The organism is Saccharothrix sp. NRRL B-16348, from assembly GCF_001280085.1.
Lineage (GTDB): Bacteria > Actinomycetota > Actinomycetes > Mycobacteriales > Pseudonocardiaceae > Actinosynnema.
Window position 1 is genome coordinate 115,343 of the sequence record NZ_LGED01000196.1, and the last position, 100,443, is coordinate 215,785.

Here is a 100,443-nt window from a genome sequence, read left to right on the forward strand (position 1 = left end):
GGTGATCACGGCCGTCCTCGCGATCGTGTTCGGCGTCGTGCTGCACGCGACCCCGTTCGGCCGGTCCCTCTACGCCATGGGCAACAACGCCGAGGCGGCGACGTTCGCCGGGATCCGCGTCGCCCGCGCGAAGTTCTGGCTGTTCGTCGCCTCCGGCGCGGTGTCCGGCCTGGCCGGCGTGTACTGGACGCTGCGGTTCGCCAGCGCGCGGGCCGACAACGCCGCCGGCCTGGAACTGGCCGTGGTCGCCGCCGTCCTGCTCGGCGGCGTCTCGATCTTCGGAGGTCGCGGCACGCTGCTCGGAGTCCTGCTGGGCGTGCTCCTGCTCGGCGCCGTCCGCAACGCCCTCCAACTCGCCGACGTCGCCGCCGACACGCTCAACGTCGTCACCGGCGGACTGCTCATCGCCTCGGTCGTGGTGCCCAACGTGATCACCCTGACCCGCGCCCTGTGGCGACGGCGAAGCCGCACCGCGTGACCCCGAACGCCACTCGTGACAACGAAGTCCCCGCGGAGAAAGGGAGAACCATGTCCACCCAGCCCAAGCGCACGCTGCGCCTCGGCCTGATCGCCGCCACCATGGCGACCGTGCTGGTCGGCGCGGCGTGCGGCGGCACCACCCGTGGGTCCGAGGACAACGCCAACCCCTCGGGCAACCAGGCCACCGGCCAGGCGAACCCCGACGCGCCGCTGGTCGAAGGGCTCGACGTGGCGTTCCTGCCCAAGCAGGTCAACAACCCGTACTTCACCGTGGCCGACGGTGGCGGCAAGAGCGCCACCGAGGAGTTCAAGGGCAAGTACAAGGAGGTCGGTCCTTCCGAGGCCAGTGCGTCGTCCCAGGTCAGCTACATCAACACGCTGTCGCAGCAGCAGACCGACGTCATCGCGACCTCCGCCAACGACCCGAACGCCATCTGCGGCGCGCTCAACAGCGCACGGCAGGCGGGCGCCAAGGTGGTCACCTTCGACTCCGACACCAAGCCCGAGTGCCGGGACGTGTTCGTCAACCAGGCGACCGCCGAGGGCATCGCGGAGAACCAGGTCAAGCTGATCTCCGAGCAGATCGGCGGCGCGGGCAAGATCGCGATCCTGTCGGCGACGCCGAACGCGACCAACCAGAACGCGTGGATCGAGCTGATGCGCGCGGAGCTGAAGAAGCCCGAGCACGGCAAGATCGAGCTCGTCACGGTGGCGTACGGCAACGACGAGGACCAGAAGTCGTTCCAGGAGACCCAGGGCCTGCTGCGCTCCTACCCCGACCTGAAGGGCATCGTCTCGCCCACCACGGTGGGCGTGGCCGCGGCGGCGCGTTACCTGTCGGGCTCGGAGTACAAGGGCAAGGTCGCGTTGACCGGTCTCGGCACGCCGAACCAGATGCGCGAGTTCGTCAAGGACGGCACGGTCAAGGCGTTCGCCCTGTGGAACCCCGCCGACCTCGGCTACCTCGCCGCCTACGCCGGCGCCGCGCTCGCGTCGGGGCAGATCACCGGCGCGGAGGGCGAGAAGTTCAAGGCGGGCAAGCTCGGCGAGTACACCATCGGGAAGGACGGCGTCGTCGTGCTCGGCCCGCCCACCGTGTTCGACCAGGGCAACATCGACCAGTTCGACTTCTGAGCCCGTGGGCGCGCGGGCCTGTTGCCCGACCCGCGCGCCCACGTCCCACCGGGCCGTCCGATCAGAGGGTGGGCACGATCGGGGCGATGGTGCCGTCGGCGTTGAACGTCATGCGGTCCACGGTGGTCTCGCGGTTCGTGCCGTTGCCGGCGGGCACCGCGAACCGGTGGTAGGCGACGTGCCAGGTGTCGCTCCCCGGAGCCTTGACCACGGAGTGGTGGCCGGGGCCCTTGATGCCCAGCTCCAGGCGCTTCTGCAGCACCACGCCCCGCTTGGTCCACGGGCCGAGCGGTGACGTCCCGGTGGCGTAGGCGACCCGGTAGTCCTCTTCGCGCGTGTCGTTCTCCGACCACATGAAGTAGTAGGTGCCGTTGCGCTTGAACACGAACGACGCCTCGCGGTACCCCGTCGGGGTGATGTTGCGGACCTTCGCCGGGTCGAACGACGTCATGTCGGCGTTGAGCGGGACGACCCAGGCGGTGCCGTTGCCCCAGTACAGGTACGACTGCCCGTCGTCGTCGGTGAACACCATGGGGTCGATGGCCTGCCCGGAGTAGGCGCCCGCGCGGACCAACGGCTTGCCGAGGGCGTCGCGGAACGGCCCGGTGGGCGAGTCGGACACCGCGACACCAAGGTGCTTGGCCGTGTCACCGGACGCCGCGCCGCCGCTGAAGTACAGGTAGTAGCGGCCGTTCTTGGCGACGACGGCGGGCGCCCAGGCGGAGTTGTCGGCCCACGACACGTCCGGCCCGTGGTCGAGGATCACGCCGTGGTCGGTCCAGTTCACCAGGTCCGTCGAGGAGAACGCCTTGTAGTAGGGCGAAGCCCAGCCCGCGTACCCGTCCGTGGTCGGGTAGAGGTAGTAGCGGCCGTTGAAGTTCGTGATGTGCGGGTCGGCGTACAGGCCCGGGATGACCGGTCCCTTGGTGGTCTTCGGGCTCCACGGCGCGGTGAGGCGGAACGAGCTGTCCGCCCGGAACTGCGCCGTGTCCTGGTAGGTGTCCAGCCACACCTCGTAGTTCCGGTGCCGCAGCCGCCGGTCCGGGTGGCTGAACGCCACCAGCGACACCGAGCCGGCCGTCGACCCGGCCACCGCGCAGAACGTCGCGTCCTCGCGGAAGCGCGCGTCGCCGGTGTTCGCCTCCAGCCGCAGCCGCCAGTCCAGGTGGCGCAGGAACATGCCGTTCTTGGCCTGGAAGGAGTAGCACGACGGCGAGGCCAGGCCCGAGATCACGGTGAAGGTCGTGTCCAGCTTGGTCTGCGCGGCACTGGCCGACGTCACGGCGTCCAACCGGCCGAGGTAGTCCTGGTGCCGGAGGTAGCGGCCGGGGTAGTTCACCGACTCCAGCGAACGCGCCCCGGTCGGCAGCACGTCCGCGGACGCCTGTGGTGGCACCGCGATCGTCGCGGCGATGAGGCAGGACAGCACGGCGCAGGCGCGTGTTCGACGACGCATGGTCAACTCCAAGTGCCGGAGGGCGGGGACGTCCGCGGAGCCTCTGGACGGCCGGGAACGCGGATCGCGTCCCCGGCCGTCCGGTCGGCTCGGCGCCTTCGCGGTCATCACCTGATCGCGAAGCCGGGGTGCGGCGGTTGGTTGTAGGCGGTGTTCTGCCAGGCGATGGCGACGCGGTGCGTGGTGTCGGCGAGAAGTGCGTCTGTTAGCGCTAACATCCGGCGTCGAGAGGTCAGGCCACCACCCCGTCGATCTGGAAGGTCTGCACCTGCCCGGCGGCGAACGCGACGCGGAGGGTCTTGCCGTCCAGTCGGGTGTCCTGGCGCTGGGTGTAGCGGTCGCCGCTGCCGGCGGTGGTGGTGGACCAGCGCGGCACCAGGCCGTTCGTCCCGCCGGTGACCTGGCCGAAGCGGGACAGGTCGAAGGTGAGGGTCTGGGCGGAACCGGTGTTGGCGGCGACGACGACCAGGCGGCGCGCGGTGGCGTCGTAGGCGGCGACGGCGAGGTCGCTGCCGGTCTCCAGGATGCGCATGCCGGGTCGGATGTGCCGGGTGAACTGGGCCAGCACGTAGAACTTGGTCTCCACCGCGCCCGCCCGCAGCGTGCCGCCGTCGTACTTGATGGTGCCCCAGCCCGCGGTGGGGTCCATGACCTGCCAGTAGCACCAGGCGGTGGGGCGCAGCCAGCGGAAGTCGAGCAGCAGGCAGCGCGCCGTCTGCAGGCCGCTGCCGTCGCTGTCGCCGTGCTCGGTGTTCCACAGCACCTTGCCCGACGCGCGCACGTCGTTGCCGAGCAGGTCCCGCCGGCCACCGGTGCCCTGGTAGCCGTGCACGTTGACCTGGCGCACCAAGCCCTTGGTGGTGGCGTCGAAGCTGTTCCAGGTGGTGCGGGCGAGGTCGTAGCTGGTCTCGTCGGAGGCGGAGATGCCGATGCCGCCGACGCCCTGCCGGTTCAGCTCGGTGCGCAGGTGGGCCAGCACGCTGCGCTGGGTGGTGGCGTCGATCTTGCAGCCCTCTTGGGTGCCGTTGGCGTGCCAGTAGTTCGAGGACGGCTCGTTGAACGGGTCCACGGTGCGGAAGTTGACGCCCCACTGGTCGCGGGCCCGGCGCGCGGTGACGGCGAGGTGGTGCGCGTGCTGGCGGTGGTTCCACGACTGGAGGTTGGTGACGGAGGCGTCGGCCGCGCCGGAAGGGTTGTGGTTGTAGCACATCCACCACATCGGCGAGTTCGCGAACAGCTCGCTCATCGCACCGCGCTGGGTCGCTTTCACCAGCATCGCGCGCTGCTTGACGTCGACGTTCCAGTTCCACGCCGCCGAGGCGGGGTCCTCGTTGTTCCAGTCCTGCCAGAAGCCCTCGATCTGCTTGAACCGCGGGATGTTGGGCGAGGCGACCATGCGCTCGGAGCCGACGGCGTTCCAGCTCGACGCGCCGAGGTTGTAGCGGGCGATGTTCATGCCGAGGCCGGGCAGCGAGGCGCCGTTGTAGCTCACGGTCTTGGTGGTGAAGAACAGGTCGGCGAAGTCGTCCCGGTCGCCGAACACGTTGGCCCACCAGGCGAGCGAGGTGCCCCAGCCCTCCCACGTGCCGTAGTTGACGCCGGGGCTGACCCCGATGGTCGCGTCGGCTCCGGCGACACCCGTGCCGAGCACGCCGCTCGCGGCGGCGGCGCCGACCGTGGCGCCGGCCGCGGCCAGCACCGTCCTGCGCTTGATCATGAGTTCTCCTTGTCGGAAGTGGCCGGTGGCGTGCGGCGGTCGTCAGCCCAGTGGCGAGGTCACGGTGAACGAGGCGTCACCGGCGAACGCGGCGTCGGACGCGCGCAGGTCCAGCCGCATCTCGTAGGCGTAGTGGCGCAGGTAGCGGCCGGGGAAGTTGAACGACTCGAACGACGTCGTGCCGCCGCCCGCGAGCCCCGCCCGTCCGCAGAACGTCGCGTCCGCCCGGAACACCGCCGAACCGTCGTTGTTGTGCAACGCCAGTCGCATGTTGTTGTGGCGCAAGTAGTAGCCGGGGTAGTTGACCGACTGGAACGAGTAGCAGTTCCCGTTGGCCAGCCCGGCGACGACGCTGAACGTGGCGTCGGCGCGGTCGGTCGCGGTGCCGATCGGGTCCACGCGCGCGAGGTTGTCGCGGTGGCGCAGGTAGCGGTCGGGGAAGTTGGCCGACCGCAGGGAGCGCCTGCCGGTGGGCACGGCGGTGCTGTCGCCGACGTTCTCGCGCAGGACGGTGAAGTGCCGGGCCGTGCCGGACAGTCCGGGCAGCTCCACCTTGGCGCCGAACGCGCTCAGGTTGGAGCTGTCGGCGTAGTAGTAGCGCTTGTTGCCGTACTGGTCGAAGTAGAGGCGCCAGCGGCCGTCGGGCAGCTGCACGAGCGCGGGTCCTTCGAGGCCCGAGCCCCAACCCGCCCAGTTGCCGGTGCCGACGAACTGCCACGGTCCGTTCAGCGACGTGGCGGTGGCGTGCTCGATGTACTTGGTGGTCTCGTTCTTGAGGAAGTTGTGGTAGGTCCCGCCGACCTTGACGATGAAGCTGTCGATGTAGTTGGCCGGGATGCCCAGCGGCGTCGGCGAGGTCCACGCGGACAGGGAGCTGTTGGTCGCGGTGATCCGGTAGGGCCGGAACTGGCCCGCGGTGCCCGCGGTGGACGCGGAGAACACCACGTGCACGCTGCCGTCGGTGTCCTTGAACCACTCCGGAGCCCACGTGCTGCCGGTGGAGCCGTTCAGCCCCACGGTCACGTTCCGCAGGAACGTCCAGGTGGTGTAGTCGGCGCTGCGCGCGAAGCCGATGGTGTTGCCCGTCCAGTTGGTGGTGTAGACGATGTAGTAGTAGCCGTCGGTGTGCCGGATGACGCTGGGGTCGCGGATCAGGCCGGACGGCGGCGTGTAGGCGTTGGCCCGGACGGCGGTGAAGTCCGTGGCGTTCGGCGAGTCGTAGACGTGCATGTTCGACTCGCTGCTGTTGGTGAACGCGGTCATCACGTAGTGCGGCACGGGACCGGCCGCGTGGGCCGCGGGCTGGTGGACCAGCAGGGAAGCGGCCACGGTGGTCAGCGCGAACGCCGCCGCGGCGCCCCGCCTCATGACCTTCATGCCCGGCTGCCGACGCCGTGGCGGGCGTCGGTGTGGTGGTGGGGGATGGCGGCGTGCGCGGAGAACGCGCGGGTAGACGTCATTGTCTCTCCTCGGAGCGGATCATCGCGCCCGGCGGTGCCTGGAACTGCCTGATCACGGCCGTTGCCCTGGCGCGGACGACGGCGTGACCGTCCGATCCGGACAGTCGTGGTGGCGTCGCCGTCGAGTGGGTGGTGCAGGAGGATGTTTGCGCTAACATTGCGGCCGGGTCATAGTGTGTGAGCAACACCATGCGGGTGTCAAGGGTGTGGCGGGCGGGAGGTCCGCGCAGACGGCCGGGCGGTGGTAAGCGCTTTCACGGATGGCGTCAACGGCGTTGTGCCGACAGTGCGGGGCGTCGAGGCTCGGCCACCGGCTTTTGGTGGTCGAGCAACAGAAGCGAGCCCAGCTCAGGAGTAACTTACATCCTGGAACGACCATATGGCGCATGCCGGCAGTGCGCCTGACCGGTCCATGATGCCGGCCCGGTCAATGGTCGCGGCGCACGATCGTCCGGGCCAGGGCGGCCAGTTCCGCCGCGGCGCGCGGCGCGGACGACGCGATCGGGTCGAGCCGGCGCAACGCCTGGTCCAGGAGCAGTTCCGCCTGCCGCTCGCTCCAGGCGCGACCGCCCGCCTCCTCGACCAGCCGTGCCGCGCGGGCCGGGTCGGCGGCCACCGGCTGCCCGTCACCCTCGTACAGCGCGGCCAGCTCCCGGCCCGCCGGCGTGTCGGAGGTCAGGGCGGCGACCACCGGCAGGGACTTCTTGCGGGCACGCAGGTCGCCGTGCACCGGCTTGCCGGTCACGGTCGCGTCGCCCCAGATCCCCAGCAGGTCGTCGACGTGCTGGAACGCCACACCGAGGCGCAGGCCGAAGTCGCGGAGGCCCGCGACCTCGGCGGGGCCGGCGCCGGCGAACATCGCGCCCAGGGCGCAGGCGCAGGCGAGGAGACCGGCGGTCTTGTGCTCCACCATCGCCACGCACTCGGCCACGCCGATGTCGTGCCGTCGTTCGAACGCGAGGTCGGCCTGTTCGCCGCCGACCAGGTCGAGCACCGCGGCGTTGAGCACCCGCACGCCGGACAGGGCGGCCGGGTGCCCGCTCGCGGCGAGCACGTCGAACGCCAGCGCCAGCATGGCGTCGCCGGTCAGGATGGCGTCCGGCACGCCGAAGACGTGCCACGCCGCCGGGCGGTGCCGCCGGGTCCGGTCCCCGTCGAGCACGTCGTCGTGCAGCAGCGTGAAGTTGTGCACCAGTTCCACCGCGGCGGCGGCCGGCACGGCGGTGGTCGCGTCGCCGCCGACCGCCTCGGCCGCCAGCTGGGCCAGCACCGGGCGGATCGCCTTGCCGCCGCCCGCGTCGGTCGGGTCGCCGTGCTCGTCCCACCACCCCAGGTGGTACCCGGCGACGTGCCGCACCGAGGCGGGCAAGCCGTCGACGGCGGCACGCAGGGCCGGCTGGACCATGCCGCGGCTCCACGCCAGCACTTCGCGGACCGGTCGGGCACGGGTGGTGGTTTCCGGTGGCACGACGCACCTCCTGGTCGGTCGGGTCGGGCGCCGGCGCCGGGTCAGGCCAGTTGCCGGTCGACCACGTCGGGCGAGAGGACATGCTGGACGACCATCGCCGCCGCGCCGAGGACACCGGCGTCGTCACCGGCCTGCGACGGCACGATGCGCAGGTTCCCGGTGGCCAGCGGCAGGGAACGCCGGTAGATCGCCTCGCGCACACCGGCCAGCAGCATCTCGCCGGCGAGCGCGACGGTGCCGCCCACGACGATCAGCGACGGGTTGAACATGCTCACGCAGGCGGCGAGGACTTCGCCGATGTTGCGGCCCGCCTGCCGCACGGCCTGGCCGGCTTCGAGGTTGCCTGCCCGGACCAGCGTGACGACGTCGGTGCTCGTGTGCGCCTCGACGCCCTTGGCGCGCAACGCCGCCGCGATGGCGGACCCGCTCGCGACCGCTTCGAGGCAGCCGGTGTTGCCGCAGCGGCACGGCACGTCCCCGGCGTGCGGCGCGAGGATGTGGCCGAGGTCGCCCGCCGCGCCGACCGCGCCGCGGTGCAGCCTGCCGTTGCTGATGAAGCCGGCGCCTATCCCGGTGGCCACCTTGATCACGATGAGGTGCTCGGCCTCGGGGAAGCACTTCGTGTGCTCGCCGAGGGCCATCAGGTTGACCTCGTTGTCGACGAGCACCGGGACGCCGAGTTCCGCGCCGATGCGGCCCGGCACGTCGTAGCCGTCCCACCCGGGCATGATCGGCGGGTTGTTCGGCCGGCCGGTGGAGTGCTCGACCGGGCCGGGCAGGCCGATGCCGACGCCCGCCACGCGCTGCGACCGGAGGTCGGTCTCCTCCAGCATCGCCCGCCAGGCCTCGACGAGCCTGGGCAGGACCACGTCCGGGCCCTCGGCGATGTCCTGCTCGAACCGGCGCACGGCCAGCGGCGTGCTCGTCAGGTCGGTCACCGCGATGGTGGCGTGGGTCGCGCCCACCTCGGCGGCGAGGACCACCCGCGCGCGGGCGTTGAACACGAACCGGCCGGCCGGGCGACCACCGGTCGACGCCTCGCTGCCCCCGTCGCTGACCAGGCCGGCGTCCAGCAGCGCGTCCAACCTGGCTCGCACGGTCGACCGGGCCAGCCCGGTGACCGTGGTCAGTTCGGAGCGGGTCCGGGGCACGCCGTCGCGCAGCAGGCGCAGCAGCTCTCCCGGGGACGCGGCGCCGACAGGGGATACGTCTTCTTTCACCCTTCAATTGAACCAGAGGTTGCGGGCATACGGCGTCACGCACCGAAACATCCCAGACTTTTGGTTGACATCCGCCATTAGTCATCTTACGTTCGCCGCATGACTGTGACCCACCTAACTCCAGCGGCCGACAGCGGTCGTGCCGTGCCTCGGACACCGCGGGTGGCCGTGGTGGGCGCCGGCTTCATGGGCCGGGTGCACGCCGAAGCGGCTCGGCGGGCCGGTGCCTCGGTGGTCGCCGCGGTCGCGAGCACGCCGGACGGTTCCGACCACGCCGCGCGGACCACCGGCGCCGAGCGCGGGTACCCGGACCTCGACGCGCTGCTCGCCGAGGCCGGGGCGGACGTGGTGCACGTGTGCACGCCCAACGCCCGGCACGCGGAGGCGGTGGAGGCCGCGCTGGCCGCGGGTGCGCACGTGATCTGCGAGAAGCCGCTGGCCACCGGTGTCGCGGACGCCACCGCGCTGGCCGACGCGGCGGTGGCCGCCGGCCGGGTGGCGACGGTGCCATTCGTCTACCGGTTCCACCCGATGGTGCGCGAGCTGCGGGCCAGGCTGGCGACCGGTCAGGCCGGGGTGGTGTCCACGGTCAGCGGCGGGTACCTGCAGGACTGGCTGTCCCGGCCGGGCGACGACGACTGGCGGGTGGACCCGGCGGTCGGCGGCCCCTCCCGCGCGTTCGCCGACATCGGCTCGCACTGGTGCGACCTGGTCGAGTTCGTCACCGGCGACCGCATCCACCGGCTGTCCGCGCAGACGGCCACCGTCCAGCCGCGACCGCGGCCGTCGGCCACGCCGACCGAGGACGCCGCGGTCGTCCAGTTCACCACCGCGTCCGGGGTCCTGGGCACGGTGGTGGTCTCGCAGGTCGCGGCCGGTCGGAAGAACCGGCTGCACCTGGAGGTCTCCGGCACGGAGTCCAGCTTCGCGTTCGACCAGGAGGACCCGGAGCGGCTGTGGGTCGGCGGCCGGGACGCCAACCAGGTGCTGTTGCGCGACCCGTCGACCCTGTCTCCTTCGGCGGCCCGGTACGCGCGGCTGCCCGCCGGCCACGCGCAGGGCTACCAGGACTGCTTCGACGCCTTCGTCGCCGACACCTACCGCGCCGTGCTGGGCGAGGACCGGCCGGACGGCCTGCCGACCTTCGCCGACGGCCTGCGCGCCGTGCGGATCACCGAAGCGGTCCTGCTGTCCGCCGCGTCGGCGGGGGCCTGGATCGAGGTGGACCGGTGACGGCAGGCGGTGAGGTCGTCGTCCGGCTCACCGGCATCACCAAGAGCTTCCTCGGCGTGCCGGTGCTGCGCGGCGTGGACCTCGAACTGCGCGCCGGCGAGGTCCACGCGCTCATGGGCGAGAACGGCGCGGGCAAGTCGACGCTGCTCAAGGTGCTGGCGGGCGTGCACCGGCCGGACTCGGGCCAGGTGGAGGTCGCCGGCAGGCCGGTCGTGTTCTCGACGCCGCGCGAGGCGCAGGAGGCGGGCATCGCGATCATCCACCAGGAGTTCACCCTGCTGGAGCACCGCACCGTCGCCGAGAACGTCTACCTGGGCCGCGAACCGGTCCGCCGGGGCCAGGTGGACCGCCGGAAGATGGAGGCGGACACCAAGGAGCTGCTCGACTGGCTCGGTGAGGACGGCATCGACCCCGCCGCGCCGGTCAGCGGGTTGTCGGTCGCGCGCAAGCAGGTCGTCGAGATCGTCAAGGCGCTGTCCACCGACGCCAAGGTGCTGGCGATGGACGAGCCGACCGCCGCGCTGGCCGACCAGGAAGTGGAGCTGCTGTACGACCTGGTCGATCGGTTGCGGGCGCGGGGGATCGCGATCCTCTACGTCTCGCACCGGATGCGCGAGGTGTTCGACCTCAGCCGGCGGATCACCGTGCTCAAGGACGGCGCGTTCGTCACCACCGCCCCGACCGCCGAGCTGACGTCGGACCAGCTCGTCCGCCACATGGTCGGGCGTTCCCTCGACGCCCTCTACCCCGACCGTGCGACCGAGGCCGAACTCGGCGACGTCCGGTTGGCGCTGCGCGGCGCGGGCAACGACCGGGTCCGGGGCGTGACGTTCGAGCTGCGCTCCGGTGAGGTCGTCGGCATCGCCGGGCTGCAGGGCTCCGGCCGGTCGGCCATCGCGCGGGCGATCTGGGGCGTCGAGCCGTTCACCACCGGCACGCTGGAACTCGACGGCGTGCCGCGGCGCGTCACCGACCCGCGCGCCGCGGTCCGCCTGGGGATCGGCTACGTCACCGAGGACCGCAAGGGCGAAGGGCTGGCCCTGCGGCAGTCGATCCGGGACAACGCGTTGCTGGTGCGGCGGGCCGCGTTGCCGGGGAGCCGGGGGCGCAAGCGGTCCGACCTGACGGCGTTGCTGGAGTCGGTCGCGGTCGTCGCGCGGGGCGAGCACCAGGAGGTGCGCTACCTGTCCGGCGGCAACCAGCAGAAGGTGGTGCTGGCCAAGTGGCTCGCCGTCGGACCGCGCGTGCTCGTCGTGGACGAGCCGACGCGGGGCATCGACGTCGGCGCGAAGCAGGCCGTGCACCGGCTGCTGCGCGAGCTGGCGCGGACCGGGGTCGCGGTCCTGATGATCTCGTCGGAACTGCCGGAGCTGATCGGCATGAGCGACCGGATCCTCGTCGTCCACGAAGGCGCGATCGCGGGCGAACTGCCCGCGGGCGCCAGTGAGGAGGCCGTCATGGGGCTCGCCACCGGGCACGGGATCGGGGAAGTGGCGTGAGCGTGGTGCAGCAGAAGATCGAGGTGGCGCGCGGGGCGACCGGCGGGCGTTCCCGGCGGTTCACCTTCACGCCGACCGTCACCGTCTACCTGGCACTGGTGGCGCTGCTCGTGGTCGGCAGCGTCCTGGTCGGCGTCCAGGGCGGTGTGCTGCTCGACCAGGGCGGCATCCTCAACATCCTGACCCGCAGCACCGTGCTGGGGCTGGTCGCGGTCGGGCAGACCATCGTGATCGTCGCCGGGTCGCTCGACCTCTCGGTGGCGTACCTGGTCGGGCTGTGCTCGCTGGTGGCGGCGGAGACCATGGCGGGCAGCGACGGGATGATGGTGCCCGGCGTGCTGCTGGCGCTCGGCGTCGCCGCCGTCGTGGGCCTGGTCAACGGCCTGGTGGTCACGGTCCTCAAGGTGAACGCGTTTATCGCCACCCTCGGTGTGGCGCTGATCCTGCGCGGCTATTTGGAGGAGAACTACACCGGGCCGGCGGGCAGCGTGCCGCGCGCGTTCCAGCACCTCGGGTTCGACCGCATCGGCCCCGTCCCGGTCGGTGTGCTGCTCATGCTGCTCGTCGCCGCGGCGGCGTGGTGGTACCTCAGGCGCACCCGCGGCGGCTACCACACCTACGCGGTCGGCGGTGACGTGGACGTCGCGCGGCTCTCCGGTGTGCGCACCGGCCGCACGATCGTCATCGCCCACGTGCTGTGCGCCGTCGCCGCCGGGCTCGCCGGGGTGTTCCTGGCCAGCCGGCTCGGGTCCGGCGCGCCGTACGTCGGCACGGACGCCGGGTACGACCTGGAGTCCATCGCGGCCGTCGTGCTCGGTGGCGCGGCGCTGGCGGGCGGTCGCGGCGGTGTCGTCGGCACGATCGGCGGCGTCCTCATCCTGGCCACCCTCGACACCATCTTCGACGACCTCGCCGTCGACCCGTTCTTCAAGGACGTCGTGCGCGGTGTCGTCCTCATCGTCGCGGTGGCGCTCTACGCCCGCCGCAAGGTCTCCAGGAGGTCCGCGTGACCACGCCGACCACGTGGCGCCCCCGCCTGGCGGACGGCACCGCGCCCGTGCTGGCGGTGCTGGCCGTGCTGCTGGTGGCGCTGGCCTTCACCGGCCCCGCCTACTCCGAGCCCACCGGGTACCTGGCGCTGCTCAAGCGCGCCGCGCCGCTGGTGCTCCTGGCGATCGGGCAGTACTTCGTCATCGTGTCCGGCGGGTTCGACCTGTCGGTGGGCTCGCTGGTCACCGCCGAGGTGGTGATCGCGGCCCGGCTGATCGACGGTCAGGAGTCGGCCACCGGCTGGGTGATCGTGCTGCTGCTCGGCTTCGGCCTGCTGGTCGGCCTGGTCAACGGGCTGGTCACGACGAAGCTGCTGGTGCCGTCGTTCATCGTGACGCTGGGGATGCTGCTCATCCTCGACGGCGCGGTGTTCCTGTGGACCGGTGGCGCGCCGCGCGGCGCCCTGTCGCCGTCGTTCCGCGTGTTCGGTCGCGGCGGCGTCGACCTGCCGGTCCTCGGCCACCTGCCGTGGTCGGTGGTGATCCTGCTCGTCGTCCTCGTCGCCGCGGTGCTGTTCATGCGCGGCGGCACCGGCCGCACGCTGGTCGCGGTGGGGGACAACGAGAAGGCGGTGCGGCTGGCCGGCGGTCGGGTGGACCGACTCAAGGTGCTGGCGTTCATGTTGTCCGGTCTGCTCGCCGCGCTGGCCGCGATCCTGCTCGGCGGGTTCGCGGGCGTGTCGGCGCAGGTCGGCCAGGGACTGGAGTTCCGCGCCATCACCGCCGTCGTGCTCGGTGGCGTCCTGCTCGGCGGCGGACGGGGTTCCGTCGTCGCGGCGGCCGCCGGCGCGCTGACCCTCGAAGCCCTCTTCTCGCTGCTCAACCTGCTCGGCGTCTCCGGCGCGCTGGAGTCCGCCGTCCAGGGCGTGATCATCATCGCCGCCGTCGCCTACGCCGCCCTCGGCGTCAACACCCGGCTCAGGCTCCGGCGCCGTGCCGGGACACCAGAGCCCGCTCCCCGCCAGTAACCGCCGCACAAGGAGAACCGATGAACAGGAAGTGGTCCGTCGTGGCCGTCGCGGGCCTGCTGGCCATGGCCGGCTGCAGCAGCGACCTGCCCGTCGACACCGGCATGACCGGCACGACGGGCGCGTCGAAGGACGCCGGCGCGAAGTCGGAGTTCTTCGACCAGGCGCGGTACGAGCAGCAGTTGAAGTTCCGGTCGACCGCCCCCGAAGGGCCGGCCGACAAGCCGTGGGAGCAGATGATCTCGCCCGCGATGGTCGACACGGCGAAGCTCGCCAAGCCGGGTGGCGGCTACCACCTGTGCTTCTCCAACGCGTCGGTGGACAACCCGTGGCGGCAGGTCGGGTTCAAGACCATGCAGGAGGAGGTGAAGCTGCACCCGGAGATCACGAAGTTCACCGTGCTGGACGCGGAGGCCAAGGACGACAAGCAGATCAGCGACATCCAGTCGTTCGCGTCGCAGGGTTGCAGCGCGTTGGTCGTGTCGCCCAACACCACCGCCACGCTGACCCCGGCGATCGAGGCGGCGTGCAAGACCAACGTGCCGGTGATCGTGTTCGACCGCGGCGTCAACACCGCCTGCCCGGTGACGTTCATCCACCCGATCGGCGGGTTCGCGTTCGGCGCGGACGGTGCGGAGTTCCTGAAGGAGAAGGTGAAGTCGGGCGGCAAGGTGCTGGCCCTGCGGATCCTGCCGGGCGTGGACGTGCTGGAGCAGCGGTGGGCCGCGGCGAACGAGATCTTCGCCGGCAGCGACCTCAAGATCGTGGGTGTCGAGTTCACCGACGGTGACGCGGCCAAGACCAAGACCATCGTCAACGACTACCTGCAGCGCGAGGGCCAGATCGACGGCGTGTGGATGGACGCCGGCGCGACCGCCGTCGCCGCGGTCGAGGCGTTCCAGGACGCGGGCGCGCCGATCCCGCCGTTCGTCGGCGAGGACCAGCAGGACTTCCTGCGGATGTGGGCCGACCAGAAGATGACCGCCGTCGCGCCCACCTACCCGACCTACCAGTGGCGCACCCCGGTCATCGCCGCGCTGAAGGTGCTCAACGGCCAGCAGGTGCCGAAGGAGTGGGTGCTGCCGCAGCCGAAGGTCACCCAGGACACCCTCCAGAGCTTCCTGAAGCAGGACATGCCGCCGCTGCACTACGCGATGTGCGGCTGCGAGTCGATGCCGGGTTACCCCGCGCCCTGGAAGTGACGGCTTAAACCCCGAGAACGGAGGCACCCGTGCACGCCATCGGTGTGAGCAGCTGGGTATGGACGTCACCGCTGGATGACGACGCGTTGGCCGACCTGGCCGCACGCGCCGCCGGGTGGGGCTTCGACGTGCTCGAACTGCCCGTCGAGCAGGTCGGCGACTGGAACCCGGCGAGGGCGGCACGGGTGCTCGCGGACCACGGCCTCGACGCGACCGTCTGCCTGGTGATGCCACCGGGCCGGGAACTCGTCGCGGCCGACCGGCCGACCATCGCCGCCACCCAGGACTACCTGCGGCACGTCGTCGACGTCGCGGCGGAAGTCGGCTCGCCCGTCATCGGCGGCCCGGCGTACGCGTCGGTCGGCCGCACGTGGCGCATGTCGGCGAGGGAGCGGCACGACCGGATCATCGAGCTGCGCGACAACCTGGCGCCGGTGGTCGAGCACGCCCGGTCGGCGGGCGTGCGGGTCGCCGTCGAACCCCTCAACCGCTACGAGACCAGCCTGCTCAACACGATCGGGCAGACCCTCGAAGCACTGGACGGGCTGCCCGTCGACGGGTGCGGCGTCGCGGTCGACGTCTACCACCAGAACATCGAGGAGAAGCACGTCGGCGACGCGATCCGGTCGGCCGCCGGCCGGATCGCGCACGTCCAGGTCTGCGCCAACGACCGGGGCACACCCGGCGACGACCACCTCGACTGGCCCGACATCCTCGCCGCGCTGGCCGTGGCCGGCTACACCGGGCCGCTGTGCATCGAGTCGTTCACCGGCGAGAACGCGAGCATCGCGACCGCCGCGTCCATCTGGCGACCGCTCGCGCCGACCCAGGACGCGCTCGCCGTGGACGGGCTGAAGTTCCTGAAGGGGGTGGTCGGCACCAGCTGAACGCGCGTCACCCACAACTCACCGGCGCCGGCACGCCGGGCGGAACAGAAAGCGTGTGGAGGATCGTGAGAACCCCTGTTTCCCGCTTGCGCCCTGTCTTCGGCATCGTGCTGGCGTTCCTCGTCGTGGCCGGATTGCTGCCGGCGACCGCGACGGCCCACCCCGGCCACGACGCGCCGGCCGAGTTCCGAGCCCTGCTGTTCACCAAGACCGCCGCGGGCGCCTACCGGCACGACTCGATCCCGGCCGGTGTGGCGATGGTCGAGAAGCTCGCCGCCGACCACCACTTCGAGGTGGTGCACAGCGAGGACGCCACCCAGTTCACCGACGAGAACCTGGCCGGCTTCGACGTCGTCATCATGCTCCAGAACGGCGGCATGGTCTGGGACACCGACGCCCAGCGCGCGGCCGTGCGGAAGTTCGTCAACGACGGCGGCGGCATCGTCGCCGTCCACAACGCGACGGACATGAACATCGAGTCGTCGTTCCCGTGGTGGGACGACTTCGTCAACGGCGGCGCGCACATGACCGCGCACTCCGCCAACGGCCTCACCGCCACCGCCTACCAGGTCGACGAGGTGCACGAGTCGACCAAGCACCTGCCGGACCGCTGGCAGAAGGCGGAGGAGTGGTACAACTTCAAGCCGGGCATGCGCGGCAAGGTGCACCCGCTGGTCGAGGTGGACGAGAAGACCTACGACCCGGGCTCCGAGGCCATGGGCCACGACCACCCGATCACGTGGTGCCGTGACGCCGAGGGCGGCCGGGTCTGGGCGACCGGCATGGGCCACAACGCCGCCGACTACACCGAGCCGAACTTCGTCGCGCACGTCCTGGGCGGCATCCGCACCGCCGCCGGCGCCGTGCCGTCCGACTGCGGCGCCACGGTCGACACCAGCTTCGAGAAGGTGACGCTGGACGACGCCACCCGCGCGCCGACCACGCTGGACATCGCGCCGGACGGGCGGGTGTTCTACACCGAGCTGCTCGGCGAGGTCCGGGTGCACGACCCCGCCACCGGCGCCACCTCGACGGCGCTGTCCCTGCCCGTCTACAGCGGCGGCGAGGACGGCCTGGTGTCCATCGCCCTCGCGCCGGACTTCGCGACCAGCAACCACGTCTACCTGTACTACTCCCCGGCGGGCACCGCCGAGATCAACCGGCTGTCCCGGTTCACCGCGCAGGGCAACGTGATCCGCCCCGACAGCGAGAAGGTCCTGCTGGAGGTGCCCGCGTCGCGCCGGGAGGAACCCGGCCACACCGGCGGGTACCTGGAGTTCGGGCCGAACGGCAACCTCTACGTCGGTGTCGGCGACGACACCAACCCGTTCCAGTCCAGCGGGTACGCGCCTGTCGACGAACGTCCCGGTCACGACCTGTTCGACGCGCAGAAGACCGCGGCGAACACCAACGACCTGCGGGGCAAGATCCTGCGCATCCACCCGGAGCCGGACGGCACCTACACCGTGCCCGCGGGCAACATGTTCCCGCCGGGCACGGAGAAGACGAAGCCCGAGATCTACGCCATGGGCTTCCGCAACCCGTTCCGCTTCAACGTCGCCTCCGACGGCACGCTCTACCTGGCCGACTACGGCCCGGACGCGGGCGGCGACAACCCGTCGCGCGGTCCCGGCGGGCTGGTCGAGTGGAACGTCATCAAGGAGCCCGGCAACTACGGCTGGCCGTACTGCGTCGGCAACAACACCCCGTTCAACGACTTCGACTTCGCCACGAACACCTCCAAGGCGAAGTTCGACTGCGCCAACCCGGTCAACGACTCGCCGAACAACACCGGCCTGACCACCCTGCCCGCCGCCAAGGCCGCGACCGTCTGGTACGGCAACGGCGCGGAGGGCGACGAGTTCCCCGAGATGGGCACCGGCGGCGAGGCGCCGATGGCGGGCCCGCGCTACGAGTTCGACCCGAACCTGGCCTCGGACGTCAAGTTCCCGGAGTACTACGACGGCAAACCGTTCTACTACGACTGGGCGCGCAACAAGTTCTGGACGTTCTCGCAGGACGACCAGGGCGGCCTGCTCAAGATCAACGAGTGGTTCAAGAGCGCCGCGCCGCTGGCGCCGATGGACATGAAGTTCGGTCCGGACGGCGCCCTCTACGTGGTGGAGTGGGGTGGCGGCTACGGCCGCGACAACCCGGATTCCGGCGTGTACCGGATCGACTACACGCAGGGCAACCGGCGGCCGACCGCGAAGGCGACGGCGACGCCGTCCTCGGGCCGGGCGCCGCTGCCGGTGACGTTCTCCGCCGCGGGGTCGAGCGACCCGGAGGGCACCGCGCTGACCTACGCGTGGACGTTCGGCGACGGCGACACGTCCACCGAGGCCGAGCCGACGCACACCTACCAGGCCGACGGCGTCTACAACGCCCAGCTCACCGCGACCGACGCGTCCGGCAAGAGCGGCGTGACCAACGTCCGGGTGACGGTGGGCAACACCGCGCCGTCGGTGACCATGACGTCGCCGGTCGACGGCGGGTTCTTCGACTTCGGTGACAAGGTGGCGTTCGACCTCGACATCACCGACCCCGAGGACGGCGAGCCGGACTGCGCGAAGGCGGTCCTGCAACCCGCGCTCGGCCACGAGGCGCACGCGCACCCGATCGACCCGATCAACGCGTGCGAGGGCGAGTTCGCGACCCTGATCGACGAGGGCCACGCCGACGCGGACATCTTCTACTCCGTCGACGCGTCCTACACCGACGCCGGTTCGGGCACGCTGCCGCCGCTGGTCGGCCGCGACCTCGCGGTGATCCAGCCCAAGCACAAGCAGGCCGAGTTCCACCAGGAGTCCTCGGGCGTCACCGTCGGGTCCGACGCCGCCGCCGAGTCGGGCAAGCGGGTCGGCGACCTCGGCGACGGCGACTGGATCGCCTTCACCCCGGTGAACTTCCACCAGATCGACCGCGTCACCGCACGGGTGGCGTCGGCGAGCGCCGGCGGTTCGATCGAACTGCGCGAGGACTCGCCGACCGGCGACCTCCTGGCCACCATCGCGGTGCCGGAGACCGGCGGCCTCGACCGGTACGCGACCGCGCCCGACGTGGCGGTCACGAACCCCGGTGGCACGGTCAAGCTGGTCGCGGTGTTCCGCGGCCCGGCGAACCAGTTCACGCTCGACTCGTTCACGTTCATCGGCAAGGGCGTGTCGGTCAACGCCGCGCCGCACGTGGTCGTCACGGCCGACCCGGCGACCGGCACCGCGCCGTTCACCACGAAGCTCACCGCGACGGCGAGCGACCCGGAGAACGACGCGCCGTTCACCTACGCGTGGGACCTGGGCGACGGCACCGCCGCCTCGGGCCCCGCGGTGGAGCACACCTACGCCCAGAACGGCACCTACCACGCGTCGGTGACGGTCACCGACGCCGCGGGCCGGTCCAAGAAGGTGTCCACCCCGGTCGTCGTGCGCAACCCGCCGATGCCGCCGATCACCTGCGACACCCCGAACCCGGACATCCCGGTGAACGACGAGTTCGACGGTGACCGGCTCGACGGTTGCCGCTGGGACGCCGTCGTCCGACCGGACCTGCCGTCCATGCGGATGGGCGACGGCCTGCTGAGCATCGACACCCTGCCCGGCGACATCAACGGCTCGGCGAACGACGACCCGCGCAACTTCGTGCTCCAGAACGCGCCCGAGGGCGACTGGACGCTGGAGACGCGGATGGCCGCGCCGGTGGTCGAGCAGTGGCAGCTGGCCGGGTTCATGGTGTACGCCAACGACGACGACTACGTGAAGTTCGACGTCGTGGCGCGCAACGCGCCCGGCCAGGCCGTGACGTTGGGCGCGGAGCTGGTCGCCGAGAACAACGGCGAGTTCGGCAACGGCGGCAACCGGGGCATCACCATCGGCACACCCGAGAGCGGCTGGTGGCACCTCCGGCTGAAGAAGGTGGGCAACACCTACAGCGGCGAGATCAGCGACGGCGGCACCAACTGGACGTCGCTCGGCGACCCGGTCACCAACGACGTGCCGAACGCGAAGTTCGGCCTGATGGCGATCGGTCCGTCGCAGACCAGGGGCCCGGTCACGGTCGACTTCGACTACTTCCGGGTGTCCGGCATCGACACGACCGCGCCGGAGGTCACGGCGACCGTCAACCCGGCCGAGCCCAACGGCGCGGACGGCTGGTGGACCGCACCGCCGACGGTGACGATCACGTCGGTGGACGCCGGGTCCGGCGTGGCACGCACCGAGTACCGCGTCGGTGACGGCGAATGGGCGCAGTACACCGCGCCGTTCCCCGTCAGCGGCGACGGCACGCACACGGTGCACTACCGGGCCACGGACGTGCGCGGCAACGCCTCCGAACCCGGTTCGGTGACGGTCAAGGTGGACGCGAGCGCGCCGACGGTGAAGGTCACCGGCCTGCACGACGGCGTGAGCTACGGCCACTCCGAGGACAAGGCGGTCTCCTGGCAGGCCGACGACGCCGCCTCCGGGATCGCGTCGGTCACCGCCACGCTCGACGGCCGGCCGATCACGTCGGGCACGAGCGTCACGATGCACGCGCTCGCGCTCGGCGCGCACACGCTGGCGTTGACCGCGACCGACAAGGCGGGCAACAAGCGGGACGTGGCGGTGTCGTTCACCGTCACCACCTCGCTGCCCGACCTCCAGGCGATGGTCGACCGGTTCGCCGCGGAACGACGCATCCCGTCGTCCACCGCACGGGGCCTCGACCGGGACCTGGACGACGCCCGCCGGCTGCTGTTCGACGGCAAACCGGCCAAGGCGATCGAGAAGCTGGAGAGCTTCCGGAACGCGGTCTCCCGCAAGGTGGGCGACCGGGCCGTGCGCGACCTGCTCGTCGCCGACGCCGAGGTGGTGATCGCGGCCTTGCGCGGGCAGTCGAGCGGTAGCTGATCGCGGGGGCCGGAGCCGTGGTGCTCCGGCCACCACGCGCGTGGGGGCGGTTGCCGGACCGCGCCCCCGCCCGACCGGTGCCGGGACGTCCGCGTCCCGGCGCCGGTCGGTGACCGGATTGACCGGATCGTGAGTGAGCGGGCGAAGGAGGGTGGCCAATGACGGACGAACCCACCGGGCTGTGGCTGATCGGGGCACGCGGGTCGGTCGCGACGACGGCGATCGGCGGACTGCTCGCGTTACGCGCGGGCCTGGCGCCGCCGACCGGCTGCGTCACCGAACGACCCGAGTTCGCCGGCGTCCCGCTGCCGGGCTGGCGCGACCTGGTGGTCGGCGGGCACGACGTCGTCGACACGCCGCTGGTCAAGCGCGCCGAACAGCTGGTGGACAGCGGCGTGCTGCCGCACCGCCTGCTCGGCGCCATCGTGGACGGCCTGCACGCGGCCGACGCCGAGGTCCGACCCGGCTACCACCCGGTGACGCACCGGGGCAGCCAGGCCGACGCGGCCCGAAGGCTCGCCGCCGACATCACCGGCTTCCGGGAGCGGCACGGCCTGGCGCGGGTCGTGGTGGTCAACGTGTCCTCGACCGAACCGCCCGTGCCCGCCACGCCGGAGCACGACGACCTGGCCGCGTTGGAGGAAGCGCTGACCGACCCCGCACGCGCGGTGCTGCCGCCCAGTTCGGTGGCGGCGTACGCGGCGCTGCGCGCGGGCTGCCCGTTCGTGGACTTCACCCCGTCGACCGGCGTCGCGCTGCCCGCGTTGGACGAGCTGGCCCACCGGGAACGGCTGCCGTACGCGGGTCGGGACGGCAAGACGGGGGAGACGCTGCTGCGGACGGTGCTCGCGCCGATGTTCACCGCGCGGGCGTTGCGGGTGCGGTCGTGGGCGGGGACGAACCTGCTCGGCGGCGGTGACGGCGCGACGTTGGAGGACCCGGCGCACGCGGGCAGCAAGCTGGAGTCGAAGGCACGGGGGCTGGCGGCGTTGCTGGGCGAGGACGTCACCGCGCCGCTGCACATCGACAACGTGCCCGACCTGGGTGAGCAGAAGACGGCGTGGGACCACGTGTCGTTCGAGGGGTTCCTCGGCGCGCGCATGTCGTTGCAGCTGACGTGGACCGGGCTGGACTCCTCGCTGGCCGCGCCGCTCGTGCTGGACCTGACCCGGCTGGTGGCCGCGGCGCACGCGGCCGGCCAGGTGGGTGCGCTGGGCGCGCTCGGGTTCTTCTTCAAGGACCCGCTGGGCAGTGACGAGCACCGGTTCGCCGAGCAGACCCGCGAGCTGCACCGGTGGGCGGGTGAGCTGGGGTGAGGGCGTACGCGGAGCTGGTGCGGGCGCCGGCCGCACTGACCGTGCTCGGGGACACCCTGGCCGGCGCCGCGGCGGCCGGGCTGCCGTTGCGGGGCAGGCGCTTGCTGCTGCCGCTGTCGTCGGTGGCGTTGTACTGGTCCGGGATGGCGCTCAACGACTGGGCCGACCGCGAGCTGGACGCGGTGGAACGCCCGGAGCGGCCGATCCCGTCCGGCCGGGTGACCCCGCGTGCCGCGTTGACCGCCGCCGTGCTGCTCAGCGCGACCGGGCTCGGCCTCGCCGCGGTGGCCGGCGGGCGGGACGCGTTGGCGGTCGCGGTGCCGGTGGCGGCGGCGGTGTGGTCCTACGACACGGTGCTGAAGGACACCGCGGCCGGGCCGCTGGCCATGGCCGCGTGCCGGGGGCTGGACGTCCTGCTGGGTGCGGGCCGGGAACGGGCGGTGAGCGCCCTGCCCGCCGCCGCGGTGATGGCCGGGCACACGCTCGGCGTGACGGCGTTGTCGCGTGGCGAGGTGCGGGGTGCGTCCGCCGGCGCGGCGAGGGCGGTGCTCGGCGGCACGGCGGCGACGGCGTTGGCGACGATCGCCCGGCCGGGGCGGACCTGGCGGCACCGGCTGGGCGCGCTCGCCGGCGTGGCCACCTACGCGGCCACGGTGGGCCGCGCGCAGTGGGCGGCGGTGCGCGACCCCGGCGCGGGCACGGTCAGGTCGGCCACCAAGACCGGCATCCACGGCATGGTGCCGCTGCAGTGCGCCCTCGTGGCGCGAAGCGGGTCACCGGGCGTCGCCGCCGGTCTCGCGCTGGTGCTGCCGCTGGCTCGCGAGCTGGCGCGGAAAGTGGGGCCGACATGACGTTCCGCCTGGGTTACGGCACGAACGGGTTCGCCAACCACCGGTTGGACGACGCGCTCGCGGTGATCGCCGGCCTCGGGTACACCGGGGTGGCGCTCACGCTCGACCACCACCACCTCGACCCGTTCGCCCCCGACCTGCCGCGGCAGGTGGAGAAGGTGGCCGCGCGGCTGGACCGCCTCGGCTTGGGCGTCGTGGTGGAGACCGGCGCGCGGTTCCTGCTCGACCCGCGCCGCAAGCACCACCCGACGCTGGTGAGCGACGCGCAGGAGGTCCGGGTGGACTTCCTGCTGCGGGCCGTGGGTATCGCGGCCGACCTCGGCGCCGACTGCGTGTCGTTCTGGTCCGGGATCGTGCCCGCGGGCGTGGACGACGACGAGGCGTGGCGGCGGATGCGGTCGGGCGTCACGGAGGTGCTGGACGGCGCGGCCCGACGCGGCGTGCCGATCGCGCTGGAACCCGAACCCGGCATGCTCGTCGAACGGCTCGACCAGGCACTGCGGCTGCGCGCGGAACTCGGCTCGCCCGCTCTGCTGGGGATCACCCTGGACGTCGGGCACTGCGTGGCGGTGGAGCCGGAGGACGCCGCCGCCTGCGTCCGCCGCGCGGGCGACCTCCTGCTCAACGTGCAGCTGGACGACATGCTGCCCGGCGTGCACGAGCACCTGGAGTTCGGCGAGGGCGAGCTGGACCTGGCCGCCACCCTCGCCGCGCTGGACGAGATCGGCTACACCGGGCTGGCCGGGGTCGAGCTGCCCCGCCACAGCCACGCCGCACCGGACGTGGCGAGCAGGGCCATGAGCGCGCTGCGCGAGGCCTCGCCCAAGGGCGCGCTGCACGTGGCGTCGCACTTGCCGGTGGGCGTGTTGCGAGAGGACTCGCCCAACGGCACGAGTCCGCTGCACGGGGCGTCGCACTTGCCGGTGAGCGCCTTGCGCGAGGCGTCCGGGCCGGAGGCGGAGCACCCCTGGCTGGCCGAGGCCGAGCGCGCCGTGCGGGCCGATCCGCAGACGATCCGGACGTTCTTCCCGGCGGTCGGTCGAGTGGTGGGCAGGCAGGCGGTGCGGGGCGAGTCCGACCCGCTCGGCGTCGTGCACGGCACCGTCGACGACGTGGGCCGCACCCGGCTGCTGGCCGCGCTCGCGGCGGCGACCGGCCCGGAGGAGCTGGCGGCCGAGCTGACCTCGCTCTACCGCTTCGGTGACGACGCCGAACGCCGAGGCGTCCTGCGCGCGCTCGCCTCCGTCGGGCACCAGGCGGTCACGGCCGGGGTCGAACTCGTCAAGGACGCGTTGCGCACCAACGACACCAGGCTCGTCGCGGCGGCGCTCGGGCCGTTCGCGGCCGACCACCTCGACGCCCACACGTGGCGTCACGGCGTGCTGAAGTGCTTGTTCCTGGAGATCCCCCTCGCCGCCGTGGCCGGGCTGGACCGGCGCGCGGACGAGGAACTGCGGCGCATGGTCGGCGCGTTCGCCGCCGAACGCCGTGCCGCGGGCCGCGCCGTGCCCGACGACGCGCTCGAACTGCTGAGGAGCGAGACCTGATGCGCATCTTCGACCCGCACGTCCACATGACCTCGCGGACGACGGACGACTACGAGGCGATGCACGCGGCCGGGGTGCGGGCGTTGGTCGAGCCCGCGTTCTGGCTGGGCCAGCCGCGCACGAACGTGGGCTCGTTCACCGACTACTTCGATGCCCTGATCGGCTGGGAGAGGTTCCGGGCGGCGCAGTTCGGCATCCGGCACCACTGCGCCATCGCGCTCAACCCCAAGGAGGCCAACGACCCGCGCTGCGCCGGCGTGCTGGACGTGCTGCCGCGCTACCTGGCCAAGGACGGCGTGGTGGCGGTCGGCGAGGTCGGCTACGACTCGATGACCCCGGAGGAGGACGAGGTGTTCGCCCGGCAGTTGGAGCTCGCCGTGCGGCACGGCCTGCCCGCGTTGGTGCACACGCCCCACCGGGACAAGGCCGCGGGCACGGCACGCACGCTCGACCTCGTCCGGGAATCGGGTCTGCCGCCCGAGCGGGTGGTCGTGGACCACCTGAACGAGATGACGGTGCGCGCGGTGGCCGACTCGGGCTGCTGGATGGGCTTCTCGATCTACCCGGACACGAAGATGGACGAGGCCAGGATGGTGGCGTTGCTGGTCGAGTACGGCACCGACCGGGTGCTGGTGAACTCGGCCGCCGACTGGGGCCGGTCCGACCCGCTCAAGACGCACAAGACGGGGTTGGCGATGCTGGCGGCCGGGTTCGACGAGTCCGACGTGGACAAGGTGCTGTGGCGCAACCCGGTCGAGTTCTACGGCCAGAGCGGCCGGCTGGCGCTCGACGAGCCGGACGCGTCGCCGACGTTCGAGGGCAACTCGATCCTGCGCGGTGGCTCGTGATCCCGGCTTACTGCACCAACGTCCACCCGGCCGAGGACCTGGCCGGCGTCGTCGCCCAGCTCGACCGCTACGCCGTCCCGGTGCGGGAAGCGCTCGGCGCCGACACCCTCGCGCTCGGGCTGTGGCTGGCCGAACCGGTCGCCCGCGGCCTCGCCGAGGACGCGACGGCCAGGCGGCGCCTGGCGGCGGACCTGCGGGCCAGGGGACTGGAGGTGAGCACCCTCAACGCGTTCCCGTACGGCGGGTTCCACCACGAGGTCGTCAAGCACGCCGTCTACCGCCCGCGGTGGACCGACCCGCGACGCACCTCCTACACGCTCGCGTGCGCCACCGTGCTCGCGGACCTGCTGCCGGACTCCGCCGCGTACGGCAGCATCTCGACGTTGCCGCTGGCCTGGCGGGAGCCGTGGACGGGCGACGACGACGTGCGGGCCCGGGTGTCGCTCGACGTCGTCAGCCGCTTCCTGCGCGCCGAGTCGGCCCGGGAGGGCAGGCCGATCAAGCTGGCCGTCGAGCCGGAACCGGGCTGCGTGCTCGACACCGTGGCCGACGCCGTGGCGTGGCTGGCCGACCGCGTCGACCACGACCACATCGGGATCTGCCTGGACACGTGCCACCTCGCGGTGTCGTTCGCCGATCCGGTGGCAGCCGTGAAGGGCATCCACGAGTCGGGGCTCTCGGTGGTCAAGGTGCAGGCGTCGGCGGCGCTGGAGGTCGCCGAACCGGGCACGGAGGAGGGCAGGCGGGCCATCGGCGCGTTCGTCGAGCCGCGCTACCTGCACCAGGTCCGGGAGAACGCGCCCGCCGGCGTGCTGGCGGCCGACGACCTGCCCGAGGCGCTGACCGACCTGCCCGCCACGCACCCGTGGCGGGTGCACTTCCACGTACCCCTGCACGCCCGGCCTGCCGCCCCGCTCACCTCCACCACGGACGTGCTGCTGACGGCGGTCGAGGCGGTCCGGTCGACCGCGGACGCCATGCCGCACGTCGAGGTCGAGACCTACACGTGGACCGTCCTGCCCGGCGCGGGCGACGACCTGGCCGCGGGCATCGCCGCCGAACTGCGCTGGGCTTCGGAGCACATCGGAGGCACGGTATGAACCCGCTGGTGGTCATCGACGTCGTCGGCCTGACGCCGGCGTTGTTGCCGCACATGCCGAACCTCGCCCGCCTCGGGCGGCGGGGCTGGCAGGCCGAGCTGGGCACCGTGCTGCCCGCCGTGACGTGCAGCGCGCAGTCCACCCTGCTGACCGGGCTCACGCCGGCCGAGCACGGCATCGTCGGCAACGGCTGGTACTTCCGCGACCTCGGCGAGGTCCACCTGTGGCGCCAGCACAACCGGCTCGTCCAGGGCGAGAAGCTGTGGGAGACCGCCCGCCGCGCCCGTCCCGGCTACACCGCCGCGAACGTCTGCTGGTGGTACGCCATGGGCGCCTCGACCGACATCACCGTCACCCCGCGGCCGATCTACCACGCCGACGGCCGCAAGTCGCCCGACGCCTACGTGCGACCGCCCGCGCTGCACGACGAGCTGGTCGCCGAGCTGGGGGAGTTCCCGCTGTTCCAGTACTGGGGACCGACCGCGGCCTTGAAGTCCAGCGAGTGGATCGTCGGCGCGGCGCGGCGCGTGCTCGCCTCGCAGCGACCCGACCTGCTGCTGGTCTACGTGCCCCACCTGGACTACGACCTCCAGCGGTTCGGTCCGGCCGGCCCGGAGGCGGCGCGTGCGGCGGCCGACGTGGACGCGGCGCTCGCCCCGCTGCTCACCGACGCCGAAGCCGCCGGCGCGACCGTCGTGGCGCTGTCCGAGTACGGCATCACGCCGGCACGCACGCCCGTCGACATCAACCGGGCGTTGCGGCGGGCCGGGTTGCTGGAGGTCTACACCCAGGCCGGCATGGAGCTGCTGGACCCGTGGACGTCGCGCGCGTTCGCGGTGGCCGACCACCAGATCGCCCACGTCTACGTCGCCGACCCGGCCGACGTCCCGCGCGCCAGGGCCGTGCTGTCCGAACTGCCCGGCGTGGACGTCGTGCTCGACCGGGCTGAGCAGGCCGGCGTCCACCTCGACCACGAACGGTCGGGCGAACTGGTCGCCGTGGCCGAACCGGACGCCTGGTTCACCTACTACTACTGGACCGACGACGACCGCGCACCGGACTTCGCGCGTGGCGTGGAGATCCACCGCAAACCCGGCTACGACCCGGCCGAGCTGTTCTTCGACCCGGACGACCCGTTCGTCAAGGCCAAGGCCGGGCTCAACCTGGCGCGCAAGAAGCTCGGCCTCCGATACGCGATGAACGTCGTGCCGCTCGACCCGTCGTGCGTGCGCGGCACGCACGGCAGGCTCCCCGACCGCGCGGAGGACGGGCCGGTGCTGCTGTGCTCGGACCCCGCCGCGCCGGACGGGGTCGAGCGCACCGGCCGGATCGCCGCCACCGACGTGCGCGACCTCCTGCTCGACCTGCAAGGCCTGTCCGCACCCGTGAAGGGACGGTGAGCGGTCAGGTCACGACGGCTGCCGCGACACGGCGGCGCGCTCGCGGCCCGGCGTCCACCACGTGAGGTCGCCGAGCAGCGCCATCGTGGCCGGGACGAGCAGGCAGCGGACCACGGTCGCGTCCACCGCGATCGCGACCGCCATGCCGACGCCGAACATCTTGATCGTCGGGTCGTCGTTGGGCACGAACGCGAGGAAGACGCCGACCATGATCGCCGCCGCCGCGGTGATCACGCCGCCGGTGCCGACCAGGCCCTCGCGGACCGATCGCAGGTTGTCCCCGGTGAGCTTCCAGCGGCGCTGGACGTCGCTCAGCAGGAACACCTCGTAGTCCATCGACAGCCCGAACAGCAGGGCGAACAGCATGAGCGGCACGAAGCTCGGGATCGGCACCGGACCGGACAGCCCGATCCACGTCACACCCCAGCCCCAGGTGAACACGGCCGTCAGGACGCCGTAGGCCGCACCGACGGAGATGAAGTCCATCACCGCCGCCTTGAGGGCGAGCAGCGGCGCGCGGAAGGCGAGCAGCAGGACCGCGACCGACAGCAGCAGCACGACCCCGATGACGAGCGGCAGCTTGTCGGTCACCCGGTCGGCGAGGTCCAGCCGGGCGGCGGTGCCGCCGCCGACGTGCACGGTCATGTCCGGGACGGACTGGCCCCGCAGGCGGCGGACGAGGTCCGCGGTCGCCGGGTCGCCGCCCGAGGTCGAGGGGATGACCTGGACCGTGACGACCCGCCCGTCCGCGGAGGGCGTCGCCGGCCCGACGGCGGCCACGCCCGGCTGGGCCCGCGCCATCGCCACGAGCGGCGGCACGCGGGGGTCGTCGACGTCGGTGATCGGCGTCGTCGGTCGGCCGAGCACGGTGAGCGGCGTGCCCGTGCCCGGGCCGAACGCCGCCGAGACGGCGTCGTTCGCCTGGCGGACCGCGGTGGACTCCGGCGAGGACCCGGCGTCCAGCTGGCCGAGCCGCAGGTCGGTCGCCGGCGCGGCGAGCAGGGCCAGCAGCACGAGCGCGGACCCGCCCGCCACCCAGGGCCGGCGGGTCGCCAGGTCGGCCAGGCGCGCCCAGCGGCCACCGGAGCCTGAGCGGCGGGCCAGCCGGTGGTGCAGCGCCCCGCCGCGGGCGAGCCTGCGACCGGCCAGCGACGTCAGCGCGGGGAGCAGGGTGAGCGCGGCGAGCACCGCGAACAGGACCGCGATCCCGCACGTCCAGGCGAGCGTCCGCAGCAGCGGCACCTCGGTCAGGCCCAGTCCGGCGAGCGCGACCGCGACGGTCACCCCGGCGACGACCACCGCCGTGCCCGAGTCGCCGACCGCGCGTTCGACGGCGTCCGGCACGGTGAGGCCCGACCGCGCCAGCGTGCGGAACCTGCTGAGCAGGAACAACGAGTAGTCGATGCCGACGCCGAGGCCGACCATGAGCGCCAGGGTCGTCGCCACGGCGGGCATCGAGGTCAGGTTCCCGGCGAGCCCGACGGTCCCCAGCGTCGCGAGCACGGAGAGCGCCGACGTCAGCAGCGGCAGCGCCGCGCCGACCAGGCCGCCGAGCGCGAGGAAGAGCACGACGGCGGCCAGGACCAGGCCGAAGTACTCGTCGCCGGTGCTGCCCGAGCCGTCGACGACCTGGGCGAGCGCACCGCCGGGCAGGACGCGCAGGCCGGCGTCGGCGGCGGGCCGGGCGGCGTCGGTGACGGCGTGCGCCATCGCCTTGGTGAGCTCCGCCCGGCGGACGTCCAGCCCCACCGTGAACCAGCCGGTGCGGCCGTCCGCGGACAGCGACCCGTCCCGCGTCGACGGTGGCTTCACGGTGGTCACGTGCCCGGCCTCGCGCAAGGAGGCCGCCGTCGCGGCCAGCACACCGGCGTGGGCGCTGTCGTCCAGCCTGCCGTCCGCGGCCACCACGATCACGGTCCCCGAGGTGAGCGGGCTCTCGGGCGACGCGGTCAGGTCCCGCACGAGCTGGGCGTCGGTGCCCGGCAGGCTCACGTCGTTGTCCGTCGGCGTGCCGATCACCTTCGCGGCCGTCACCAGCGCCAGCACCAGCAGCACCCACGCGCCGATCACGACGAACCGGTGTCGGACGCAGACCCGGCCGACCCTCGCGACGGCACGGGCCGCCCGGCCGTCGTGCACGGCGGTGCTCATCGGTCCTCCAGCAGCGGTCCAGTCCCTTGTGGACCGTCGACCTGGAGCGCGCCGCGTCCGGGACCGGCCACTCGCCGCTCAGTCTGCCGGACCTCCGGTGGGGGTGGAGGCCAATCGGGTGAGCAACTCGGTCAGCAGCAGCCGTTCGCCCGCCGACAGGGGCGGTTCGCGGTGGGCGCTCAGGGTCGCGAGCAGTGCCCGTGCCGTGTCGGGGAGGGCGGCGTCGGTGCCCTGCCCGGCCGGCTGCTCCTGCTTGACGACGGCGGCGAGCACGGCGTCGCGGACGCGCCGGGACAGGCCGGCGTGGGCGGGCGCGTCCGGCTCGGCGACGAGCGTCAACGTCGTGCCGACGCACGCGGAGTGGATGGTCGGCACGGCGTCGTCGGGCGTGACGAGCAGCCGACCTTGTTCGGCGAGGCGGACCAGCATGCCGTGCAGCACCTGCAACCCCTCGCGTGCCGAAGGGTGCTCGCGCGCCCTTGTGCCGCCGTACATGAGCACGTAGAACACCGGGTGCGTCAGGCCGAACCGGATGTGGCGGTCCCACCCGGCCTTCAGGTCGTCGAGCGGGTCCTCGGACGGCTCGTGGCCCTGCTTCTCGGCCAGGTAGCGGGCGAAGCCCTCGGCCGCGACCGCGTCGAGGAGTCCCCGCTTGTCGCCGAAGTGGTGGTACAGCGTCGGCGCGGTGATCTTGGCGGCCTGGCACACGTCGCGGACGGACACGGACTCGACCGCCGTGTCCCGGAGGAGGTCCGCCGTCACGTCGAGGATGTGCTGCCGCGTCGATCCGGTCATGTAACGACGATATACGGAAGGGGTTGCCATCGTTACACCAGGCCGGGTATACCTGACCCTGTTACAGGCGGCGCTATAGCGTCGTTATACCCGAGTCGAGGAGGATGCGGTGCCGGAGCCATCACGCCCCGCGCGGGCGCACACCCGGAGAACGGTGCTGAAGTCCACCGCGGTCACCGCGGCGGGCACCGCGTTCCTGCCGGCCGTCGCGCGCGCCGAGCCCACCGCCCTCTCCCGCGGCACGATCGCACCGGGGGAGAGCGCGGAGATCACCCTGTCGGTCAACGGTCGCGACCGGGTCGTGGCGGTCGAGCCGAGGGTGACGCTGCTGGACGCGTTGCGCGAGCGGCTGGGGCTGACCGGCACGAAGAAGGGCTGCGACCGGGGCGAGTGCGGCGCCTGCACGGTCCTGGTCGACGGTGAGCGGGTCAAGTCCTGCCTGACGCTCGCGGTGATGCGGCAGGGCAGCGACATCACCACCGTCGAAGGGCTGGCCGACGGTGACCGGCTGCACCCGGTCCAGGAGGCGTTCATCCGGCACGACGCCTTCCAGTGCGGCGCGTGCACGTCCGGGCAGGTCATGTCCGCCGTCGCGTGCATCCGCGAGGGGCACGCCGGCACGGAGGCGGAGATCCGCGAGTGGATGAGCGGCAACCTGTGCCGTTGCGCCTGCTACCAGAACATCGTGGCGGCGGTCGCCGACGCGGCCCGGGAGGTGCGCCGGTGAAGGCGTTCGGCTACAGCCAGGTCCGGGAACCGGCGGAAGCGGTGCGGGCGGCGCGGCAGACGCCGGGTGCCGCGTTCATCGCGGGCGGCACGGACCTGTTGAACCTCATGAGGGACGGCGCGCAGCACCACGACCACCTCGTCGACATCAATCACCTCGACCTGGCGTCGGTCGCCGACTCGTCGAAGGGCCTGCGCATCGGCGGCTTGGCCCGGATGCGGCACGTGGCCGAGCACCGGTCGGTCCGCGAGCGCTACCCCGTGCTGGCCGAGGCGCTGGAGGCGTCCGCGTCACCGCAGGTGCGCAACATGGCGACGATCGGCGGGAACCTGCTGCAACGCACCCGGTGCGGCTACTTCCGGGACGCGGCCTCGGCGTGCAACAAGCGGGCGCCGGGCAGCGGGTGCTCCGCGCTGGAGGGCTGGAACCGCGGGCACGCCGTGCTCGGCGGCAGCGAGCACTGCATCGCCACCCACCCCTCGGACCTCGCGGTCGCCCTGCTCGCCCTCGACGCGGTGGTGCACCTGCTCGGCCCGGACGGTCCGCGGCAGGTCCCGGTGGACGGGTTCCACCTCCGGCCGGGGAACGCGCCGCACGTCGACACCGTGCTGCGGCCCGCGGAGCTGATCACCGCGGTCGAGGTGCCGCGGCCGGCGGCGCGGTCGCGCTACCTGAAGTTGCGCGACCGCGCCACGTTCGAGTTCGCGGTCGTCTCGATCGCGGCGGTCGTGGACCTGCGCGGCGGCCGGGTGCGTGACGTGCGGTTGGCGTTCGGCGGGATCGGCACGACCCCGTGGCGCTCGCCCGAAGCCGAGGCGGTCCTGAGGGGCGCGCCGCTCACGGTGGACGCGATCGAGCGGGCGGGTCGCGCGCTCGTGCGCGACGCCGTGCCGCGGCAGCACAACGGGTTCAAGGTCGAGCTGGTGCAACGCGCGCTGGTGGAACTGCTCAGCGGATGGGGAGGTTCGCGGTGAACGACGGCCTGGTGGGACGTCCGGTGATGCGCGTCGACGGCCGTGCCAAGGTCACCGGCGCCGCCCGGTACCCGGCGGACGACCCGGTCCCGGGCGCGCTGCACGGTTTCCTGGTCACCAGCACGGTGGCCCGCGGCGAAGTCGTGGGCATCGACAAGTCGGCGGCGCTGGCGCACCCCGGCGTGGTCGCGGTGTACACGCACGCCGACCTGCCTCGCCTGACCGTGCCGACGTTCCCGTACATCAAGGGGTTCATCCCGTTGCAGGGCACCGCCGTGCACCACGCCGGCCAACCCGTGGCGATCGTCCTGGCCACGACCGTGGAGCAGGCGGGGGAAGGCGCGAACCTGGTGCGCATCGACTACCGCGCCGAACCGCCGACGGCGTCGATCGACGACGCTCCCCAGCCGCCCCACCTGCCGAAACCCTTCCGCAACCGGCCCAACGAGATCGCCCGCGGCGACGCGGCGGCGGCGCTGGCGGCCGCGGAGGTCCGGCTGGAGGCCCGCTACTCCAGCCCGCCGCGCCACCACAACCCGATCGAGCCGCACGCCACCACGGCGCAGTGGGACGGGGACAGCGTGACGGTGCACGAGACCGCGCAGGGGGTCAACCTCACCAGGTCGGTCCTGTCCACCGCGTTCGGCCTGCCACCGGACCGCATCCGCGTGCTGGCGCCGTTCCTGGGCGGTGGTTTCGGCTCGAAGGGACCGGTCTGGCCGCACACCATCCTCACCGTCGCGGCCGCGCGGCTGGCCCGGCGACCGGTCCGCCTGGTGCTCACCCGCGCCCAGATGTTCACCCTGACCGGCCACCGGGCCGAGTTCCGCCAGCACCTGCGGATCGGCGCCACCCGCCAGGGCAAGCTCACCGCCCTGGTCGAGACGACCACGGCCCAGCTGAGCCGCACCGAGGAGTCGATCTTCAACGAGAGCGACTCGACCAGCACCCTCTACGACTGCCCGAACGTCCACATCAGACAGGAAGGCGTGCCGCTCGACCTCGCCTCGTCCAGCTACATGCGCTCACCCGAGACCACCGCCCACTTCGGCCTGGAGACCGCGCTGGACGAACTCGCCTGGCAGGTGGGCGTCGACCCGGTGGAGCTGAGGCGGCGCAACCACACCGCGGTCAACCAGGAGACCGGCTCGCCGATCAGGGGCAAGCGCCTGCTGGACTGCTACCGGATCGCGGCCGAGGCGTTCGGCTGGTCCCGGCGCGCGCCGCGGCCCGGCGCCACCAAGGACGGCGACGAGTACGTCGGCTGGGGCATGGCCACCGAAGCGCACACCTTCGCCGCCGCACCGGCCACCCCGCCGGTCACCGCGTCGGTCACGATCGGCGCCGACGGCCGGGCGGTGGTGCGCATCGCCACCCAGGACATCGGCACCGGCACGTACACGGTGATCGGCCAGATCGCCGCCGACGCCCTGGGCGTGCCGCTGGACGCCGTCACCGCCGTCATCGGCGACTCCGCGCTGCCGTACGCGGGCGTGTCGGCGGGCTCGGCGACCATCGCGAGCATCACCGGCCCGGTGGACCGCGCCGCCCGCGCCGCCCGTGACGCGGTGGTGGCCCTGGCCGTGGCCGACCCGCGGTCACCCCTGGTCGGTGTGCCGGCGGCGGAGGTCGTGACCGCGCACGGCCACCTGTTCCACGCGCGCGACCGCGAGCGACGCGACAGCTACCGCGCCGTCGTCGGCAGGCACGGCAGGCCGGTGGAGACGACCGGGACCCTGCTCAACGCACCGGGCCACTCGTGGGGCGCGGTGTTCCTCGAAGTGCGGGTGCACGCCAGGCTGGGCTCGGTGCGCGTCACCCGCGTCGTGACCGCGCACGACCTGGGCCGGGTGATGAACCGCCGCACGGCGCGCGGCCAGGTGCTCGGCGGCGTGACGTGGGGCATCGGGCACGCGCTCATGGAGCACACCGCCTACGACCGAAGCACCGCCCGGGTGGTCAACCCGAACCTGTCCACCTACCTCGTGCCCGTGTGCGCGGACACCCCGGCGGTCGAGAGCCACTTCGTCGACCACCAGGACCCCGACAGCACCGCCCTCGGCGCGCGCGGGTTCGGCGAGACCCCGATCACCGGGGTGCCCGCCGCCATCGGCAACGCCGTCTACCACGCCACCGGCCGACGCGTGCGGGACCTGCCCATCACGCGCGACAAGCTGCTGTAGAGGAGCGCGCAGTGCTGGAACTGGTCGAGGAACTGACGGCGTGGCGACGTGCTGGACGCCGTTTCGCGGTGGCCACCGTGGTGTCGGTGAGCGGCAGCGCGCCACGTCCACCGGGCGCCGCGCTCGCCGTGGACGACACGGGGGAGGTGGTGGGCACCGTCTCCGGCGGCTGCGTCGAAGGAGCGGTCTACGAGCTGTGCCGCGAGGCGCTGGACACCGGCGAACCGGGGGTGCACCGGTTCGGCTGGTCCGACGAGTCCGCCTTCGCCGTGGGACTGACCTGCGGCGGGGCGATCGAGGTGTTCGTCCACCCGATGCCACCGCTGCCCGATCCGGCCCACCACGTCGTCCTCGCCCGGGTCCTCACCGGCCCACCGGGGACGCCGGGCCGGACGTTGACCGCCCGCGACGGCGTCGTCTCGGGAACCCTCGGCGACCCGGCGCTGGACGCCGAGGTCACGGCGTCCCGGACGACGCGGGTCGTCCGCGCCACCGATCGGGCGACCGGGGCGTCCGTCGAGGTCATGGTCGAGGTCGCCGCACCGCGACCGCGCCTGCTGGTGTTCGGCGCGCTCGACTTCGCCGCCGCCCTCAGCGACGTGGGGAACCTGCTCGGCTACCGGGTCACCGTCTGCGACCCGCGGCCGGTGTTCGCCACCGACCGCCGCTTCCCGTCCGCGGAGGTGGTGGTGGACTGGCCGCACCGCTACCTGGAACGCGCGGAGGTCGACGAGCGCACGGCCGTGTGCGTGCTCACCCACGACCCGAAGTTCGACATCCCGGTGCTGACCGCGGCGCTGCGGATGCCGTTGGCCTACGTGGGCGCGATGGGATCTCGTCGCACCCACGAGGAACGCGCCCGGCTGCTGGTGGAAGCCGGCGTGAGCCCGGACCAGCTGGCCCGCCTGCGGTCACCGCTCGGGCTCGACCTGGGCGCCCGCACACCCGAGGAGACCGCCCTGTCCATCGCCGCCGAGATCGTCGCCCACCGCAACCGGGCGACGGGACTCCCGCTGACCGACCTCACCGGACCGATCCACGCCCGCCTCGTGTCCTGACGGGCGGATCAGGCGCTGCCGCCGCGGACCAGTTCGGTGGGGACGAGCAGGCCGGGTCCGCCGTCCGGGCCGTGCTCGACCTGGCGGACGCACCGGGCGACGAGCTCGCGGGAGATCCGCTCGACCGGGATGCGCGCGCCGGTGAGCGTCGGCTCGGTCATCAGGCCCACCGCGCCGCCGTCGAACCCGGTGACGGCGACGTCCGTGCCGACCTTCAACCCGAGGGAGTGGGCCACGTTCACGACCACCGCGCCGACCGCGTCACTGCTCGTCACGATCGCGTCCGGGGGGTTCCGGCCGGTGAGCAGTTGGCGGGCCCGGCGGCGGATGCCCTGGTCGGAACCGCGGTAGACCGAGGTCTTGGGCACCCGGAGGCCGTGACCGGCCAGGCTTTCCGCGAACCCCTCCAGGCGTTCGGCCTTCCAGTACTGGTCGCCGTCGGACCCGAGGTAGGCGAACCGCCGGTGCCCGTCGGCGACCAGCACGTCCACCACGGCGCGCATGCCGGCGACGTTGTCCACGTCCACCCAGTGCTGCGGCAGGTCGGGCGCGAGCCTGCCGAAGCAGGCGAACGGGACGCCGTTGTCGGCGAGGAACCGCGCGCGTTCGTCGTCGACCCGGGACTCGGACAGCACCACCGCGTCCACGGTGCGCCGCGCCACGAGGTCCTCGAACACGCCGAGCGGGTCGCCGTGGCGGTGGGTGAAGACCAGCACCTGGTGGTCGGCGTCGGCGGCGGCCTTCACCAGCGACTGGAGGAAGTGCAGGGTGAAGCCCTGCACCAGGTCCAACTGCTCGCCGAAGATGTGGTAGCCGATCTGCATCGTGCGCCGGGACCGCAACGTCTGCGCCGCCCGGTTCGGCTGGTACCCCAGCGACTGCATCGCCGCGGTGACCTTCTCGTACGTCAGCTCCGAGTAGTACTCGGAGTGGCCGTTGAGGACGTTCGACACGGTCTGCCGGGACACCCCGGCCGCCGCCGCCACGTCGACGATGCCGACCCGTCGGCGCGCCTGATCCGCTCCACCCATCGACACCTCCCGACCGCTCGACGATGGCCGGTCAGCGTACCAACGCGTGGCATGGTCGATGCCGTCGGCTCGTCGCCCGTGGTGCCACGCACGCGTCCACTTCTGATTGGCCTGCCCGTTGCACGTCCAGAGGATCAGCGGTGTGCGCTGCCTGTCAGAAGCTGCGTGTGAGGGCTCCGGTGATGGTCCTGGCCTCGATCCGGTGGTACGGCGTGGCATCGGGCGGCAAGGCGTCCCGGGCGATCACCCATTCGTCGCCCGACGAGGAGACGGCCAGGTCACCGGTGTCGAACCGCAAGAGGACGCCACCGACCAACGGCTCCGTGGAGTACCCCCGGATCAGGGCGGCGTCGCGCAGGCGGGACCCGACGAACCCGGCGAGCAGGCTCGGCTCCCGGGCGGGACCGACCCTGCCCTCGCCGTGCTCACCCATGTCGTAGGAGGGGCGTGGCGCGGCTTCCGCCAGGAGAAGCAGCTCACCGCAACCGCTGAACTCCACCACGGGGTTGCCGGCGAAGTGCAACCAGAACACCGTCAGCCCGGTCGGCCGGCCCTGGTGCCAGTGCCACTCCTCGGTCACCGACGCCAGCACCACGCCAAGCCGTGCCCGCAACAGCCCCGTGGCCCGCGTGCCGTCGTCGGGAACGATCATCGGTCGAGCGTACGAGGCAGGCAGCCCGCACCGCGACCGACATTCCCCCGAGCGCGCCTCCCCACCAGACCCCTCAACGTGACAGCGGCGCCCGCGCCCGGAAGTCCGCGACGGCGGCCGTGAGGAACAGGGCGGTGACGGCGGCCAGGGCGAGCATCAGGCCGTCCGGCGGCAGCAGGTTCAGGGCGGCGCTGCCGATCAGCGGGCCGACGAGGCTGCCCAGTGCCCACAGCACGGTGGCGCCGGCGTTCGCGTCGACCAACTCGTCGTCGGTGAAGTCCTGGCCGATGCGCACCAACCCGAGCGTGTAGACGCCACCCGCCGCGGCGCCCAGCACCACCAGCGCGGGCCACATCAACACCGACACGCCCAGCAGCACGGGCATGCCCAACGCCAGCAGCAGCACGACCACGGCGCACCCGAGGTGCAGTCGGCGGCGGTCGACGTGGTCGGCCCACCAGCCCAGCGGCACCTGCAGCAGGGCGTCGCCGGCGAACACCGCGCCGACCATGAGCACGGCGATCGCCTCGGTGTGCCCGTGCGCGATGCCGTACAGCGGCAGCAACGCCAGCACCGCGCTGTCGAAGAACGAGAACATCAGCACCGCGAGCGCGATGGTCGGCGCCGACCGCGCGAACCTCAAGGACGCGATCGGCTTCCCGGCCTTGAACCCGTCGATCTCGCACGAGCTGACGACCAGCAGGGCGATCCCGGGCACGTGGGTGAGCACGGCGACCACCAGCGACCACTGGGCGGCGGAGCCGAACAGGGCCAGCAACCCCGGGCCGGACACCTGGCACAGCGTGAACACCGAGGTGTAGACGGCGATCCAGCGGCCCCGGGTGGCCTCCGCGGTGATGGCGTTGATCCACGTCTCGCCCAGCACGAGCAGCAGCCCGGCGAACACGCCAACGGCGAACCGGAGCACCAGCAGCACCGGGACGCTGCCGGTCACCGCGAGCAGCCCCGTGCTGACCGCCGAACCGGCCATCCCGACGACCAGCAGCGGCTTGATCCGCCACCGCCACGTCAACGGGCCGAGGCACAGCACGGCGGCGAGGATGCCCACGGCGGGCAGCGCGGCTGCCGCGCCGATCAGCGCGGCCGCCGCGCCACCACCGCTGAGCCGCAACGACACGAGCGGCACGGTCAGGCCGGTGACCAGACCGACCACGGCGACGGTGCAGATCGCGGCGACGGGCTCCCAGCGCCTGCTCAGCACGGACTGCCCCGCCGTGCGACCAGGTGCCGGTGGATGTCGCGCTGCGGCAGGGTCGCGCCCGGCACCCGGACGCCGTCCACGTACAGGCAGGACGCCGCCGGCCCCTGCCCGCCGTACGGGAGGTACCCGCGCTCCGTCAGGTGCAGGTCGGTGTCCCACAGGATCGAGTCCGCGTCGTGCGACGGCGTGTCGAGCAGCGACTTCACGTAGGGGCTGTCGCCGAACACCGAGACGTACATGGCGTTGGCGGCGTACCGCTGGTCCTCGAAGTACCGGCGCAGGTCCGCGTCGTCGTCGTAGGGCTGGAGGAAGAACACCGGCGCGAAGAACTCGCGGAAGTTGCCGCCCAGCGCCAGGTCCTTCTCGAACACCGTGGGTCTGATCATCCCGCTGGCCGGGTTGACCTCGCCGCCGTAGACCCAGAACCCGCGGTCGTCGCGGAACCTGCGGACCATCTTCACGGCGTGGTCGGGGTCGGTGTTCGGCCCCACCACGTTGGCCGGGTCGGCGTACGGGCCGACGCGGGGCTCCACTTCCCGCAGCCGCGCCAGCAACGCCTCGCGGAACTCCACGAGCCGTTCGCGGTGGACCAGGATCGCGTTCGGGCCGGCGCAGTCCTGCCCCTGGTTGTACAGCACGACCCGCAGCGCGCTCGCGATGGCCGTTTCGACGTCGGCGGTCTCGGTGACGACGAGCGGGTTGTGGCCGGAACCGTTGAGGATGAACAGGGTTCGCCGCGGGAACGACCGGCGGACCTTCGCCGCGTTCTCCGGTGTGCCGGTGAACACGACCGCGTCCGTGCGGTGCGCCCGTTCCGCGACGAACTCCTCCTTGTCGTCGTAGGACACGTGCAGTTCCGGGAACCGGGCGGACAGGTCGAGCACCTCGGCCAACGCCCGGTAGTGCGGGTGCATGGCCGTCGGCGGGCGCAGCGCGGTGTCCTCGGCCATGAACGACGGCACGACGCCGAAGCACACGGTGGCGTAGAGCGGCTGGTTCAGCGGCAGGAACGTGGTCACCCCACCGACCTTCTCGCGGAAGTGCTCCCGGTTGAGGTGCAGGTTCTCCAGCAGGTCGACGGACCGCTCGACCTCGTCGACCGCCACGTTCGCGCACTGGTAGCCGGACAGGCCGCGCACGATCTCCGGGGTGCGCTCGCGCAAGGTCGCGGCGAAGGCACGTGCCCGGTCCCGCACCGCGGGGAAGTCGACCAGGGCCGAGCGGACTGCGGAGCGGGTCACGACGAACCACCTTCGGAGCGGACGGACGGGGGAGCGGTGCGGGACAGCGCGTCCCGGACCAGGGCGAGCGAGCGCCGCGACCCGGTGATCCGCAGCCAGGTGGCCAGCCGCGGGCCCCGCGGCCGGCCCAGCAGGGCCAGGTACAGCACGCGGTACGCGCCGGGATCGCCTTCGAGCGCCTTGTGCAGCAGGACGCCGGGATCGGCGTGCGGCGCCGACGCCAGCGCGTACGCCAGGCGGCGGAGCACGGTGGTCGCGGCCGCGTCGAGGTCGACCGGCTCGGGCGCCGGTCGGGCGCGCTCGTGGAAGCGCCACGCCCGCGCCACCAGTTCCGGGTCCGGACGGCGGTCCGGCGGGAAGACCCGCTCGACGAACGCCACCGCGCCGGCGTGGTCGAGCGGCGCGCAGGCGGCCAGGAGCCGCACCACGGAGCCGAACCGCGGTCCGCGCGGCGGTGTCGTCGCGCCGATCCGCCGCAGCCGCAGCCGGGCGCCCGCCCCGCGGCGCGGTTCGCGGGCGGCACGCGTCTCGTGGTGCACCGCGTCGTTGATCCGCGGCACGGACGCCAGGTCGAACCGGCGGGGTCGGCGGGGCCTGCCGTAGAGCAGCAGCCGCAGACCGTCGCGGGTGAGGCAGTCGAGCGCGTCGTCGAGGGCGAAGCCGTTGCCGACGCTCTTCGAGATCTTCCGGCCCCGTTCGTCGACGAACAGCCCGTACTCGAAGAGGACCGGCGGTTCCCGGCGCAGCCGTGCGAACACCTGCCGGACGACCCGGGCCGAGTCCGCCAGGTCCTGCCCGTGCATCTCGTAGGCGACGTCGCCGCTGAGCAGGCGCAGCGCCCAGTCGGCCTTCCACTGGAACTTGCACCCGCCGCCGAGCGCGGACACGGTCACGGGCTCGCCGATCGGCTCGTCCGCGTAGTACTCGTGCGGTTCGAGGCCGTAGTCCAAGCCGGGGCGTTGGATGATCACGTCCTTCGGGATCTCGTAGGTGAGGGTGCCCCGCCCGGGATCGACGGCGAGCACGCGCGTGTGCTCGATCACCCGGCCGGTGGTCGGCGACAGCGGCATCAGGATGCTGTACGACTTCCGCCTCAAGGCTCCCACCGAACGGCCGACGAGGGCGTTGACTCCCGCGAAGTCCGCGAGGAAGGCGCGGATGGTCGAATCGTGGTGGCCCGCCCGGTAGAGGTCGGAGCTGCGGACGACCTCGCAGTCGACCTCCACCAGGTCGAGCACCCGGCGCAGCCGGTCCACCATGCCCTCGGCGAGGCTGGGCGCCTGGTCCCACGGGTCCGGCACCCGGTGCAGCGGCATGCCGAGATGAGCCGCCAACGCGCGGTGGGCCGGGACGTTGTCCGGCACCTTGCGCAAGGCGTCCAGGTCGTCGGCGACCACGACGAGCCGGGTGCCCCGCCCGGTGGCCTCCTCGAACGCCCGCCGGACGAAGGACGTGCGGACGACTTCGCTCACCGTGCCGATGTGCGGGATGCCGGACGGTCCGAAACCGGCGCCGAACACCACCGGCCCGGCATCCTGCCCGCGTCGTTCGAGCAGCGCGGTGATCCGCCCTGACTCGACCGCGCACCAGTCGTGGGCGACGCGGTCCAGCCGAACTGACATGACTCTCCCCAGAGTGGACGGCGGGTGACGGCGCCGGGCGGACATCCGGGCCCGGCCGTCACGTGTCGACGACGGAAGTCTCGACAACGGCTCTGGACGAGGTCTGGACGGCGAGTGGACAGCTCGACCACCGGAGGCCACCGGCGTCTGGTCCGTTGGGAAACCGCACGACTCCCGGACCGTTCCTCCGGGGGTTCGGGGTGCCGGTAGTGGGTTTTGGTGCGGCGCATGGCGTAGGAGCCGATCCGGACGATTACGGGAGGTCGAAGGGGGCGGGGGAGTGGCCTGCCCAGATCTGGCGGGATGCCTGTTCGGGGTAGGGCAGGGTCTTCGACTCGGTGTCCAGGACGCGGGTGAGGTGCCCACCGGGCCGGTGAGCGGACCAGCCCGCGTCGCCGGTGGTGATGAAGCGGACCCATGCCTCCCGGAGTTCGCGGGAGAGCGCGACGGCCTCGGGAGTGGGCTCCTCGCCGATGAGCTGGGTGCCGACGGGGCTGTCCAGCGTGCCGAACGCCAAGGGCACGTCGAGGCTGTGGCAGGCGCCAAGGATGCCGCCGAGGGCCGGGGCGACCCAGCACAGTTCGAACAGGTACGAGGTGCCGCCGGCTGCGGCGTTCGCCTCGGCCAGCTGCTGTGACGGCATCCGGAAGAGGGCGTCGGAGTACACCGCCTCCACCAGCTCCTCCGGGCCTGCCTGCGGGAACGCGGCACGGTAGGCCCGCGCGCCGTCCGGCTGCGGGGCGAGCAGTTCCAGGGCCGCGTGGGCGTCCTCCTCGGTGAAGGTGCCGCGCCGTCCGCTCGTGACGCTGAAGTACCGGAATTCGTCCCGGGTGTGGCCGACGAGCAGTTCGGTCCCGCTCGCGCGCGCGTCGGTCAGCGCGGGCCAGGGCGTTTCCGGGAGGACCTCGCCGTCGACGACGGGGCACAGCGCGGTGCCGGTCTCCGTGAGGCGTCCCCAGCTCTCCCGGTGCGCGTGGAGGCCGGCGTTGAAGGAGGTGAGCTCGGCGGCCAGGTGCCACGGGTCGATGTCGCGCAGCGCCTCGGCGGTGGGGGCCGCCGCGCCGAGCCGGTCCGCGAACACGGCGGTGACCTGCCGTGCCAGCGCGGGGGTGCTGTGCAGCGCCGGCACCGAATGGGCGATGGCCCGCCGGAACAGGCCGCGCGCGGACTTCATCGTCAGCAGGGCGGCGACCGAGCCCGCCCCGGCGGACACCCCGCCCACGGTGACCCGGCCGGGGTCGCCTCCGAAGGCGGCGATGTTGCGCTGCACCCACTCCAGCGCCGCGATCTGGTCGAGGAATCCGCGGTTGGGCGGCACGTCGTCGAGGAACGCGAATCCCTCCGCGCCCACGCGGCAGTTGACGGTCACCACGACGACTCCCGCCTCGGCCAGCGCTGCGGGGTCGTACATCGGGTCGCTCGACGCCGCCGCGAGGTAGCCGCCCACGGGGAGCCACACCAGCACCGGCAGTCCCGCCGCGCCGGGATCCGGAGTGCCGACGTTGAGCGTCAGCCAGTCGGTGCCCTGCGGGTGCACGTCGATCGGCAGGGACAGCGGCACCACGGGGCCGAACTCGACCGCCTGCCTCGTCCCCTCCCAGCGGTGCGGTGGCGCGGGCGCGGCGAAGCGGAGCGCTCCGACCGGGGGCTGGGCGTAAGGGATGCCGCGGAACACCGCGTGTCCCTGCCGCCGGCGACCCTGCACCACGCCTTCCGCGGTCCGCACCTTCGGCTGTTCGGACATGACGATTCCTTCCCTCAAGTGGTCCCAGGGGTATAGGTCAGGTGTATTATGTCAACTGTATTGAAACGGTTCCGGGGTACGGGGGAAGGGCCGGCGATGCCGAAACAGGTGGATCACCGCGGACGCCGCGAAGCGATCGCCCGCGCACTGTGGCGGGTGGTGGAGCAGCGCGGCGTCACGCAGCTGACGATGCGCGTGGTGGCGCAGGAAGCGGGCATGTCACTCGGGCAGCTGCAGCACTACTTCGCCTCCCGGACCGCCATGCTCACCTTCGCCATGGATTTCGCGTCCGAGCGGACCTCAGTACGCGTACACCAGGGGCTCGAAAAGCTCGGTGACCGTCCGCACCCCCGTGACGTGCTGCGACTGACGCTCGCGGAAATGCTCCCCCTGCATGCCGACGCCCGCGCGACCAGCCGGATGAGCGCCGCCTACGTCCTGGAGGCGCTGCACGACGAGGCCGTGCACGAGCAGGCTCGCCGCGGCCTCGTCCAAGGGCGGGCCCTCGTCGAGCAGGTGGTCCGCCAGGCGATCGCCGACGGGCACATCGACTCCGGCCGCGACCCGGCGACCGAGACCAACCTGCTCCTCGCCCTCACCGGCTTCACCCCCCTGATCGAACTCGACGTGATCGAGCCCCAGGACGCGCTCGCCGCGATCGACGTGCAGCTGGACCGGCTGTTCAGGAGTACGTGATCCGGGTGCGTGATCCGGGTCCGAGGGCGCGTCCCGTTCCTCCGGGGTTCGGCGATCACGTGCTCAGGCCTGCCGGTGGGTGGTGCCCAGGGCCGTTCGGGCGCGGTCCTGTTCGTCGCGGTCGCCGGTTTCGGTGGCGATCCGCAGGGCGTCGGCGTGCGCGGCGAGGGCCTCGTCCGGCCGGCCCGCCGCCCGCAGTGCCTCGCCGAGGCCGTTGAGGGTGCTCGCCTCACCGTACCGGTGGCCGATGTCCCGGAACGTTTCGAGGGCGGAGGTGTAGCAGCGCTGGGCCTGGGACCAGTCGCCGAGCAGGGCGTGCAGGTTGCCCAAATTGCTCAGGGTCACCGCCACGCCGTAGCTGTGGTCGAGGCGTCGGAACAACTCCCGGGCCTCGTCGAGGTGCCGGACGGCGTCCGGGAAGCGCCGCAGGGTCGCGCACACGTCGCCGAGGTTGGACAGCGCGCTGGCCAGGCCGCCCGCGTCGTCGAGACCGCGGAACAGGTCGAGCGCGCGTTCCAGGTACTCGGCGGCGCGGTGGTGGTGACCGGGGCGGCTGTACGCGTTGCCCAGGTTGAGCAGCGCCGCCGCCTCACCGTGCCGGTTGCCCAGCCGCCGGTGCACGGCCAGCGCCTCCCGCTGCAGCGACACCGCCTCCTCGTACTCGCCGAGCCGTTCCTGGACGATGCCCAGGTGCGACAACGCGCGCGGCACGCCACGCTGCTCGCCCGTCCGCCGGTGCAGCCGGATCGCCTCCCGCAGGTGCCCGGCCGCCTGGTCGTAGTCGCCGAGGATCCGGCGCAGCGCGCCCAGGTTCGTCAGCGCCACGGCGAGCAGGGCGTCGTCGCCCGCACGTCGGGCGGCGCGCGACGCGCACCCGTAGATGGTCGACGCGTCCGCGTAGTGGCCGCTCTCCAGGTACCGGTACAGGGTGTTCGCCAGGTCGACCACGTAGTCCGCCCGGTCGTCGCGTTCCGCGGCACGGCACAGGGCGACGAGCGTCGGCCGCTCCGCGTCCAGCCAGGCGCGGGCGGCGTCGGCGGTGGGGAACGGTGGCGTCGCGGTGACGTCGGGTCGGTGCGGTCGGTCGACGGGGTAGAGCAGGTCCATCGCCGAAGCCGCGGTGGCCAGGTGCTGCGCGAGCAGCCGGTCGACGGCGGCGGTCCGCTCCGCGGCCGGGTCGTGCTCGCCCGACAGCTCCTCGGCGTAGGCGAGCAGGAGGTCGTGCACGACGAACCGGCCACCGGGCTCGCGCCGCACGAGGCTGTTGCGCGCCAACACCTCCAGGGACCGGCGGGCCTCGTCCGGGTCGGCGCCGGTCAGGGCGGCGAGCGCGAACGGCGTCACGTCCGGCCCGGGGTGCAGGCCCAGCCGCCGGAACGCCCGCGCGACCTCGGGCCGCAGCTGCTCGTACGACCAGGAGAACACGGTCCGCACGTCGGCGCGGGCGTCGTCACCCGCGTCGAGCACGCGCAGCCGGTGCCGCCGGTCGGCCAGCTCACCGGTCAGCTCGGCCAGCGTGCAGGCCGGGCGGGACGCGGCCAGCTCGGCGGCGACGCGCAGCGCGAGCGGCAACCGACCGCAACGCGCGGCCAGCTCCGCCGCCGCTGCGGGTTCCCGCCGCACCCGCTCACCGATCAGCGTGCGCAGCAGGGCCAACGCGTCCGGCGCGGGCAGCTGGTCCACGTCGAGTCGGTGGGCGCCGTGCAGCGCGACCAGGCCCGACAGGCTGCTGCGGCTGGTCACCAGGACCAGGCAGCCCGACGTGCCGGGCAGCAGCGACCGCACCTGGTCGACCGACGACGCGTTGTCGAGCACGATCAGCACCCGCCGGTCCGCGAGTTCGGCCCGGTAGCGGGCGGCCCGCTGGTCGGGGTCGAGCGGCACGTCCGCGCCCGGGACGCCGAGGCCGTCGAGCAGGCGGGCCAGGGCGTCCTCCGCCGCCATCGGCGACCGGGGGTCGTAGCCGCGCAGGTCGACGTGCAGCTGCCCGTCGGGGAAGTGGGACCGGACCCGGTGGGCCCAGTGCAGCGCGAGCGCCGTCTTGCCCACCCCGGCGGTGCCGCACAGGACGACGATGGGCACCCCGGTCCGCTCGGACGTCAGCACCCGGCCGAGTTCGGCGAGTTCCGCCTGCCGTCCGGTGAAGCCGGACACGTCGCCGGGCAGCTGGTTCACGCCGGACGACGCGAGCGGGACCTCCGCCGGTGCGGCGGCGTCCTCGACGGGTGTCTCTTCGAGCGCGTTGAGGTACGCGGCAGTGAGCTCGGGTCCGGGGCCGACGCCGAGCTCCTCCATGAGACGCCGCCGCATCCCGTGGTAGGTGTCGAACGCCAGGTCCCGCTGCCCGGCCGCGGTGTACGCGCGGATGAGCAACGCGTGCACCGCCTCGTCGAGCCCGTGCGCCGCGACGTGCTCGACCAGCGCGGGCAGCACGTCGCGCGCCGCGCCGACGGCGGTCATCAGCTCGGCGTGCCGCGCCAGCGCCGCCCGGTGTTCGCCCGCCAGCGTGACGACGCCGGGGTGGGTGGCGAGCAACGGCACGTCGGCCAGCGGACGCCCGTGCCACAACGCCAAGGCCTGGGTGAGGAGGTCCGCGGCCCGCACCGGTTCGTCGGGTGCCAGGGAGGTGGCCCGCGCGACCAGCGAGCGGAACCGGAACGCGTCCACCGCGTCCGGCGGCAGGTCGAGCGCGTACCCGTCGCCCACGGTGGGGATGGTCGTGCTCGGCGAACGCGCGCCGCGCCCCGGTTCGAGCAACCGCCGCAGGTGCTTGACGTGCGTGTGGATGACGTTGGCCGCGCTGGCCGGCGGGCGTTCGCCCCACAGCGCGTCGACCAGTTCGGCGCGGGTCACCGGCTTGCCGTGCGCGAGGGCCAGCAACGCGAACACAGCCTTGCGGCCGGCCGGACCGAGGGCGAGCGCGGCGCCGTCGCGCCAGGCCCTGATCGGGCCGAGCACCTGGACGGCCAGCACCCACCGCTCCCATCAAGCCGACCGACACGACGCGTGACCCCATCGTGGCACAGCGTGCAGAGCCGCTCCACCGGCCATCCAGACGATTCCACCCGCGCGGCGACCGGACGACCCCGTAGCGGCAGCCGGCGAACGAGTGCGGCACCGCAGTGTTTCCGTTGCGCGCGCAGGCATTGCGGTGGTGTCGCCTGTAGTCTGCGACGGTTGCGAGCCGGCTCGCCCACTGCCACCGAACGACCGGTTCAGCAGTGGTGCACGGGACCGAACAAACGCGTGGGGGAACATTGCGTGTGGTGACGCTACGGCGGAGCGACCTGGGCTTACCGCGGGCCGGGCGGAGGGCCCGGACGTGACGACCACCAGGACCGAGGCGGGCTGGTCGCTGCTCGGCGAGTTGCCGGAGCGGGTCGTGTCCGGTTGCCTGTACGACTCGGCCGGCTGGCTGCGCATGTGGGAGACGACCGGCGTCGAACGCCGGGTGCGGCACGGCTACGTGCACGCCGAAGGGCAGGTGCTCCCGCTCTACGCGCTGAGCGGTTCGCCCTTCTGGCACGGGTACGTCACCCAGGCCGCCCAGGCGCAGCTCGGGAGCCGACACGTCTTCGCGGGCTCCACCTACTCGATGTACACCAAGCGCGACGCGTTCCCGGAAGCCCTGGCCCGCGGCGCCCACGCCACCGCGATGGAGTGGATCGCCGCGGGCGACGCGGACCTGCTGATCGCGCCGAACCTCACCGCCGCCGCCGCGGCCACGTGGGAGGACGCGGTGGGCCCGCCGGCCGGTCGGGTCCTGCTCGACCGCACGTACAGCTCCGACCTGTCCGGCGACTTCGACGACCACCTCGGCCGGCTGCCCAGGAAGCTCCGCATGGACGTGCAGCGGCGGTTGCGGCGCGCGGACGAGCGCGGGCTCCGGATCGACATGGTGGAAGGACCGGAGGCGCACGAACTCGTGCCGTCGGCCCTGCCGCTGGTGGTCGGCACCACCGACGAGCACGGCTGGCCCGCGTTGTACGACGAGGACACCCTCCACGCCCTGCTGAGGACGCCGGGCGCGCTGCTGGCCGTCGCACGGGTGGACGACCGGGTCGCCGGCGTGTTCTTCGGCTTCCGGCACGACGCCGAGGTCACGTTCCTGTGCGGCGGCGTCGACTACTCGGGCCTCACCGAGCTGAGCACGTACGTGGCGCTGATGTACCGCTGCACCGAATGGGCCTACGCCAACGAGTTCCGGCGCATCGAGTGGGGCCGGGACAACTACCGGTTCAAGGAGCGGCACGGGCTCGTCGGGACCGACCTGTGGGCGCTGGTGCACTCGCCGGACCCGACGCCGGCGCTGGGTGCGGCCCTGGCCGGGATGCACCGCGTGATGGCGGCCTACATCGAGGGCAGGGGATGAGCCGTCGCGCGGATCCCAGCGATCCCTCGCCGGTCTTCGTCCTGCTCCACCGACCGCCGCCCACCCGCGATGGCCGGCTCGGTCCTCGTCGGCCGCCCGGTGTGCGCGCCACCGCCCAATCACCCACTCGCACCCGAAGACCTCGGTGGAGAAGGACTCTGGATCGCCGATGAGCACCCGATCAGGTCGACACCCCGGCCGGAGCCGCGCCGCGCTGCTGTTCGGCGCGCTGCTGAGCGTCAACGCCTCCTACACGCTGCTCATCCCGTTCGTGCCGGACTTGGAGGAACGGGCGGGCGCCAACCCGACCGTCGTCGCGTTGACCTTCGCGATCTTCGCGGGCGCGAAGGCGGCGGCCCAGCCGTTCGGCGGGATGTGGGTGGACCGGTGGCGGCCGGGTGACGTCGGGTGCGTGGCGCTGCTGATCGCCGCGGCGGGCATCGTCGTCACGGCCATCGCCCGTGACCCGGCGACGTTGCTGGCCGGGCGCGCCCTCTGGGGCGTCGGCGAAGGTCTGGTCACACCGGCCCTGTACGCGGGCATGGCCGCGCTGTGCCGCCGCTACGACCTGCCGACCAGCCGGATGATGGGCAACTTCGGGACCTTCGCGGTGGCGGGCTTCCTGCTCGGCCCGCTGGCGGCCGGGATCGCGGCGCCGTTCGGCCTGGACGCGTTGTTCCTGTTCGGCGCGGCCGTGACCGCGGTGACCGCGTTCGGGCTGCGGTGGGCCGTGCCGCGCGACGTGCCGGCGCCGGTGGAGGAGGAGCAGGCGGACGACACCCCGACCGGCGCGGCGACCGGCCGGTGGTGGACCTGGGTGCTGGCGCTCGGCGCGCTCGACCTGTTCACCAACCTCACCTACTCGGCGCTCGAACCCGTGCTGCCGCTGTACTTGAGCGCGGACGGCGAGGAGTCGGCGCGGGGCGCCATCTCGCTGGTCTTCGCCGTCGGGCTGGCCGCGTTCGGCGTCGTCAGCTGGCTGCTCGGCCGCTTCGCGGGCCAGATCGGGCTGGTGGCGCTGGCCCGGATCGGCCTGGCGTTCGCGGCCGTCGGCACGGTCGGGCTGTACGCGAGCGCCGAGGTGTGGCCGGTGGCGGCGTGCTTCGTGGTGCTGATGGTGGGCCAGGCCGCGCTGTACCTGACCGCGCGCCGGGGCGTCGTCGAGCTGCGGTCGGCCATGACCAGGCAGGGCAAGGCGTTCGGGCTGTTCGGCCTGGTGTCCGACATCGGCAACATCCTCGGCCCGCTGCTGGGCGTGGCGCTGTACGAGCTGACCGGCCGGGTGTCGTTCCTGGTGATCGGCGCGCTCAGCGGGCTGCTGCTCGCCGCCCTGGTCGTGCGGAGGCGCCGCCCGGCGCCGAGCCCGCGGGTCGCGGACGGCCACGTGCGGACGGTGGTGCTGTTCGACGACGCGAACCCGCTGGAGCTGGCGTCCGGTCGGACGCTCGCACCGGTCACGGTGGCGTACGAGACCTACGGCGAGCTGAACGACGACCGGTCCAACGCGATCTTCGTCTGCCACGCGCTGACCGGCGACTCGCACCCGGCCGCCCACCACCCGGACGACCGGCCCGGCTGGTGGCGGGACATGGTCGGACCCGGCCGCCCGGTCGACACCGACCGGCACTTCGTGGTGTGCGCCAACGTCCTCGCCGGCTGCTCCGGCACCACCGGCCCGACCTCGCCGGGCCCGGACGGCACGCCGTGGGGCCCGGACTTCCCGGCGATCGGCATCACCGACATGGTCACCGTGCACCGCGCGCTCCTGGCCGAGTTGGGCGTCGAACGGCTGCGCGCCGTGATCGGCGGCTCCCTGGGCGGCATGCAGGTCCTCGAATGGCTGCTGCGCGCGCCGGACGACGCCGAGGACTTCGTGATCGCCGCGGGCACCGCCCGGCACACCGCGGAGAACCTCGCCTGGAACGCCGTCGCCAGGACCGCGATCCGGTCCGACCCGGAGTTCCGCGCGGGTCGGTACCCGCCGGGCGGCGGACCGGCGGCCGGTCTCGGCACGGCGCGGATGGTCGGCCACCTGACGTACGTGTCCGAAGACCTGCTGGCGCGGAAGTTCGGCCGCGAGCGGCGCGCCGACGACGGCACGAGCCCGACGGCTGCCACCGGGCCGTTCGCCGTCGAGGGCTACCTGGAGCACCAGGCCGCGAGCCTGGTCGACCGGTTCGACGCCAACAGCTACCTGTGCCTGATGAACGCGATGGACAGCTTCGACGCGTTCGCCGACGACCGCCCGTGCGCGCCGTTCCGACGCCGACCGGGGGTGCACCTGTTCAGCTTCGACTCCGACCGCCTGTACGGGCCCGACCACGCGCGCTACATCCAGGCGAACCTCGCGGCCCGCGGGCTGCCCGCCGAGCACCACCAGGACCACACGACCGACCGCGGCCACGACGCGTTCCTGCTGCACGTCCCGTCGTACCTGGACGGTGTCGCGGAGGTGCTGGCCCGGCAGCCGGTCGTGCGCGGCGCGGACGAGTCGGGCTGACGCGCCGTGGCGAGTTGGTGGGCGACGGCGTTCGACAGCGACCGCGGCCTGCTCCGCCTGCACGAGCAGGCGGCGGACGCCACGGCCGATCAGGTGGCGCTGATCGAGCGGGAACTGGGTCTGGCGGAGGGCTCCCGCGTGCTCGACGTTCCCTGCGGCACCGGGCGGCACGCCGTGTCCCTCGCGGCCCGCGGGCACCACGTCACGTGCGTGGACCTGAGCGAGGACTACCTGGACGCCACCCGGCGGCGTGCGGTCGGGCAGGGCGTGGCGGTGGACGCGGTGCGGGCCGACATGCGCGACCTCACCGCCCTGCCGGCGGGGTCGTTCGACGCGGCCGTGAACATGTACACCAGCTTCGGCTACTTCGACCGCGACGAGGACAACGTCCGCTCGGCGGCGGCGATCGCGCGCGTGCTGCGGCCCGGCGGGCGGCTGCTCGTCGACGTGGTCAACCGGGACTGGTTCGTCCGCAACTTCTTCCCCTCGGAGTTCGCGCCGGGCGACGACGGGTTCGTCGTCCGCGACTACGAGGAGGTCGACGGCGAGGTCGTCCTGCACCAGAACGTGTTCGACCCGCGCACGAGCCGCCTGCGCTGGACGTGCCGGCCGGTCGGCGCGGAGCGCGAGCACGTGGTGGTGGACTACCGGATGTACAGCCTGCACGAACTGCTCGCCGTGCTGCGGGCCGGCGGCCTGGACCCGCTGCGCACGCTGGGCGGCTACGACGGCCGACCTTACGACCTGTTCTCGCCACGACTGCTGTGCGTGGCCGAGGCGCCGGCGGCGTGACACCGCCGGTTACCGTCAGACCACCGCGCGCCGCGCCGCACGGGTCGCGGCGGCGGCGCCGAAACCGCTGAACAACGCCACCGACACCGGGTCCGTCGCCGCGTACCACTCGGGGTGCCACTGCACGGCGAGGCAGAACGTCGCACCCTCGGCCGAGGCCGCCTCCACCACGCCGTCCGGCGCCACCGCCTCGACCCGCAGGCCGGGCGCGAGCCGGTCGATCGCCTGGTGGTGCAAGGAGTTGACCTCGACGCCCGGCGCGCCGAGCAGCCCGCGCAGGACGCCGCCCTCGATCAGCCGCACCGGGTGCGCGGGCAGGTACTGCTCGTCGCGGGGCAGCGAGAGGTCTTCGGTGTGCCCGGGGACGTCGCGCAAAGTGCCGCCCAGCGCGACGTTGAGCTCCTGCAGGCCCCGGCAGATGCCGAGCACCGGGACGTCGGCGCGCAACGCGGCGGGGATGAGGCTCAGCGCCAGCTCGTCCCGGTCGCGGTCGGCGGGCCCGTGACCCGGTTCGCCGCCGTACCACCGCGGCAGCACGTTGCTCTCGTGGCCGCCGAACACCACGCCGTCGAACCGGTCCACCACGTCCGCCAGACCGGGCGCCGGCCCGCCGATCACCACGACGTCGCAGCCGGACACCTGCTCCAACGCCCGCGCGTACACCTCGCGCACCGCCACGTGCCGCACGCCGCCGACCTGCTCGGCCGCCGCGGCGAGGGCGACCAGCGGCTTGCCCGTCACCCGGCCACCGCCAGCGCGCCCGCCAGGTCGGCGATGAGGTCGTCCACGTGCTCCAGGCCGATGGACAGCCGGATCGACCCGGGCGACACGCCCGCGGCCAGCCGGTCCTGCTCGGGGACCTGGGCGTGCGTGGTGGACGCGGGGTGGGTGGCCATCGAGCGCACGTCGCCGATGTTGGTCACGTGCGAGATCATCCGCAGCGCCTCGATGAACCGGGTGCCCGCGGTGAGCCCGCCCGCCAGCTCGAACTGCACCAGCGGACCGCCGTTGCCGCCGGTGTACCGCCGCAGCCGCGCCACCTCCTCGGCGTTGCCGAGGCCGGGGTGCCGGACCGCGACCACCGAGGGCTGGGCGGCCAGGTACCGCGCCACCGCTTCGGCGTTCTCGCCGTGCGCCCGCATCCGCAGCGGGAGCGTCTCGATGCCCTGGATCAGCAGGAACGCGTTGAACGGGCTGAGGCACGGCCCGAGGTCGCGCATCAGCGTCTCGCGGGCCTTGAGCAGGAACGGGCTGCGCCCGAGCGCGCTGTCGAGGTTCGCGCCCGCCTCGGTCCACACCACGTTGCCGTGCGCCGGGTCCGGCTCGGTGAGCAGCGGGTGCCGCTCGGCGTGCCGCGCCCAGTCGAACCGGTTGGAGTCGACGATCAGGCCGCCCAGCGCGCTGCCGTGGCCGCCGATGTACTTCGTCGCCGAGTAGACCAGGATGTGCGCGCCGAACTCCAGCGGGCGGCACACCAGCGGCAGCATGGTGTTGTCCAGCACCAGCGGCACGCCGACGTCCTCGGCGATCGCGGCGACCTCCTCGATCGGGAACAGCCGCAGCTTCGGGTTGGGCAGGGTCTCGCCGAAGTAGCACCGGGTCCGCGAGTCGGTGGCGTCGGCGAAGTTCTCCGGCTTGTCGGGGCTGACGAACCGGGTCTCGATGCCGAACCGGGCGAACGTGTTGGCCAGCAGGTTCCACGTGCCGCCGTACAGCTCGTTGGAGCTGACCACGTTGTCGCCCGCCTGGCACATGTTGAGCAGCGCCAGGGTGATCGCCGCCTGCCCGGAGGAGACGGCCAGGGCCGCCGGGGCGTCGTCTACCGCGGCGATCCTGGCTTCGAGCACGTCGCACGTGGGGTTGTTCAACCGCGTGTAGGCGTGGCCGTCGACGCGCAGGTCGAAGATGTCGGCGGCGGTGGCCGCGTCGGGCAGTTCGTACGCCGCGGTCTGGAAGATCGGCGTCACCACCGGGTCGGTGATGCCCAGGCGCAGCTCGGCGCCGCCGTGCACGACGCCCGACTCGACCCGCCGGTAGACCTTCCTGGCCGACCGCGGCCGTTCAGGCGGCGACATGCGGCTGCTCCGGCTTGTAGGTCATCGACTCCACGATGGCGCCGATCGCGCTCTGCTGCCCCTCGGGCCCCTTGGTGAACAGGCCGCCCAACTGGCGGTCGACCGCCGCGTAGTTCGGGTCGGCCAGCCGCACCCGCCGCGCCTTGCCGAGGTTCCAGAACGGCGTGCGCGGGTCGAGGTGGTGCTCCAGGTGGTAGTTGTCGTTGTGGATGCCGGTGAGGAACTTCTCCCACGTGCGGCTCTTGCGGTTGCGCGTCATGTAGAGGTCCACGTTGGAGTCGCGCACCAGGGGAGTGTGCTCGGACAGCTCGATGTACCAGCCCAGGATCTGGAAGCTGGTCAGGTAGGGCACCACCCAGAACAGCAGCAGCTCGAGCGTCCAGCCCTGCGACGCGCACACCGCGACGACGGTCGTCCAGAACGCCCAGAAGCCGACGCGGTCGAGCACCCGCTTGCGCTTGCCGATCGGGGTCTGCGGTGTGTCCGCGGACCGCACGCGGCCCTGCTTGAGGAGCCGGTACCGGTTGCGCACCAAGTACTTCAGGTAGGCCCACGTCTGCGTGCCGAACAACGGCATGATGACCGTGCGGAGCACGTACGCGCGCGGCGAGGACATCTCGTAGGCCCGCTGCTCGATGAAGAACCGCAGGTCCGGGTCGCCCTCGGGGTTGCCCAGCTTCGGGTGGTGCGTGAAGACGTGGGAGATCTTGTACGCGTAGTGCTGCTGGAAGATCGGGTACGCGGTGAGCACGGTGCCGACGAACAGCTGCACCTTGCGGTTGGACGCCCCGATGCCGTGCGCGCAGTCGTGCAGGATGGTCGACAGCCCGCGCTGGCGCGCGCCGATCACGAGCACCGCCAACGGGTAGAACCAGTAGGACACGCCGACGCACAGCCAGGTGCAGAAGGCCATCCACACGAGGTCTTCCAGCCAGGCCAGCAGGGCGTGCCAGTTGTCGCTGCGGTTGAGCTCCTTGATGCCGCTCTCGACTTCCTTCGGGAAGCGGTACATCCGGTAGCGCTTCCCGTCGAACGCCCAGGTGTACTCATCGGACATCAGCGGCTCCTCTCCCACGGAGTTCCGTTGTGGCGCACCGGTCTCAGTGGCCGGTGGCGCCGAAGCAGTGGCTGGGCAGCGGCGGGAAGCCGTTGAACCCGACGGACGCGTACGGCGTCGTGTAGGCGCCGGTCGCGAGGATGTCGACGTGGTCGCCCGGCCGCAGGTCGACGGGCAGCGACACCGGTGTGCGCTCGTACAGGACGTCGGTGCTGTCGCACGTCGGCCCCGCGAGCACGACGGGCGCCGCCTCGTCGGCGAACCGGCCGTCGGCGCGGACCGCCACGACGGGGAACGCGATGGCCTCGCCCTCGGTCTCGACCAGGCCGTTGTACCGGCCGACGTCGAGGTAGACCCAGCGCAGGCCGTGCTCCCGCTCGGTCACCAGCACGACCTCGGACCGGATCATGCCGGCGTCGCCGGGCAGGTACCGGCCCGGCTCGACGATCAGCGCGGGCCGGGTCGCGAAGGACTCCGCGACGGCCCGCTCGATCGCGGTGAAGTAGTCCTGGAGCGCGGGCACGGTGGCCTCGTAGCGGACCGGCAGCCCGCCGCCGAGGTTGAGCAGGTCCAGCTCGATCCCCTCGGCGGCCAGCTTGGCCGCGACGCGCGCGGCGGTCGCGACCCCGGTCGCCCAGCTGTCCGGCTCCCGCTGCTGCGACCCGACGTGGAACGTCGTGCCGCGCGGCCGGAGCCCGAGGGACACCGCGTCGCGCAGCAGCGTGACCGCGTCCTCCTCGGTGCAGCCGAACTTCCGGCTGATCGGCCACTGCGCGCCGGTCGTGCGGACGATGAAGCGGCAGCACACCTCCGCGCCGGGCGCGGCCCGCGCGACCTTCTCCAGTTCCGCCGCCGAGTCGATCGAGTAGAGCCGGACGCCGCGCTCGTGCGCGTGGCGGATCGCCGACTCCTTCTTCACCGTGTTGCCGAACGAGATCGACGCCGGATCGGCGCCCGCGGCCAGGCACGCGTCGAGCTCGCCGACGCTGGCGACGTCGAAGCCGCAGCCGAGTTCCACCAAGTGCCGCAACAGGTCCGGGTCGCCGTTGGCCTTCACGGCGTAGTAGACGGCGGCGTCCGGCAGGCCCGCGCGCAGCTCCCGGTACCGGGCGGCGACGACGTCGAGGTCGAGGAGCAGGCACGGCGTCTCGGGCCGGGTGGCGTCGAAGAAGTCGCGATGCGTCGAGTAGCGCGCAGGGTCCACCGGTCTGTCGTCGATCACTGTGAAGCCTTCCACCCCAGGAAGAGACGTTCGGGTCGATCTTGACAGCCCTGGCCGCGGACACCGCCGTCGTGGCTGGCCGTCATCATGCCGACGCGCCGGACGCGGTGTCAACGAATGCCGACGCCGTGACTTCGGCATGCCCCCCGACGTGGAATTCCCTGTAGCGCAACGATGTCGGCGGCACGCCGCCTCACCCGCCGGCGCTCTCCCGGACCTCCAGCCTGAACGGCGTCCGCACCCGCTCCGGCGGCAAACCGGCGGTCCCCACGCGCCGCCGCAGCAGGTCGACGGCGGCCTCGGCGGGCGACCCCGGCCACGAGTACAGCCCCAGCGGCCAGTTCTTCGCCTACGAGCAGGTGTTCAGCACCGCCCAGCTCAACGACCGCTACACCGGCATGGTCCGCAGCACACCGCGCACGAAGGCGGCCTGCCCGACGTGCTGGAGGTCGTCCTCGACCACGCTCAGCAGCCGCACGGCGAGCGTCACGGGTGGGTCCCACGACTCGTCCACCACCCTGGACAGGTCACGGGCCCGCAGGCCTTCCAGGTAGGCCGCGGTCCGGTCGTGCACGGCCCGGTGGTAGTCCAGCAGCAGGTCGGCGGGCGCGTCGACGGCCGCGACCTGGTCGCCGCCGTGGCCGTAACCGGTGTCGGTGGCGGGCAGCGGCAGGTCGAAGCGCTCGACCCAGCCGTCGCCGGTCCAGACCTGGTCGGTGTCCGCGACGTCCGCCACGTGGTCGTCCTGCACCCTGGTCAGGTGCCAGACCAGCCACGCGATCGAGTTGGCCGAGCCACCCACCCGGTACGTCAGCTGCGGTCCGGTGAGGTCGTCCAGCACCTGTTCCACGGACTCCCGCACGCGCCCGAACCCGTCCAGGAGCACGTCCACCGCGCTGACCTCGGCCATGGCACTCAACCTCCGTCCGTCGACGCCCTTCACCGGCACGCTACCGCCGGGCCGCGATCTCCGCGGGCCGGGCGAGCCGCCGGACCGCTACTCGAAGAACTTCAAGCTCCAGCCGGTGTCCGCGGTCGGGCCCGGGACGTTCGCGCGGCGGTAGGTCGTGTTGCCCCACCAGGCGAACGTGCCGGTGTACCAGTAGCGGTTGTCCCAGTGGTAGGGCGTGCCCTTGGGCACCGCGTGGTACATCATCGGGAACTTCGGGCCGGCCGGCGGACTGGTCGCGATGTCGCCGTCGAGCAGCACGAACGTGTGGTGGCCTGGCCCGTTGACGTGCAGGGTCGGGTCCCAGCCGGTCATCATGGTCGCCCGGTTGGAGCCGAACAGGCAGCCGTTGGACTTGTACCAGTCCCACACGTGCGTGGGGTCGCCGCCGGCGCGCAGCCGCAGGTCGGCCAGGCAGTACTGCTCGCTCCAGCTGCCGTTGGCCGAGTACACCACGTGCAGTTGGCCGTTGGGGTCCTTGATGACCTCGGGCGCCTCGTTGATGAACGGGTTGCCGACCACTCGTTCCCACGGCTCGCGCGGCTGCGAGATGACGTAGCGGTCGCCGACCGGCGTGAGCGGGCCGGACATGCGGACGATGTAGAGGTTCTGCTCGACGTTGGTCGCGCACTCCCAGCCCGACCAGATGAAGTAGCGCTGACCGTTGAACGTCACCGGCACGCCGTCGATGGCCCACCGGTCACCCGGCAGGGCGAGCGCGACCTCGCCGGTGTAGCCGGTGTCCGGCGAGGCCGAGCTGATCGCGTACATGCGGTGCGCCGCGTCGTTGCCCGCGGTGAAGTAGATGTAGTAGCGGCCGCCGTCCCGGACGATCTCGGGCGCCCACACCGAGCCGAGGTTGCGCGTGTCCCGCCACACGAGGCGCGCGGGTGCGGCGGCCAGGGCGTCCGGGGACGACGCCCGGCGGACCTGGATGCCGCCGCCGCCCACCTGAGCCGAGACGTAGGTGCCGCCGACGCGGATCACGCTGGGGTCCGCGGCGCGCAGACCGGTCCGCCCCAGGGCCGACAACGAGCAGTCGTCCGGTGCCACCGGTTCAGCGGAAGCGGGCGGCCCGGTGAGGGCGAGGGTGGCGACGACGGCGGTCGCGGCTGCCGTGAGCCGCCTGATCAGTGCGGCGGATGTTCCTTCGGTGCCGGAGGAGAAACGCATGAAACTCCTTAGGGCCGGTTCGAGTTCTGTCTACGGTAGGGCGATGAGCGCGCCCGATGAGGTAGCCGTGACTGCCGCGGCGACGTGGGCGACCACCGTGAGCCGTCGCCGCTACCGAAAGCGCCGGCACGAACTCGACGCCCTCGTGGTCGGCCTGGTCCCCTCCTACCGCCAGACCATCGACGACGAGCTCCAGCACTTCGCGGAGGCGGTCGCGGGTTCCAGGGAGCGGTACGACGAGAGGCACTCGGGTGCCGGGGACGGTCGGCGCCCGCCGTCGCGGGTGGCCCTCTTCTGGACCGGCATCTTGGGCGTCGTCGGTGCGTTCGCGGTCATGTTCCCGGTCGGCGGGCGATCGGGCGGTGCGGCGGAGATCGAGGCATCGGTCTGGCAGTACCTGGTGATCCTGTCGTCCGCCCTGTTCACCCTCGGCGTCGTCGCCGACATGCTGTACGGGCTCCCTTCGCGGCCGGGCATCCCGCCCGGGAAAGGGCTGGCCGGCCTGCCCATCACCATGGGCGTGCCGACGATCGCGCTCATGGTGTGGCGGGTCGACCAGGACATCGGGGTCGACGTCGTCTGGGTCGTCGTCACGGCCGCCGCGCTCGCGGTGAGCGTCGTCCACGAACTGGTCCGGCGGGGTCGGCGCAAGCGTGATCCCAAGCTGACGAAACAGGTCGACGGCAGCGAGGACGTACGAAGGCGAGCACTGCGCGACCTCGTTCACCAGCACGCCGAACAGCACGCCGAGCGCATCACCCGGGCGTTCGAGGCATTGCCCCCGGCCGATCGCGATCGGCTCACCCGGGCGCTGGACGGTGCGGCCCGGGCACTGCGCGACCGGGGCTTCATCCTCACCCCGAATCCACGCGCGGCAAAGATGAACGCCCGCGCAGCCCACCGCTTTCGGTGGAGGAAGATGGTGCCGGGACTCCTGCTGCTGGAGCACAAGGCGCGGGAAGTCTGGCACCCCAAGACCTTCTGGTCCGTCTCCGAGTTCGCACCGCAACCACGTTCGTCCCGCAAGTAGACCTGGGCGAAGTGGCTCGACACGCGACGAGGGGCGGGTGCCGCGGCACCCGCCCCTCGTCAGCCGTTCCCGTTACGCCGGACGGGACTCCAGCGCCTGGATGATCCGCGGCCGCAGCTCGACGGCCGGCACGACGGCGTCGACCGAACCGACCTCGACCGCGCGCTCGATGCTGTGGATCCGGTCGAACTCGCGCGCGATCTCGCCCTGCTTCTCGGTCCGGACCGCGGCGCGCAGCTCGTCCAGCTCGGCGGTCAGCGCGGCCCGGTCGGCGCCGGTCGCGGCGGCGCTCCTGGCCTCCAGGTCGCGGACCCGGGCGTCGGCCGCGGTGCGGGCCGTGACCTCGCGCGTGAACACGACCGCGGCGGCGGGTGCGCCACCGAGCACGGAGGCGAACGAGCCCTCCACCGCGAGCACGGTCATGTTCGGGTTCAGCGCCTTGGAGAACACCACGAACGCGCCGCCGTGGTACCGGGAGATCACGCAGAACACGATCGGCCCCCGGAAGTTCACCACCGCCCGGCCGATCTCCGCGCCGTACTCCAGCTGGAGCTTGCGCATCGACTCGGGCGAGCCGTCGAACCCGGACAGGTTCGCCAGCACCACGACCGGCCGGTTGCCGCTGGCCGCGTTGATCGCCCGCGCCACCTTCTTCGACGACCGCGGGAACAACGTGCCCGCGGTGTAGGTGTCCGGGCCGTCGGTGGGCGGGAAGCCGCGCCGCTCCACCGGACGCGACTCGATGCCCACCAGGCAGACCGGGATGCCGCCCAGGTGCGCGTCCTGCACGACCGCCGTCTCGGCGTCGGCCATGCCCGCCCAGCGCTCCAGCACCGGGCGGTCCTGGTCGGACAGCGCGCGCATGACGGCCCGGATGTCGAACGGCTTCTTGCGGTCCGGGTTGTCCAGCGCGGAGAAGATCTGCCCGACGCTGGTGAAGTCGCTGCCCGGCGCCTGGTGCGGGTAGCCGGTCACGTCGCGGTCGTGCGGGTCGGTCGTCGGCGCCCGCCGCGGCCCGTCCTCACCCGGCGCGACGTACGTGTGGTCGTAGTAGGTCATCAGCAGGTCACGCGCCGAGGCCAGGTCGGGCGCCCAGTACTGCGCCTGCCCGTTCGGGCCCATGACCCGGTCGTACCCGCCGATGCCGAAGTTGTCCTCCGCCGACACGCCGCCGGAGTAGTCCAGCGACTGCTTGCCGGTGAGCACCATGGCCGAGTCGGGCGTCATGACCAGCACGCCCTTGGTGTGCATGAGCATCGTGGCTTCGGCGTTCCAGTACGGCTGCGCGCCCACGTTGATGCCCGCGACCACGATGTTGATCTCGCCGCCGCCCTGGGTGAACTCCACGATCCGCTTGAGCGCGGCGGCCACCCAGTCCATGTTCTCGGTGCCGGACTCCATGGAGATCCGGGCGCCGGCGGACAACGCGTACCACTCCACCGGCACCCGGAGCCGCTCGGCCAGGTCCAGCGCGGCGATCACCCGGCGGCACTCCGGCTCGGACAGCGCGCCGAGGGAGCCGGTCGGGTCGCCGAGCAGCACGACCCGGGTGACGCCCTGCGGGTGCCGCTCGGTCGGGGTGCTGACCACGCCCGCGACCATCGCCGCGGTGTTGCGCCCCTTCGGGCGGTCCACCGGCACCAGCGCGTGCGTCTCGTCCAGGTCGTACTCGGTGAACTCGCCGATCATGCCGGTGATCTCGTACGGGTACACCGTGTTGCGGCTGCTCGCCCGCAGCACCTTCTGCCGGTAGCCGTCCAGCGGCGGGATCGGCGCGGCGGACGGCTCGCCGATGGTGAGCGCCGGCGTCCCGGTGGCGTCGAAGGAGATCCGCAGCGCGACCCGCACCAGCTCACCGGTCTCCAGCCGCTGCCGGAGGATGAACTCGATCTCCTCCAGGCCCGCGCCCGCCGTGGTGGGCAGGATCCGCTTCGCCAGCATCTCCAGCTCGTCGCGGGTGATGTCGCTGGCGGGCCAGACGTAGACCACGATGCGGTTGGTGTCGAACCGGGCCGACGACGACCGCCGCGACTGGGCGCGCCGGATCGAGTCCAGGCAGGTGGCCAGCGCGTTCTCCGCGGTCGGCAGCGCCGCGAGGCGGCCGTCGTGGTCGCGCAGCGCCACCAGGTCCCGGACCTGGCTGAACGCCACGATCCGCTCGTCCGCCCGGTTGTCCCGGGCGGCGCAGTGGAACAGGTACACGTCCTCGTCCGACGAGGGCAGCCGCGTGAGGTCGAACTCGCGCAGGCGCTCCAGCTGCATCCGCTGGGCGATGTACGGGTGCAGGCCCCGGATCAGCCGGTCCTCGGCCATCCCGGCCTCGGACGGGCGGAACGTCACGTGCTGGTGCCCGACCGCGCCGCCGCGGCCCGCGACGGTGAGCGTGAGCCTGCGGACCTGCTCCGGCAGCGGGTGCGCGCTGACCACGGCGGCCAGTGCGGCGGCCAGCTCGGCGGCGTCCTCCGGCTGGTCGCGCCACGCCAGGTAGACGTCCGCCTCCAGCGTGCCCGTGCCGGCCGCCAGGGTGCCGAGGGCGCGCAGCGCCTCACCGAGGTCGTCGTGGCCGGTCGCGGTGGACACCACGGTGAAGTCGGTGCGCTCGGCGATCACGAGGGTGCGCTCGCCGACCGTGCTGGTCCGGACGTCGACCAGGCGGTTGTTGCCGTAGTACCGCCGGGTCAGCACCTCCAGCATCAGCGCGTCGTCCATCGGGCTGCGCTCCAGGTACTGGCTGAACAGCCGCACGAGCGGTTCGGTCGTCCGGACCATGCGGGCGACCCGCTCGTCGCGGTCCACGGCGTCCGGGTGCTCGGTCAGGTACCGCACGTGCCTGCGGACCTCGGCGTAGGCGCGGGCCCGGTTGCGGCGCAGCAGCGGCTGGCCGAGCCAGGCGAACACGACGCCGCGCGCGAGGTCGGAGACCGCGGGGAACCGCACCTGGGTGGCCGAGACGAGGTGTTCCAGGGCGAGCCCGACGGTGTCGCGCAGCGCGTCGTCCGGCGGTGCCTCGGTCAGCCACGACCGCAGGATCGCCGCCACCACCCCCGCGTCGGCCGTGGCCCGCTGCAGGGCGAGGAAGATCCGGAACACGGCGGCTTCCAGCTCCGGCGTGCGGTCCAGGCTGGTGACGCCGTAGTGGGCGAGCGCCTTGGCGAGCCTGCGCTGGAACCGCTCCGGCAGGCCGGAGCGCTCCACGTCCAGGCTCTGCAGGTAGGTGTGGAAGTACTCGCGGGCGCTGTGCACGTGGCCACCGACGCCGGCGTCCTCGCCCGCCGGGCGGTTGCGGCTCAGCTCGGCCAGGTCGGCGAACGCGGTGAGCAGGGCGACCTCGTCGGCCAGCGGCCGACGACCCGCCGCGGTGGCCTCCCGCCGTGCGGCGAGGTAGTCCCGCAGCACCCGGCCGTCGTCGACCGGGTCCACGTCGAAGCCGAGCAGCTGCCCGCGCAGCTCCTGCACGCCGCGCCGGACGAGGTCGGCGTTCGACGCGTCCGGGAGCGGCGCCAGGTCCAGCTCGACCGGCTGGTCGGCCGCGGTGTCGGCGACGTCGTTCTCGGCGAGGGGTTCCAGCCGCAGCAGCGGGGCGCCGCTCGCCACCTGGCTGTTGACGGTGACCGCGCATTCCTTCACCCGGGCGGCGAACGGCGCGCGCAGCACCGTCTCCATCTTCATGCTCTCCAGCACGAGCACCGGCGCGCCCGCCTCCACCTCGTCGCCGACCCCAACCGGGGTCGCCACGACGAGCGCGGGCGCGGGGGAGCGGAGCACGCCGCCCTCGTCCCGGCTGACCCGGTGCGCGACGCCGTCCACCTCGACCAGCGCCACGGGCCCCGTGGCGCCCAGGAGCAGGCGGTGGCGGGTCCCGTTGACGCGGATCTGCCCGGTGTGCCGGTCGAACCGCTCCAGCTCGACGTCGGCGGTGCGGACCTGGGCGCCCGCCTCGATGCCGACCCGGAACCGCTGCGCGCCGACCCGGGTGACCCGGACCCGGTACGTGACGCCCCGCAGCTTGAAGTCCAGGCTGCGGCCCTGCTCGTGGCGTACCTGCGGACGGCCGCCGAACGCGGTGGACAGCAGCCGCTGCCGCTCGGCGCCCTCTTCTTCCTCGTACGCCTGGATCGCGGCGGCGGCGACGGCCGCGGCGGAGTGGCGGTGCGCGACGAGCCTGCCCTCGCCCCGGACCCGGTCGATCCAGCCGGTGTCCGCGCTGCCGTCGACGACCTCGGGCTGGTCGAGCAGGTCGAGGACGAAGCTCTTGTTGGTCGCGCCGCCGTCGATGACCACGGTGGTGTCGGCCATGGCCCGGCGCAGCCTGCCCAGCGCCTCGGCCCGGTTGCGACCGTGGGCGATGATCTTGGCGATCATGGAGTCGAAGTCGGCCGGGATGGTGTCGCCCTCCCGGACCCCGGTGTCCACCCTGATGCCGGGCCCCGCTGGCAGGGAGAGCCGGTCGATGCGCCCCGGCGACGGCGCGAAGTCCCGGTCGGGGTCCTCGGCGTTGAGCCGCGCCTCGACGGCGTGCCCGCGCTCGACCGGCCGTTCGCCCTCCAACCGGTTGCCAGAGGCCACCCACAGCTGGGCCTTGACCAGGTCGAACCCGGTCGTGGACTCGGTGATCGGGTGCTCGACCTGCAGGCGGGTGTTGACCTCCAGGAACGCGAACGCGCGGTCGCCGGGGTGGTACAGGAACTCGACGGTGGCCGCGCCCCGGTAGTCGACCGCGTTGGCCAGCCGTTCGGCGGAAGCCTTGAGGTCGGCGGCCTGGTCGGCGCCGAGCACCGGGGACGCCGACTCCTCGATGATCTTCTGGTTGCGCCGCTGCACGGAGCAGTCGCGCACGCCCAGCGCCCACGCCGTGCCCTGGCCGTCGGCGATGACCTGCACCTCGACGTGCCGCGCGCCCGTGACCAGGCGTTCGAGGAACACGACACCGCTGCCGAACGCCCGCGCGGCCTCCTGGCTGGTCCGCTCGTAGGCGTCGGCCAGGTCGGCGTCGCTGGTGATCACCCGGATGCCCCGCCCGCCGCCGCCCGCGGTGGCCTTCAGCATCAGCGGGTAGCCGATGCGCGCCGCGGCGGCCAGGGCCGCGTCCAGCGACTCGACCGGGCCCCGGCTCCACGGCGCGACCGGGACGCCGACCTCCTCGGCCAGCAGCTTGGCGCCGATCTTGTCACCGAGCCTGCGCATGGCCTCGGCGCTCGGGCCGACGAAGGTGACGCCGATCTCCTCGCAGAGGGAGGCGAACGCCGGGTCCTCGGCGACGAAGCCCCAACCGGGCCAGGCCGCGTCCGCGCCGGTCTCCACCAGCGCCGTCTTGAGCACCTTCAGGTCGAGGTAGGGGCGGGTGGACGCGGGCCCCAGGTCGTAGGCGATGTCGGCCTCGTGGACGAACGCGGCACCGCGGTCCACGTCGGTGTGCAGGGCGATCGTCTCGATCGCGGTGCCTGTCTCCTCGGCCAACTCCCGGGCCGCGTGGATGAGCCGCATCGCGGCTTCTCCTCGGTTGACGATCGCGATACGGCGGAACATCCGACCGGCCATTCCCTTCTGTACGTGCCCTCGAGCGTGCGGTGCTGGTTCAGGTCGCGTCCACACTCTTACCGGGGCCGACCCCGCGCTGTGCAGTGGGTCGGCCAGGGAAGACTACGGCCACCGGTCCGGTGGCGAGGCCCGGTCCCCGCGGCGGCGCCCGGCTCGTCCGGCGGGCGTCGACCCGCGCCTCGATCGACGGACCGCAGGTCAACGCCCGGACCGCGCCCCGATCGGCACTCGCATGATGCCGGCTGCCCGCGTCCTGCCGAGGGCGGAGGTCGGCCTCGGCACGACCCGATCACCGCGTCCGGCGCGACCACGCCGAAGGGATCCGTGCACGGAGCGTGGTGCCGACGTCGCAGTACACGTTGGCCCCGTCCACCCCGTTGCGGAGGCGCGCCTCCCTTGACCTTGACATCGTGACAAGGTGTCCACTGGGCGCAGGAGGTGGTCCCGATCACTACGACAACCGGAACACCGCAGCACGCCCGCATGGTCGCCGCCCTGGGCGCCGACGACTCGTCGGTCCGGCTCCAGGCGGCCTTGGCGGTGGGCACGAACCCCGATCCCGGCCTGCTGGAGACGCTTGTCGAGCGGTGCGTGGTCGAGCCGGACTTCTTCGTGCGGGACATGCTGTCCTGGGCGCTGACCCGCCTCCCGCCGGAGGTCACCCTGCCCCGGATCCGCCGGGAGCTCGACGCCGAGCGCACGCAGGCGCGCAGCCAGGCGTTGCACACGCTGTCCAAGATCGGCGACAAGAGCACGTGGGCCTGGATCAGCCGTGACATGCTGCTTGACGCCGACGACGAGGTAGCGCGGACGGCGTGGCGCGTCGCGGTCGCCCTCGTGCCCGAGGACGAGAAGGAAGGCTTGGTCGACGCGCTGGTCACGCAGTTCGGACGCGGCGACCGCGACGTGCGGCTGAGCCTGAGCCGGGCCCTCGTGGACCTCGGCGACGTGATCGAGCCCGCGGTGGAGGCGGCGGCGGCGAACCCCGACCCGGAGGTGGCCGCGCACGCCCGGGCCACCGAGCTGCTGCGGCAGGACCCAGAGACCGGGTTCGACGCGGCCGTCCACGAGGCGACGCGACTCGTCGCGCTCGGCCTGGAGCGAGCCGCCGCCGCCGAGATCGCGGAACCGGCCGAGACCGCTCAGACCGAACCCGCCCAGTCGACCGTGGCCGCTCGGACCGAGCCCGCCGAGTCGGCCGAGGCCGCGAACGAGGTGGAGACCACACCGTGCTGATCGGCGAAGTGGCCCGGCGCTCGGGGTTGAGCACCCGGATGCTCCGGCACTACGACGCCCTCGGGCTGGTGCGCCCGACCGGTCGCACCGTCGGCGGTTACCGCGAGTACTCCGCCGAGGACGTCCGCCGGATCTTCCAGGTCGAGGGCCTGCGGTCCCTCGGGCTCTCGCTCAAGCAGATCGGGCGCGTGCTGGAAGACCGGGCCTACCCGCCGTCCGCCCTGGTCAGCGACCTCATCCGGTGGACGGAGGACCGGTTGGCGCGCGACCGGGAGCTGCTCGAACGGCTCCGCGCGATCGACGCGTCGGCGCCCGCCGGCTGGCAGGACGTCCTGCGCGTGGTCGACCTCATGCAGGGGCTCGACTCGACCAGCGCCGCCCGCAGGCAGCAGGCCGTCCTGACCCGGCCGGATGGCGAGCCGGTGCCCGCCGAGCTGCTGGCCAAGGCGGTCCTGGCCGAGGCCGACCCCCACGTCGCGGGCGCCCTGCGCTGGGCGCTCGCCCGCTCCGGCGGCGACGGCCTGGCGACGCTGGCAGCCGGCGTGCGCGCGGAGGACGTCGAGGTCCGGCGGCGCGCCGTGCAGGCGATCGCCGAGCTGCCCGAGGTCCCGACCGAGGTGCTGGCGGACGCGCTCGGCGACCCGGACCCGACCGTGCGCGGTCACGCCGCGCTGGCGTTGGGCAGGCGTGGCTCCACCGAGGCCGTGCCGGCGCTCGTCGGCATGGTGGTCGACGGCTTCAACGACGTCGACGCGGCGGAAGTCCTGGGCACGCTGTCCCAAGACCCGGGGAGCGCGGACCGGATCACGACCGCGCTGGTCGCCGCGCTCGCCGCGCCCACGGCGGACTCCGCGATCCGGATCCGCCTGACCCAGGCGCTGGTCGAGCTGTCGGGGACCACCGCGGAGGGCGTCCTGCGCCGACTGGCCCACGACGACGACCACGCGGTGGCCCTCGTCGCCACGGCCTTCGTCGGGGTGCTCGAAGAGCGGAGGGCCGGACAGGCTCCCCGCCGGCGGCCTGATGGCTGATGTCGCCCGATCGCCGGGTGGATGGTCTCGGCTCAGCCCCGCGGGCATGGTCATCGGCTTCGGCCACGACCCACCGGGTGTCTCCAGGGACGTCATCCGGTCGATGTGGGACAGGCGCCTGCTGGTGACCTCGTTCGATCGAGCGGTCGAGGTGTCGGCCTACGCGGGCACCTCGGTGACCCTGCGGCTGACCGCCGTCGAGGACACCGGCGCCACGACGTCACCGTCAACACCACCTGAACCAAGGCAAGCACGGTCGAGCGGACACCGGTCAGCGCTCGAAGTCGCACCGCATCACCACCCGGCGCAGGGTCGGGTGGCTGACCTGCGTGAACCCGGCCTCCTCGAACACCTGGCGGGCGCCGACGCGCAGCTCGCCCCAGATCACGTCCCGGCCCGGTTCGGTGATCATCGCGTAGGCCTCCAGCGCGCGGGCGCCGCGGGCGCGGGCGAAGTCGACCGCCGCGCGGGCCAGCAGGTAGGTCAGACCGCGGCCCCGGAAGCCCTTCCGGACCACGAAGCATGTCACCGCCCAGGTGGTGGCGTCGTCCTTGTCCTCGTCGCGCCCCTTCCACGGGATGCGGGACGTGCGCAGCTTCGGGTACGCCGTGCGCGGCTCGACGGCGACCCAGCCCGCCGGCTCGCCGTCGACGTAGGCCACCAGACCGCTGGTGGCCTCGGCGTCCGGCGTGTCGCACGCGGTCTGCTCGCGCAGCATCGCGTTGCGCTCCTCCTGGGTGGTGTCGCGCCAGAACCAGCCGGCGACCTTCAGCCGCTGGCACCGGCACTGCCCTGGTTCGGAGGCGCCGAACACGTCCCGCAGGTCGTCCCACGACGCCTCGTTGGCGGGGACGACCCGCACCTGCCCCTCGGTGATCGGCCCCGGCGCCCCGGCCCTCGGTGCGCGGAGCGAGGTGTCGTCGGTCATGCGCGGCAGGCTAACCGCGGTTGCGGACGTTCGGCTTCCGCAACCGCCGAACCTGGGACCGGTAGGGCCCTCGCCCGCCACACGATGTGATCACCACGTCAGCGGCTCGGGAGGCAGGACACCGTGTTCAAGAAGATTCGCGACCAGATCAACGCGGCCACGCAGCAGGCGACGGCGCGCGCCGAGCAGGACTTCCAGCAGCACGCGGCGCAGTTCCAGCGGGAAGCCGCCGCGGAGGGCCACGACATCCGGCCGCAGCTGCCGACGCTCGGCATGGTGTCGCACGCGTTCGGCACGATGACGGACGACCCGGCGATGGCCGCGTTCCTCGCGCTGCCCGGCGAGGAGCAGCTGGGCCAGCAGCGCGAGGTCAACGCGTACGGCCGGAACCTGCGCAGGCTCCACGAGTCCGGCGAACCCGCCACCGCCGTCATCCGCACGCTCGACCCGACCGGGGCGGCGGTCGCCGGCCAGCTCCAGTACACCTCGGCGATCGACGTCACCCGCGTGGACGGCACGACCTACCGGACCACGATCACGCACCTGGTGCCCACGATGGCGTTCTCGCAGTACACCCCGGGCACCAAGCACGAGGCCCGGATCGACCCCGCCGACCCGGCCAACGTCGGGGTGTTCGGTCTCGTCGACTGATCGACCGGCCGTCCGAGGACGTCGAACGAGGAGGTCTCGTGTTCCCCTACGGGAAGCTGTGGTCGGCCGCCCTGGGCCTGCCGGACGACCCCCAGCGGGAGCGCGAGGCACGCCGCAAGGCGTGGCTGCTCAGCGTGCCGACCGCGGTGAGCTGGGCGGTAGCGGGGTGGTCCGGCTCGCTCGGCATCCTCGACGGGTTCCGGCTGATGTCCCTCAACCGGGTCGGCGCCTGGGACGAGGGTGGCCCGGCGGTATCGCTGGTGATGATCTTCAGCGTCTTCGTCACGATCGCGTCCATGCTCGGGTTCGCCCTGCGGTGGAACGATTTCAGCGGCCCCGGGTGGCCCGTCTCGGGGGTCGGCGTCGGCGGTTTCGCCACGGTCCTCGGCCTGGCGGCCGGCACGGCCCTCGCGGCGCCGTCCTGGACGGCTCCCGAGGCGATCGGTGAGCGACTGCCGGTGTCCGACGGGCGGCCGGCGGAACCGTGGGCACTGGTCGACTGGGTCGTCTACTACGAGCCGTACCTGCTGCCCGGCGTGTTCGCGGAGTTCACGGTGGTGGTCGGTGCGCTGCTGGTGCACGCGGCGCGGAAGGCGAGGACCGCGAAGCCGGAGGTGCCTTCTCCCGACCTCGAACACCGGGGTTGGCGGGTCACCGGGCGGATCGACCACGTCGAGTTCACCTACGACTGGGGATCGGGGAACCCGCGGTTCCGGGTGCGCGTCTCCTACCCCGGAACCGCCGGCCCGCGCACCGCCGTGACCACCGTGGTCACGTCGATGTTCGCCGCGCCGGTGGTCGGTGGCGTGGTCGACGTGTTCTACGACCCGGACGACGACGAGTCGATCTTCGTCCGGCCGCGGCCCGACCAGTCCGCGCGCTTCCCGTTCTGAGGGTGGTGCGTCCGTCGGGAAACGTCGACACCGTTCCCGCGGGCGTCGCGCGGGAACGGTGGGTCGACCCCCGAGGCACGTGCTCAGCCGAAGTAACCGTCGAACATGATCCGGCTGATTCCCGTCGTGGTTTCCATGCCCACGTCGAAACCGTTCTCGACCACCTGGGTGTTGTTCATGATGGAGAGGGTGTAGCGCTCGCCGGGACCGACGAAGCCCACCGAGTTCATCAGCCACGAACCGTCGTCGTTGTCGTCGGACCAGCCGTTCTTGTTGCCGGGACGGGCGGCGGCGCCCGCTCCCCACACACCCCACTGCTGGTTGACGTCGACCGAGCGCATCTCGTCGACGATGTAGTCGCGGTGGGCGGGCGGCAGCTCGGTCAGCACGAAGTTGATCAGCCGGTCGAGGTCGTCGGCCGTGGTGAGGATCCAACCCCAGTGGTGCGGGTGCTCGTCGGTGAACCGCATGTCGGTCATCCCGTAGGACGGGAAGCGGGCCGCGAACTCCTGCTCGCCGCCGTAGCGGGTCCACAGCGTGTGCGCCGCGGCGTCGTCGCTGGAGTTCAGCATGCGGTGCATCAGGTCGCGGTCTTCCGCGGTGAGGCTGATGGCGCCGGCGTCGTCGCGCAGCAGGAGGTCCACGACCATGGCGAGCTTGGGCGTGGAGCAGGCCCAGACGAGCGTGTTCGAGTGGGCATTGCGCCAGACGGCGCCGGTCTTCCGGTCGCGCACCACGATTCCGGCGAAACCGGGACGGCTTTCCGCGTAGGCGTTCGCCCGGCGGATTCGGTTCTGCAGTTTCCAGTCGAAGCGCGCGGTGGCGGCCGGGTTGGCGTAAGCCTCGGTGACGGAGGCGCCGGTAGGCGCGGCACCGGCCGCCGGAGCGGCTAACGGGGTGAGGCCGGCGGCGATGACCAGCGCGGTCACGATCATTCTTTTGTTGATCACTCTCATGGCGACGGAAGGTAGCAGGGGGCAAGCGTAAAGGCAGGTGACCCTCGTCATGGTAACGAAACAAAGACGAGGACAACCTTTCCTCGTGCACCGTCGTATTCAGCACTAATACCGGTCCGGTGCGGCGTCCGCGCGGCAATGCCGCGATCCGCGGACGTCGACACCGTGTCCCGCCGGGCGGGACCTCGCGCCGTGGGATCCGACGTCCTTTGTGGACGACGTGCGGCCCGCCGGTCGCACCGGATGCCTCGCCTACTGTGGACACCGTGACCAGCATCCAGGAGCGTCTGTACCCCGCGCTGCCGTGCTTCGGCTGCGGCCACGCCAACCCCAAAGGGCTGCGACTGCGCAGCTACCCCGCGGGCGACGGGCTGGTGACCGCGGCGTTCACGCCGTGGCCCGAGCACGACAACGGCCTCGGCTTCCTCAACGGCGGCATCATCTGCACCGTCCTCGACTGCCACAGCGCCGCCGCCGTGATGCTCGAAGCCGAGACGCGGGGGTGGGAGCCGCTCGGTGACGCCGCACTGTCCTATGTGACCGCCGGTCTGGACGTGCGCTACCTGCGGCCGTCGCCGCTGACCGACCAGGTGGAGCTGCGGGCCACGGTGCGGGAAGCGTCCGAGGCGCAGATGACCGTGGACGTGTCGCTCGTGTGGGACGGCAAGACGCGCGCCGAGGCCACCGCGCTGTGGAAGCGCTGGCGTCCCCGGCCCGCCGCCGGGGTGTGAGTCGGCCGGACGTCCGGCGTTCCGACGGCTCAAGACGTCGTGGTGGCGCGATCCTCTCCCGGTGGGGCAGCACGGCGGTGATCGTCACGGCAGGTCCGGCTCGCTCGCGGGGGAGTCGATCTCAACCCTCGTCGTGGCGCCGGCGGAGAGTTCGCGGTGCCGGGTGAGGTTGTGGTCGAGCTGCCGGGCCAGGCGCCGGATGGTGGTCGACGGCAGGTAGTCGTCGGCGCCCGCGTCCAGCATCCGCCGGACCGGACCGCGGTAGCTGACCCCGAGGCCGTTGTCCTCGACCTCGGTGACGATCACGCGGGCTTTCGGGAACTTCTCCCGGAGAAGCCCGATGAGCTGCGGGCTGCTCGGCGGCACCAGCAGCACGTCGGCCGTGGCCGGTGCCGCGTGCAGGTCGAGCACGATGTAGTCCCCGCCGAGCGCGGCGGACAGCGACGCCCGGGCCGACCTCGACAGCGTCATCGCGGTGGCGACCACGGTCACGTCGTGCACCGCCGGTCCCGGCCCGGCGTCCACGCGCGCCGCGCCGGAGACCGCCGCGATCGGGACGCCGTCCCGCGTGATGACCAGGCTCTCGCCCGGCCCGAGGGCGTCGATGAGCGCGACGACGTCCTCGGGCAGGCGGGCCACGTCGATGACCGCGGCGGGTGGCGTTGGTGTCGTCACGGGACTCGATCTTCCCACAACGGCGGGGTCCGCCGTCGGCCGCGAGCGCGGGTCAGGCGAGGGTGGTCTCGGCGAGGAGCAGTTCGTCGAACCACGGCGGGTCCGCGCCCGGACGCGTGCAGGTGATGGCCGCGACGCGTTGGGCGTAGTCGAGGACGGCGGCCAGCTCGGCTCCGATCAACGTCGCCACGGCGGTCCGGGTCAGCTGGTCGGCGCGGTCGAGCGCGGCCAGCAGCCCGGCCGTGAAGGCGTCCCCCGCGCCCACGGTGTCGGCGACGTCGACGGGCACACCGGGGAGCCGGAGCCCGCCCGCCGGCCCGGAGGCGTAGACGCCGTCCGCTCCGCGGGTGACCACGACCAGCGCCGGTCCCAGCTCGTGCCACTCCGCCGCCACGTCGGCGGGGGAGCGGCCCGGTGCGATCCACTCCAGGTCGTCGGCGCTGACCTTGACCACGTCCGCCATGCCGAGCCACCGGCGCAGCCGGGCCCGCACGGTGGCGTCGTCGTCGACGAGGGACGGGCGGATGTTGGGGTCGAAGGTGATCAGGCGGCGTCCGCGTTCCCGGGACAGCAGGGTGTCGAACGCCGCGGCCATCGGTTCGACCGCGAGCGCGAAGGAGCCGCCGACGTGCAGTGCCGCGTCCGGTGGCAGCTCGGTCGGCAGGTCGGCGACCCGCCAGCCGCCGTCCGCGCAGCCGTCGACGTAGAACGAGTAGTCGGCCGCGCCGTCCCGGTCGACGTCCACGACGGCGAGCGTGGTCGGGGACGTGGAGCGCACCGCGTAGGCCAAGCCGACGTTCGAGTTCTCCAGGTGCGTGCGCAGCAGGGCGCCGAGGCGGTCGTCGGCCAGCCGGGCGAGCAGCGCGGTCGGGGCGCCGAGCCTGCCGAGGCCGACGGCGGTGTTGGCGGGGCTGCCACCCGGGAGGGGGCGGTAGCCGCCGGCGTGGTCGGGCACGAGGTCGACGAGTGCCTCGCCACCAACGATGATCATGTCGTGTTCCCTGGTCGGAGCGAGAGTGGCCGCGGCGGTAGGAGCCCGGGCGGGCGCCTACCGCCGCGAGTGGTCAACGCCGGTAGGCGCCCATGTCCCGGACGGTGAGGCGGTCGATCCGGGCTCGGCCGCCCTTGGCGAAGACCTCGACCGCGTCGCCGGCCGGGTCGGGGAAGACCAGGCTGGTGATCACGGCCTCGCCCACGCCACCGAAGACCTCGACCGACGACCGGTCCACCAGGGCCCGGAACGTCACCTTCCCGTCCACCGCGGCCAGCGGCGCGCGTTGCACGGCGGGGAACTCGGTGCTGAAGTCGGTGCGCCCGGACCGGGTGCGGTCCACGTACAGCTCCCCGGTCGTGGTGTCGTAGCCGATCACCGTCTCCTGGCCCGCACCGCCCAGCACCTTGAGGCCGAACCGCTCGGCGTCGCGGAGGGCGAAGGTCGCCTCGATGTCCAGCGCCTGACCTGCCGCGTGCTCGCCGAGTGATCGCGAGCCTTCGCGGACGGTGCTGCCGTGCAGGACGAACGGCCGCCCGCGGTGGAGGCGGTCGAGGGCGTGCACCGGTTCCTGGACGAGCCTCACCTCGCCGCCGACGGTGCGCAGCCCCACCTGCCGGGGGACGCTCGCCGCGCCACGCCACGGCGAGGTCGGGACGTTGCCGGCGTACTGCCAGTTGCTCATCCACCCGATCGTGTAGCGCTTGCCGTCCGGCGCGTTCTCCCACGACACCGGCGCGTAGTAGTCCTTGCCGTGATCGACCCAGTCCGCTCGCTCCACAGTGGACTTGGCAGGCGCGTCGGCGAGCGTGAACCGGTCGACCATCACGTGTCCCCAGCCCGCGGTGTTCATGTCCACCACGGAGATCCGCGCCTCCTGGCCGAGGTGCTCCCGGAGGTCGAAGGACGCCCAGTCCAGGGTCTCGCTGTCCGCGCCGGTGGCCGACCGCACGACCTCGCCGCCCACCACGAGGTTGACCGACGTCTCGGTGGAACGCGGCTTGGCCGGCGCGTCGGCGAGCACCACGTGGTCGACCAGGACGTGCCCCCAGCCGCCGGTGTGCTCGTCTACGACCTCGAAGCGCGCCCGCCGACCGGCCAGGTCGCGGACGTCCCAGGACGCCCAGTTGAGCGCCTCGGAGTCCTTGCCGGTGGCGCCGCGCACGACCTCGCCGTCCACGACCAGCCGCGCGGCGGTGGGCGCTTCGGAGTCGGCCGGGTGGTTGCCGCCGCCGATGAGGAAGTTCAGGTACGGCGCGGAAAGGGTGAACTCCGGCGAGGTCAGGGTGCCGACCGTGGCGTCACCCCGCAGGAAGGTGTTGACCAGGCCGCCGCCCTGCCACCCCGACACCGGTTGCTGGCCGGGGAGCGTGCCGGTCGCGGGCGCGTCGCCGAACGCCTCGCCCGTGACGGTCCACGTGCCGTAGTCGCCGTTCTCGAAGTCGGCCAGGACCTCGCCCGCCGGCGCAGGGACGTCGCCGGTCACGGCCGCCGGGTCGTGCGGGTGCCTGCCGCCGCCGACCTTGAAGTTGAGGTACGGCCGGTCCACCGTGAACGGCGGCGAGGTGAGGGTGCCGGTGGCGCGGTCGCCGCCGTGGAAGCTGCTGGCGTAGCCCGTTCCCTCGACGCCGCCCACGGGGAGCTGCCCCTCCAACGGGCCGGTGGCCGGTGCGTCGCCGAACGCGTCGCCGGTGGTCGTCCACCGGCCGTAGGCGGACTCGAAGTCCTCGACGGCCACGCCGGCGGGCGGGGTGTAGCTGCCGTCGTCGTCGGCGGTGAAGCGGGTGCCGTCGAAGTCGCCGACGAAGTACTGCGCGGCCGAACCGCCCGCGATGCCGCCGGGGTTGATGCTGACCACCAGCACCCACTTGGTCTTGGCCGGGTCACCGTCCACGGGCAGCGGGAACAGGTCCGGGCACTCCCACACGCCGCCGACCGCGCCCGCCGGCCCGAAGTCGCTGAGCTCCTCCCACGACTTGAGGTCCTTGGAGGAGTAGAACCGGATCTTGCGCTCCGCGGCCAGGGCCACGACCATCAGCCAGCTCTTGGTGGGCTCGTGCCACCGCACCTTGGGGTCGCGGAACTCGGCGGACCCGATGTCCAGGACGGGGTTGCCCGCGTACTTGGTCCACGTCCGACCGCGGTCGGTGCTGTAGGCCAGCGACTGCGCCTGCCTGCCGCCGGACTTGGGCGCGCTGGTGTAGACGGCGACCATCGCGGGCTCGTCGGGGGTGCCGAAGCCCGAGGTGTTGGCGTGGTCGACGACCGCGCTGCCGGAGAACACCATCTCCTCGTCGTCGTGGGGCGATCGCGACGGGAAGTTCCTGCCAGTGCACGAGATCGCGGCTGACCGCGTGGCCCCACGACATGTCGCCCCACGAGTTCCCGTTGGGGTTGTGCTGGTAGAAGAGGTGGTACTCGCCCTTGTGGTGGACGAGACCGTTCGGGTCGTTCATCCAGTTCCGCTCCGGGGTGAAGTGGAACCGCGGCCGGTGCGGCTCGGTCGCCGGAGCCGCCAGGACGGGGCTCGTGGCGACGACGAGCGTCACGGCGGTCAGCACAGCGGTCATCAACCGTCTTGTCATGGGCTGCCCTGCGTCTCTGCTCGGGGAAGCGGTGTTGGCCGAGATGGTAAATCGAATTACCTGAGCGAACAAGGGACGATTTCGTGTAACGAAACGGTAAAGTTGCCTCGTTACCACCTTGTTTACCTCGAACGCCTGCCCGCAGCATCGGCGCCTCAAGCTAGTTCGATTTATCACCTCAACGTCGAGGAGGCGTCAGATGGCACGTCATGCCGCCGGCGGCTTGGTGCGTCGCGCCGGGCTACTGCTGGCCGCCCTGATCACGTGCGCGTCGCTCGGTCCACCACCGGCTACCGGGGCCGCTGCGGTGTCCGGTGTCCTGATCAACCCGGGGTTCGAGGCCGGGAACCTGAGCGGGTGGACGGCTCAGGGACAGGCGTTCTCGAACGCCGTGTCGTCGGATCCCGGCTGGGGCTGGGGTTGTTGCTTCAACCAGCAGGGGACGTATCACCTGTGGGGTTTCAAGAGCGGTGGTGACGCGGCCACCGGGACGCTCACCTCCGACCCGTTCACGGTGTCGGGCACCGGCGTGGTCAGCCTGCTGATCGGCGGCGGCCGTGACGAGGCGAACCTGTACGCGGCGTTGACCACGGTCGACGGCACGGTGATCCACAAGGCGACCGGGGCCGACGACGAGGCGTACCGCAGGGTCACCTGGGACGTCCGCGACCGCTTGGGTCAGCAGTTGCGGATCAAGCTGGTCGACCAGTCCACCGGCGGCTGGGGCCACGTCAACCTCGACGACGTCCGCGTCGGGCTCGACCAACCGCCGAACCCGCCGCCGAACAGCGGCCTCACCAACCCGGGCTTCGAAGCCGGGAACCTGTCCGGCTGGACAGCCGAAGGCCAGGCGTTCGCCACCGGGCTGACCACCGAGACGGGCTGGGGTTGGGGCTGTTGCTTCAACCAGCAGGGGACCCATCACCTGTGGGGCTTCAAGAGCGGTGGTGACGCGGCGACCGGCACGCTCACCTCGGACCCGTTCACCGTGTCCGGCACCGGCGTGGTCAGCGTCCTCGTCGGCGGCGGCCGGAACGAGGCCAACCTGTACGCGGCACTGACCACGGTCGACGGAACGGTCCTGCACAAGGCCACCGGCGCGGACAGCGAGGCGTACCACAGGGTGACCTGGGACGTGCGTGACCGACTCGGCCAGCAGTTGCGGATCAAGCTGGTCGACCAGTCCACCGGCGGGTGGGGCCACCTGAACTTCGACGACGTCCGCGTCGGCCTCGACCAGCCCGTCGGCGACACCGCCGCGCACTGGGACTTCCAGGAGGGCTCGGGCGCGTCGACCGTCGAACGGGTCAGCGGCCAGGCCGACCCGATCAGCTACGTGTTCAACCAGGCCGTCTACAAGCCCAAGAGCGATCCGCTGTGGCAGCCCGCGAACGACGGCAAGGGCGTGCTGTCCAAGGCGCTGCTGTTCGACGGCTACTCGACCTGGGTCAGCCGCGCCGCCGGTGCGGTGCCCTTGGACCAGAACGCCCTCACGGTCGAGGCGTGGGTCGCGCCGCAGGGCTTCGAGTGGGGTGACGAGGGCAAGGTCTCCGCGATCGTCAACCAGCAGGAGCAGACCGCGAACCGGGGCTTCTCCCTCGGCGTGGGACGGCACGGCACCTTGAAGTTCGGGATCGGCACGGGTGACGCCTGGCGCGAAGTGGCCACTCCCGCGTCGGCCGCGCTGCGCACCGGCGCGTGGGCGCACCTGGTGGCGACGTTCGACCCGGCCCAGGGTCGGCTGCGGCTCTACCTCAACGGCGCGCAGGTGGCTGAGACCGCCATCCCGACCGGCGCCCGGCTCCAGCAGTCCGGCGTGCCGCTGCTGATCGGCAAGCACAACCAGCCGGTGATCATCAACGGCACCTTCGCGGTGAACATGTTCAGCGGTCTCATCGACGAGGTGAAGCTCCACCGCAAGGCGCTGACCCCTGCCCAGGTCGCCGCCGATCACGCCGCCGCCCTGGCGACCTTCGCCGGCGGCACGATCCCGGCAGCCGACATGGTGCAGGACCGCTCACGCTACGACGGGGACAAGTACCGCCCCGGGTACCACTTCACCGCACCCAACCACTGGATGAACGAGCCGCACTCCCCGATCTTCGCCAACGGCCAGTACCACCTGTTCTACCAGCACAACGTGCACGGCCCGTACTGGCACAACATCAGCTGGGGCCACGCGGTCAGCAAGGATCTGGTGCACTGGCGTGACCTCCCGGTCGCGCTGGCCCCCACGGCGGGCAGCGTCGCCCCCGACGGCGTGTGGTCCGGCGGCGCGACGCTGGACCAGAACGGCGACCCGGTCCTGTTCATCACCGCGGGCGATGATTCCAAGCGCCCCAACCAGGCGACGGGCATCGCCCGCCCGGTGAACCCGGACGACCCCGACCTGGTGGAGTGGCGGATGGAGCCCCGCCTGGTCACCGAGCAGCGGGCCGACCTCGACGTCGGCGCCGGGCGCAAGGTCCGGTTCGGCGAGTTCCGCGACCCGTACGTGTGGCAGGAGGGCTCCACCTGGTTCCAGCTGGTCGGCTCCGGCGTCCAGACCACCGCGGGCGCCGACGTCGGCGGCACCGCGCTGCTGTACACCTCCACCAACCTCACCGACTGGACCTACGCCGGTCCGCTCATGACCGGTGACGTCGGTGCCCACCCCAAGACCGGACAGGTGTGGGAACTGCCGGTGCTGCTGCCGATCGGCAAGGACGCCTCGGGCAGGCAGAAGCACGCGTTCGTGGTCAACCCGGCCTTCACCAGCGCCAGCCCGCACAGCAGCAAGAACACCTTCTACTGGGTCGGCACCTGGGACGCGAACGCGCGCCGCTGGACGCCCGACACCACCACGCCGAAGCTGTTCGACTACGGCGAGCACTTCACCGGCCCCAGCGGCACGGTGGGCCCGGACGGCCGGTCCCTGCTGTTCAGCATCACCCAGGACCGCCGGACCGAGCAGGCGCACCACGACGCGGGCTGGGCGCACAACGCGGGCCTGCCGGTCGAGCTGGGCGTGCGTCCCGACGGCGACCTGGCGATCAACCCGGTCCGCGAGGTGTCCGCCCTGCACACCGGCGCGCCACTGCTGGACGTGCGCACGCCGACGGGCATCGACGCCGTCAACAGCCAGTTGGCCGCGGTCAAGGGCGACATGCTGCACGTCCGGCTGACCATGAAGCCGGGCCCGGCCCAGCGCTTCGGCCTCGACGTGCTGCGCAGCCCCGGCGACGAAGAGCGCACCAGGCTGTTCCACGACGTCGGCAGCGGCCAGTTCGGCGTGGACCGGACCCGCTCGGGCAACCGGTCCAGCCTCGACGCCGACCTCGGCGTCCACAGCGGACCGCTGGTGTCGGCGGGCGGCGTGCTCACGCTCGACGTCTTCGTCGACCGGTCGTCGGTCGAGGCCTTCGCCAACTCCCACAAGTCGATCACGACCCGCGCGTACCCGCACCGCGACGACTCGCTCGGGCTGAGGCTGTTCGGCGACGGGGCGGTGATCGAGTCCATGACCGTCTGGCGGATGGGCGCCATGACCGGGTGATCCGACCGTCCGGCACCGCGTGGCACCCGCCGCGCGGTGCCGGACCCGCGCACCGGGACCGTACTGTTGTCGCAGGCGGGAGGCCGCGCTCGGGCTTCGCCGTCCGCGAGTGGACGAGGGGTGACGATGACGACTGGACGACGGGTGACCATGGCCGATGTCGCCCGCAGCGCGGGCGTGTCGCCGACGACGGCGTCGTTCGTGCTGTCCGGGCGGGAGGGCGTGCGGATCTCCCAGGCGGCCCGGGCCAGGGTCCGGGAGGCGGCCGAGGCGCTCGGCTACCGCCCCAACGCGACGGCACGCAGCCTGCGCACCAAGAGCACCAAGACCATCGGCTTCGTCTCCGACGGGATCACCACGACCCCGTTCGCGGGCGACGTGGTCCGCGGCGCGCTGGAGGCGGCGGCCGAGCGCGACCACCTGCTGATCATCACCGAGACCGACGGCGCGGGTTCCTCCGAGTCCGCGGTGGTCAACGTGCTGCTGGACCGGCAGGCCGACGCGGTGATCCTGGCGACCATGTTCACCCGCTACGTCGTGCCGCCGAAGGAGCTGCACGGGCGCCGGGTCGTCCTGCTCAACTGCCTGGCGCCGGGGTTCGACGCGCCGTCGGTGGTGCCGGACGAGATCGAGGCGGGCCGGGCGGCCGGTCGGGTACTGCTCGACGCGGGCCACCGGTCCGGGATCTGGGCCATCGGCGGTCACCAGGCCGTGCCCGCCACCCCGGAGGGGATCTTCGCCGGCAACGAGCGCATGCGCGGCCTGCAGGAGGCGCTGCGGGCGGAGCGGGCGATGCTCGACGGGGTGGTGGAGTGCCAGTGGAACGCCGAGGACGGGTACCGCGAAGTCCGCGCGCTGCTCACCTCGGGCGTGTCGCCGCGGGCGCTGGTGTGCTCGACCGACCGCGTCTCGTTCGGCGCGTACCAGGCGCTCGCGGAAGCGGGCTTGTCGGTGCCCGACGACGTCTCGATCATCTCGTTCGACGACCAGGACATCGCCTCGTGGCTGCGGCCCGCGTTGACGACCCTGGCCCTGCCGCACTACGAGATGGGACGTCGCGCGGTGGAGCTGGTGCTCGACGGGGAAGCGCACGGCTCCGGGGTGCACCGGGTGGCGATGCCGCTGCGCGAACGCGGATCGGTGGCCGCGCCGCGCCCCTGAACGGGCCCGGTCGGGAACGCGTCGTCCCCGACCGGACCCGCGCGGTCAGCTCGCCGTCGTGCGCAGCTCGTCGTGGCCGACGGCCGTGCGTCGGCCGCCGGCGTCGAGCTCCCAGACGTCGACGACGTGGTCCGGCCCGCCCACGGTCCGCAACCGCCACGGTGCGGGCCCGGTCGGGTAGCAGCGCACCGTCAAGGACTCCCCGCTGTCGAGGAACACCTCCACGATCGAGCCGTCCACGATCACCCTGAACCCGACCGGGTTTCGCGGCCCGGACAGCGGGACCGCGTAGCGCCCCGTCCGGGCACGGGGGTCGAGCGAGGCGTGGTCGCGGTCCACGACCAGCTCGCCCGCCACCGGGTCGACGACGATGTCGAGGTGTTCGCCGGCGGCGGTCTCCAACCGCAGGCCGCACGGCGCGTCCGAGCGCGGCCGGACCCGGGCGGTGAGGTCGAAGGCCGTGCCGACCGCGCCGAGGTGGTCCGCGGCGGACCAGCCGGTGGCGTGCACGAGCTTGCGCCCGCGGTACCCGAGGAGTTCGGTGGCGGGCTGCTGGCGCACCGTCCCGTCCTCGGCGAGCGAGAGCTCACGCGGCACGGTGAGGACGCCCGCCCAGCCCGCCTCCCGCGACCACTCCTGGTCGCGGGCCTCCCACGACCAGCCCCACAGCAGCCGGCGGCCGTCGGGCGCGTGCAGCAGGGCGGGCGCGTACAGGTCCGGACCGTGGTCGAGGGGCCGGTGACCCGTGGGCGTGAACCGGCCGGCCTCTTCGCCGCCCACGTAGACGCGCGTGCCGCGTGGACCCGCGACCGCGTCCCACAGGCTGACGACCAGCACCCCGCGGTCGCCGAAGGTGGCGTACTGGGGGCACTCCCACCCGGTCCAGCCGTCCGCGCCCGACCCGTCGGCGAAGAACGGCCCGCGGTACCGCCAGTCCGCGAGGTCCGACGACTCGTACAGCAGCGCCGCGCCGCGCTCACCGGTGACGCTCGCGCCGACGAGCATCCGCCACCGGTCGCCGTGCCGCCAGACGTAGGGATCGCGGTACATCGACGTGCCCTCGGGTGGCGTCGGGATCACCAGCCCGGGGTGCTTGCGCCAGGTGAGCCCCCCGTCCGCGGACTCCGCGGTGGCGATCGGCTGCCACCAGCGATCCGTGCGGTAGGCGGAGTAGAACGCCAGCATCCGGTCACCGTCGGAGATCGCGTTGCCGGAGAAGCAGCCGTCGGCGTCGTCGCCACCGGGTGTGGGCGCCAGCGCGACCGGCAGTTCCTCCCACGTGACGAGGTCCGCGCTGCGGTGGTGCCCCCAGTGGATGCCGGTGTGGTCCGGGCCGTTCGGGTTGTGCTGGAAGAACACGTGGTAGTGGCCGTCGTGGAAGGTGAGCCCGTTGGGGTCGTTGATCCAGTTCCGGGGTGGCCTCGGGTGGATCGTCGGCAGGTGGGTGTCGGTAGTCGACAACGGAGTCCTCGAGGTCGGAGCGGTCAGCCCTTGACGCCGCTGGAGGCGATGCTGTTGATGAAGGACCGCTGGAAGGCCAGGAACAGCGCGAGCACGGGGACGGTGATCATCGACGAGTACGCCATGATCTGCCCCCAGGAGACGTTGAGCTGGAAGAAGTACTGGATGCCGACCATGACCGGGCGCAGCTCCTCGTCCTGCACCACCATCAGCGGCCACAGGTAGGAGTTCCACGCGGGCAGGAAGGTCAGGATCGCCACGGTCGCGATCGCCGGGCCGGACAGCGGCATGACGATCCGCCGGTAGATGCCGAACCAGCCCGCGCCGTCGATCAGCGCGGCCTCGTCCAGCTCCTTGGGGATGCTCTGGAAGTACTGGTGGAACAGGAAGATCGAGAACGCGTTCGCGACGAACGGCAGCACCTGCACCCGGTAGGTGTCCAACCACCCCTCGGTGAGGGTGAGGCTGAACCCGTTCAGCTCCAGCCAGGGCAGCTTGCTCACCCACCACACCAGCGGCAGCGCGAACGTCTCGAACGGCACGATCAGGGTCGCGATGACGACCGTGAGCAGCAGCTTGCGGCCGGGCCAGCGCATCCGGGACAGGGCGAACGCCGCCAGGCTGTTGACCAGGATGCCCAGCACGATCGTGACCGCCGAGACGCCGACCGAGTTGAGCAGGAACCGGACCGCGGGCACGCGGTCGAACACGGCGGTGTAGTTCTCCAGCGAGAGGCTGCCGACCGGCAGGAACGCGCGGGGGCTGCCGAGGTCGCCGAAGATCTGCTGGTCCGGCTTGAACGACGAGACCAGCATGAACACCACGGGGAACGAGAAGAACAGCACGAGCACGACCCGCAGGGCGTGGCCGGGCAACCCGCGCCGCGCCGACGGGGGAGCGGACCGGGGTGACTCGGTCGTCATGTCAGTCCTTCTCCCTGGTGAGGTGGCGCTGGACGAGCGAGACGATCAGCACCAGCACGAAGAACACCAGCGAGATCGCCGACGCGTACGCGGTCTGCTGCTGCTGGTACCCGCTGCGCACGGCCTGGTAGACGAGCGTGGTGGTCGAGTCCAGCGGCCCGCCCTGGGTCATCACGTTGACCTGGGTGAACAGGCTGAACGCCGAGATGGTGATGGTGATCAGCACGAACGTGCGGGTCGCCCGCAGGCCCGGCCAGGTGACGAACCGGAACCGCGTCCACCGGCTCACGCCGTCGATGGAGGCGGCCTCGTGCAGCTCGGCCGGGATGGTCTGGAGCCCGGCCAACCAGATGATCATGTGGAAGCCCGCGCCCTGCCAGACGGACATGAACACGATCGCCGCCAGCGACGTCGACGGGTCGTTCAACCAGTCGGGTCCCTGGACGTGGCCGAACGTGACCGCGTCGATGATCCTGTTGAGCAGACCGTCCTTCCGGTACAGGAACGTCCACACGATCGACACCACCACCATGGAGGTGACCACCGGGATGAAGTAGACGGTGCGGAAGAAGTTCGTGCCGCGGAACCGCCCGTTGACCAGGAGGGCCAGGCCGAGGGCGAGCCCCGCCTGCACGGGCACCACGACGGCCGCGAAGGCGAACGTGTTGAGCACCGAGCGGAGGAACACCGGGTCCTCCGCCAGCATCGCGAAGTTGCGCAGCCCCACGAACCGGGCGGGTGTCGGCGAGATCAGGCGGGCACTGGTGAAGGCCAGCGCGAACGCCAGGCCGACCGGGATGACGAAGAAGACCAGCAGCAGCAGGACCGCGGGACCGGCCATGCCGATGGCGATGACGCCCTCCCGGCGGCGGGCGGTGCTCAGGGTGCCGCCGCGGGCGCGTCGAGGACGGGGGAGAGGGGGAACAGCGGCGGTCAACGAGACCTCCGGGCGAAGCGGGCGCGCCTGGTGGCGACGACGGGTCTCCACCAGGCGGGCGGGGCGGAGCCGTCAGCCGGCGTAGAAGTCGTTCAGCTTGAGGTTGGCGTCGATCTGCTTGACGGCCTCGTCCAGGGCGGCCTCGGGCTCGGCGCCCGCGACGATGTCCTTGGCGGTCTTCTCGAACACCGACGCGAGGTAGGGGTAGGCGGGCGTCACGGGACGCACCACCGCGAAGTCCCTGGCGGAGCGGACGAAGGACTCGTACCGGCCACCGGGCTCGTAGCCGGGGATCTGGGCCGCGGCGGCGTCCGTGGCGGGAATGGTGCCGGTCGCCTTGGCGAACTCGGTGAAGTACTTCGTCTTGCGGGTGAACTCCAGGAACGCGCGTGCGCCCTCCGGCTTCGCGCAGTGCGCGCTCATGGCCCACTGCCAGGAGGCGCCGCCGATCTTCGGCCCCCGGCCGAAGTCCACCGGCGGCAGGATCAGCAGGTCGTCGCCGAGCTTCTCGACGTTCTTGGCCGCGTCCCAGCTGCCGTCCCACTCGATGGCGGACTTGCCGTTGAGGAAGTCGTCGTTGGGGCTGGAGCCCGACTTCTGGGCCATGTAGCCGTCGGTGACCAGCGAGCGGAACCACTTCGCCCAGTCGAGCGCCTCGGGGCCGTTGAGCGCGCCTTCCGCGGTCTTGTAGGACGAGCGGTCGACCAGGTCGCCGCCGAAGCTCTGCAACTGCGGCGAGTACGCGTAGGGCCACCACTCGCCGCTGCCCCCGGTGCCCATCTCCAACGGGTGCTCGAACTTGCCGGAGGCCTTGAGGTCGGCCAGCGCGGCGGCGAACTCCGCCCGGGTCCACGGCTGGTCCGGGGTGGGGACGCGGATGCCGTGCTCGGCGAGCACCGACTTGCGGGCGAACATCGTCAGCGCCACGTCGTAGAAGCCGAAGGCGTAGACCTTGTCCTGGTACTTGCCGACGGTGCTGGGCAGCTGGTCGTCCAGGGGTACCTCACCGCCCGACAGCTCCAGCGGCGCCAGGTACCCGCCCCACGCCCAGTTGGGCACGTTCGGGCCGTCCACGTCGAGGATGCAGGGCAGCTTCTTCGAGGAGGAGGAAGCGACGACCGCGTCGTTGTAGGAGCCCTGGGGGAACGCCTCGATCTCGACCTTGTACTTGGACTGGCCGGCGTTGAAGTCGTTGACCACCTTCTCCACGACGTCGTACTCGGCGGCGTTGCCGGCGTTGTGGGTCCACAGCTTCAGGACCCCGCCCTCGGCGCCCGATCCGCCGTCGGCGGCGCCACAGCCCGCGAGCACGGCCGTCGTGGTGACGGCCACTAGACTCGCCGCGACGAGACGTCTGGTCTTGGCATTCATGGTTCCTCCATCGTGCTGGCTGGTTCTCGTCGGGCGGCCGGTGCAAGCGGCCGCCCACTTGGTGTCGCTCCGTCGTCCCGGTGGTCAAGACCGGGGCGGCGGGGCGACCGAGTCCCTGCTGACCAGGGGGCAGTGCAGCACCTCCTGGAGAGCGGACCCGGTCTCCGACAGGTCGATCACGGCTTGCAGGCGCGCTATCGCCCGCGCGCCCATCGCGTAGTGGGGCAGGGCGACCGTGCTCAGGGCGGGGTGCAGGTTCTCGCTGATCAGCTCCTGGTTGTCGAAACCGATCACGGACAGGTCCGCCGGGATCGCGAGGCCCAGTTCGGCCGCCGCGCGGTACGCGCCCATCGCCATGCGGTCGTTGAAGCAGAACAGGGCCGTCGGCCGGTGCGGCGACCCCAGCAGGGCGCGGGCCGCGCGGTAGCCGCCGGGCGCGTCCGAGCGGTCGGCGACGACCAGCGCGGGGTCGAACCCGATGCCCTCCCGCGCCAGCGCGGCCCGGTACCCGGCGAGCCTGCCCCGCGACGCGGGGATGTCGTCGGTGTTGGTGACGAACCCGATCCGGCGGTGGCCGTGCGCCAGGAGCTCCCGGGTGGCGGTCGCCCCGCCCTGTTCCTCGTCGGGCACGACCGAGGGGACCGAGGGGTCCTCCGCGCTCGCGTCCACCAGGACCGTGGGCACCGAACGCAGTTGGTGCGGCACCTGCACGACCCGGTGGTACATCGACGCGTAGAGGATGCCGTCGACGCCGTGCTGGACCAGCAGGGTGATCGCCTTGCGCTCCAGCTCCGGGTCGCCCCCGGTGTTGAGCATGAGCAGCAGCAGGCCGCGTTCGGCGCCCGCGTCCTGCGCGCCCTGGATGATCTGCCCCGCGTGCGGTGTCGTGGCGATCTCGTCGCCGACGAAGCCGACCGTGTAGGTGCGGCTCGTCCGCAGACCCCGCGCCATGCTGTTCGGGCGGTACCCCAGCTCACGGGCCACGCGGAGCACGGTCGCCCGGGTGTCGGCGTTGATCCGCTTGCCCTCGACCTCGTTGAGGATGTGGGAGACCGTGGTCGCGGAAACACCGGCGGCCGCCGCCACGTCCTTGATCCCGATGCGCTTCACGGTGACCTGCCAAATCGTTTGGGCACTTGGTGCGGTGAAGGATTCATCAGCATCGAGCGGGTGTCAACGACCTGTTACGGACCCGTGTCCGAGCGGGACCGCGCCGTGCGGGCGGCACCGCGCCCGGCGCCCACCTGGTCGTGCGGCGGCGGGATCTCGCCCGAGCCGCGCTGGATGAGGGCGGCCGGGATGACGGCGTGGGTGGGTGGCGACTGGTCGCCGTCGATGCGGGCGAAGATCAGTTCCGCGGCTCTGCGCCCGAGGGCGGGGACGTCCTGGCGCAGGACGGTGACGCCGGGTTCGAGCATGTCGGCGAGGGGGAAGTCGTCGAAGCCGATCAACGCGACGCTGCGGTGCAGGCCGTGGTGGCGCAGGGTCCGCATGGCGCCGACCGTGACGAGGTTCTGCGCGGTGAACAGTGCGGTCGGCGGTTCGTCGAGGTCGAACAGGGCCGTGGTGGCGGCCTGGGCGGCGTCGGGGCCGCGCAGGTCGGTGCGGACGAGTTCCTCGCGCAGGGTCAGGCCGGTGTGGGCGAGCCCTTCCAGGTAGCCGGTGTAGCGCTCCTGGCTGGTCCACAGCGTCTGCCGGTCGCCGAGGAAGGCGATGCGCCGGTGCCCGAGAGCGGCCAGGTGCAGCACGGCGTCGCGTGAGCTGTCGCGGTTGGTGGTGGTGACGCTGTCGGTGCCGCCGAACGTCGGAGGTCGGTCGACCAGCACCATCGGCGTGCCCCGTTCGCGTTCCTGCTGGAGCGCGTCCTGGTGGCCGCCGACGGCCATGACGACCATGCCGTCGACGCGGCGGGTGGCCAGTGAGGTGAGCAGTTCGCGCTGCAGGTCGGGGTCGTCCTCGCTGCTGCCCGCCAGCACCAGCACGCCGGTCTGCCTCGCCCGGTCCTCGACCGCGCGCAGGAGGGCGGCGTCGAACGGGTTGGACAGGTCCTCGAACAGCACGCCGATGGTGGCGCTGCGCTTGTCGGAGCGGCGCAGGCTGCTGGCGGTCAGGTTCGGGCGGTAGCCGAGGGTGCGTGCGGCGGCACGGACGCGTTCGACGACGTCGGGGCCGGCGCCGGGCAGGTCGTTGATCACCCGCGACACCGTCTTCGTGCTGACCTTGGCGAGTGCGGCGACGTCCCGCATGGTGGGCTCGCGCCGTGCGCCCCGAGGGTCCATGGTCCTCTGCTCCATCCCGCGTAACGCTTGCGTAACGGCGGCTTGTCGTGACTTGGACCACGAAGCTAGCGTCAACGGTGACGTAATAAAAGTCCCGCTGTCCAAGTGGTCCACACGGGGTCCGGAAGCGCGGCTTTTCCCAGGTTGTTTCGCGTAACAGGCCGAACCCGACCAGCAGCACACCGTGTCCGGTGGCCCGTTACGTCAACGTTGACGTAGGAGAAGACATGACCGGACGGGCGCGTACTGGCGTCAGGTTCACGGCTCTGGTGTCGGCGTCACTGCTGGCGCTGGTCACCGGATGCGGGGACGGCGGCGACACGGCAGGCGGCGGCACGCTCGTCGGGCTGGTGACCAAGACCGACACGAACCCGTTCTTCGTGAAGATGAAGGAGGGCGCGCAGCAGGCCGCGGGCACCGCCGGGGCCACGGTGCAGTCGTTCGCCGGCAAGCAGGACGGCGACAACCAGTCGCAGGTGGACGCGATCGAGAACCTGATCGGCGCCGGGGCGAAGGGCATCCTGCTCACGCCCAACGACTCCAAGGCCATCGTCCCCTCCGTGGACAAGGCACGCCAGGCCGGTCTGCTCGTCATCGCCCTGGACACCCAGCTGGAACCGGCCGACGCGGCGGACGCGACGTTCGCCACCGACAACTACCAGGCCGGGCTGCTGATCGGGCAGTGGGCCAAGGCGAAGTTCGAGGCCGAGGGCAAGCAGGCGAAGATCGCCCTGCTGGACCTCAACCCGAACCAGGTGTCCGTGGACGTGCAGCGCGACCAGGGCTTCCTGGAGGGCTTCGGCGTCGACGTGAAGGACAAGAACAAGATCGGTGACGAGAGCGACCCGCGGATCGTGGGCCACGACGTCACCGACGGCGCGCCGGAGGGCGGCCGGACGGCGATGGAGAACCTGCTGCAGAAGGACCCCGGCGTCAACCTCGTCTACACGATCAACGAGCCGGCGGCGGCGGGCGCGTACGAGGCGTTGAAGGCGGTCGGCAAGGAGAAGGACGTCACGATCGTCTCGGTCGACGGCGGCTGCCCCGGTGTGGAGAACATCAAGTCGGGCATCATCGGCGCCACCTCGCAGCAGTACCCGCTGAAGATGGCGCAGCTGGGGGTGGAGGCGATCGCGAAGTTCGCGAAGGACGGCACGAAGCCGCAGAACACGCCGGGCAAGGCGTTCGTCGACACCGGGGTCACGCTGATCACCGACCAGCCGGCGGCCGGGGTGGAGTCGAAGGACTCGGCCTGGGGCCTGCAGAACTGCTGGGGCTGACCCATGTCGACCACGCTGTCCACAAGTCACTCACCTGGTGGCAACCCCGTCGGCGGTGACACCAGGCGCTCGCCCCTCGCCCGGCTCCAGCACCTGCTGCACTCGCAGGCCACCATCGGGCCCGCCGTGGTGCTGCTGGTCGCGGTCGTCGTGTTCGCCGTGCTGTCGCCCCGGTTCCTCACGCCGGGCAACATCTCCCTGATCCTGCAACAGGTCGCGGTCATCGGCACGCTCGCCGTCGGCCAGACCATCGTCATCCTCACCGCGGGCATCGACCTGTCCTGCGGCGCGATCATGGTGCTCACCTCGATCGTGATGGCGAAGGTCGCCGCCGACACCGGGCTGCCCGGCCTGCCCGCGCTGCTGCTCGGCTTCCTGGTCGGCACGCTGTGCGGCCTGCTCAACGGGCTGCTGGTGACCCGGCTGAAACTGCCGCCGTTCATCGTCACCCTCGGCACGTTGAACGTGTTCTTCGCGCTGAACCTCTGGTACTCCGAGAGCGCCACCATCCGCGGCACCGACATGCCGTCGCTGCTGCTGTGGACCGGCCAGACGATCAACGTCTTCGGCACCCGCGTCACCTACGGCTCCATCATGATGGTGGTCCTGGTCGCGGCCATGGCGTTCGCGTTGAAGAACACCGCGTGGGGACGGCACGTCTACGCCACCGGCGACGACGCCGAAGCCTCGCGCCTGTCCGGCATCCGCACCGCGCGCGTGCTGCTCAGCGTCTACGCCACGGCAGGTGCGGTGTACGCGTTGAGCGCGTGGGTCCTGATCGGCCGCATCGCCTCGGCCAGCCCGCAGGCCGGGCAGCTCGACAACCTCGACTCCATCACCGCCGTGGTGATCGGCGGCACCAGCCTGTTCGGCGGGCGTGGCGCGATCATCGGCTCGCTGATCGGGGCGTTGATCGTCGGCGTGTTCCGCAACGGCCTCGCGCTGGCCGGCGTGGACGTGCTGTGGCAGACCCTGGCCGTCGGTGTCCTGATCATCGTCGCGGTGTCGCTGGACCAGTGGATTCGGAAGGTGAAGCCATGACGACCCCGGTGTTGCAGGCCCGTGGGCTGGTCAAGCGCTACGGCCGGGTCACCGCGCTGGCCGGCTCCGACCTGGAGCTGCTGCCCGGCGAGATCCTCGCCGTCATCGGCGACAACGGGGCCGGCAAGTCCAGCCTGATCAAGGCGTTGTCCGGCGCGGTCGTGCCCGACGAGGGCGAGATCCTCCTCAACGGCGAGCCGGTGTCGTTCTCCTCGCCGATCGACGCGCGGGACGCCGGCATCGAGACCGTGCACCAGTCGTTGGCGGTCTCGCCGTCGTTGGACATCGCGAGCAACCTGTTCCTCGGCCGTGAACGCCGCCGCAAGGGCGTGCTCGGCACGGTGTTCCGGATGCTCGACCGCAACGGCATGCGCGAAGAGGCGCGCCGGCAGCTCGACGCGCTGGGCATCATGACCATCCAGAACCCCGGTCAGGCGGTGGAGACCCTGTCGGGCGGCCAGCGGCAGGCGGTGGCGGTGGCCCGTGCCGCCGCGTTCGGCAGCCGGGTAGTGATCATGGACGAACCCACCGCGGCCCTGGGCGTGCGCGAGTCCCGCGCCGTGCTCGACCTCGTGCTCCAAGTCCGCGACCGCGGCCTGCCGGTGATCCTGATCAGCCACAACATGCCCCACGTCTTCGAGGTCGCCGACCGCATCCACATCCAACGCCTCGGCCGCCGCAAGGCCGTGGTCGACCCGAAGACCGTCTCGATGTCCGACGCCGTCGCGATCATGACCGGCGCGATGGAGCCCCCGGACTAGCCCGCGGCGGGCCGGCCCGGGATCAGGCGGGCCGGCCCGCGTGGAGGCGGGCGTAGGCGCCGCCGCCGCGCAGCAACTCGTCGTGGGAGCCGATCTCCTGGATCCCGCCGTCCCTCATGACGACGATGCGGTCGGCGTCGCGGATGGTGGACAGCCGGTGGGCGACCACGAACGTGGTCCGGCCGCGGACGAGCCGGGCCAGCGCCTGCTGGACCAGGGTCTCGGAGTGGGTGTCGAGGGCGGAGGTGGCCTCGTCGAGGATCAGCACGCGCGGGTTGCGCAGCAGGGCGCGGGCGATGACCAGGCGTTGTCGCTGGCCGCCCGACAGGTGGGAGCCGCGGTCGGCGACCGAGGTCTCCAGCCCGTCCGGCAGGTGGTCGACGAACTCCAGGGCGTTGGCGTCGCGCAGCGCCGTCCTGATCGCGGCGTCGTCGGCGTCGGGCATGCCGAAGGCGACGTTCTCGCGGACGGTGCCGTCGAACAGGATCGGCTCCTGCGGCACCACCGAGATGAAGCGCCGGTAGGTGCGCAGGTCGAGGTCGGCCATGTCCACGCCGTCGAGGAGGATCCGGCCCGACCGCGGCCGGATGAAGCCGATGAGCAGGTTGAGCACCGTGGACTTGCCCGCACCCGACGGGCCGACCAGCGCGATCGTCTCGCCGGGTGCGACGGAGAGGGTGAAGTCCCGCACGGCCGACCGCCCGGACCCGTCGTAGGCGTGGCCGACCGACCGGAACTCCACCGCACCGCGGACCTCGGCGACCTCGGCCTTGCCCGTGTTGTCCTCCAGGTCGGGGCTGCGCAGCACCTCGCTCGCGGAGCGGACGGACTCCAACCCCTTGGAGATCACCGGCGCCAGGGTCATCAGGGTGGCCAGCGAGGTGGTGGACGTGGTCAGGAAGGCGCTGAGCATGACGACGTCGCCCGCGGTGATGCCCCAGACGCCCTGGTAGGCGACCAGGGCGGAGGCGGTCAGGAAGACCACGCCGAGGATGTTGAGGAACACCCACGACAGCGAGGCGACCCGACCGTTGAGCAGGTCCAGCCGCAGGCCCGACGCCAGGACCCGCCGCAACGTGTCGTCCATCCGTCCCAGGGCGTGGCCCTCCAGGCCGTGCGCGCGGGTGACGGGGATCAGCTGGGTCATCTCGTTGACCCTGGCGGCCAGGTGCTCCACGTCCTGGCGGAACACCTCGTTGTGGTCGCGCAGCCTCGTGCGCAGGCGCATCACCACCAGGGACGCGAGCGGCACGATCACCACCAGCAGCGGCAGGAACCGCGGCGCCCGGACGCCGACGATCGTCAAGCCGCCGATCAGGACGGTGATCGCGCTCAGCCCGGTGTCGGTCGTCTGCTGCACCATCTGCTCGACGGTCTCGACGTCGCGGACGACCTTCGCCTGGAGCACGCCGGCGCTGGTCCGGTTGTGGTAGCCGATGGACAGCTCCTGCAAGCGGGTGCACAGGGCCGACCGCAGCGCGGTGCCCGCCCGGCGCACGCTCCCGTGCAGGAGGCGGACGTAGAGCAGGTGCAGCGGGTAGTTGACGACCAGGATCAGCATGATCACGCCGGTCGCGACCCACATCCCGGCCAGCGGCAGGCGCAGCACAACGGTGTCGATGATGGTCGCCGTGACCAGAGGCAGCAGCCAGACCGGGCTGTGCTTGACGACGAAGACGGCCAGCGCGCCGCTCAGCCGCCACCGGTGCGGGCGGAACAGGCGGCCGAGGGCGCGCACGGCGCCTTCGCCCGGGTCGTGGTGTCCCCGCGGTGTGTCGGACGAGGTCACCGGGAGGTCTCCCTTCGTGGCCGGTGATGGCCGGCCGGCTGGTGGGGGCGCCCGGAGGAGGCCCGGGTCGTGACGGGGCGGAAAGCGCTTTCCGGGATTCTCCGGAGAGGTGCGAGCACTGTCAAGACGCCCGCGCGTGTGCCCGAACCGACCGGCTCGGGCACACGCGACCGGGTTGCCCGGATCCGGTCAGCCGGCGTAGTGCACGTCCGGCCACGGCGGGGTGACCATGCCGTTCCCGATGTGGAAGCTCGGGTGCGGCGGCTGGTTGTAGGCCGTGTTCTGCCCATCAGCGTGGGGATGCGGCGGTCGGTCTGGTTCGGCGTCGAGTAGACGCGCAGGGCCCGGTTGTCGGTGGTGGGCCAGACGACCTCCTCGCGCCAGTCGCCCAGGATGTCGCCGCTCAACGACGGGTTGGACTTGGTGCCGTTGTTGGAGTGCACGCCGGAGCCGGTGAGCAGACGGGTGTCGCCGCCGGTGCCGTACTTGTCGACGTGGGTGCCGTCGAGCAGCTCGCGCGACGGGTCGCCGTCCCACCAGAGCAGGAAGTTCGCCGACGACGGCTTGCGGGCGACGCCGGTGCCGCGGGTGTTGCGGAGCTGGCTGTCGGCCGAGGACCACGACTCCGCGCCGGGGTTGCCGGCGTAGATGTCGGCCGACACGCCGCGGCCGTTGTCGCCCGCCGGCTCGGTCCGCCACAGCACCTGGCCGGTGCGGGCGTCGGCGAACCACGAGCCGGGCTGGCTGCTGTTCTCGGAGACCTTGTAGTACTCCAGGCCCGGCCGGGACGGGTCGAGGTCGCCCAGGTGGGCGGCGTCGCCGTGGCCGAACCGGGTGTTCCACAGGCCGCGGCCGTTGTCGTCGATCGTGGCCGCGCCGTAGACGATCTCGTCCCGGCCGTCGGCGTCCACGTCGCCGATGGTCAGCGAGTGGTTGCCCTGGCCCGCGTAGGTGCCGTTGCCGGAGGCGTTGGAGTCGAACGTCCACCGCTTGGTCAACGTGCCGTTGCGGAAGTCCCAGGCCGCGATGACGGCACGCGTGTAGTAGCCGCGGGCCATGATGAGGCTGGGGCGGGCGCCGTCGAGGTAGGCGGTGCCGGCCAGGAACCGGTCGACCCGGTTGCCGTAGCTGTCGCCCCAGGAGGAGACGTTGCCGCGGGGCGGGTCGTAGTTCACCGTGGACATCGCCGCGCCGGTCTGACCGTTGAACATGGTCAGGAACTCCGGCCCGGTCAGGATGTAACCGCCGGAGTTGCGGTGGTCCGCGGACCCGTTGCCGATGACCGTGCCGCGGCCGTCACGCGTGCCGTCGGCGGTCTTCATCGCGACCTCGGCCTTGCCGTCGCCGTCGTAGTCGTACACCTGGAACTGGGTGTAGTGCGCACCGGCCCGGATGTTGCGGCCCAGGTCGATGCGCCACAACCGGGTGCCCTGCAAGGTGTAGGCGTCGATGAAGACGTTCCCGGTCACGCCCGACTGCGAGTTGTCCTTGGCGTTGGTCGGGTCCCACTTGAGCACGAACTCGTAGTCGCCGTCACCGTCGAGGTCGCCGACGCTCGCGTCGTTCGCGACGTACCCGCTGCCCGGCGACTGGATCGGCACGTCGCGGTAGCCGGAGCCGAACGCCAGCGACGCCGGGGACGCCGGCTGTTCGGCTCCGTTCACCACGGCGCGCACGGTGTAGGAGGCGTCCGCCGCCGCGCCGTTGTCCAGGTAGTTGGTCGACGCGGTGATGGGGGAGGAGTTCAGCTTGGCGCCGCCCCGGTACACGTTGAAGCCGGCGTTCTGCGGGTCGCCCGCCAGCAGCCGCCAGCTAACCAGGTTGCCGCTGCCCGACCGCACGCTGATCACACCGCGGTCCAGCCGCTCGACCTGCTTGCGGCCCGTCGGGTCACCCGGTTCGGGACCGGGCCCCGGGTCGGTCGTGGTGGTGGTCGTGGTCGTTGTGGTCGTCGTAGTGGTGGTGGTCGGGTCGACACCGCCCGTGCAGGCCGTGCCGTTGAGGCTGAACGTCGACGGCGTGCCGACGTCGGTGCCGCTCATGGTGCCGTTGAAGCCGAACGACGCCGTGCCACCGGTCGCGATCTGCCTGTTGTAGTCCACATTGGACGCCGTCACGCCCGCGCCGGAGGCGTCGAACGTCGCGTTCCACCCCTGCGCGAAGCGCTCCGTGCCGGGGAACGTCCAGCCGAGACGCCACCCGTCCACGGGATCGCCCAGGTTGGTGATGGTCACGTTGGCGGTGAACCCGCCCTGCCACTTGTTCTGAACCGTGTAGTCGACCTTGCAGCCGGGTGCGGCCGAGGCCACTCCCGCGACCGCGAGGCCGCCCGTCAGTGCGCTGATCGCCGTCGCGGCGGCGACCACACGCACCCGCGAGTTCATGAGCACCGTTGCTCCATTCGCTCGTACCGTTCTGGGAGCGCTCCCAGAGATGCCCTGATGTGTCCTGTGGTCGTGGAGGCGGGATGGTGGTGTCGGCGGCGTCGATGAAACGATTCAACCATACGCCTGACAGCCTCCTTGGAAAGCGCTATCCAGGTGAAGGGTCCTGCAGTCGGCGAGACTGCTCGTCGTGCTGGGGCTGCCGCCGCATCTCGTTGGTGCTTAATCGCTTAACCGCACCGGCGGCAGTGGGTTAGACCGTACGAACGGCCGCGTCCCCGTGTCAACCGGCTTGGTCGAAATCTTTCGGCGTCGGCCGGTGGGCGCGTGGCGTTGGTGGACGGTGGCCTGGGAGGCGTGCTGGCGAGTAGGAGCAGCCGTTTGACTCCGGATGGACTAGTGCGACCGCGCAATTCTTCTGGGAGCGTTACCAGGAAGTGGCTGGTAAGCGCTTTCCGAGCTCGTCCACAGTGGACGGGCGGCGCAACGGTCGCAACGGGAGGCCGCGTTCCTGGGACACCTACAAGTTCTCCTGCGGGGCGCTCAGCCGAGTGGTGTGCGAGGCGGACTTGTCCTTGGCGGTGTTGCTGTTCTTCACCGAGTCGACGGTCGCCGTGCAGGTGACGTCCCCGGCGAAGTCGCGGTCCGTCACGGCGGTGACGGTGATCGTGGCGCCGGCGCCGACCGGCAGCGTCAGCGGCTGGGTGAACGTGCCCGTCCCGGTGCTGCCCCGGCCGGCCCGCGCGCCGCCGTCGGTGCTCGTGACGGAGACGTCGACCGCGGCCGGCGCGGGGTCGAGCGTGCCGGTGACCACGGCGTCGGTTGCGTCGTTGGGGCCGTCGTTGCGGACCGTGACCGCGTAGCTGACCGTGCCGCCGGCAGGTGCCGCCTCGGGGCCGTCGACCTGGAGCGGCATGTCCGCGGGCATCGCGATGACCAGGTTCCGCAGGCAGTGCTGCGCGGTCACGGAGCCGGTGCTGGCCGACAGCCCGAGCTTGAACGTCTCGGGCATGGTGGCCTGGCCCGGCGCCGACTTCAGGTCGATGCCGTCGAACACGGTGGTGGCCTGCCCGCCACGCGTCAGCACGACCGTGACCACGGCGTTGACGATGGTGACCTGCACGTGCGCCTGGTCGTCCCAGGTCGCGGCGAGGCCGCCCGTGACGGCGACGCCGTCGAGGTAGCGGAACCCCTGGTCCCGGTCCCCGGAGCCGCGCAGCACGATGTGGTCCGGTTGACGGGTGTCCTCGCGGTCGGCGGGGCCGCCCCACGTGGTGGAGAAGTTCCCGTAGGTGTCGAAGCCGATGCCCAGGTAGCCCTTGGGCACCCCCTGCCCGTTGCCGTCGGGGCCGCGCGCGTACCCCAGGCCCGCGCCGTAGCCACCGAGGCCGCTCTCGTGCGCGCCGTCCACGAGGTACACCGCGAACCCGTCGGCGCCGCCGCCCGAGGTGCAGTAGTCGAACTCGATCGACACGCCCGCCGTGGAGGGGAAGAGCGTGTTCAACAGCGCCGTGCCTGCCTTGTTGTAGTCGTTCGGCGTCAGTTGCAGGCAGTGCTCGTCGGTCAGCGCGGCATCGCCGAGGAGCGTCCAGTCGTGCTCCAGGTCCGCGACGTCGTCGACTTGGAACGTCTCGCGGATCGGGAAGACGGCGGTGGACACCTCCGGCTCGGTGGTGGTGTCGGGTGGGGCGGTCGGTGCGTCGTCGTCCGCGTCCGCGGGGGAGTCGGGAGCGAGCGGACCGAGGAGGTCGAACAGGCCGAGCACGACGTCTTCGTAGAGGTAGAAACCACTTTCGAGCGGCGGCAGCGCGACGTCCTCGAAGTCATCGCGGTCGGCCGGCGCGGTGGGCGGTGCCAGCACCTGGCCCAGGTCGCGCAGGGCGCCTTGCACGACGGAGCTCGCGGTGGCGGCCAGCCACCGCATCGGCAGGTTCACCGCGGCGGAGGTCTGGCGGAGCGGGGAGGAGGGCGACGAGCCTGCCGCGTCCACGGTGGCGGTCAACCACCGCATCGGCAGGTGCAGCAGACCGGTCAGCTCGGCGTGGGACAGGACCGGCGGCGGCTCGCCGTCGATCATCATGTCCTCCCACTCCATCAGGTCGAACAGGAACTGCCCGCCTTTGTAGAACGGCCACGGCGCCAAGGCGTCGAGGATGGCACGGGCTCGTCGCGGAGTGGTCTGGCGGATCGCGACGCCCCGCCGGGCCAACGTGCACAACACCTCGCGCAGCCTGGTGTTGGTCCTGCGCACGAGCCTCAGCATCGCCAGGTCGCGGTCGAGCAGCACGGGCTCGCCGGACCCGGACCCGGTGTCGGGGTTCACAGCGGACGGGTGGTGACGTAGTGGGCGATCTGGCGCAGCACTGCTTTTCCTTCGTTCTCCGGGATGATGTCCAGGTCGTTCTCGAAGTGCGTGATCCCGGCGGCGGCGAGCCGGTCGGCGAGGGCGATGGCGTAGTCGATGGAGCCGTGCCGCCGCATGGCGGCGAGCACCTCCTCGGCCTCGTCCTGGGTCTTGGCGCTGCGCGGCCGGTGCAGCAGCTGCCCGAGGCGTTCGCGCTCACGGGCGCTCGCGGTGCGGAACAGGTGGATCAGCATCACGGTCCGCTTGCCCTCCAGCAGGTCACCCAACGCCTCCTTGCCGTACAGCGCCTCGTCGCCGACGAGGTTGAGGATGTCGTCCTGGATCTGGAAGGCGATCCCGATCAGCCGGAACGCCTCGTCGAACCGGCCGAGCACGGCGGGATCGGTGACCCCGGCGCAGACCGCGCCCATCCGGCACGGGCTGATGCACGTGTACCAGCCGGTCTTCTTGGTGCTCATGGTGAAGTAGTCCTCGTCCCGCGAGGGCACCACGCGGCGGTGGATCCAGCCCAGTTCCATGGCCTGGCCCTCGATGGACTCCCGGCACATGTGCATGGCCTCCTGGATCAGCCCCAGCGTCCGGGCCAGGCCGAGCGTCTCCAGGTTCGCCAGCACGGCGTCCACCGCCAGCAGGTTGAGCCCGTCGCCGACGTTGACCGCCAGCCCGTTGCCGAACTCGGCGTTCATCGTGGGCAGCCCGCGGCGGTGGGTGGACTCGTCGGCGATGTCGTCGTGGACCAGGAAACCGTTGTGGAACAGCTCGAGCGCGGCGGCGGCGCGTGCCGCGTGCTCGGGTTTCGCGCCGAACGCCGCGCACGTGGCGAAGGTCAGCGTGGGCCGCAGCCCCTTGCCCTGCCGGGCCGGGTAGGACTTCATGAGGTCGTACAGGTCGGGCTTCGGCTCGCGGTCCGGCAGCATGTCGTCGATCTCGCGGTTGGTGCGCGCCCGGCAGGCCAGCATGGTGTCCACCAGGTCGGCGTCGCCGACGGGACGGACGTCCCACCACGAGGAACTGCGGCGGCCGTCCCACAGCAGCCGGGGCGTGGTGTCCACCGTGCCACCGATGGTCGCCGCGCCCGCCTCGTCGGCCTCCAGGGGCCGTCGGGTGGCCAGGAAGTCGGTGGCGCGCCAGCCGGTGGGTACGGCGCCGTGCGGCGACACCGCCGGCGCCGCGTCCCCGGCGATCCGCCCCCACAACCGGGGTGCCTGCTCGCGGTACTCGCGCCACAGCTGCTGGACGTACCGCAGGCCCGAGGAGCGCTGGGCCAGCAGCGTGAACGCCCGCCACACGGCCAGCACCTGCTCCTGCCTGCCGCGCACGTCCAGGCTGTGCGGCAGGACCTGCTCCACCGGCGGTCGCTGGGCGTCGAAGAGGAGGTTCATCGCCCGTTGGTCGAAGACCACCTCGACGTCCGGCGCGCCCACCAGCTCCTGCTCGACCAGCAGGCGGCTGTGGCGCACGCTCATGGTGGCCTGGCTGCCGTCGTGGAAGTGCAGGCCCAGCACGATGTCCCGCAGGTGGTCGGCGGCGGCCGCGACGATGGCCGGCGCGCGCTGCGACAGCGCCGTCACGGTGTCGGCCAGCAGTCGCGCACCCGTGTGGGCGACGGTGCTCTCAGTCACCGGCGCCTCCGGCGAACTCGACGATGCCGTCCGCGCGGAAGTCCACCGGTTCGCCGGACACCACGCCGTGGACCGTGCAGGGGCCCAGCAGCTCGTGCACGCTGAACGGCCGCAGGCTCGTCTCCGACGGGTTGGCGATCCGGGCCGCGGTGAACGCCTCGAAGTCCAGCAGCAGGCGGTCCGCGCCCAGGCACGCGCTGATCACCAGCCGCCGGGGCACCACCGGCGCGGGCGCGGTGGCCAGCACCGCGGCCAGCGGTGGGACCAGCACCACCCGGTCCCGGTCCAGCTCGCCGTGCACCGCGACTTCGAGGCGGCGGCGCGGGAAGTGCCGCACCATCCGGCCTCGCCGCCACAGCATCACCGAACCGGTCACCGCGTCGACCGGCCGCTCGGGCTGGATGAGGGTGAACACCACGGACCACGGTGGCGGGCCCTGCTCGTCACCGGACTCCGCGTCCTCGCCACCGGACGGGGCGTTGGCGAACCCGAACACCCAGCCGCCCAGGTCCGGCCAGCTCCACCGGCCGCGGACCCGCTCGTGGTAGCCCACGACGTCGCGGACCACCTCGCCCTGGGGCGTGCGCAGCGTTCCCCGGCCGCGCACACCGGGTTCGGACTGCCAGCGCAGGAACTGGTCGCCGGCGAACGGTGCGCACTGCGAGGTGCACGGCCTGCTGGTGCGCGACAGCGTCAGGTCCACCGCAGGACTGCCGGCAGCGGCCGCGACCGCGAACCCGTCGGGGGTCGCGTGCGGGTGCGGCAGCCGGAACGCCGACCAGGGCCGGTCCGGCTGGACCGCGTTGAACTGGCTGGACGACCAGCCGTGCACGGGGTCGTGCACCAGCAGGATCGCCATCCGCTGCGGCGCCCAGCCCTCCGGCGCGCCGACGACCTGGTGCTCCGCGCCCAGCACCGACAGGTTCGAGATCACCGCGTGGCCGCTGCCCGGGGACAGGAAGGCGTAGTGCAGCCACTGGCGGTCCAACGGGTGGTGGAACTCCGATCTGGGGAACGGGCCCGGCACGCCCAGTTCCGACAACGCCACGTCAGACGACACCGCGGGCATACCTCCACCAGGACGATCGAGCGAAGAACAGGTGCGGCCCGGCCATCTGCCGAAAGGCGGCGAACCGCGTGCACGTGGGATCCATGTCGTTTATGGGAATCGTCCTCGGTGGTCGGGTGCGGGACCGTGTCGTCGACGGGAACGGGGGACCGGCGAATCTCGCCGCGGGGGACGATGCCATCCCTCCGGCCGCTCAGGCGGCACCGGACGACCGAATCACCCACTCAGTACCGCAAGGGCACCCAGGCGAGTGGATGTCATGATCGGCTGTAGTCGCCCGACGCGTGACGCCGGTGTCCGGGCATCGCTGCGGTGCCGCGTTCAGCGGCGTCTACCAGCCGGGTTGCGCCCCGGCCGCCCGACCGGACTTTCTCCGCGCGCCGTGGAAATAGTTCGACATCGGCCTGTGGGAGTGATGCGCGAGTTCACGTACCGGAACCGGTCGTTCAGGTACGTGATTGTCCGGGTTATCGCTCGCGAGGTGTTGTCCACATTTGTGAATGGAACGGGCGCGGATTGACACGACCAAGATCGGCCTCTAGCGTGAGGCAAGCGCTTTCCGGTACGTGACCTCACGAATCAACGGAGGCAACGATGCCCCCGGTCGGAACTCGGACTCGCCGCTCGCCCGCGTCGAGCCCGGCGGCACGCACCACTTCGCCGAGACGGTTGTCGTAGAGCACGTCGACGGCACATCGACGTTCTCGAACAATGCCCACCGCGACCGCGGGGGACGACGACGGGCGAATGCGACAGCGCCATCCAACCTTCGACGACGCAGGGGACGAAATGAAACGATCAGCCGCATGGCGATTCTCCGCGGTCGTGGCCGCGCTCGCCGTCGCGACCTCGACGAGTGTGCTGTTGGCGATGTCACCGGCGTCGGCGGCGGCCGGCGCCGCGACCGGCTACGCGTCCCAGAACGGCGGGACGACCGGTGGTCAGGGCGGGGCGACGGTCCGGGCCAACACGGGGACCAAGATCCACCAGGCGCTGTGCGGTCGGGCCGGCAGTTCCACCCCGATCATCATCGAGGTCGAGGGCACGATCAACCACGGCAACACCGCCAAGGTCTCGGGCAACAGCTGTGAGACCGCGGCCGGCGTGATCGAGCTCAAGCGGATCAGCAACGTCACGATCATCGGCGTGGGCGGCGGAGCCGTTTTCGACCAGTTGGGCATCCACATCCGGGAGTCGCGCAACATCATCATCCGGAACGTGACGGTCCGGAACGTGAAGAAGTCGGGTTCTCCGACGTCCAAC

The 100,443-nt window shown here is 72.2% G+C and carries 72 protein-coding genes and 2 pseudogenes (1 of these 74 running past the window's edge); 35 read left to right on the forward strand and 39 right to left on the reverse strand.

Annotated features, from left to right (window positions below; translation table 11 throughout):
- Both ADK67_RS19575 and rhaS read left to right on the forward strand, forming a co-directional pair.
- On the forward strand, positions 1-478 hold the end of the coding sequence (locus ADK67_RS19575) for an ABC transporter permease (protein ID WP_082403599.1). Its footprint begins 554 nt before the window's first position; 478 of the gene's 1,032 nt are visible here — the last part of the coding sequence; its start codon lies off the left edge, out of view; its stop codon occupies positions 476-478.
- A 50-nt stretch (positions 479-528) separates the two neighbouring features.
- Positions 529-1,614, forward strand: a complete 1,086-nt coding sequence (rhaS, locus tag ADK67_RS19580) for a rhamnose ABC transporter substrate-binding protein (RefSeq protein ID WP_053717952.1) — start codon at positions 529-531, stop codon at positions 1,612-1,614.
- Between the two features lie 61 nt (positions 1,615-1,675).
- Here rhaS and ADK67_RS19585 read toward each other — a convergent pair whose 3' ends face one another.
- The 6 genes from ADK67_RS19585 to ADK67_RS19605 form a co-directional block, all read right to left on the reverse strand.
- Positions 1,676-3,070, reverse strand: a complete 1,395-nt coding sequence (locus tag ADK67_RS19585; RefSeq protein ID WP_231648262.1) for a family 43 glycosylhydrolase — start codon at positions 3,068-3,070, stop codon at positions 1,676-1,678.
- Positions 3,071-3,177: 107 nt separating this feature from the next.
- Positions 3,178-3,288, reverse strand: coding sequence for a rhamnogalacturonan lyase family protein (locus ADK67_RS55105; RefSeq protein ID WP_331459326.1), 111 nt, complete (start codon positions 3,286-3,288; stop codon positions 3,178-3,180).
- Positions 3,289-3,302: 14 nt separating this feature from the next.
- Positions 3,303-4,787 carry a glycoside hydrolase gene (locus ADK67_RS19590; protein WP_053717885.1) on the reverse strand — a complete coding sequence of 495 codons (1,485 nt, stop codon included), beginning with the start codon at positions 4,785-4,787 and terminating at the stop codon, positions 3,303-3,305.
- 42 nt (positions 4,788-4,829) lie between these two features.
- Positions 4,830-6,164 carry a glycoside hydrolase family 43 protein gene (locus tag ADK67_RS19595; RefSeq protein ID WP_157620608.1) on the reverse strand — a complete coding sequence of 445 codons (1,335 nt, stop codon included), beginning with the start codon at positions 6,162-6,164 and terminating at the stop codon, positions 4,830-4,832.
- 510 nt (positions 6,165-6,674) lie between these two features.
- Positions 6,675-7,715: a family 2 encapsulin nanocompartment cargo protein polyprenyl transferase gene (locus ADK67_RS19600; protein WP_053717886.1), complete on the reverse strand. Its 1,041-nt coding sequence runs from the start codon at positions 7,713-7,715 to the stop codon at positions 6,675-6,677.
- Between the two features lie 41 nt (positions 7,716-7,756).
- On the reverse strand, positions 7,757-8,935 hold the full coding sequence (locus ADK67_RS19605; protein ID WP_053717887.1) for an ROK family transcriptional regulator: 1,179 nt from the start codon (positions 8,933-8,935) through the stop codon (positions 7,757-7,759).
- Positions 8,936-9,034: 99 nt separating this feature from the next.
- On the opposite strand from ADK67_RS19605, the gene ADK67_RS19610 reads away from it, so the two are divergent.
- From ADK67_RS19610 to ADK67_RS19670, 13 genes are all read left to right on the forward strand, one after another.
- A complete protein-coding gene (locus tag ADK67_RS19610) occupies positions 9,035-10,168 on the forward strand; it encodes a Gfo/Idh/MocA family protein (RefSeq protein ID WP_082403601.1) in 1,134 nt (377 codons plus the stop codon).
- A complete protein-coding gene (locus tag ADK67_RS19615; RefSeq protein WP_053717888.1) occupies positions 10,165-11,667 on the forward strand; it encodes a sugar ABC transporter ATP-binding protein in 1,503 nt (500 codons plus the stop codon). The genes ADK67_RS19610 and ADK67_RS19615 overlap by 4 nt, the downstream gene beginning before the upstream one ends.
- A gap of 17 nt (positions 11,668-11,684) precedes the next feature.
- Complete coding sequence (locus ADK67_RS19620) at positions 11,685-12,677, forward strand: ABC transporter permease (protein ID WP_082403618.1); 993 nt, start codon at positions 11,685-11,687, stop codon at positions 12,675-12,677.
- A complete protein-coding gene (locus tag ADK67_RS19625; RefSeq protein WP_053717889.1) occupies positions 12,674-13,684 on the forward strand; it encodes an ABC transporter permease in 1,011 nt (336 codons plus the stop codon). Before ADK67_RS19620 ends, ADK67_RS19625 begins: the two co-directional genes overlap by 4 nt.
- A 20-nt stretch (positions 13,685-13,704) precedes the next feature.
- Entirely contained in the window at positions 13,705-14,886 is a 1,182-nt protein-coding gene (locus ADK67_RS19630; protein ID WP_053717890.1) for an ABC transporter substrate-binding protein, read from the forward strand.
- A 29-nt stretch (positions 14,887-14,915) separates the two neighbouring features.
- A complete protein-coding gene (locus ADK67_RS19635; RefSeq protein WP_053717891.1) occupies positions 14,916-15,773 on the forward strand; it encodes a sugar phosphate isomerase/epimerase family protein in 858 nt (285 codons plus the stop codon).
- 65 nt (positions 15,774-15,838) lie between these two features.
- On the forward strand, positions 15,839-20,659 hold the full coding sequence (locus tag ADK67_RS19640) for a ThuA domain-containing protein (RefSeq protein ID WP_082403602.1): 4,821 nt from the start codon (positions 15,839-15,841) through the stop codon (positions 20,657-20,659).
- A 158-nt stretch (positions 20,660-20,817) separates the two neighbouring features.
- The gene (locus ADK67_RS19645; RefSeq protein WP_053717893.1) at positions 20,818-21,975 is read left to right on the forward strand and encodes an inositol-3-phosphate synthase; all 1,158 of its coding nucleotides are present in this window, start codon (positions 20,818-20,820) and stop codon (positions 21,973-21,975) included.
- Positions 21,972-22,826, forward strand: a complete 855-nt coding sequence (locus ADK67_RS19650; RefSeq protein ID WP_053717894.1) for an SCO3242 family prenyltransferase — start codon at positions 21,972-21,974, stop codon at positions 22,824-22,826. The genes ADK67_RS19645 and ADK67_RS19650 overlap by 4 nt, the downstream gene beginning before the upstream one ends.
- Entirely contained in the window at positions 22,823-24,373 is a 1,551-nt protein-coding gene (locus tag ADK67_RS19655; RefSeq protein WP_053717895.1) for an EboA domain-containing protein, read from the forward strand. Before ADK67_RS19650 ends, ADK67_RS19655 begins: the two co-directional genes overlap by 4 nt.
- Positions 24,373-25,221 carry a TatD family hydrolase gene (locus ADK67_RS19660; protein ID WP_053717896.1) on the forward strand — a complete coding sequence of 283 codons (849 nt, stop codon included), beginning with the start codon at positions 24,373-24,375 and terminating at the stop codon, positions 25,219-25,221. Before ADK67_RS19655 ends, ADK67_RS19660 begins: the two co-directional genes overlap by 1 nt.
- On the forward strand, positions 25,221-26,321 hold the full coding sequence (gene eboE / locus ADK67_RS19665) for a metabolite traffic protein EboE (protein ID WP_053717956.1): 1,101 nt from the start codon (positions 25,221-25,223) through the stop codon (positions 26,319-26,321). The genes ADK67_RS19660 and eboE overlap by 1 nt, the downstream gene beginning before the upstream one ends.
- Positions 26,318-27,721 carry an alkaline phosphatase family protein gene (locus ADK67_RS19670; protein WP_053717897.1) on the forward strand — a complete coding sequence of 468 codons (1,404 nt, stop codon included), beginning with the start codon at positions 26,318-26,320 and terminating at the stop codon, positions 27,719-27,721. Before eboE ends, ADK67_RS19670 begins: the two co-directional genes overlap by 4 nt.
- A 9-nt stretch (positions 27,722-27,730) precedes the next feature.
- Here ADK67_RS19670 and ADK67_RS19675 read toward each other — a convergent pair whose 3' ends face one another.
- Both ADK67_RS19675 and ADK67_RS19680 read right to left on the reverse strand, forming a co-directional pair.
- Positions 27,731-29,872, reverse strand: a complete 2,142-nt coding sequence (locus ADK67_RS19675; RefSeq protein ID WP_053717898.1) for an MMPL family transporter — start codon at positions 29,870-29,872, stop codon at positions 27,731-27,733.
- 78 nt (positions 29,873-29,950) lie between these two features.
- Complete coding sequence (locus ADK67_RS19680) at positions 29,951-30,667, reverse strand: TetR/AcrR family transcriptional regulator (protein ID WP_053717899.1); 717 nt, start codon at positions 30,665-30,667, stop codon at positions 29,951-29,953.
- Between the two features lie 109 nt (positions 30,668-30,776).
- Between ADK67_RS19680 and ADK67_RS19685 the strand changes: the two genes are divergently transcribed.
- From ADK67_RS19685 to ADK67_RS19700, 4 genes are read left to right on the forward strand one after another with little or no spacing between them, the layout of a single operon-like run.
- Positions 30,777-31,394, forward strand: a complete 618-nt coding sequence (locus ADK67_RS19685; protein WP_082403604.1) for a (2Fe-2S)-binding protein — start codon at positions 30,777-30,779, stop codon at positions 31,392-31,394.
- On the forward strand, positions 31,391-32,368 hold the full coding sequence (locus tag ADK67_RS19690; RefSeq protein ID WP_053717901.1) for an FAD binding domain-containing protein: 978 nt from the start codon (positions 31,391-31,393) through the stop codon (positions 32,366-32,368). The genes ADK67_RS19685 and ADK67_RS19690 overlap by 4 nt, the downstream gene beginning before the upstream one ends.
- Positions 32,365-34,551 (forward strand): xanthine dehydrogenase family protein molybdopterin-binding subunit, encoded by a 2,187-nt coding sequence (locus ADK67_RS19695; protein WP_231648263.1) that lies wholly within the window; start codon positions 32,365-32,367, stop codon positions 34,549-34,551. The genes ADK67_RS19690 and ADK67_RS19695 overlap by 4 nt, the downstream gene beginning before the upstream one ends.
- Before the next feature lie 11 nt (positions 34,552-34,562).
- The gene (locus tag ADK67_RS19700; protein WP_053717903.1) at positions 34,563-35,609 is read left to right on the forward strand and encodes an XdhC family protein; all 1,047 of its coding nucleotides are present in this window, start codon (positions 34,563-34,565) and stop codon (positions 35,607-35,609) included.
- Positions 35,610-35,617: 8 nt separating this feature from the next.
- Here ADK67_RS19700 and ADK67_RS19705 read toward each other — a convergent pair whose 3' ends face one another.
- From ADK67_RS19705 to ADK67_RS19730, 6 genes are all read right to left on the reverse strand, one after another.
- Positions 35,618-36,640, reverse strand: coding sequence for a LacI family DNA-binding transcriptional regulator (locus ADK67_RS19705; RefSeq protein WP_053717904.1), 1,023 nt, complete (start codon positions 36,638-36,640; stop codon positions 35,618-35,620).
- A 154-nt stretch (positions 36,641-36,794) separates the two neighbouring features.
- Entirely contained in the window at positions 36,795-37,292 is a 498-nt protein-coding gene (locus ADK67_RS19710) for a hypothetical protein (RefSeq protein ID WP_053717905.1), read from the reverse strand.
- Between the two features lie 73 nt (positions 37,293-37,365).
- Positions 37,366-38,514 (reverse strand): MFS transporter, encoded by a 1,149-nt coding sequence (locus ADK67_RS19715; protein ID WP_053717906.1) that lies wholly within the window; start codon positions 38,512-38,514, stop codon positions 37,366-37,368.
- Positions 38,508-39,755 carry an aldehyde dehydrogenase family protein gene (locus ADK67_RS52630; RefSeq protein ID WP_053717907.1) on the reverse strand — a complete coding sequence of 416 codons (1,248 nt, stop codon included), beginning with the start codon at positions 39,753-39,755 and terminating at the stop codon, positions 38,508-38,510. The genes ADK67_RS19715 and ADK67_RS52630 overlap by 7 nt, the downstream gene beginning before the upstream one ends.
- Complete coding sequence (locus ADK67_RS19725; RefSeq protein ID WP_053717908.1) at positions 39,752-41,377, reverse strand: hypothetical protein; 1,626 nt, start codon at positions 41,375-41,377, stop codon at positions 39,752-39,754. The genes ADK67_RS52630 and ADK67_RS19725 overlap by 4 nt, the downstream gene beginning before the upstream one ends.
- Positions 41,378-41,630: 253 nt before the next feature.
- Positions 41,631-43,121, reverse strand: coding sequence for a carboxylesterase/lipase family protein (locus ADK67_RS19730; RefSeq protein WP_053717909.1), 1,491 nt, complete (start codon positions 43,119-43,121; stop codon positions 41,631-41,633).
- Positions 43,122-43,217: 96 nt separating this feature from the next.
- Between ADK67_RS19730 and ADK67_RS19735 the strand changes: the two genes are divergently transcribed.
- Positions 43,218-43,817, forward strand: a complete 600-nt coding sequence (locus tag ADK67_RS19735) for a TetR/AcrR family transcriptional regulator (protein ID WP_053717910.1) — start codon at positions 43,218-43,220, stop codon at positions 43,815-43,817.
- Between the two features lie 63 nt (positions 43,818-43,880).
- Here the strand turns inward: ADK67_RS19735 and ADK67_RS19740 are convergent, their stop codons facing one another.
- On the reverse strand, positions 43,881-46,790 hold the full coding sequence (locus ADK67_RS19740; protein ID WP_053717911.1) for an AfsR/SARP family transcriptional regulator: 2,910 nt from the start codon (positions 46,788-46,790) through the stop codon (positions 43,881-43,883).
- A 349-nt stretch (positions 46,791-47,139) separates the two neighbouring features.
- Here ADK67_RS19740 and ADK67_RS19745 point away from each other — a divergent pair, with 349 nt between their 5' ends.
- From ADK67_RS19745 to ADK67_RS19755, 3 genes are all read left to right on the forward strand, one after another.
- Positions 47,140-48,189 carry a GNAT family N-acetyltransferase gene (locus ADK67_RS19745; protein WP_053717912.1) on the forward strand — a complete coding sequence of 350 codons (1,050 nt, stop codon included), beginning with the start codon at positions 47,140-47,142 and terminating at the stop codon, positions 48,187-48,189.
- Between the two features lie 169 nt (positions 48,190-48,358).
- Positions 48,359-50,689 (forward strand): homoserine O-acetyltransferase MetX, encoded by a 2,331-nt coding sequence (gene metX / locus ADK67_RS49135; protein WP_082403608.1) that lies wholly within the window; start codon positions 48,359-48,361, stop codon positions 50,687-50,689.
- Positions 50,690-50,695: 6 nt separating this feature from the next.
- Positions 50,696-51,481 carry a class I SAM-dependent methyltransferase gene (locus tag ADK67_RS19755; protein ID WP_053717913.1) on the forward strand — a complete coding sequence of 262 codons (786 nt, stop codon included), beginning with the start codon at positions 50,696-50,698 and terminating at the stop codon, positions 51,479-51,481.
- Positions 51,482-51,496: 15 nt separating this feature from the next.
- Here the strand turns inward: ADK67_RS19755 and ADK67_RS19760 are convergent, their stop codons facing one another.
- The 6 genes from ADK67_RS19760 to ADK67_RS19785 all read right to left on the reverse strand — a co-directional run bounded on the left by ADK67_RS19760 (position 51,497) and on the right by ADK67_RS19785 (position 57,837).
- Complete coding sequence (locus tag ADK67_RS19760; RefSeq protein ID WP_053717914.1) at positions 51,497-52,222, reverse strand: gamma-glutamyl-gamma-aminobutyrate hydrolase family protein; 726 nt, start codon at positions 52,220-52,222, stop codon at positions 51,497-51,499.
- Entirely contained in the window at positions 52,219-53,556 is a 1,338-nt protein-coding gene (locus ADK67_RS19765) for an O-acetylhomoserine aminocarboxypropyltransferase/cysteine synthase family protein (RefSeq protein WP_053717915.1), read from the reverse strand. The genes ADK67_RS19760 and ADK67_RS19765 overlap by 4 nt, the downstream gene beginning before the upstream one ends.
- Positions 53,543-54,613: a fatty acid desaturase family protein gene (locus ADK67_RS19770; protein WP_053717916.1), complete on the reverse strand. Its 1,071-nt coding sequence runs from the start codon at positions 54,611-54,613 to the stop codon at positions 53,543-53,545. Before ADK67_RS19770 ends, ADK67_RS19765 begins: the two co-directional genes overlap by 14 nt.
- A 43-nt stretch (positions 54,614-54,656) precedes the next feature.
- On the reverse strand, positions 54,657-55,817 hold the full coding sequence (locus ADK67_RS19775; RefSeq protein ID WP_053717958.1) for a type III PLP-dependent enzyme: 1,161 nt from the start codon (positions 55,815-55,817) through the stop codon (positions 54,657-54,659).
- A gap of 406 nt (positions 55,818-56,223) precedes the next feature.
- Positions 56,224-56,745 carry a mycothiol transferase gene (locus ADK67_RS19780; protein ID WP_053717917.1) on the reverse strand — a complete coding sequence of 174 codons (522 nt, stop codon included), beginning with the start codon at positions 56,743-56,745 and terminating at the stop codon, positions 56,224-56,226.
- Positions 56,746-56,832: 87 nt separating this feature from the next.
- Positions 56,833-57,837: a glycoside hydrolase family 43 protein gene (locus ADK67_RS19785; RefSeq protein ID WP_197289523.1), complete on the reverse strand. Its 1,005-nt coding sequence runs from the start codon at positions 57,835-57,837 to the stop codon at positions 56,833-56,835.
- Between the two features lie 37 nt (positions 57,838-57,874).
- On the opposite strand from ADK67_RS19785, the gene ADK67_RS19790 reads away from it, so the two are divergent.
- Complete coding sequence (locus ADK67_RS19790; protein WP_197289524.1) at positions 57,875-58,987, forward strand: hypothetical protein; 1,113 nt, start codon at positions 57,875-57,877, stop codon at positions 58,985-58,987.
- Between the two features lie 72 nt (positions 58,988-59,059).
- On the opposite strand, the gene ADK67_RS19795 is transcribed toward ADK67_RS19790, so the two are convergent.
- Positions 59,060-64,513, reverse strand: a complete 5,454-nt coding sequence (locus ADK67_RS19795) for an ATP-binding protein (protein ID WP_053717959.1) — start codon at positions 64,511-64,513, stop codon at positions 59,060-59,062.
- Positions 64,514-65,008: 495 nt separating this feature from the next.
- On the opposite strand from ADK67_RS19795, the gene ADK67_RS19800 reads away from it, so the two are divergent.
- Together ADK67_RS19800 and ADK67_RS19805 are read left to right on the forward strand one after the other, a co-directional pair.
- Positions 65,009-65,761, forward strand: a complete 753-nt coding sequence (locus ADK67_RS19800; protein ID WP_053717920.1) for a HEAT repeat domain-containing protein — start codon at positions 65,009-65,011, stop codon at positions 65,759-65,761.
- Positions 65,755-66,792: a MerR family transcriptional regulator gene (locus tag ADK67_RS19805; protein WP_053717921.1), complete on the forward strand. Its 1,038-nt coding sequence runs from the start codon at positions 65,755-65,757 to the stop codon at positions 66,790-66,792. Before ADK67_RS19800 ends, ADK67_RS19805 begins: the two co-directional genes overlap by 7 nt.
- Before the next feature lie 271 nt (positions 66,793-67,063).
- On the opposite strand, the gene ADK67_RS19810 is transcribed toward ADK67_RS19805, so the two are convergent.
- Entirely contained in the window at positions 67,064-67,720 is a 657-nt protein-coding gene (locus tag ADK67_RS19810; protein WP_082403610.1) for a GNAT family N-acetyltransferase, read from the reverse strand.
- Between the two features lie 123 nt (positions 67,721-67,843).
- Here ADK67_RS19810 and ADK67_RS19815 point away from each other — a divergent pair, with 123 nt between their 5' ends.
- Both ADK67_RS19815 and ADK67_RS19820 read left to right on the forward strand, forming a co-directional pair.
- Positions 67,844-68,371 carry a hypothetical protein gene (locus tag ADK67_RS19815; protein WP_053717922.1) on the forward strand — a complete coding sequence of 176 codons (528 nt, stop codon included), beginning with the start codon at positions 67,844-67,846 and terminating at the stop codon, positions 68,369-68,371.
- 38 nt (positions 68,372-68,409) lie between these two features.
- On the forward strand, positions 68,410-69,264 hold the full coding sequence (locus tag ADK67_RS19820; RefSeq protein WP_231648264.1) for a DUF3592 domain-containing protein: 855 nt from the start codon (positions 68,410-68,412) through the stop codon (positions 69,262-69,264).
- An 83-nt stretch (positions 69,265-69,347) separates the two neighbouring features.
- On the opposite strand, the gene ADK67_RS19825 is transcribed toward ADK67_RS19820, so the two are convergent.
- Positions 69,348-70,220 (reverse strand): serine hydrolase, encoded by an 873-nt coding sequence (locus ADK67_RS19825; RefSeq protein WP_082403611.1) that lies wholly within the window; start codon positions 70,218-70,220, stop codon positions 69,348-69,350.
- A 266-nt stretch (positions 70,221-70,486) separates the two neighbouring features.
- Here ADK67_RS19825 and ADK67_RS19830 point away from each other — a divergent pair, with 266 nt between their 5' ends.
- The gene (locus tag ADK67_RS19830) at positions 70,487-70,951 is read left to right on the forward strand and encodes a PaaI family thioesterase (RefSeq protein WP_231648265.1); all 465 of its coding nucleotides are present in this window, start codon (positions 70,487-70,489) and stop codon (positions 70,949-70,951) included.
- A gap of 84 nt (positions 70,952-71,035) precedes the next feature.
- Here ADK67_RS19830 and ADK67_RS19835 read toward each other — a convergent pair whose 3' ends face one another.
- The 4 genes and pseudogenes from ADK67_RS19835 to ADK67_RS55385 form a co-directional block, all read right to left on the reverse strand.
- Positions 71,036-71,626: a hypothetical protein gene (locus tag ADK67_RS19835; RefSeq protein ID WP_053717924.1), complete on the reverse strand. Its 591-nt coding sequence runs from the start codon at positions 71,624-71,626 to the stop codon at positions 71,036-71,038.
- A gap of 52 nt (positions 71,627-71,678) precedes the next feature.
- Entirely contained in the window at positions 71,679-72,617 is a 939-nt protein-coding gene (locus ADK67_RS19840; protein ID WP_053717925.1) for a carbohydrate kinase family protein, read from the reverse strand.
- A gap of 73 nt (positions 72,618-72,690) precedes the next feature.
- Positions 72,691-73,470 (reverse strand): glycoside hydrolase family 32 protein, encoded by a 780-nt coding sequence (locus tag ADK67_RS55380; protein WP_442974171.1) that lies wholly within the window; start codon positions 73,468-73,470, stop codon positions 72,691-72,693.
- Positions 73,471-74,442: 972 nt separating this feature from the next.
- A pseudogene (locus tag ADK67_RS55385) lies at positions 74,443-75,202 on the reverse strand (glycoside hydrolase family 32 protein); the annotation flags it as partial.
- 199 nt (positions 75,203-75,401) lie between these two features.
- Between ADK67_RS55385 and ADK67_RS19850 the strand changes: the two are divergent.
- Both ADK67_RS19850 and ADK67_RS19855 read left to right on the forward strand, forming a co-directional pair.
- A complete protein-coding gene (locus ADK67_RS19850) occupies positions 75,402-78,737 on the forward strand; it encodes a GH32 C-terminal domain-containing protein (protein WP_082403612.1) in 3,336 nt (1,111 codons plus the stop codon).
- 126 nt (positions 78,738-78,863) lie between these two features.
- Positions 78,864-79,898 carry a LacI family DNA-binding transcriptional regulator gene (locus ADK67_RS19855; protein WP_197289525.1) on the forward strand — a complete coding sequence of 345 codons (1,035 nt, stop codon included), beginning with the start codon at positions 78,864-78,866 and terminating at the stop codon, positions 79,896-79,898.
- Between the two features lie 45 nt (positions 79,899-79,943).
- Here the strand turns inward: ADK67_RS19855 and ADK67_RS19860 are convergent, their stop codons facing one another.
- From ADK67_RS19860 to ADK67_RS19885, 6 genes are all read right to left on the reverse strand, one after another.
- On the reverse strand, positions 79,944-81,359 hold the full coding sequence (locus ADK67_RS19860; RefSeq protein WP_053717927.1) for a glycoside hydrolase family 32 protein: 1,416 nt from the start codon (positions 81,357-81,359) through the stop codon (positions 79,944-79,946).
- Between the two features lie 23 nt (positions 81,360-81,382).
- Positions 81,383-82,282, reverse strand: a complete 900-nt coding sequence (locus ADK67_RS19865) for a carbohydrate ABC transporter permease (protein ID WP_053717928.1) — start codon at positions 82,280-82,282, stop codon at positions 81,383-81,385.
- 1 nt (position 82,283) lies between these two features.
- Positions 82,284-83,219 carry a carbohydrate ABC transporter permease gene (locus ADK67_RS19870; protein ID WP_053717929.1) on the reverse strand — a complete coding sequence of 312 codons (936 nt, stop codon included), beginning with the start codon at positions 83,217-83,219 and terminating at the stop codon, positions 82,284-82,286.
- 72 nt (positions 83,220-83,291) lie between these two features.
- Positions 83,292-84,590 (reverse strand): ABC transporter substrate-binding protein, encoded by a 1,299-nt coding sequence (locus tag ADK67_RS19875; protein WP_053717930.1) that lies wholly within the window; start codon positions 84,588-84,590, stop codon positions 83,292-83,294.
- An 84-nt stretch (positions 84,591-84,674) separates the two neighbouring features.
- The gene (locus ADK67_RS19880; RefSeq protein ID WP_053717931.1) at positions 84,675-85,700 is read right to left on the reverse strand and encodes a LacI family DNA-binding transcriptional regulator; all 1,026 of its coding nucleotides are present in this window, start codon (positions 85,698-85,700) and stop codon (positions 84,675-84,677) included.
- Positions 85,701-85,774: 74 nt separating this feature from the next.
- Positions 85,775-86,869, reverse strand: coding sequence for a LacI family DNA-binding transcriptional regulator (locus tag ADK67_RS19885; RefSeq protein ID WP_197289526.1), 1,095 nt, complete (start codon positions 86,867-86,869; stop codon positions 85,775-85,777).
- Between the two features lie 227 nt (positions 86,870-87,096).
- On the opposite strand from ADK67_RS19885, the gene ADK67_RS19890 reads away from it, so the two are divergent.
- From ADK67_RS19890 to ADK67_RS19900, 3 genes are read left to right on the forward strand one after another with little or no spacing between them, the layout of a single operon-like run.
- Complete coding sequence (locus ADK67_RS19890; protein WP_053717932.1) at positions 87,097-88,149, forward strand: substrate-binding domain-containing protein; 1,053 nt, start codon at positions 87,097-87,099, stop codon at positions 88,147-88,149.
- Between the two features lie 3 nt (positions 88,150-88,152).
- Positions 88,153-89,190 (forward strand): ABC transporter permease, encoded by a 1,038-nt coding sequence (locus tag ADK67_RS19895; protein WP_053717933.1) that lies wholly within the window; start codon positions 88,153-88,155, stop codon positions 89,188-89,190.
- Positions 89,187-89,951, forward strand: coding sequence for an ATP-binding cassette domain-containing protein (locus tag ADK67_RS19900; RefSeq protein WP_053717934.1), 765 nt, complete (start codon positions 89,187-89,189; stop codon positions 89,949-89,951). Before ADK67_RS19895 ends, ADK67_RS19900 begins: the two co-directional genes overlap by 4 nt.
- A gap of 22 nt (positions 89,952-89,973) precedes the next feature.
- Here ADK67_RS19900 and ADK67_RS19905 read toward each other — a convergent pair whose 3' ends face one another.
- The 5 genes from ADK67_RS19905 to ADK67_RS19925 form a co-directional block, all read right to left on the reverse strand.
- Positions 89,974-91,740 carry an ABC transporter ATP-binding protein gene (locus tag ADK67_RS19905; protein ID WP_053717935.1) on the reverse strand — a complete coding sequence of 589 codons (1,767 nt, stop codon included), beginning with the start codon at positions 91,738-91,740 and terminating at the stop codon, positions 89,974-89,976.
- Positions 91,737-94,124, reverse strand: coding sequence for a rhamnogalacturonan lyase family protein (locus tag ADK67_RS19910; protein ID WP_231648270.1), 2,388 nt, complete (start codon positions 94,122-94,124; stop codon positions 91,737-91,739). The genes ADK67_RS19905 and ADK67_RS19910 overlap by 4 nt, the downstream gene beginning before the upstream one ends.
- 520 nt (positions 94,125-94,644) lie before the next feature.
- Positions 94,645-96,447: a lectin-like domain-containing protein gene (locus tag ADK67_RS19915; RefSeq protein WP_053717936.1), complete on the reverse strand. Its 1,803-nt coding sequence runs from the start codon at positions 96,445-96,447 to the stop codon at positions 94,645-94,647.
- On the reverse strand, positions 96,444-98,111 hold the full coding sequence (locus ADK67_RS19920) for a polyprenyl synthetase family protein (RefSeq protein WP_053717937.1): 1,668 nt from the start codon (positions 98,109-98,111) through the stop codon (positions 96,444-96,446). Before ADK67_RS19920 ends, ADK67_RS19915 begins: the two co-directional genes overlap by 4 nt.
- Positions 98,104-99,171, reverse strand: coding sequence for a hypothetical protein (locus tag ADK67_RS19925; RefSeq protein ID WP_197289527.1), 1,068 nt, complete (start codon positions 99,169-99,171; stop codon positions 98,104-98,106). The genes ADK67_RS19920 and ADK67_RS19925 overlap by 8 nt, the downstream gene beginning before the upstream one ends.
- 798 nt (positions 99,172-99,969) lie before the next feature.
- Here ADK67_RS19925 and ADK67_RS19930 point away from each other — a divergent pair.
- Positions 99,970-100,443: pseudogene (locus tag ADK67_RS19930) on the forward strand (hypothetical protein); the annotation flags it as partial.

Coding starts and splice junctions, on each gene's coding strand:
- ADK67_RS19900 (WP_053717934.1), top strand. CDS start 89,187: ATGACGACCCCGGTGTTGCAGGCCCGTGGGCTGGTCAAGCGCTACGGC.
- ADK67_RS55105 (WP_331459326.1), bottom strand. CDS start 3,288: ATGTTAGCGCTAACAGACGCACTTCTCGCCGACACCACGCACCGCGTC.
- ADK67_RS19670 (WP_053717897.1), top strand. CDS start 26,318: ATGAACCCGCTGGTGGTCATCGACGTCGTCGGCCTGACGCCGGCGTTG.
- ADK67_RS19865 (WP_053717928.1), bottom strand. CDS start 82,282: ATGACGACCGAGTCACCCCGGTCCGCTCCCCCGTCGGCGCGGCGCGGG.
- ADK67_RS19730 (WP_053717909.1), bottom strand. CDS start 43,121: ATGTCCGAACAGCCGAAGGTGCGGACCGCGGAAGGCGTGGTGCAGGGT.
- ADK67_RS19660 (WP_053717896.1), top strand. CDS start 24,373: ATGCGCATCTTCGACCCGCACGTCCACATGACCTCGCGGACGACGGAC.
- ADK67_RS19810 (WP_082403610.1), bottom strand. CDS start 67,720: ATGACCGACGACACCTCGCTCCGCGCACCGAGGGCCGGGGCGCCGGGG.
- ADK67_RS19595 (WP_157620608.1), bottom strand. CDS start 6,164: ATGAAGGTCATGAGGCGGGGCGCCGCGGCGGCGTTCGCGCTGACCACC.
- ADK67_RS19705 (WP_053717904.1), bottom strand. CDS start 36,640: ATGGGTGGAGCGGATCAGGCGCGCCGACGGGTCGGCATCGTCGACGTG.
- ADK67_RS19610 (WP_082403601.1), top strand. CDS start 9,035: ATGACTGTGACCCACCTAACTCCAGCGGCCGACAGCGGTCGTGCCGTG.
- ADK67_RS55380 (WP_442974171.1), bottom strand. CDS start 73,470: ATGAACACCGCGGGCTGGGGACACGTGATGGTCGACCGGTTCACGCTC.
- ADK67_RS19735 (WP_053717910.1), top strand. CDS start 43,218: ATGCCGAAACAGGTGGATCACCGCGGACGCCGCGAAGCGATCGCCCGC.
- ADK67_RS19855 (WP_197289525.1), top strand. CDS start 78,864: ATGACGACTGGACGACGGGTGACCATGGCCGATGTCGCCCGCAGCGCG.
- ADK67_RS19890 (WP_053717932.1), top strand. CDS start 87,097: ATGACCGGACGGGCGCGTACTGGCGTCAGGTTCACGGCTCTGGTGTCG.
- ADK67_RS19630 (WP_053717890.1), top strand. CDS start 13,705: ATGAACAGGAAGTGGTCCGTCGTGGCCGTCGCGGGCCTGCTGGCCATG.
- ADK67_RS19895 (WP_053717933.1), top strand. CDS start 88,153: ATGTCGACCACGCTGTCCACAAGTCACTCACCTGGTGGCAACCCCGTC.
- ADK67_RS19725 (WP_053717908.1), bottom strand. CDS start 41,377: ATGTCAGTTCGGCTGGACCGCGTCGCCCACGACTGGTGCGCGGTCGAG.
- ADK67_RS19655 (WP_053717895.1), top strand. CDS start 22,823: ATGACGTTCCGCCTGGGTTACGGCACGAACGGGTTCGCCAACCACCGG.
- ADK67_RS19910 (WP_231648270.1), bottom strand. CDS start 94,124: ATGAACTCGCGGGTGCGTGTGGTCGCCGCCGCGACGGCGATCAGCGCA.
- ADK67_RS19850 (WP_082403612.1), top strand. CDS start 75,402: ATGGCACGTCATGCCGCCGGCGGCTTGGTGCGTCGCGCCGGGCTACTG.
- ADK67_RS19875 (WP_053717930.1), bottom strand. CDS start 84,590: ATGAATGCCAAGACCAGACGTCTCGTCGCGGCGAGTCTAGTGGCCGTC.
- metX (WP_082403608.1), top strand. CDS start 48,359: ATGAGCACCCGATCAGGTCGACACCCCGGCCGGAGCCGCGCCGCGCTG.
- ADK67_RS19585 (WP_231648262.1), bottom strand. CDS start 3,070: ATGCGTCGTCGAACACGCGCCTGCGCCGTGCTGTCCTGCCTCATCGCC.
- ADK67_RS19840 (WP_053717925.1), bottom strand. CDS start 72,617: ATGATCATCGTTGGTGGCGAGGCACTCGTCGACCTCGTGCCCGACCAC.
- ADK67_RS19780 (WP_053717917.1), bottom strand. CDS start 56,745: ATGGCCGAGGTCAGCGCGGTGGACGTGCTCCTGGACGGGTTCGGGCGC.
- ADK67_RS19645 (WP_053717893.1), top strand. CDS start 20,818: ATGACGGACGAACCCACCGGGCTGTGGCTGATCGGGGCACGCGGGTCG.
- ADK67_RS19825 (WP_082403611.1), bottom strand. CDS start 70,220: ATGAGAGTGATCAACAAAAGAATGATCGTGACCGCGCTGGTCATCGCC.
- ADK67_RS19795 (WP_053717959.1), bottom strand. CDS start 64,513: ATGTTCCGCCGTATCGCGATCGTCAACCGAGGAGAAGCCGCGATGCGG.
- ADK67_RS19710 (WP_053717905.1), bottom strand. CDS start 37,292: ATGATCGTTCCCGACGACGGCACGCGGGCCACGGGGCTGTTGCGGGCA.
- ADK67_RS19675 (WP_053717898.1), bottom strand. CDS start 29,872: ATGAGCACCGCCGTGCACGACGGCCGGGCGGCCCGTGCCGTCGCGAGG.
- ADK67_RS19885 (WP_197289526.1), bottom strand. CDS start 86,869: ATGGACCCTCGGGGCGCACGGCGCGAGCCCACCATGCGGGACGTCGCC.
- ADK67_RS19590 (WP_053717885.1), bottom strand. CDS start 4,787: ATGATCAAGCGCAGGACGGTGCTGGCCGCGGCCGGCGCCACGGTCGGC.
- ADK67_RS19800 (WP_053717920.1), top strand. CDS start 65,009: ATGGTCGCCGCCCTGGGCGCCGACGACTCGTCGGTCCGGCTCCAGGCG.
- rhaS (WP_053717952.1), top strand. CDS start 529: ATGTCCACCCAGCCCAAGCGCACGCTGCGCCTCGGCCTGATCGCCGCC.
- ADK67_RS19770 (WP_053717916.1), bottom strand. CDS start 54,613: ATGTCCGATGAGTACACCTGGGCGTTCGACGGGAAGCGCTACCGGATG.
- ADK67_RS19680 (WP_053717899.1), bottom strand. CDS start 30,667: ATGACCGGATCGACGCGGCAGCACATCCTCGACGTGACGGCGGACCTC.
- ADK67_RS19765 (WP_053717915.1), bottom strand. CDS start 53,556: ATGTCGCCGCCTGAACGGCCGCGGTCGGCCAGGAAGGTCTACCGGCGG.